Origin of the sequence: Paludifilum halophilum, assembly GCF_002245355.1 — a bacterium.
In the GTDB taxonomy this organism is placed as follows: Bacteria; Bacillota; Bacilli; order Thermoactinomycetales; family DSM-45169; genus Paludifilum; species Paludifilum halophilum.
Genome location: NZ_NOWF01000011.1, coordinates 1 through 101,186, shown reverse-complemented (window position 1 = coordinate 101,186; position 101,186 = coordinate 1). Strand labels below are relative to the sequence as shown.

Here is a 101,186-nt window from a genome sequence, read left to right as displayed (position 1 = left end):
ACGAACCGCCGTCCCAATCGCCGCCTCCTTCGAAGGAAAAGCCCCCGCCGCAGGAAGAAAAAAGCGGATGGGAGACCGCCGGAGATGTGGTGGCGGAATTATCCGGGTACAATGATGCGAAAGCAGCCATCACCGGTGTGGACGAAAACGGAAACAAGATCGGTGTAGGCGAACGGGTGTTACTCGGGGCGCGCCCTTCCCACCCCGGCAGGAAAAGTGGCCAAGGGTGGCAAATATGTGGCCCAATACGGGGATGATGCCTTAGCCCTTGGGAAAAAGGCTAAAGGGAAGCTGGATGATGCCCTTAGCAAAGGGAAGAAAAAGGCGTGTGCTTGCCCGAAGAAGAGGCAAGGACAGGACAGCGGTGAGGTATTTAGTACTTCCATCAAGTGGAAAGGGTTTAGAAAAGGAAGCCTCGCACCACATTACGAAAAACATGGACATGAATTCGGAGATATATCGCAAAGTGAATACCTAAAAATGGCAAAAGGATTCGCTACTGAATCAGGTTCATCATTTAAAGAAACTAAAGTGGGAAACTTTATTATAAAATATGACCCTAACACTCGTCGTACTTTGATTGGCCATCAGAAATCCCGTGAAATACGAACTTTCTACAAGGCAGACTATAGAGATGATGATCCCTTTGAAGAAGCAGTTAGGTTAGCAAAAGAATTAAGCGGAAAATGAGGAGAGTGATGATTTGAATAGAGACGAAGCGATATTAATTGTATCAAGATACGAACTAGCGAAACTATCCCCCAAAAAACGGGAAGAGATGTTATTGGACTGGTGGACAGTTGACAATACCGACCCGGAATTTTCAAAACTCCCTGAGGAGCTACAAAAGGAGATACTCCAATCAGATGAACCTGTTTCTAATGTAATGGATCAAAAGTACGATCTATTACTGATAGAAGGTTTAAGGCATAATTATATTGGTGTTAAAAATGAGTATTTATCCAAGCGAGTTTCTGAAATATTATGCAGCAAAGTTTGTGTTGAGGGTCAAGAAGAGATTTTATTTCCCTGCCCTTGTTGTAAGTATCAAACATTTCTAGAACGTGGACAGTATGAGGTTTGTCCTGTTTGTTTTTGGGAGGATGATGGAAGTAATGAGCCAACACGATATAGTTCAGTTAACCAAATGACGCTGGGTGATGGACAAGTTCATTTTAAGGAGTACGGAGCAGTATCGAAAAAGTCTTTGCAGTTTATAAAACCTGATGTAAAGTTTCGTTATAACAAGAGTGGTAATTGTGACTGAAAAATGTCCTTCTCAAATTAGTCGGGGGAGAGGGGGCAGGTAGGTTTCTATCGAAGTCATTTTCCTCCTAAGAATCGTGTATACGAGTTACGGGCGATTCCAATCTTTCCGAAGGGCGATTCTGGTGATTCTGTCGTTCGGCTTGGTCGGTGCCGTACCCGTAGGAGGTTGACGAAAAGTAGAGTACCGATTAGTATTACTTGAACATAGACAATTATCGGCTGTTTAGATGATTAAAGGAAAAAGGAAAAATCCACCGTACGGGTTTATCCTTCTCCTCCCTAATCCTTGTAGGGGACGGAAGAAAACAACATCCTTCCTTAAAGACGGAAGAGAAAAACCCCTTTCACTTCAATTTAAAATATCATCTCCAGGATGTCCAAAGTCGGATTTTCTCTGTTTTTGACCAAGAAGATTCAATAAAAATGACTTAAGAAGGGTGATCGTCCTTTGTTCAGAGTTAGATTTGCAGGAGTAGATTGGGTTAATGTTGAAGGAGATAATAAACTAGGGGAAGGGTGCAAATCTATCTAGAGGACTTGGATGACCCAAAAGTCATTGTAATCGCAAAAACTAATTTTTCATGTAGTATGAGTGTAATAGAGGGCAGGGAGAAAGGTGATAACCTTCTTCCTGCCCATTATTTATTCCTTTATCAACTAAATTAAAGGTTTCCAAAGAAAAATTCTTCAAAGTCGAGGTAATATGAAATATGCACAAAAATGATATGCTCGATGGACAATATGAAAATAACAGATGTCATGAAAGGAAGCGACTGATTAAGGATGAGAGAGACCTTGACTTTATAAATGGGGATCTAAGCGATTTTAATGAATTTAAGTATCCCTTTTGTTATTGAAGCCTATCAATGAGCCATTCAGTTGGATCCACAAAATAAAAAGCTTATAGAAGACTTTGCATTCTATGCGGATATTCATAGTGGCCCCGATTGAGAAAAAGAGGTTGAAGAAATACGAAGACATTTAAAAGAAGGAAAACTAGACAAAGCAAATACAAGCAACACTAAACGTAGACTATAATAAAACATGGGATGAATAGATGCCAGTATTGTGAAATACCTTATGATAAATAGGATTTACTCGTTTTTTGATGATGAACCAGAAAGATACCATGATATAAATGAATCTAACGGATTCTGAGGTAGTAGCTTTATTAATAAGTTGGCGTCTTTTTGGCGATAGACGTCAACTTGTTTTTGTACAGAGAAAAGGACCCGTTACGGAGTGGTTGGAAGGAAGATGCCGTTGTCCCGGTGGCTGCCCTATTTTCCAACGGTGCAAAAAGCACAGCCATCACCGGTGTGGACGAAAACGGAAACAAGATCGGTGTAGGCGAACGGCTGTTATGCGGGGCGCTGGCCCTTCCTACTCCGGCAGGAAAAGTGGCCAAGGGTGGCAAATATGTGGCCAAATACGGGGATGATGCCTTAGCCCTTGGGAAAAAAGCTAAAGGGAAGCTGGATGATGCCCTTAGCAAAGGGAAGAAAAAGGCGTGTGCTTGTCCCACTAATGTACCTCGTAATGTTATTAAACCTAATTCACCACAATGGAGAAAAACCCAAAAGGAAATCAAAGAAGCTACAGGGAAAGGAAACAATTTTCGGGTTCCATCCAAGAAGGATGCTGAATCTATGATTAATCAAGCAAGACCTGGGCTTAAAAAAAATCCGACTTACGTAAATCCTACTCCTAAATCAGGGTATGAAGTTCATCCACCAGAACCAGATGTCGGTAATGATTTACCACATATTAAGTGGTATGATTGGAGCAAAGGAAAGAAAAAAGGAGCAGATGGGCATATCTTTTTTGAGAGGGACTGAACAGATGGATTTTTTTCCCGGAGTGAGAGTAAATGAACAAAAAGAACGGATTATAATTAATCAATTAAAAAAGAAGTTCGTTGACTATGACCTCCTATCAACTAGAATTTTGTTTTGGAATTCTTTCAAGTTTAAACCCCAAAAATATACTTTAGAACAAGCTAAGCAGCTCAAGCAACCGCACTTAGTAAAAAATCTTTATTTCTATAATGAAAGAGAGAGAAGAGTGTATAAGGTTGAAAGCTATACAGCCATTTGTGATTATATAGAAAAACTTGAACCCTGGGAAAATGTTGACGCATTGGTGTTTAAAGAGGATATGAGTTGGGTTATTGCTTTTACGCATGAAGATATCGTCCTATCAATAGGACTTTAATGTAATCAATACCGCGCAAACCCCGGGCCCTGTAGGTTTTCTTTGCGATGTCTGCCTCAATGATAAGAGTCTCCGCTGTGATTTGTTTGATTCACTGATTTTGTATACCGACTCATGTTGGGTACCTCCTGTTAGTCAAGTTAGGTGGTCAACGTCCGTTTGACACCCTATATGCTACAGGAGGTCCCTTTCTTTTTCAAAGAGATGTCTTTTGTTACAGGAATGCTGCGAGCTGAAGCAGACGTAATGGGATAGGCAGGGGTTGGCGACAGGTACAAAGTTGCAAGTGATGGAAATGAGTAAGATGGCATGAGGCAGTATTGTCTTCCAACCTGGGAAAACCTCGGTATAGGTAAGTATCAAGCTAATTTCGAACAGAAGTTTTCCGGTAAAAATAAAAAACGGCAATCCTTAGATATAACCGATACAGGGGGCCATTAAGTGAGAGCAGAAATAAAAAGTATTCATTCCCCGGAAATAGATAATCTTCAAGTTTTTAGACCAAAGTACCCTGATCATTTCGGATTTCTTTTGCAAGTGATGGTTGGACTTAAAGAACTGGATGGAGAGGAGTCTTTCGATTTCACTGTTTGTACACCAAATTAGCTGGTAGAAAACTATGAAAAAGATGATGTGATTGTAGGAAGACATTATTTGATCGTATTTGAGTATAACTATAATCGAATCACCAGTCACATAAGGAAACTGGTAGAAAACTGTGAAGGTGAAAATTGGGTGGAAGTAACTGAAAAAGTTGCTCGTTTTGGATATTGGGAGTTCGAAGATTTCAGAGCTTAATTTGATAAATACGCTAAGAGGGAGTCCCTTTCGGACCCGTGATGAAAACGGACTCTCTTATTAAATATTACTCGTTTGGAATATATGGTCGTTCAGGTGAACGGCTGTTACGCGGGGCGCTGGCCCTTCCCACCCCGGCAGGAAAAGTGGCCAAGGGTGGCAAATATGTGGCCAAATACGGGGATGATGCCTTAGCCCTTGGGAAGAAGGCCAAAGGCAAGCTGGATGACGCCCTTAGCAAAGGGAAGAAAAAGGCGTGTGCTTGTCCGAAGTATAGTTCTCCGAACCCAAATGCGATTGATGAAGTAAAAGAATTAAAAAACTATAAGATACACCACTTTCTAGCAGAAAAACACCAATGGAATAGAATAGTTAAAAATTCGGATGATTGGGATGAAATTTCCCTTATTATATCCAAGGTAATGAAAAAAGTTTGGAAAAACTTTACAAAAAGAAAGCTCGTTTAAAAGAACTGCAAATAAAGGGAGAAACAGTTCAAGTTACTTTTGTAAGATTGCCTGATGGACGGGTAAAGATCTCGGATGCTTGAGTGAAAAAATAAAAATATGTTGTGGTGGTATCAATGAAAAATCTTTTTTTAATTTGATTCGGACAGGCAATTACAATGAAGCCAAAGAATTGGCTAGTCACTGGGATCTGGATGAAATGGAAAATTTATTGTTGGAGTATAGTTTTGATACGGAAGATATAGGGGTTTATACTCTTTTAAACATTCATCTTTTGGATCAAGAAAACGGCCCCATTCATCATGTGATATCTGTGATCATGTCCATGGCTTTTAGTCATTGGAATGGAGCTTATCAGGTTGCTTTTTATCATGCGAAAAAAGCCGTCGAATTGGACCCGGAGAATTTAGATTTTAAGGAGTACATGCTTTTTTTCTATGAGATTCCCGATCAACTATTAAGTAAAGATGAAGCGATTTCTTTAGCGAAGGAGATTTTAAAACAGAGGCCCATAGCGAAGTAGCGATAAAAATACTGAAATAATTCCCTGCAGAATAGTATTTGAAAAGATGGGGAAAATGGAATTTATGATCTTTACGACAAAATCTGTGATTGGGGACAAATCCCATACAGTGAACCACTCGGCAGGGTATTTACCGTTGAGGAGGTTTTTTTTAACGACACATTGGACCTTTGCGATGAGTAATCTGTGATATTGCAGATATCGCATATCAACCCTTCAAGCAGAGACTTGAGGGGTTTTCTCTTGTGCCCGGCATGGGTGCATTTTTTATTATACCGGTTACAATGCTAAACCATAAAAACTCAACCCCTTCCTCTCATCATTCAATATTTTTCACCGATTTTTCATCATTATTTTCATTGTAAAAGAGGATAAAATTAAAACCATGTTGAATGAATTTATGGGAGAAAGAGATGGAGGGGGTTTTGTGAAAGATTCATTGACGGTGCAGTTTCAGACGGTGACACCGATGTTTTTATCCGGGGCGGATCAACGTAAGGCGGAGATTCGCATTCCCTCGTTGAAAGGAGCGTTGCGGTTTTGGTATCGGGCGGTGGACCCCGATTATATCCGGCATGAACCCATCCTTTTCGGCAATGGAGGAAAAGGCGGCGGGCAGAGTCGTTTTTGGATGAAACTCAATACACCCATGCGTCCACAGTCTGAGGAGTGGGACAAATCAAAGGGTCAAAAGCCAGGATTGGCTTATCTGTCCTTCTCATTGGGTCAGGGTCGTAAGTATCTTTTTCCTCGAAAAGAATCGGTGGAAATCACCATTTGCCGCCGGCGGATCGCTTCCGACAGCCGGGAGGCATATGAGGCGGATTGGAAGCGTTTGATGGCGGCGGTGTGGTTGTTGGGACATGTGGGAGGTTTGGGGGCCCGGTCCCGTCGGGGATTTGGCAGTTTCGCCCTGAAGGGGATGGAGTCGGATTCGGAAGAGTTGAAACAGATTCTCCATCTGCCGGTGGCTCATCGGGAAAAAACGCCGCAGGCATGGATGCATGGGTTTCAAGATGGACTGCAGCAGATCCGGGACGGGTTTCCCGGGCGGCCGACAGCGGACCACACAGTGATCGACAGGAACAGTACCTTTCATCTTCATCCCGAAGGATTTGCTACATGGGACGAAGCGATGAACTACATGGGGATCCTTTTGCAGAATAACCGGAAAAAGGATACTGGACAGGGGAGGTGGTCCCATGCGGCCTCCTTCGGAATGCCTCTCATGATCAAAAACCGTGGAACCTATAAACCGAAAGGCTATGAACGACATGCTTCTCCCGTCTGGATGCGGGTCGTTCGGATCGGCGACACGTATCATCCGTTTATCGCCGTTTTGTCGACGTTCTCGGAATTGACCGCCGTAGGGAATAAGAAAGAGAAATTATCCGTATCCATCCGTGAGGCGATGAAGGATTTTCGTCAATCTCTGAAAGAGAGCGATCTCTTAGAGGGAGGGTTGTGATTGAAAACCTTACATATGTCCATCGGTCCGGTTCAGTCTTTTGTTTCCCAAGCGCGACGAACCCGGGATCTGTGGGCGGGTTCTTTTTTACTGTCCTTTTTGACCGGACATGCCATGGTCCAGATCTTGAAGGAAGGGGGCGGGATTATCTTTCCCCGGGTTCACGACCCCGAGGGAGGTCTGCCATCGGCGATTTCGGATGATTTGCTTCAAAAGATCTGGGAGGTACAGGATGCCGAATCCGATTCCTCGGAAGGCCCTTTTGTGGGCTCCCTTCCCAACCGCTTTCAGGCGAAAATTCCCGAACACCTGCCTCCCGATCGCATTGTGGGTGCGGTCCGGCGAGCCTGGGATCAAGTCGCTCAAGCAGTGAAGGAAAAAGCCTTCCCAAGGGGTCTTCCCCCTGCTGCGGAAGAGATTTGGAAGCGCCAAGTACGGAACTTTTGGGAGGTCACTTGGGCGATGGGGGAAGAGCCTGACCTGTTAAACCGGCGCAAATACTGGCGGTCACACATTCCGCCGGAGGAGCCGGGGGATAAATGTACACTGACCGGAAACCTTCAGGAGCTGTCCGGCATGATTCGGGCCCATGAACGGAAAGAGCAGGATGCTTTTTGGGAAATGGTACGGAGGAAGGGCCAACTTTCCCCCTTTGATCTGCAGGAGAATGAACGCCTCAGCGCCATTGCCCTGATCAAGCGCTTGTACCCCCAAGTGGCGAAACGGGCATTGGGCTGGGAGTTGCCGAATCAGGCCCGAAATTTTCCCTCCACCGCTTATTTGGCGGCGATGCCCTGGATGTTGTCCCGGGGGAAAACACGGCCGAAACAAGCCAGCCGCATGACCCAGGCGGCGCGCCGGGCCGGGATCATGGATTCCGAACACCCGGCTTTTCAACCGAAGGAGGTGGACCCCGGTTTTTACAAGTTGGAAGGTTCCGTTTTCTTCTCTTCCAACCTGGTACGGGATCACTTCTGGAAGGAGCCGGGGAAAAAGGAGGCGGATGAGAAAGATCAGGAGGAGCTGAAAAAAGCCTTGTCCCAACTGACGGATGAAGGCAAGGAGCCTCCTTCCCCTTTTTATGCCCTTTTATTGATGGACGGGGACCGGATGGGAGAGCTGTTGAAGCGAGGTGCGGAAAAGGTGAGTGAAGCCCTGGGCCGGTTTACCCAAACGGTATCCAAAACAGTCGGCGATAAACAAGGCTATACCGTTTATGCCGGAGGCGACGATGTTTTGGCTCTTTTGCCCCTGAAACAGGGACTGCCGGCCGCGGTACAGTTGCAGAAGCAATATCGGGAAGCTTTTTCCGCCGTTGACGTGTCGGGGGAGATCTCCGCCGGTTTGGTTTATGCTCACTACAAAGCGCCGTTGCAGAGTGTCTTAAAAAGTGCCCACCAGTTGCTCGACGATGTGGCGAAAAATGAATGCGGGCGGGACAGCTTGGCCATCCGAGTCTGGAAGGGCGGCGGGCCGGTGTGGACCTGGGCCTGCCCCTGGGAAAAGGTTTTGCGGGGTTCAGGGACTCCTGAAACCCATTTGGAATGGGCAGCCGATCAAATGCGGAATCAACAGGCTTATTCCTCATCCTTTTTTTATCATTTGCGCACCCGGATCGAACCCTTGGAACCGATGGGCCGGAAAGAAGAGGATGAATCGTTCTACCCGGAGATGATCCAACGATTGATGGTCGCCGAGTATATGCGGGGGGATCGGGAAATCCCGCGGGAACAGGCGGAGGAGCAGATGGAGGCTTTGCTCCCGATTAGCCTGGAATATTGGAGAGACGAACAGAAGCGCATCCAGCAAAGGCGTTTTCAAACAGAAGGTGTGTTGATCGCTCGTTTTTTGGCGACAGAGGGGAGGGAGGAACCATGAAGTGGTGGATGCTTCGACCCTTGGATACCTGGTTTTTTCGGGGAAGCATGCCCTTTAACGAGGGGGAGAAAAGTTCCGTGCAACCGGAAAGTGTGTTTCCACCCCCGATGCGTACCCTGCAGGGGGCGATTCGGACCACTTTGGCGCGTGGACAAGGGTGGACTCCGGGGAATAAGCAACCGTTGCCGCCGGAATTGGGGGATGCGGAGAGTCTGGGGGACCTGCACTTCACCGGACCGATTCTGCTGTGGCAGGGAGAAGCGTTATTTCCCGCTCCTCACCTGCTCGTGGGGGAAAAACCCCGGGAACAGCCTTGGCGGCTGACCCGGTTGCACCCTGGACCTTCTGTGGTGACGGACCTGGGAAGAGTGCATCTGCCTGTCCCGCAAGATCCGGGAGTGAAGGGGAAAGCGCTGGAGGTCTGGTTGAACCGGCGGGGATTGGAGAAGGTATTGGCCGGCGGTGTTCCCTCGGATGCGGATCTGTTTCCCCCGGATCGATTGTGGGAAGCGGAGCGCCGGGTCGGCTTGAAGCGAGATTCGCATCGTACAGCTAAGGATCATCACTTGTTTATGCCGATCCACACGCGTCCTCGAAAAGAGCTGGCAGTGGCGGTAGGCGTGGAGGGGATTCCGGCGGACTGGCATCCCCGCGAAACGGTGATTTCCTTGGGGGGAGAGGGACGCTCCGCCGCCGTGGCGGTCCGGGACGGACAGCAGACAGAGGGAATTGGCTGGCCGGCACCGCCGGAGCTGTACGCCAAGGAAGGGCGTTTGTTTTACACTGTAACCTTGACTACGCCGGCATCTTTTCCGGCCATGGAAGAGGCTGTCCGTCGAGGGCTGCCCGGGTTGCCGGGTTGTTGTCGGTCCGCCTGCATCGGAAAGCCGGAACAGATCGGCGGGTGGGATGTGGCGAACAAGCGCCCCCGTCCTTTACAGGCATTGCTTCCTCCAGGCAGTACCTGGTGGATGGAAGCGGAGGAAAAGGACCGGGAAAAGGTGATGGCCTTTCACGGCGGGAAAATCGGCCGAATGACCCGATACGGACTGGGTCAATTGGTGATCGGAACATGGAACGGGGAGGTAGCAAAAGGATGAAAGCCAGTATCATCGGGTTGTTGACGGAAACCATGATGCATCCGGGAAGCGGACAGACCAACGGTGCCATTGACCTGCCGGTGGCCCGGGAATCGACCACGGATTATCCGGTGGTGGTGGGCTCCGGAGTGAAGGGGGCTTTTCGGGATAAGGCGGAGCAGGAAGAGTGGGCGAATATCGGGGAGTTGTTCGGCGAACAGAGTCGTGCCGGGAAGGTAGCGATCTCGGATGCCCGGCTATTATTGTTGCCGGTTCGTTCACTGCAGGGTTATTACCGGTGGGTCACCTGTCCCTACCTATTGGAGCGGTTACAGCGGGATTTCCGGTTGGCGGGACAGCCGATCACCGAGGAACTCCCGGAAGTGAACGAGGGAGAAGTGCTGGTGGAAAAGGGTGAGGGTACGCTCTTTTTAGAAGAGTTGTCCTTTGATGTGGTTGATGAAAAATCCAAACGCCAGTTGGTTCAGACTTGGGCTGAACGGATCGCTCCGCTGATTGGACACTCTCATGTGCGAGAGCGTTTGTCGAAACAATTGGCTGTGGTGAGCGATCATGACTTCGCTTATCTGGCCCGGTACAGTTTGCCGGTTCATGTGCGAAACCGATTGAATGGGGAGAAGACCAGTGAAAGTTTGTGGTCGGAAGAGACTCTTCCCCCGGATACCTTGCTGTATACGCTGCTCATTCCCCGACCGGGAGGGGAACCGGAGCTGGAAGCGATGCAACGATATTTGAAGGAGAAACCCTATATTCAAATCGGCGGCAACGAAACCTTGGGTCAAGGCTGGTGTCTCATCTCCACTGAAGGAAAGGAGGAAGGCTGAATGCAGGAGCGGCGTCCGTCCCACGACCAACCGACGATGGATCAACGCAGAGCGGAAGATGTGCTGAAAAAGATCAGGAGGCTTCAGGACCAGTGTGAAAGATGCGGCGAAAAAAAGCGGAAGCAGTGCCTGGAAGGGCTGGACAGCTACGCCGATTATGTGGAGCGCCTTCCGGCGGCCATTTTGACCAATGGTTTGGGCCAGGCTTTGGCCCAACTCCTGGCGGCGGCGAAACGGGGGGAGGAAGATCGCGATCCTCACTACTGGCTTTACCGGGATGTGCAGGAATGGCTCTGCCGGGAGGACCCGGAAGCGCCCTATCGTGAGGGGGATATTTTACAGGCGATCACCCGCCACGGGCGTCAGGCTTATATGCAGGCACAAGCCGAAGCGCTGGCCTGGCTGGAGTGGCATAAGAAGTTGGCGGTGGCCTATCTGAAGCAACCGGAGGGGAATGACCGATGAGACCCCTACATCAACCTTTGTATGGACAACAAGGAGAGAAGGCGGTGAAGTCCCCGAAGAATCCCGACCGAAAGGAGGAACACCCCGGTCTCTGGTACGATAAATTTTGCCATCAGTGGAGCAGAGTCCACGATCGTCGGCGCCGAGTCGAGGAGTTTTGGTGGTTGGGAGGCACGGGGAAAAAGAAGTGGATGGAAGAAGTGGTCGGAAAACCCGGCCATGAAAAACCGGTCGGCGAAAAAGGCCGGATCACCGAAGCGACCTGCCGATTGCGGCAATTGGTCGAGAATCGTTCCGGCCGGTGGTTGTATATGAAAACCACCAGTCGGTGGGTCACCGGATTGGGGCGTCCCCACCCGGTGGAAAACGGTTTTGCCTGGCACCCCACGCTGGGGACGCCTTATTTGCCCGGCTCCTCTGTCAAAGGGATGGTCCGGGCCTGGGCCAAGGAATGCGGGAAAGAGGCGGATAAGATCCGGCGGTGGCTGGGTCCGGAGCCGGAGGAAAACCGACGGAAGGTGGGGGAGTGGATCTTTTTTGATGCCCTGCCGCTTGAACCGGTGGAGCTGGAAGTGGATATCATGACACCTCATTATGGAGCTTACTATGATCGTCCGGAAAAGAACCCTCCCTTCGATGGTTATCATCCGGTTCCGATTCCCTTTTTGACTGTAGCGAAGGATCAAAAGTTTGTCTTTGCCGTCGCTCCTCGGCAAGCAACAGCGGGGACAGAAGAAAATGGGAAAGAGATCCTAAATTGGATCAAGGAAGCCTTGGAGTGGATGGGAGCCGGAGCCAAAACCGCAGTCGGCTACGGTCGTTTTGAGAAGGATGATGAAAAAAAGGAAGAGGAGGAGAAAAAGCGGCAAGAAGAGCAGAAGCAGGCGGGAATCCAACGGGAACGGGAGAAGCTTCCCAAGATCAAAAGGGAGATGATGGAGGACGGATATGATGGCGATCATGACCGATTTATGGAGGCGATGAAGCACAAGTGGCTGCCCCGGCTGTCGAAAGAGACGCCGATGAAAGAGCGGGTGGAGATTGCAGGATACCTGAAAGAGTGGTACCAGAAACACAAACCGGGATACTGGGAGAAGCCCAAAAACTCGAAAAACAAAGAGAAAGTCTCCCAGATCAAAGCTGTGTTGCAAGAAAGGACGTGACCGGAGTGGCCGCCAAAGATGGATTCCGTTTCGGGGTTTTTCTCATCCTGTTTCTCTTGGTGTCGGGGAGCTTTCCCCTCTCCCCGGCATTTGCCGAAGAAAAACAGGACAAAGATCTCTCTCGCAAAGTAGAGAAGCTGGAAGCTGAACTGGAAAAACTGCGGGCGAAGGAAGAAAGCTACGATTATCTGAAAGAGGAGAACCGGGAATATCGAAAGTTTGTGGAGAAAGAATGGGACCGTTTTTTGTCCATGTTGTCCTGGTTTTTTCCGTTAGCCATTACGATTATCGGGGCTCTGCTTCTCTTTTTAAATTTCAAGTCGATTAGGGATATAAAAGCTACTGTACGTGAACAAGTGCAAGAGAAGGCGGATGAAGAATTGAAAGGGACTCTGAAAAAGCATGTGACCCAAATTGAAGAAGATGTCGCTTCACTAAAATTAATGGCGGCACGGGAATCCTGGTTTAAAAATGCCAACATTCTGGTTTTGGACAAGGGGACCTTGCAATCGTTCCTCTCCTCTACCCATTTAAGCGAGAGAGAGAACCTGATCTATGCTTCCAAGCCCTACGAACAGTTGCCTCATATTCTGGAAGAAGAGCGTGTGGATATCGTGATCTATGAGTATGATAAACCAGATGTAGAAGATGAATGGGATCCACACATTATAGATGTGTTGAATCAACTGAAACAAGCTAAAGAGACGATTCCTGTTGTTATTTATTGTCCGCACCAGCTTCCAAGAAAAGAATTTAATAGAATATCAAAATGCTATCGATGGTATCATTTTGCCAACACCCCGATTACGTTGATCACGAATGTTTCTTCTCTCTCTCATGTGTTTTATTCCAAACAGCATAATGAGAACCATCCGCCAATGGGTGAAAGGATAAAAGATTGACCTCCATTGGAATGCGCCTTTAAAACCAGCATTCATCTAAGAGGAGAGTGAACCTTAATACAGTCAGGGACCGCTGTTTGAATAGGACCATAGTTGCCTAGTTATGGAATAAAATACACCAATATATGTGTATTTTATCGTATTAATTTATCCTGGGTTGATGGGTTTGGCGGCCGCTATGATGCCTACATGGTCAGCTGTTTGGGGATGGATTCTTGTTATTATATTAGGGTTAGCTGTGCTTTGGATTATCATTGGGAAGTTATTAGGAATTTTTGATAGTCGCCTTCAGAGAATTATATTTTCACTCACATACTTACATGCTGGAGCGTTTTTTTCTATCATACCCAGCTGGCGTTTTGCTGGTGAACCAGTATGGTTGATGTTATTGTTGCTCTTCCTTTTTGTTAGTTCGGTCTTTTTTGGATATCGTAATCGTGTACAACTACATAGGATATTGTTTCCTATAAATGGAGGTAGATCCGGATCCTCTTTTAAGAAAATTTTCCCTGGTTTTTGGTTTGTGTTTTCAGTCAGTTTTTTAGTTGTGGTTATATCAAGTGGTAGTTTAGTTGGTATCATTCTACTCATATGCAGTGTTATTTTAACCATCATTTTTTCTTCGTTAATTTATCAATATGAAAACTCCGACTGGAATTCACAACGGAGGTTCAAACATTAACCGAATAGATAGGAGACTCTTCGAAATAAGGAAAGCGTGGAATTTACCAATTTGACGGCGTGTCTGTTATTTAGGTTTTCGTGATCCGGTCTGGCCTGGCCCCCCTGGCAATGGGTTTATTAGATAGGCCCTAAAAAGCCCCTGTCTTGTTGAAACATAGGGGCAGATGGTGAGCTGCAACATAGGCGATGAATGGTGGCATAAATTCTATTGGAAGGTCCGGTTCAAACCGGGCCTTTTGATGATGATAGGAAACAACCCGTTATTTCTTTTTAAAGATGCTCTCATCTTTGTCCCTGGCCCTCATCCACAGGATTCCGACGCTGATGAAGCCGAGCGGTATGAATCCATTAAAAAAGTCCCCTTTTTCCATAGTGAGAAGCTCGACGACGGTGTATAGAAGAGCCAGCAGGATCATCAGCATCCCGGCTCTTTTTTTGGTCATGTGAGATCCCCTCCTTCCATAGGAAAAAATTAGAGGGATGAAATATAAAATCCTGCTTTTTTTATCGGTTTTATGATTGATTTCTGTCGAAAAAACGCGGAAAATGAGGAGAAAACGATTACATTAACGGTTGAAAGCGGATTCAATCGAGTGGTATACTCATAAAAAATCATATAGGAAACGATGTTTCCATATAATAAACAAAGGGCGGCGGCTCAAGGGAGGGAGAAACATCATGGAAGCGACTGATACTTGGCTCATGATCAGTGCATTAGCCAGTATTTTGTTGGTATTGTTCCTGGTGATGAAGTCCAAATGGCAAGCCTTTATCGCATTGATTTTTACTAGTTTTGTTTTGGGCTTGCTTTCGGGGATGCCGGTTTCCGATATTATCCAATCTGTGGAGACGGGAATGGGGGATACCCTGGGCTTTGTGGCGATTGTCATCGGGCTCGGGGCGATGTTTGGCCGCATGTTGGAAATTTCGGGAGGGGCGGAGCGCCTGGCCCAGACGCTGATCGATAAGTTCGGCGAGAAAAGGGCCCAATGGGCTTTAGCCCTCACCGGTTTCATCATTTCGATACCTGTCTTTTTGGATGTGGCTCTGGTTATCCTTATTCCGATCATCTACAGCTTGGGGAAAAAGACAAAAAAGTCTTTACTCTATTACGGGATTCCGCTTTTAGCGGGATTGGCGGTCACCCACAGTTTTATTCCTCCGACTCCCGGTCCGATCTCCGTGGCCAAAATTGTCGGGGCGGATCTGGGCTGGGTCATCTTGTTCGGGTTTTTAGCGGGGATTCCGGCGATGATCGTGGCCGGTCCCGTGTTCGGGAAGTACATTGCCGGGAAGATTCACTCTGTGGAACCGGAGTATATCCGGGCGAATCAGGAGGAGCGAAACGATGACAAGGAGTTGCCCAGCTTCGGCCTGATTACCTTCCTAATTTTACTGCCCTTGGTGATGATTTTGGGCAAAACCTTGTCTGAGGCGATGTTGCCGGAAGGGGATACGGTGCGGGAGGTGTTGGCCTTTATCGGTCACCCCTTCGTAGCCCTGCTGTTGGTAACGATTCTCTCGTTCTTTACGCTGGGACGGCTTAGAGGTTATACCCGCGAAGACGTTCAATCCATCGCCACCAAAGCCTTGGAGCCGGCGGGGATCATTATCCTGATCACCGGTGCCGGTGGAGTGTTCGGCCAAGTGTTGGTGGACAGCGGCATCGGGGAGTTGATGGGGAATCTGATGAAGGATTCCAGCTTGCCTCCCGTTTTGCTGGCATTCGTTATCTCGACCTTCGTCCGGGTGGCCCAAGGCTCCGCCACGGTGGCCATGATTACGACAGCCGGCTTGATGACGCCGATTATTCAAGAGCTGTCCATCACCGGACCGGCCCTGGGTCTGATTGTAATCGCCATCTCCTGCGGCGCGACCATTCTGTCCCATGTGAACGACTCCGGTTTCTGGATGGTCAACCGTTTCTTCGGTCTGAGCGAGCGGGACACTTTGCGTTCCTGGACGGCGATGGAGACGATCATCGCCTTGGTCGGGTTTGCGGTTGTGTTCGCGTTAAGTTTTGTCGTATAGCAGGAAAACAAGAGGATATTCACAGAAAAACCACCACCTTACCGCGAAGGTGGTGGTTTCATCTCTTATTTTTTCTCTTGGATCTCCACCAGGTCGGCTTGAACGATGTATCGTTCAGGGGCTCTGCCGATCATATCGAAAGGGTAGCAGGTGATCAATGATAACACCGGTTTGTCTTTGGGTACGATCACCGTGCGGTCATTTTTGTCCGTCACCCACATTTTTCGGACCTTATAGGTGAAGGTTCCCTCCCCGTTCTTGATGATGAGGAGGTCTCCCTTTTTCATCTCTCCGATCCGCTTAAATGTGGTTTCACGGTGGCCTGCCAAGACAGAGTGACCCGTTTCGCCGGGGAATGCTGTATCCGGGTAGTGGCCGACCCCCTGGGACAGCTGAGGATCGGCGATTCCCTCAATCAGCGGCAGTTTTGCATCCAGGCGGGGGATGATTAGATCCCCTACCCCTTCACCGATTGGGGGCTTTTCCCCGTATTCGATCCCTTGATCCAGGGGTTTCAGCGGTTGACCGGTCCCCATGGAACGGGCATAAGCTTTCCTATCGTAGGTTTGTACGATATGGGATTCCTTCCACCAGTGGTAACCGTTATAACCCGCTGTCAGGAGACCGCCTGAAATGAGCAGGATCCCGAAAATCCTCAGAAACAAATGGATCAGCCCTTTTGATTCAGCCTTTGTGGATCCGCAGGCGGCGGGCGAACAGCAACAACCCGCCGGCCAGAGCGCTCATCAAACCGCCGGCCAGCTGGATGGGATAAGAGGTGGAGGTATCCGGCATCTCTTTGCCTTCTTCCTCTTCGTTGTCTCCATCCTTTTCGTCAGAAGACAGCTTTTGCTGATCTTTGGCATTTTCCAGTTGTCCGACGGATTCAGGCCGTTCTTCTTTGGGGGGGTCGGTCGGTGTCGGTGTTTCGATTACATTGTCGGGATCATCGCCGGGTTCTTCGCCGGGATTATCGCCGGGTTCTTCGCCGGGATTATCGCCGGGTTCCTCACCGGGATTGTCACCGGGTTCTTCGCCGGGATTATCGCCGGGTTCTTCGCCGGGATTATCGCCGGGTTCCTCACCGGGATTGTCACCGGGTTCGCCGGGATTATCGCCGGGCTCTTCGCCGGGATTGTCACCGGGATGATCACCGGGTTCTTCCCCGGGATTATCGCCGGGTTCCTCACCGGGATGATCACCGGGTTCTTCGCCGGGGTTATCACCGGGCTCTTCCCCGGGATTATCGCCGGGCTCTTCGCCGGGGTTATCACCAGGCTCTTCCCCGGGGTCTTCGTCACAGGGCAGACCCGGTATACAATCAGGACTTTGGATTTCTACATCCAAGCCTTCATCCAAGCCCGCTTCCACGGATACCCCCGTATCCGCATCCTCTATGTTTTCGGAAGGGCTGGCATAGACCGGGTTGGCTACCATCAGGCCCAAAGCCGTGACGGATGCAACGGTGGTCACTTTGGCTTTACGCTTGACTACCAAAAATGTTTCCTCCCTTACAATCATATTCCTTTTGATTATGCCTTGATTTTCAGTCATTTTAAATCATACATTAGTTCTATTTTGATATTTTAAACGAAAGGAGGGAAACCAAACCCCTTGAAACAGCAGGTTTTTGACGGAAAGAGGGTGTCCAGCAATACCTGTTCATGGTAGAATAAAAGTCAGTGTAGCGCATGTAGAAACTTGTAGAAAAAAGACGGTTTTCTGTCGATCGATCTCCTTGAACATTATGAACCCGTTGACATTCCCTACATAGATGATCGGATATTTTGCAAGAAGGAGAAAGAGGTTCATGAACATGAAAAAGAAAGGCGAGTGGATCCGGGATACCTATCAGGTTCTCAATGCTTTCCCCTTTGTACAGGGAGTGCTCTACTACACCCAGGTCGTTTCCAAGTCTACCACCCGCCCGGAGGACGCTTCTGATCATCCGACGCGATTTATTCACGGAATCGACATCCGCTATTTAGAGCGCGGTGCGCGGTTGGAAGCGTTGCTTCAGCGGGATCGCTCCTCTTTCTTTCCGCTTCAGGGATTGTTCGTGGAGGACGGCATGCTGTACCAGGTGTTCGGAAAGCTGGAAGGGACACTGATGGCTCATCATCTCTATCAGTCGGTGCCCTTTTCTCTCCAGGAGGCTCTCTTTGTGCTGAAGGAGGTATCCGGTCACTTGGTCCGGATGGACGACAAGGGGCAATTTACATTGGTTCATCCCCAGAACATGCTCCTCACCGGGGATTCCGTCCGTTTTCTGTATGGGGGCCCGTCGGGGGTCCTGCCTAAGCTGGGCGCCCCCTCTTCCCAGTCGGAGGATCCCGCTGAACGGGAGCGCCGGAGAAAATCGATGGATGTCTACTCCGTCGGCGCTCTGGCTTACATCATGTTGACAGGGGCGAGCCCTGCAACTGAAGGGGAAATCGATCCGATCGCGGCTTACCGCGGCGATGTACCGTCGGAACTGGAAGATCTCGTTGTACGGAGCCTGTCGATGAATCCGTTACAGCGTCCGCAGATGGCGGATTGGTGGCGCTGGATTCAAACGGTTTCGGTCAACAACCGGGATTTTCAAAAAAAAAAAGATGACCCCGTTTACTACCTGAAGCCGGACATTGTCAGCCTGCAACAAAGTTTATTTCACCGGCTGGTATCGGAACCGGTCCCTCCGGAACGCCCCGAATCGGCGATGGATCCCGACGAGATGGAAGGGTGGCAGGCCGGTGAACTGGACTCACCCGGGGCCGGTGGTCCGGGTCCATCGGAGGAGAAGCCCAAAGGACAGATGGTCTGGTCCAAGGATGGGCAGGCCGGTGGACCGGAACCATTGACTTCTCCCTCCACTCCCGCCATCCCGGAGGGTAAAACCCGCCCGACACCTCCGAAAGGGCGCAAACCCCCTTTCCGCTTCGACCCGGTCTCGGACTCTTCCGAGAAGGAATCTCGACAACCGTTCTTTTTCAAGCGAAAACCGGTATGGATCACCGCTGTCACCCTCTTCGTCATGACCCTCGGATTCGTCTACCTCTTTGCCAGTGGAACGCTCGGCACTCCGGATTCGGAGGCGGCGGCCCAATATTATGGGGAATCGATGAAGTTGCTGGATCAGGAAAAGCTGGATGCAGCGATTTCCCAGGCCAAAGAGGCGGTTCATGCGGATCCCGAAGAAAAAACTTACCTGCTTCACCTGGCGAAACTGTACTGGGAGAAGGAGGAGTATCGCAAAGCTGTGGACACCTTGGAACAAGGGGTTGAGAAAATTCCGGATGCGGAGGTTTACGAAGCGTTGGCCATATACGCCTTGAAAGCCGACGATCTGGATCGGGCGGAGAAAGCGATCGATCAAGCGATCTCCATGGACGAGGAAAATCCGCAGTTTTACTATCACCGAGGAAGGGTCGACGGAGCGAGAAAGGAATATGCCGCTGCCGTCCGTTCCTTTAAAAAAGCGATTCGCCTGGATCCGAAAGATGCGCGTTATCATAACAGTCTCTCCACCTACCTCTTAAAAGAAGGCGATTACAAAGAAGCGAAAGATCACGCCCGAAAAGCGACGGAGCTGGATCCGGAAGTCGACGATTACTGGGTGAAATTGGGGAAAGCTCAATTGGCGGACCGGGGCCGGATTTCCAATGACAAAGAGCTCTCCTCCAAAGAAAAGGAGTCCCGGGCCAAGGATCGGTCCAAAAAAGCCATCCGTGCATTCAACCAGGCTGTAGAGCTGGAACCGAAAAACGCGACAGCTTATTATTATCTTTCCATCTCCCAGTACTATTACGAAGATTACGAGTCCGCGGAAAAGAGTGCCCGGCGTTCCGTTCGGTTAAGCCCGAAAGTGGCTTCCTTCCGTTATCAGTATGGAGTTGTGCTGCAACGATTGGACAAGCGGAAAAAAGCCGCTGAAAACTATGAGAAGGCCCTTAAGCTGGATCCCGGAAATATGCTGTACAAGAAAGCGGTGGAACAGATTCAGTGAGCCGGGATTGTCTGCCGGACCAACATTCAGGAAAGAGGAGAAACGGGGATGTGGTGGACCACTTCCGACCGCGAAGGGAGGTAGGCGATGATGCGCGTATTGATGATTCTTTATAAGGATATTCACTACGACTCCCGTACTCAGAGGGAGGCCCTCGCTCTTGCCCGGGCGGGATGGGAGGTGGACATCGCCTGTTTGCACACCACGGCTCTGCCTCCGCCGGACTTGCATGAAAAGATCCGCCTTCTCCGCTTTCCCATCCATACCAAGCAATTGAAACGCTATGTGGAACGGAAGGCGGATCGGCGCGTCAAGCAGGGAGTGTATCGCGTTGTCCGCACTCCTTTCGTCAAACTGGCCAAGGATGTCGTTGCCCAGCGTCAGTTTGCACTGAAAGTGTGGGGTTTGTGCGAAGGGGCAGCCTATGACGCGGTTCATTGTCATGACTTGAGTACACTGAGCATCGGCGTCTATCTGAAACGGAAAAAGGGCTATGCCTTGATCTACGACGCCCGTGAAATCTTTAGAGAGCGAAAAGGCAAAGGGCGATGGGAGCGTATGGTCGGCAATCAGGCGGAGTCCTGGTGGATTGAGGACGTCGATCAGCTAATCACGGTCAATTCATTGATGGAAGAGGAATACAAAAAACGCTGTCCCGACCTGCCGACCACCGTCGTGCGCAATATCCCGGAACCCCCGGCGAAACGGCCTGAAAAAAAGGAGTACTTCCATCGCTTATATCGCTTGCCCGCAGGGGATCAAGTCGTCCTATACCAGGGGAGCTTTTTTCGGGACCGGGGATTGGAGGAGCTGATTTCCGCCTTTGCCCACCTTTCCGAAGACCGCAAGCTGGTTTTGCTGGGTTACGGGGATTGGAAAGGTCGTCTGGAGCGAATGGTTTACTCGAAAGGGCTTGAGGAGCGCGTTTTTTTCCATCCGCCGCTTTTGCCGGAGGAAATGCTGGAAGTGACGGCCCACGCCGATCTCGGAACGGTCCTCTATCCCGGTGAATCCCTGAATAGCCGCTTGTACACGCCTAGCAAAATTTTTGAATACATCCAGGCGGGAATCCCGGTGGTATCCGGTAATCAGCCGGGAAAAGCTGCTGTGGTTGAAACCCATCAAACGGGGAAACTAGTCGACGCCCGCGATATCCCGGAAGTGGCCCGAGCGATCGATGAAGTGCTGACGGAACCGGATCCCTATTTGATCGGTACCTTAAAAGCGGGAAAGCGGTTGACATGGGAACAGGAACAGCAGCAGTTGCTGCGGTTGTACGAACAGATCGAAGCGGTAGGGGAAAAAACGAAAGCGTATGTTTCCATCCAACCTCACCTGAGGGAACTGTAAACCTCACTCCATTTGCTCCCAGCCCACGTCCAGGAGGGAAAGTGAAGCGCTTTCCCTCAACCGGGTTCCCCGGCGGCTCCGGGGGATGAGCCGCTTTTTCATGACCTTCGGCGGCTCTCCGAAGAATAGAAGGTTCCCTGCATGTAGAGGCGGGTTGAACGGAGAAAAAAGTGGGTTGACTTTGCGTACGGATTCATAGTATGATAATTATTGTGTCCGGAAGGGAAAAGTTTAATAAGGGGCTGTAGCTCAGCTGGGAGAGCGCCTCGTTCGCAACGAGGAGGTCGGCGGTTCGAGCCCGCTCAGCTCCACCAAAGGGAACCCGCATCTTTTCAGATGCGGGTTTTTTAATGGGTTTCAGCTGGACCCGATGATTTTTCGTCAGGAGGCTTTTATCGGTGGTTTGTGAAATATTTACTTTAAAAGGTCGATTTATCCGGAATGAAAAAAAAGGTATAGTAAAATCAGATGATGAGAAAGGGGTATGAAAGTGGAGGAGAATCAAGCGAATATCACGGAAAAACCATCGCTGTTCGGAGTGTTGCTTTCTCCGAAAGAGCATTTTCAGCGTATGCGGGAGAATCCCCGCTTCGTACTGGCTTTTATCACCGTGGTTGTATTATCTGCCGTTTTTTCGAGTGTTACGATGTGGGCTTTGGTTCAAAACCCTGCGATTCAGGAGGAGATGGGCTTTCAGGGGGAAACGGAGCTCCCTGTGGAAATGATGACGGGATTGATCGTGGGTTCGGCGGCTTTTGGCTCCCTGGTGGGTGTTCCGATCGCGATTTTATTAACCACTCTGTTCCACTGGCTGTTGGTAATGCTGTTTCAGGGGAACGCCACTTATCGTCAGATTCTGTCCCTGAACAGTCATCTGAATATTTTACCGGTGATCAGCAGTCTGATTTATCTGGTGGTTGTTTTGGCAACAGGCGGTGGCGGAGGGGATCCCCAGGTAGTTCCCACCAGTCTGGCCGCCTTCATCCCGGCTGAAGGGTTTGTCGGGGGGTTGCTGGCACAGATAGAGGTTTTTGCTATCTGGCAGTTGGTACTCACCGCCGGAGGTTTGTCGGTCATCGGAGGTCTTTCCAAAGGAAAAGGATGGGCGGTGGCCCTGATTGTGTTTGGAGCCGGGCTTCTCCTTTCATCGGGAATGGCGGCGATGGGTGAAGTGGCCAACTCCATGAATATGAATTCATAACGACGGAGGTAGAGAATGAATAAAAAGGCTTGGATCGGTCTGGGTCTTGCGGTTTTGATCGTCGGGATGGTATCGGTTTATGTCCTGCAAAACCGGACAGAGGCGGCGGAGGTAAACGTGACACAGCTCGAGAAGGCCGAAATCCGGGAGGAAGTGACCACATCCGGAACGTTGGCGCCCAAAGAGCGGGAGAATATCTACGACCGGCGGGAACGCGGACAACTGGATGAAGTACGGGTCGAACGGGACGAAAAAGTGGAGGAGGGGGATACGATCCTCCAATACAAAAACCCCTACGGCAAGGTGAAGAGCACGATGGACGGGACTGTCATCCAGGTCAATGAAATCGATCCCACCGGGGCCTCCAATCGGCCGGTGGTCGTAATCGCCGACCTGGACCAACAAGTGATCCAGGCGGAGGTATCCGAATATGATGCCCTCAAAGTGAAAGAAGGGCAACCGGTGACTCTGCAATGGGACGCCGATCCGGACCGGAAGTGGCGCGGAGAAGTGGAACGGGTCTCCCGCTTGCCCAAAGAGCAGGAAGTCGAAGCAACAGCCGGTTCCGACGATCGGCAGGTCATGTATCCTATCGAAATCCGGTTGGAGAAAAAGATTCCCCTGAAACTGGGTTCCCGGTTGATGGCGGTGATTGAAACCGATAACCAAAAAGTGGATTCCCTCCCGCAAAGCGCTTTGATTCGACGGGGGAAACAGGAAGGGGTTTATCTCATCAAACAGGGGCGGGCCGCCTTTCAAGAGGTGAAAGTGGGAATCACGGACGGGGAGCGGGTGGAAATCCGGTCCGGACTGGACCCGGAGGATCGTGTGATCATCGATCCACCGGAGGATCTGAAAAACGGGTCGGAAGTGACTGTCCGATGATCCGGTTGGAAAATGTAACGAAAACCTACCAGGCGGGAAGTATTGCCGTTCCGGTGTTGAAAGGGATATCCGCGGAAGTGGAGGAAGGGGAATACGTCTCTATTATGGGGCCGTCGGGCTCTGGGAAATCGACTCTGATGAATCTGCTCGGTTGTCTCGACCGGCCGACCACCGGTGAATACGATTTAAACGGCCGGGCCGTCTCCGGGATGGAGGAAAAGGATCTGGCCGCTCTCCGCAACCGATGGATTGGGTTTGTTTTTCAGCAATTTCATCTATTGCCTCGCATGAGCGCCCGGCGCAATGTGGAGCTTCCCCTGATCTACGCCGGGCTGTCGAAGAAGGAACGGGAGCAGCGGGCCGAGGAAGCTTTGGTTAAAGTAGGGTTGCAAGACCGGAAGAATCACCTTCCCGCGGAGTTGTCCGGTGGACAGCAGCAGCGGGTATCCATTGCCAGGGCGCTGGTCAACCGACCCCGATTGTTGTTGGCGGATGAACCGACGGGGGCTTTGGATACGGCTTCCGGAGATCGGGTTTTGGACCTTTTTGACGGATTGCATCGGGAGGGGCGCACAGTGATCGTAATCACCCACGACCCTGAAGTGGCCCAGCGCGCCCAACGTCAAATCGAGATCCGCGACGGTGAGATGATCAAGGACTCCGGCCGAGACATAGAGAAGGAGGGAGTCCGGTGAATCTCTGGGAAAATTTTAAAATGGCCCTGGATTCCATTCGAAGTCACAAAATGCGGGCGTTTCTAACCATGTTGGGCATTGTAATCGGGGTCGCTTCCGTTCTGATCATTGTCGCCATCGGTGAGGGAGGAACAGATCGTTTGACCGAATCCTTCGCCGGAGCAGGAAACACGATCAATGTCATGCCCAGTCAGGATGTCCAGATGAGCCATAACGGCCAGCTTCCTCCCGATTTTATCACCCGGCAGGATATTCGGGACTTGGAAGACTTACCGAGTGTCAAGCGAGTGGCGACCGCCAGTTATGAATCCCTGGACGTCCGATTTCGGGAAAAGAAGAGCGAAGGGACGATGGTTCTCGGAATCAATAACAATGTCTACATGGATATGAGTGATGAAAGCGTGGCCCAGGGTCGCCGGTTTCAGGCCGCCGATTTCCGGCGCGGGAATGCCGGAGCCATTATCAGCCACAAAGTGAAGGAAGACTTGTTTCCCGATAAACAACCGGTCGGCCAAATCATTCGGGTCGGTCAACAGCCCGTTCGCATTATCGGTGTATTGGATTCCCCTGATGGAATTTTCGGCTCCTTGCAACAATCGCAGGTTTATCTGCCCGATCAAACCTGGAGGAACGTCATCGGGAAAAACCAGATCAATCAAGTGGTGATTCAGGCGGAAAGTGCCGATCAAATCCGGCAGGCAGGCGATGCGGCGATTCAAGTTCTGGAACGAAATCATCGTACAGAAGGGGATTATGAAGTCATGAACTTGGATCAATTAGTGAAAGGGATGAATCAGGTGGCCCGGATCATGACGATTGTGATCGGGAGCATCGGTGGAATTTCCCTGTTGGTCGGTGGGATCGGTGTGATGAACATCATGTTGGTTTCCGTCACGGAACGGACTCGGGAGATCGGGATCCGGATGTCGCTGGGGGCGACTCGCGGTCAGATTTTAACGCAGTTTTTGATCGAGTCGGTCACTCTTTCCGTGTTAGGGGGGATCGTCGGGATTTTACTGGCTTACGGCGCGACGAGTTTGATTGCACTCCTGTCTCCTTTGCCGGCCGTCGTTTCTCCGGCTGTAGCGACAGGGGCCGTCCTGTTTTCCATTCTGTTCGGAGTGGTGTTCGGACTGCTCCCTGCCAATAAGGCCTCGCGGTTGAATCCCATTGAATGTTTGCGTTATGAATAAGAGCGGGGCGGTAGAAGCGTTGTGACAAAGCTCCTGTTTGGAAGGGGGGGTTCCACACGGAGTGCCTTTGGTTCGTCAGAACAACGAAACGGAGTGTGGAACCCCACCCCGACTCACCAAAGATGTGCTAAAATCACAGCGCCTGTAGAGGAACGTCGCTGTGTCACTCGATTTTGTCGAAAAAAGCGGGTCTGTATGTCCGAATCCCCTTCGAAAAGTGTAGAGAAAAAGGGAAGGGGGAAGATATGTTAGTACGGATCCACATGACTCCGAAGGAGGGCTCTCCTTGGAAGGCAGCTTCGATAAACAAAAAAAGAGAGGCTCCTGGGGGTGGTTGGGGGGTCTTGGAGCCCTGGTCATCAGCGGTCTTAAATACATTCCCTCTCTGCTGAAGCTGGGTAAAGCGGGGGGAACGCTGTGGAGCATGCTTCTGATGGTGGGAGGGTATGCCCTGATCTTTCCCTGGTCCTTTTCCATCGGCTTGGTGGTGATGATTTTTATCCATGAGATGGGCCATATCTGGGCGGCCAAACGGAAAGGGCTTCCCGTTTCCGCTCCGGCGTTCATTCCTTTTTTAGGGGCCTTGATCACGATGAAACGACAGCCCCGGGATGCGGTTACAGAGGCATATATCGCCTATGGGGGTCCCCTGGTGGGGAGTTTGGGCGCTCTGGCCTGTTATGGATTGGCGGTTGTCAGTGAATACGAGGTTTTGTATGCCGTCGCTCTGATCGGGTTTATTCTCAACCTGTTTAATCTCCTTCCGATCCATCCTCTGGACGGAGGGCGCATCGTCACCGCCATTTCACGCTGGTTCTGGGCGGTCGGGCTTGTGGCCGGACTGGTGTTGATCCTCTATACGTTCAACCCGATTTTGATCCTGGTCTGGCTCCTTTTTGCCTTCCAGCTTTGGGATTCCTTCGTCTCCCGGAAAGAAAGCCGGGAGCGCTCTTTCCGCGTTGACGCCGACGTGGATCCGGAGCGGTTTCGCTGGGCTGGAATCATGCTCCCTTCAGAAGGGCATTTTCGCAAACTTCCTTTTCTCCAATACTGCTCTCTGGAAGGAAAGGAACACTGTTGCGATATTTTTTACCCCGGGATCGGGAGGATTCACCGTGTCACCGGATACACGGGCCTCTTCCGGAACTTTCAGCTTTCGCAAACGGAAGTTTTTACCCGACAAGACGGGACTCCCCGTGTACGGATGCGCTTAGAGGCCCAGTACGAACCCGGTACCGATGAAGCGATGTTGCGGAAAGATGAAGCATACTACCGGGTCTCGGCCAAAACGCGTCTGGCTTTCGGGGCGGCCTATTTGGGCCTGGCCGTCTTCCTGATCTATATGCTGGTGATACTCGGCCGCTTCTCCCTCAATGGGTCGATGGTAGTCAGCTGACTGGAGCCCCGCTGTGAATGGCGAAAGCGAAACAAAGGCGATGGACCCCAACCAAGGTGGAACCATCGCCTTTTTTACCGCCGAGGTATATGGTTTTCGGGGGCGGCTGTATATAAAGCTCTTGACCCGCTTTCACGATATGACCGGAGGGGATTGATAGCCCTTATTCCGTCCCGCCCCGGGCTTTCCGGTGAGTTTTTTCTCTTTTTTTTCGGCGGTGGTCTCCGCGGTAAAGCTGCAGAAACAAAAGGTTGTCCGAGTTGGAAGCAGCAGCCGGTAAGGGGCAAGCTCTGTCACTGTTCATGGTGGTAACCGGTTTTTGCCGATGCCGCAGATTCCTCCATATTCGGTGGAATAACGAGGGGCGAATCCTTTTCGGAGTCGAGCGGTCAGTGATCAGCTCGCGTTGTTTTTCCAACACGTTACGCTCCATGTGGTAAAAGTCGAAATACATGGCGGGGAAAACCTCCTTTACATGAAAACACGCCGCCGGCCTCCTCCCGGCCCGCGGCGTTTTAATCATAAAGGAGCCGCAGGCCGAGTACGACCTGCGGCGGTGTTAGCGAAGGAATCGGATGCCTCAACCCGTCGAGCGGTTTTCCCGAAAAAGGGGACCCGCTCGGTTCACCGAGGTCGCCGGTTTGGATGAATGGTTTTTAACACACAAAGTTGGATAGGGCACATGGTTGTCAACCGTGCGGCCCACGGGAAGAAAAGACGGAATATCCAAAAAAGGCACAGGTGTCCCTGCGAGTGTCACACGATTCATCCGTTGCATCACCGACAACCTCCTTTCACAAAACAGAAACAAAATTGGAATAACCTGATTTTAATGATTCATCATGGTATTGTCAACATATAAAAATATTTTTCACCGATAAGCGGTCGATTTTTTCGGAGGACGGTTGTCCTTTTTTCCGCCGCTCAGGTATGGTTAAGATCCACCGAACAAAAATATAAATGAATAGAAGGGGGAAGCAATCGGTGACTTTTAACGGGGATAAAGATTTGATCTTCGATATGGACGGAACGTTGTTTCAGACAGAAACGGTGGCGGTACCCGCTTTTCGACGCACCTTCCAACGGTTGCGGGTCTCGGGGCGTGTACAGGGGGAAAGGCCGACGGATGAAAGGGTTTGTTCGGTTTTCGGTAAGACGCCGCCGGAGATTTGGGACCGGCTTTTACCCGGCTCTTCAGAAGAAGTGAAGGAGCAGGCCGACCAGTGGTGGCTGCAAGATGAGTTGGACTGTCTTTCGGAAGGGATGGGGGCTTTATATCCGGGGGTGGAAGAGGGTCTCCGTGATCTTCGCGACAGAGGCTGGCGGCTCTTTATCGCCAGTAATGGCCTGGGTCCCTATGTTCGGGGGATCTTGGTCACTTTTGGTTTGACTTCTCTTTTTTCCGGAATCTATGCGGCGGGAGAACATCAGATCGGTGAAAAAAAACGGCTGGTGGGGAAACTGATACAGGAACACCAAGTGACATCCGGATGGATGATCGGCGACAGAAGTTCCGATGTTCAGGCGGGAAAGGCCAACGGCCTCCCAGTCATCGGCTGCCGGTACGCCGATTTCCCCTCCTTCGGGGAAGAAGATGAGTTGGAGGGAGCGGATCAGGTCATCGATTCCTTTCAAGAGATTTTGGAGATCGTCGACTAGATCGTGTCTGATCATGAACGATACTGGGTGCGGACGCTGATTTCCGACTCCATGCCGGGTTGCCCTCCCGCAGGTGCAAAACGGTCCGCGACCTTTTCTACGGACCGAACCAGCGGCAAAAGGAAAAGCATCGTGGCCGCTAAAACGGTTCGGTCCTCCGAAAACTCCGCTAGGTTGTCGGTCAAAGGCCGCTACGCGCTGGAAATCGGCGTCCAGCTATTTTCGACGATTTAACAGACACGCTCTACATCAGGGGGGAGGTAAACATGGACGTAAACAGCGTATGGCTGATTTCCTACGGAGAAGCGACTGTGCGTTTGTTGGCCGCTACCGCTTTGGGTGGGCTGATCGGATGGGAACGGGAACATAATAATCACCCGGCGGGGTTTCGCACGCATATCCTGGTCTGTATCGGATCTGCGCTGATTATGTTGATTTCCATGTATGGTTTCGCCCCCTTTATGGAAGAGGAAAAAGTTCGGTTTTCACCGGACCGGATGGCGGCCCAAGTAGTGAGCGGTATCGGCTTTCTGGGTGCTGGGACGATCCTGCGCCAAGGTTTGACGGTCAGCGGTCTGACGACGGCGGCCTCACTGTGGGTGGTGGCGGCGATCGGTTTGGCGGCGGGAGCCGGCTTTTTCTTTCCGGCAGTGTTGACCACGGTATTGGCTTTGGTCAGCCTGGAGCTGCTAAACCGGTTGGAAAACTTCCTCTTTCAACGGAAGCGATTAAAAGTCATTCGTGTTCAGGTGGTGGATCAGCCGGGAAAATTGGGCGAGTTGGCTACCCGGATCGGAAGAACAGGCGCTGCTGTGCGGAAGGTTCAGATCGACGAGGGAGATCCCCAATCCCGGGTGACGGATATTACGTTTACGGTTCGGATGCCCCTTCACCTTCCCCTGGATCGGATGATTGAGGCTGTACGGGAGACGGAAGGGGTCAAGGAAGTGAACATCGATTGAATGGGATGAATGAATGGTATGAAAACGGTCGACCCGCGGAACAATGGTTGATAGAAAAGGGCCCCTTGGCAAATGTGAAACGACCCGCTATAATGAAACTACAAGGTCAAAGTTAGTCAAAGTCAGCCAGGAGGTTGTCCGATGTCAAGCATCTCGGACATCATCGAACGTTACTTGATCAAGATTATAAACGAGGCCCCTGCGGGAACGGTTCAGGTGAAGCGGAGTGAATTGGCCGACTTGTTCCAATGCGTTCCTTCCCAGATCAATTATGTGATTAGTACCCGGTTTACAGTGGAAAAAGGGTATATAGTGGAAAGCAAACGGGGCGGCGGCGGCTATATTCGCATCCGCAAAGTGCGCATTTCGTCGTTTAAAGCGTATTATGACGCACTCCTTCGCATGATCGGGTCCCAGATCACTCAAGCCGCGGCAGAAGATCTGATCGCCAGGCTCAGGGAAGAAGACCTGATGACCGACCGGGAAGCGAAGATGATCCGGCAGCTGATTTCCAGGGAAGTATTGAATTTGCCGGTCCACCTTCGGGATCCGATCCGTGCCCGGGTGATGCGTGCCGTGGTGATGACTCTATTTGCGAGTAAAGGAGAGTGACCTGGATGCAGTGTCAGGAGTGCGGCAAACGTCCGGCAACCCTTCATTACACTAAGATTATCAACGGCGAAAAGACACAATTTCACCTCTGCGAAGTGTGCGCCCAGGAAAAAGGGGAACAGATACCCGGACTTGAAACTGGTTTTTCCATTCACCACTTGCTCTCCGGTCTCTTAAACCTGGATAGTCAGGCCCCCGATGATCAACCCCCGGAGATGGCCGCCCGGCAAAAGGGGCTGCGGTGCCCGACCTGCGGTCTCACATATAACCAGTTCAGCAAAATCGGCCGTTTTGGCTGCAGCGATTGCTACCGGGCCTTTGGAGATCGGTTGGATCCCTTGTTTCGCCGAGTCCACGGAAATACGGCTCACCGGGGGAAAGTGCCGCAACGCACCGGCGGTCAATTGAAGATCCGACGGGAAGTGGAGCGGCTCCAGAGTGAACTTTCAAGGCGTATTCAAAACGAGGAGTTTGAGGAGGCGGCCCGCCTGCGCGACCGCATCCGCGCCCTGCAAGAGAAACTAGAAGGTTAGGGAGGAAGCCGGAATGTCACTTTCACGTTTTATCCAACGGGCCCTGAGCGAATGGATGCGCGGAAAAGGTCCACAATCGGAGATCGTGATCAGCAGCCGGGTGAGAATCGCCCGCAACTTGGCCGGCATGCCCTTTCCCATGTTGGCTACTTCTTCCCAGTCCGCCGATGTGGTCCGCAGGGTGGAGGAAGTCCTTCGCCAGGGCGATGTCCACCCGGCGCTGAAGGGGGCGGAGATGATCCGTATGGATGATCTTTCCGAACTGGAAAAGAGGGTGCTGGTGGAGAAGCACCTGATCAGCCCCCAATTGGCGGAAGAGTCCCGGTACGGAGCCGTGGTCCTCTCTGAAAACGAAGCGGTCAGTATCATGATCAATGAGGAAGACCATTTGCGGATTCAGTGTCTGTTTCCGGGTTTTCAACCCCAGGAGGCCTGGAAGCTGGCCGATGAACTGGATGATTGGTTTGAAAACCGCCTTTCCTACGCTTTCAACGAAAAAAAGGGTTATCTCACCAGCTGTCCCACGAATGTGGGTACGGGGATCCGGGCTTCGGTGATGGTTCACCTGCCGGCTCTGGCCATGATTCAGCAGCTGAATCGATTGTTTCCGGCGATTACCCAAGTGGGCTTGGCAGTCCGGGGGATTTACGGCGAGGGCTCCGAAGCCCTGGGCAACCTTTATCAGGTGTCCAATCAGGTGACTCTGGGACAGCGGGAAGAAGAGATTATCGACAAACTCCAGGGTGTGGTCCGGCAGATGATCCAACATGAACAAAACGCCCGCACCCGGCTGAAGGAAACATCCCTCACCCAACTGGAGGACCGGGTTCACCGCTCCTTCGGCATCCTGTCCACGGCCCGGGTGATCAGTTCCAAGGAAGCGATGGAACGGTTGTCCGACCTCCGACTCGGCATTGATATGGGTCTGTTGACGGGTATTTCCGCCAATGTGATGAATGAGTTGATGGTGATGACTCAACCCGGCTTCCTTCAGCAGTATGCCCATATGCGCCTGGATGCCGATGAGCGGGATATCCGCAGGGCGGTGCTGATCCGGGAGCGGCTTTCCGCCGAAGAAGGATAGAAGTATTGTGAAGCCTTTTTAGGGGAGGACCCAACCCCGACCCATCTAGAAGCGCTGTTTCACCGATACCTACCCAAAGCGAGGTGTTTCTCCATGATGTTTGGACGTTTTACTGAACGGGCGCAAAAAGTGCTTGCCTTGGCCCAGGAAGAGGCTGTCCGTCTGGGTCACAGCAATATCGGCACCGAACATATCCTCCTCGGCCTGGTCCGGGAAGGGGAGGGAATTGCCGCCAAAGCCCTGATGGGGCTGGGCCTGGGATTGGAAAAGATTCAAAAGGAAGTGGAAACACTGATCGGCCGTGGGCAGGGTCAGCCGACCAATATCGCCTATACCCCCCGTGCCAAGAAAGTGATCGAATTGTCGATGGATGAAGCCCGCAAATTGGGCCATACTTACGTCGGCACTGAACATATCCTCCTCGGTCTGATCCGGGAAGGGGAAGGGGTAGCCGCCCGAGTGTTGAATAACTTGGGGGTCAGCCTGAATAAAGCCCGCCAACAGGTGTTGCAACTTCTGGGCAGCTCGGAGGCCGTCTCTTCCCACCAAGGGGCCGGTGCAGGCGCCAACACGCCGACTCTGGACAGCTTGGCCCGGGATCTGACAGCGGCGGCCAAGGAAGATGACCTGGATCCGGTGATCGGAAGAAGCAAAGAGATCGAACGGGTGATTCAAGTTCTTTCCCGCCGGACCAAGAACAATCCGGTTCTGATCGGAGAGCCGGGGGTCGGGAAAACCGCTATCGCTGAAGGGCTGGCCCAAAAGATCATCGATGGGGAGACTCCGGAGACGCTGCGGGGGAAACGAGTGATGACCCTGGATATGGGGACCGTCGTTGCCGGAACCAAATACCGCGGCGAATTTGAAGACCGGTTGAAGAAAATCATGGATGAGATCCGCCAGGCGGGGAATGTGATTCTGTTTATCGATGAGTTGCACACACTGATCGGTGCCGGTGGAGCGGAAGGGGCCATTGATGCTTCCAACATCCTGAAACCGGCTTTGGCTCGGGGGGACCTGCAATGCATCGGGGCGACGACCCTGGATGAATACCGCAAATACATCGAGAAGGATGCCGCTTTGGAGCGCCGATTCCAACCGATCAATGTGGATGAACCGACAGCGGATGAGGCCTTCCTGATTTTGCAAGGGCTGAGGGATCGCTATGAAGCTCACCACCGCGTCAAGATCACTGATGAAGCGATTCGGGAGTCGGTGAAACTGTCCGACCGTTATATCACTGATCGTTATCTGCCGGATAAGGCGATTGACCTGATTGATGAAGCGGCTTCCAAGGTGCGCCTTTCCTCCTATACGGTTCCTCCGGAACTGAAGGAAATGGAGCAGAAGCTGGAAGAAGTCCGCAAGGAGAAGGACGCCGCCGTTCAAAGCCAGGAATTTGAAAAAGCGGCTTCTCTGCGGGATCGGGAGCAGAAGCTGAGAGAAGAGCTGGAAACCACCCGAAACAATTGGAAAGCGGACCAGGGCAAAACGGATTCCGAAGTGAACAGCGAGGATATCGCTGCAGTGGTGGCCAACTGGACCGGGATTCCCGTCAAAAAGCTGGCAGAAGAAGAATCCGTCCGCTTGTTGAATATGGAAGAGATTTTGCACAAACGGGTGATCGGACAGGACGAAGCGGTGCGTTCCGTCTCCCGGGCGATCCGCCGGGCACGGGCCGGGTTAAAGGATCCAAAACGCCCGATCGGTTCTTTTATCTTCCTCGGACCCACCGGTGTGGGTAAAACCGAGCTCGCCCGAGCCTTGGCCGATGTGATGTTCGGTGACGAAGACGCCATGATCCGTATCGATATGTCGGAATACATGGAGAAGCATGCCACCGCACGCCTCGTCGGGGCGCCTCCGGGGTATGTCGGGTATGACGAGGGGGGACAGCTGACCGAAAAGGTTCGTCGCAAGCCCTACTCTGTCGTCTTGTTTGACGAAGTGGAAAAGGGTCATCCTGAAGTGTTTAACGTGATGCTTCAGGTGTTGGAAGACGGCCGTCTGACCGATGGAAAGGGGCGCACCGTCGATTTTCGCAACACCGTCATTATCATGACTTCCAATGTCGGGGCGGATTTGATCCGTAAAAACACCCGTCTTGGATTTGCCACCGGGGAGACCGAGGTGGACGAATATCAAAGCATGAAGGATAATGTGATGGAAGAGCTGAGAAAGAGCTTCCGTCCCGAATTCCTCAACCGAGTGGATGATGTGATCGTCTTCCACTCGTTGAAAGAAGAACACCTGCAAGAGATCGTCTCTCTCATGTCCGATCAGCTCCGAAAACGTCTTCAAGAGCAGGAGATCGACTTTATCCTCAGTGATGCCGCGGCTCGGAAGCTGGCCAAAGCCGGCTTTGATCCGATCTATGGTGCCCGTCCCCTGCGCCGGGCCATCCAGAAGCACATCGAGGACCGCTTGTCGGAGGAACTGCTCAAAGGAAATATCCAACACGGCGATACGGTGGAAATCGACGAAGAAGACGGGGAACTGACGGTTCGCCGCTCAGAGCTTTCCCCCTCGGGTAGCCAGTAATATCGCCTGTCATCCGCCTCCTCCCGGTTCTTCCGAGGGGGAGGTGCTTATTTGGGCAGGATTTTGATATAATGGGGAGTGAAACCAACTCGATGGAATTGAGGTCGATCCGTGGCAAAGTATAAATCAAAATTCGCATGTCAAGAATGTGGTTACGAATCGGCCAAATGGCTGGGGCGGTGCCCCGGCTGCGGTCAGTGGAATACGATGGTGGAAGAGAAGGAGAGATCCGGAGTCGGGCGTTCGGGAAGACGGGGAGGTCCCGGAGGTCAACGTCAGCACGCCCGGCCGATCACTCAGGTGACGCAATGGGAACAACCCCGGGCTGATACCGGTATTCGCGAATTAAACCGCGTATTGGGAGGCGGTCTGGTACCGGGCTCCCTGATCCTGGTGGGGGGCGATCCGGGGATCGGCAAGTCGACGCTGTTGTTGCAAGCAAGCCATCGGCTGGCACGGCTCGGTATGCCGATTTTATACGTCTCCGGGGAGGAGTCGACGGAGCAGACCCGACTTCGGGCGGATCGCCTGAACGCCCTGGATTCTTCCCTGTTTGTGGCGGCGGAGACGGATTTGGATGTCATCGAAGGCTTGATGGAACAGGTAGAACCGAAACTGCTCGTGATCGACTCGATCCAGACCATATATCATCCGGATGTTACATCCGCTCCCGGCAGTGTGGCCCAGGTGCGGGAGTGCACCGGACGACTGATGCGGTGGGCCAAAGGAAAAGGAGTCGCCGTGATCATCGTCGGCCATGTCACCAAGGAAGGGGCCATCGCCGGTCCGCGTATGCTGGAACACATGGTGGACTGCGTTCTCTACTTTGAAGGGGAGCGCCATCATACCTATCGCGTGCTGAGAGCGGTGAAAAACCGGTTCGGTTCCACCAACGAAATCGGATTGTTCGAAATGCGTCACACAGGACTGGTAGAGGTGGATAACCCCTCGGAGATGTTTTTATCCGAACGGCCCACCGGTGTGGCCGGGTCGGCGGTGGCCGCCAGCATGGAGGGGACGAGACCGGTGTGTATCGAATTGCAGGCTTTGGTTTCTCCGACCAGCTTCGCCACACCGAAGCGAATGGCGGCGGGCCTGGATCACAACCGGGTGACCATGATTATGGCTGTGTTGGAAAAGCGGCTGGGGATGTTTCTCCAGAACCAAGACGCATATGTTAATGTTGTCGGGGGTGTTCGACTCGATGAGCCGGCGGTGGATCTGGCCGTTGCCGTCAGTCTCGCTTCCAGTTTTCGGGATCGGGTGACCCATCCGAAAGATGTTTTTATCGGTGAGGTGGGGCTGACCGGAGAAGTGCGCGGCGTGACCCGGCTGGAACAGCGGGTGGCGGAAGTGAGTAACATGGGGTTTCAGAGAGCCGTTCTCCCGGCGAAAAGCCGCAAAGGGTGGACTCATCCGAAGAAAATGGAACTCATTTGGGTGGATACGTTGGAAGAAGCTTTGGAAGCGGCGCTGGGAGGGTCCGAGCGGTGAAAGAGGAACCGAGGAAAAATCATTTTGGCAGCGATACCCTTCGACTGGTGGCACCCGGTACCATGTTCCGGGAAGGCCTGGACAATGTATTGGGTGCCAAAACAGGGGCGTTGATCGTAGTGGGTTACGACGACAGCGTACGGGAGCTGGTGGATGGGGGATTCCACATCGATTGTCCCTTTTCCCCGGCTTATTTGTACGAGTTGGCCAAGATGGACGGGGCGATCATCCTCTCCAACGACGGCCGACGCATCCTTTATGCCAATACGCAACTGGTCCCCAGCTCCGCCATCCCCTCTACGGAGACGGGAATCCGGCACCGGACCGCCCAGCGTACCGCGAGACAGACGGGCAAACTGGTGATTTCCATTTCCCAGCGGCGTAATGTGATCACTCTCTACCAGGGAAATCATCGTTATGCCCTGAAGGACATCGGTGTGATCCTGACCAAAGCCAACCAGGCCATTCAGACACTGGAGAAATATAAATCCGTGTTGGATCAGTCCATGACGAACTTGAGCGCTTTGGAATTTGAAGAGCTGGTCACGTTGAACGAAGTGGCCATGGTCATGCAGCGGATTGAGATGGTCCTTCGGATTAAAAGCGAAATTGAGCGCTACATTAATGAACTGGGGACGGAAGGACGCCTGATCAGTATGCAGCTGGAGGAACTGGTGGTCAATGTGGAGGAAGAGGCCCGCTTAGTGATCCGGGACTATTGTCGAGACCCGGACTGCCAGTCTCCGACAGCCGTTCTGGAGAAGCTGCACAAGCTGTCGGCGGATGAACTTTTGGAACATGCTCATATCGTCCGCTTTATGGGTTATATCGGCAGTAATAATATTCAGGAGGAGTCCGTGGCTCCCCGGGGATATCGAATCCTTAACAAGATTCCTCGGTTGCCTGCTCCCATCATTCAAAAGTTGATTCACCGTTTTGAGTCTCTCCCCCGGGTGATGATGGCTACCATCGAAGAATTGGATGATGTGGAAGGAATTGGGGATGTGCGGGCTCGTACGATCAAAGAGGGACTGAAGCGGATCCAGGAGCAGGTCTTTATTGACAGACATATCTAAATTCCCTAGAATAGATACACTATAAACCTCATGTTTCATGAGAGGGGAAGTGATTTTTCGCGGGCGATGCGCAGATATTTTTTAACACTTAGGAGGTTCCCTGTCATGTTAGCAAGAGCATTGCCGAGTATTTTTACCGTTGGGAACTTGTTCTTAGGAATTGTAGCGATGATTCTCGCCGTTCAGGGCGAATGGAAATATGGAGCGATTATGGTCATTATCGGCATGCTCCTGGATGGATTGGACGGCCGGGTCGCTCGTATGCTGAATGCACAAAGCGAGTTCGGCAAAGAGTTGGACTCCCTGTCTGACATCGTTTCCTTCGGAGTAGCTCCCGCACTCATTATGTATACTTCCATTCTGCACCCCTTGGGCGTTCTGGGGTGGTTGATTACGGCAATCTTCCCCATCTGTGGAGCGCTCCGTCTCGCCCGTTTCAATGTTCATCCGGGGATCCCCGGCTATTTTGTGGGACTGCCGATTACCGCGGCAGGAGGAGTTCTTGCGACGATGGCTCTCTACAGCAATATGGTGGCGGGTTCCACTTTCATGATCGCCGGCATGCTGATTCTTTCCTTTTTGATGGTCAGTCAGATTAAATATCCCAACTTCAAAAAAATGGGGATTCCCCGCAGCGCTTACTGGATCGCTCCATTGATGCTCATTCTGCTGGGGGGGATCGCGGCCCGCTTTCCGGAGGCTTTCCCCAAGATGGTCTTTATCCCCTTGGCCTTGTACGCCTTTTACGGATTGAAGCGGAGCGTTTCCCGCCGTCGAAGGCAGCAGACAGAAGAATCGATCGAAGAGCTGAAACCTTAATTGAATGAATCTCGTTTTTACAATAAAATTCATTGTTTCATCAAGTCGTAAGGAAAAAGGGCGGCCTCCTTCCGGATTTACAGGAAGGAGGCCGCCCTTTTCTTTTTTGTGTATTGAAGATTTATTCATCTTTTTGAACCCCTGTTACCCGGAGAAAATCAAACATCCACGATCGTAAGAATCTTTTTTTACATTATTAGAAAAAAAGGGGAGGTTTTGATAAGGTGAATACCGAAGGATGAATAGGGATTCCTCCCGTTTCCTGCGCCGACCTTTTAACGGAGATTGAAGATGCCGAGGGTCGAGAGTTTCTTGGATTCCTTCTCGATCACTTCCTCCACTTTGATGTCCAGCAAATTGCACAACGCCGTCATGTAAAACAGATTTTTACCCAATTCCTCCTTAACCGTATCCAGGCAGTGATCGCAAAGATGTCCCGTCAGGTGGGTGTCGAAACGGTTTTTCATCTCAGAGAGGGCTATTGCCTCTTCAAAGGGTTGGCAGCCGGCTTCGATCCGGAGACACCCGCACTCCGTGACCGCTTTTGTGATCGCTCGGTTGACCCGGCCGTTGGATTCCTGGTATTTGGAGGATACGTCCAGGAAACTGCGGTGACGGAGCAATACGTCGCCAACCTGGTGCTGAAAGGCTTGTAAACTTTCTTGACCCATCATTTCACACCTCTTCCGTTCCAGGACCCCGTATCGTAAAGGGGGATTGTTGAAATGTCGAAAGCATCTGAAGGTTCTTTCCAGAATATTATAGCCATGTTTTGAAGAAGATGTCAATTTATATGATGAAAGAGGTGGACTATTTTGATCAGCGTATGCACTTTTTTCGAAAAAACTGTTGACGCTTTCTATCCATATATGCTAAGATATTTGTTTTAAATTTATTGACATCTCTCCGGGGATGTGATATCTTGGAAATGGATATTGCCCTTGGAGGTGGGTTTTTTGTTCAATATCGGCGACAAAGTGGTCTACCCCATGCATGGTGCAGGGATCATTGAGTCCATTGAAGAGAAGGAAATCCTCGGTGAATCCCGGAGATATTATGTCATGCGCATGCCGATCGGTGATATGAAGGTGATGATCCCCATGAGTAACGTGGATAGCATCGGTCTTCGGGAAGTGGTCGACGAGGAGACCATCACCGAAGTAATCGAGGAGATGGCAAACGGTGATCACGATGTATCGAACAACTGGAACCGTCGCTATCGGGCCAACCTGGATAAGATGAAAAGCGGGGATATCCATGATATGGCCGATGTGGTATGCTGTTTGATGCTCAGGGAACGGGAGAAGGGGCTTTCCACCGGTGAACGCAAGATGTTGGACAATGCCCGCCAGATTTTAATCAGCGAATTGGTTTTGGCTAAGGAAATCGATGAATCTCAGGCCTTCCTCCTGCTCGACGAAGTGATTGCCGCAACGGAGAAGGCTTCCAGTTAAAGGATATTGATTCGGAACGGAAAATTTCCTTTCGATTTTTAAAATCTGTGGGGTTTTCATTCATACGGTTTGTCTATAATGGCTAATAAGGGAGGTGAAGCCCCGTGCTGAAGAGATTTGTTCAACTCGCTTTTGCACTGGTCGGAGCGACACTCGGATTCTATACGGGACCTATGCTTTTTCAGATGATCGACAAGTCTTTTATCAATATCGGTGATATACCAGCCCCCCAATATATCGGAGCCGTTTTGGGGGCGCTCCTCCTATATATAGCTACCCTATGGTTTTCCGATATGGTCGTTCGCTGGATTCAGTGGAGTGAAGAACGTCTGATGAAACTTCCCGCCGGGGATATGCTGTTTGGAGCTATGGGTTTGATCTTTGGTCTTATCGTAGCATTTCTGATCGAGCCCCCGCTGGCGGAACTGCCGATACCGGGTGTATCTTCGGTTCTTCCGGTTCTGGTGTCCGCGTTTTTGGGTTATCTCGGCTTCCGAGTAGGCTACAAAAAACGCGATGAAATGATTTCACTTTTTACGATAGGACGCCAGGTAAAAGAAAAAGGGAAAAAGGGTCCGGAGACTCGGGATGTGGAGCATAAAATCCTGGATACCAGTGTGATCATCGACGGTCGGATTGCTGATATCTGTCGGACGGGCTTTCTGGAAGGGACTCTGGTTATTCCCAGCTTTGTTCTGGAAGAATTGCAGCATATCGCTGATTCCTCGGATGTATTAAAGCGCAACCGGGGACGTCGCGGCCTGGATATTTTGAATAAGATCCAGAAGGAACTGAATATGCGTGTACTCATCTATGAAGGGGACTTTGAGGAAGTTTCCGAGGTGGACAGCAAATTGGTCAAACTGGCCAAAGTCCTCTCCGGAAAAGTGGTGACCAACGACTTTAATTTGAATAAGGTCTGTGAACTTCAGGGTGTTAAAGTCCTGAATATCAACGATTTGGCCAACGCTGTCAAACCTGTGGTATTGCCCGGTGAAGAGATCAATGTACAGGTGATCAAAGACGGCAAGGAGCATGGACAGGGCGTGGCTTATCTGGATGACGGAACGATGATCGTGATTGAAGGCGGCCGCGAATACATCGGAGAACGGATTGACGTACTGGTCACCAGTGTGTTACAAACATCAGCAGGGAGAATGATTTTCGCCAAACCAAAACTGTTGGAACGGGCGCTTTGAGCGAAAGCGCTGATCATCTCATCGCCCGGCGACGGATCACCGCCGTCGCCGGGCACTGTTGTGTTTGAAGGAGGATACACATCGTTGAAGGTGGGTGTAGTGATCCCGGCTGCGGGAAAAGGAAGACGGATGGGTACGGCGGTAAGTAAGCAATTTCTTCACTTGGCAGGCGTTCCGGTGATCATTCGCACCCTGCGGGTGTTCGATACCCATCCCGCCGTGAACCGGATCGTGATTTCCGTGAGCGGTGAGGAACGGGAAGGGATGAAACGTTTGTTGGACGAGAACGGGTTTTCATCCTCCCGGATTCAGGTAGTGACTGGGGGTAAGGAACGCCGCCAGAGTGTTTACAACGGGTTGGAGCGGTTGGACGAAGAGTGGGTGATGATCCATGACGCCGTTCGTCCCTTTATCGCCCATGATCGGATTGACGCTCTTCTGGAAGCCGTGCCGATGACCGGTGCCGCGATTCTTGCCGTTCCTGTCAAAGACACAGTCAAACAGGTGACAGAGGCGGGGATCGTCGAAGGGACGCCGGACCGCAGCAGCCTTTGGGCGGTGCAAACGCCCCAGGCCTTCCGGCGATCCCTGTTGATGGAGGCTCACCAGAAAGGGGCGGAGGAGGAGCGGCCGGCGACTGACGATGCCATGTTGGTGGAAAGTTTGGGTATCGATGTACGGGTGGTACAAGGAGACCATGCCAACATGAAACTGACCACACCGGAAGATCGGGTGTTGGCGGAAGCAATCTGGAAAATGAGGAGTACAGATGATGATTAAAGTGGGACAAGGGTTTGATGTTCATTCGTTTACCGATCACCGCCCCCTGATCCTGGGGGGAATCACCATCCCTCACCCTCAGGGGCTCGCCGGCCACTCCGATGCCGATGTGCTCCTGCACGCGATTACGGATGCTGTATTGGGCGCTCTCGGGAAGGGAGATATCGGAACTCATTTTCCGGACACCGATGAGCGCTACGAGGGTGCGGACAGTGCCGAACTGTTGCGGACCGTATGGAAAATGGCCGAAGAGGAAGGTTATCGGGTGGGAAACATGGATGCGACGGTGATTGCCCAACGACCCAAACTGGCTTCCTATATCCCGGATATTCGTAAGCGGGTGGCGGTTCTTGTCAAGGCGGACTTATCCGATATCAATGTAAAGGCGACCACGACCGAACACCTCGGATTTACCGGCCGGGAGGAAGGGATGGCCGCGATGGCGATCGTCTGTCTGGTCCGTGACTAAATGCGAAACCGGAAAATCTCAGGATAGGACAGGTGGCGAAGATGTCGAAAAAACCGATCAGAACGCGTTACGCCCCCAGCCCGACGGGGCATTTGCATATCGGCGGGGCGCGCACGGCTTTATTCAGTTATCTTTGGGCCCGTAAAAACGGCGGGTCGTTTGTCGTACGGATCGAAGATACCGACGTAGAGCGAAATGTGGAGGATGCCGAAGCGAAGCAGATGGACGGTCTGAAATGGCTGGGCCTTGATTGGGACGAGAGCGTGGATATCGGCGGACCTTATGCTCCTTACCGTTCCATGGACCGTATGGATATTTACCGGGAGTATATCGACCGGCTGTCGGAAGAAGGCTTAGCTTATCCCTGTTATTGTACCTCAGAGGAATTGGAGGCGGACCGGGAACGGCAGCTGGCGGAGGGAGTGGCCCCCCGGTACAGCGGCCGGTGCCGTCATTTGACCGCCGAGGAGCGGGAGGCGTTGGAAGCTCAAGGACGTAATCCCTCGATCCGCTTTAAGGCTCCCGGCGGACGGACCGTCACCGTACAGGATGAAGTACGGGGTGAAGTTCACTTTGATACCGATGGAATCGGCGATTTTATCATCGCCCGTCCTGACGGTCGCCCCACCTATAACTTCGCGGTTACAGTGGATGATGCCCTGATGGAGATCACCCATGTGCTGCGGGCGGAAGAGCATTTGTCCAATACGCCCCGTCAGATCTTGATCTACGAAGCGTTGGGCTTCGATGCTCCGAAGTTCGGCCATGTGTCTCTCATTCTGAATCCGGACGGAAAAAAGATGAGTAAGCGGGACGAGTCCATTCTCCAGTTTATCGACCAATACAAGGATCTCGGATATCTGCCAGAGGCCCTGATCAACTTTCTGGTCCTGTTAGGTTGGGCTCCCGAGGGGGAAGAAGCGGAGCGTGAAATTTTTTCCCGGGAGGAGCTGGTGCAATCCTTTTCCCTGCACCGTATGTCCAAAGCCCCGGCGGTGTTCGATACCGTCAAACTGAGATGGATGAACAATCACTACATCAAAGAATCCTCCCTGGAACGGATCGTCGACTTGGCTTTGCCGCACCTGATCCGTGCCGGCCGGGTGTCCCCTGACTTGTCGGACGAAGCGAAATCCTGGGTGACGCGCCTGGTGAGCTTGTACAGAGAGCAACTGGATTATGTGGCCCAGATTGTCGACCTGACGGAAATGTTCTTCCGTGAGGACGTACGGTATGCGGAGGCGGCCAAAGAAGTACTGAGACAGGAACAAGTACCCCAAGTGATGAAAGCCTTTATCGGTCAGATTGAACAGGCGGACGATTTTTCTCCGGATACGGTGAAAACACTCCTAAAGGCGGTGCAAAAGGAGACCGGTTATAAGGGGAAACAACTGTTCATGCCTGTTCGGGCCGCTGTAACCGGGGAGGTCCACGGCCCCGATCTGAAGGAGACAATCTCTCTCTTAGGCAGAGATACTGTCGCCGGGCGGCTCAACCATCTGTTGAAAAATCGGGAACAAATCCTGGGTGGCTGAAGTGCCAATGCCAAGCGAAGGGGAAACCAGGCCCGACCGCTCCCGAATTGGATCAAGGGGTACTAGAAGCGTTGTGACAAAGCTCCTGTTCGGGAGGGTGGGGTTCCACACGGAGTGCCTTTGGCTCGTCAGAACAACGAAACGGAGTGTGGAACCCCACCCCGACCCACCAAGGATGTGCTAAAAATCACAATGCCTCTAGAAATTGTGATTTCATGTCAGGTTCGAGAAGAGGGGAAGCGTTTACCCGAAATATCTGATCCAGATCGATAACCGGGGACGAGAACCTTTTTTCCACCGCCGGGAAGACGGCGGAGGAAACGAAGCACCGGATGTGGTACAATAGACAAAACACAAAGAAGAGATGGGCAATGATCGGGAGAAGTACGGCAGAAGCGGGATTCGCCAGAGAGGGGCTCCCCGGCTGAGAGGGCCCCGTTTCCCCCTGTCGGAAATGCCCCTGTGAGCCGTCGACCGAACTCCCTTGGGGAGAGTAGGATCGACCGGGATCCCGCCGTTATCGGGTAAGGGGATCGGTTCCGGAAAGGAGCCGGTCAAGCAGAGTGGAACCGCGGAAAAGCCGTCTCTGCAGTCGTTATTCGGCTGCAGAGTTTTTTATATGCGAATGATCGGATTCCCCGTGAACGAGGAGGGAGGAAGAATGGCGATTTGGAAACGGTGGAAGGAAAAGCTGGGCGCTGCGCGGTCCACGTTGAAGGCGGATGTCGAAGCGGTTTTTGACCGGGATCCAGCCGCCCGGAGTACGTTTGAAGTCATCTTGACATACTCCGGGTTGCACTCGATCTGGTTATACCGGCTTTCTCATCTTCTCTACCGGAGGAAGTGGTATCTGACGGCTCGGTTGATCTCCCAGTGGAGCCGGTTTATGACCGGAATTGAAATTCACCCCGGTGCCCGGATCGGGAAAGGCTTGTTTATCGATCACGGCATGGGAGTCGTGATCGGGGAGACTTGTGAGATCGGGGACCGTGTCACTATTTACCAGGGTGTGACCCTGGGCGGAACCGGAAAAGAAAAGGGAAAGCGGCATCCGACGGTGGAAGACGGAGTGTTGATCGCCTCCGGGGCGAAAGTATTAGGGTCCATACGCATTGGACGCTGTTCCAAAATTGGAGCCGGGTCGGTGGTCTTGAGGGAAGTGCCGCCCAACTCCACCGTTGTCGGAGTGCCGGGACGGGTCGTCATCCAGGACGGGGTCAAGGTGCGGGCGGCCAGCGACTTGGATCAGGTCAATCTGCCGGATCCGATGATGGAGACTTGCCGGGTCCTGGAAGACGAAATCGACGAGATGCGCAGCGAGCTGGAGCAACTTCGAAGAGAACTGCATCAGGTGCGAGGGGAGCGAAAGAAGGATGACTTTGCAACTGTACAACACCCTGACTAGGGAGAAGGAGCCTTTTAAGCCCCTTTCAAAAGAACGGGTCACCATGTATGTCTGCGGTCCGACCGTTTACAACTATATTCACATCGGAAACGCTCGGGTTTTTGTCTTTTTCGATGTGGTTCGCCGTTATTTGCAGTATCGCGGCTTTGATGTCACTTATGTACAGAACTTCACTGATGTGGATGACCGTTTAATCCGGGCGGCCGCTGAAGAAGGTACGACTGTCCCCGAGCTGGCGGAACGCTATATCCGCGCTTATTTCGAAGATATGGACGCACTGGGTGTGCAACGGGCCGACGTTCACCCCCGGGCGACGGAACACATCCCGGGGATGGTGGAAGGAATCAGCCGGCTCATCGAAAAGGGATACGCCTATGAACGGGACGGAGACGTTTATTATCGCGCACTGCGCAAAGATGACTACGGGAAGCTATCCCATCAATCGGTGGAGGAACTGAAATCCGGGGCACGGGTGGAAGTCGATGAAAAAAAGGAAAATCCGCTGGACTTCGCCCTTTGGAAAAAAACCAAGCCCGGTGAGGAAATCGCCTGGGACAGTCCCTGGGGTAAGGGGCGCCCCGGTTGGCACATCGAGTGCTCGGCGATGGTGAAACAATATTTGGGGGATACCATTGATATCCATGCCGGGGGGACGGATTTGTGCTTTCCCCACCACGAAAACGAGATCGCCCAGAGCGAGGCGTGGACCGGCAAACCCTTCGCCTCGTATTGGCTCCACAATGGTTATATGAATATGGGCAGCGAAAAAATGTCCAAATCCCTGGGGAATATCGTACGGGTGAAGGAATTGCGGGAAGAGTATAATCCCCGGGCCTTGCGCTACTTTCTACTATCGGCTCATTACCGCAACCCGATCTCCTTCAGCGATGAATCGATCCGTCAAATGGAAAGCGGACTGGAACGTTTTGATACGGCGACGGTCAATCTGTCCCACCGGTTGGAGACAGCATTGCAAGGGGAAGCGGCTCCGGAAGTGATGGCCCGACTGGATGAGCTCACCCGGAATTTCGAAACGGCGATGGATGACGACCTGAATACGGCCAATGCGATCAGTGTTCTTTTTGAGGCGGTACACTTCGCCAATGAATTGGTTTCCCAATCCGTCGTACCCAAGGGTTCCTTGGAAAAAACGATGGAGTGGATTCAGCGTTACGGCGGTGAGATCCTCGGCTTGGTGGAAGATCCGGGGGATCAATCATTGGAGGCGGAGATCGAGTCCTTGATCGAAGAGCGGCAACAGGCTCGGAAAAACAAGGATTTTCAACGGGCCGACGCGATTCGGGATGAATTGGCTGAAAGGGGAATCCTATTGGAGGACACACCCCAGGGAGTTCGCTGGCGGAAAAAGTGAGGTGGAAGGATTGCAGATCGGAATGATCCAACAGCCGAAATCAAAAGCTCCCGGCGAAATCAATCCTCTTCTGCTGGCTTATGTCGGCGATGCTGTTTATGAACTCTATGTCAGGACCCACCTGGTGGCCCGGGGGGATGTCCGTCCCAACGAGGTTCACCGGGAAGCGGTCCGTTTCGTTTCCGCCCCGTTCCAGGCGGAGGCGGTTCGCCGGATCACAGGTCTGCTGACGGAGGAGGAACAGGTGGTCCTCAGAAGAGGGCGCAATGCCAAATCTGGCAGTATCCCCAAAAACGCCAAAGCTTCGGATTATCGGTACAGCACCGGTTTGGAAGCGCTGGTGGGACACTGGTTCCTAGCGGGTGAAACCGATCGGTTGCAAGAGGTTATGGGAAAGATCATCAGCAGTTTGGAAGCGGGGGACGAGTGTGGCGAATGATTGGGTTATCGGCAGACAAGCGGTGAAAGAGGCGATCCGCGCCGGTCACCGGACACAAAGCTTATTGGTGGCGGAAGGGGCCGGCCGGGGAAAAGCCGGATTGGGGCCGATTCTCCAGCTGGCGAAGGACCGGGGGATTCCGGTGCGGGAGGTGCCCCGACGCAAGCTGGACCAGCTGGCGGAGGGGGGCAATCATCAGGGAATCGTGGCTCAGGTGGCGGCTTATAAGTATGCGGATCTGGAAGACCTGTTTCGGCGTGCGAAAGAACGGGACGAGCCCCCCTTTTTTCTGTTGTTGGACGGCATCGAAGATCCCGGCAACCTCGGCTCCATCCTGCGTACCGCCGATGCCGCCGGCGTACACGGGGTGATCATCCCAAAGCGGCGGGCGGCGGGGTTGACCGTTACCGTGGCCAAAGCCTCCGCCGGAGCGGTGGAGCACGTCCCGATCGCACGGGTGACCAATTTGAACCGGGCCGCCGAGGAATTGAAGGAGCGGGGAATGTGGTTGGTCGGAAGCGATATCCGGGCATCCGACTCCTTTACACAGCTTGACTACAACTTTCCCGTCGGACTCGTTATCGGGAATGAAGGGAAAGGCATCAGCCGTTTGCTCAAAGAGCGATGCGATTTTCTCGTCCGGCTGCCGATGAAAGGGAGGGTTCCTTCCCTGAACGCTTCGGTGGCCGGTGCGTTGCTCATGTATGAAGTGATGCGCAAGCGGAAATGACAGGGTGAACATGATGGAAGAGTGGCTGATCGTCGACGGATACAACGTGATAGGAGCGCATACGGGTTGGTCCACTCTTCCTCTGGAGGAGTCGCGGCTTCGGCTGATGGCCCTGTTGTCGGAATACCAGGCCATCTCCGGCCGTCGGGTGGTTCTCGTTTTTGATGCCCACCGTTCCCCGGGCGGGGAATCCCGACAACTCGAACAGCAGTTGACGGTTTATTTTACCCGGGAGCGGGAGACGGCTGATCAGCTGATCGAGCGCCTGGTAAAACGCCTGAAACAACCCGACCGGCTGATCTATGTAGCGACGTCGGACTACCTGGAACAGCGGATGGTTTTCGGACAGGGGGCTTACCGCATTTCCTCAAGGGAATTATTGGAGGAAATGGAACGGATGAAGGGGAAGATCGCTAAACAGATCCAGACCGCGCCCAAGGGAAGGGGTCCCTTGGGACAAGGGCTGGGCGAGGAAGTCCTGCGAAAGTTGGAACAATGGAGGCGGAAAAAATAGGCGGAAATTTGACGTTTTTGTTTCAACTCGGCTATAATGAACCTATCATGGTTTTCCAGCCAACGGGTCGGAGGGATGAAGGTGAGCGTCAATCTTCAATGGAGAATGTTGGCAGAATACGGAACAAGGACCGACGAAGAGCTGGTGGAAGCCGTACGGGTAGGTGACGGTACTGCACTGGAAGAATTAATTAATAAATACAAAAATTTCGTCCGAGCGAAGGCTCGCTCCTATTTTCTCATCGGTGCGGACCACGAAGATATCGTACAAGAAGGGATGATCGGCCTCTATAAGGCGATCCGTGATTTTCGGGGAGATAAACTGGCCTCCTTCAAAGCCTTTGCCGAGTTGTGCATCACCCGGCAGATCATCACGGCGATCAAAACCGCCACGCGTCAGAAGCACATCCCCCTCAACTCATATGTATCTTTGGACAAGCCGATTTATGACGAAGACTCGGATCGTACCCTGATGGACATTTTGACAGGCGGACGCGTGTCTAATCCGGAAGAGCTCTACATCAATCAAGAAGAGTTTGACGATATCGAAGATAAAATGTCGCAAATTTTGAGCGAGTTAGAGAGGCAGGTTTTGATGCTTTACCTGGATGGACGCTCCTACCAGGAGATCGCCGTCGATTTGAACCGGCACGTCAAATCGATCGACAATGCCCTTCAGCGGGTGAAACGGAAGCTGGAACGTTACCTGGAGGTGCGGGAGATCGCTCCTTGATCGACTGAGGGTGAATCCGATGGTCGCTTTTGGTAACAGGGTTAGCCCCTGTTTTTTTCTGCTTCTGTCGATAGATTTCGACATCAACCGTCAAATCCCTCCTCTTCCAGCAAAGAATTGCGGAATCTTTTTGGATGAGATCCATCGCGGACGAACAACTCCGATCCCAGCCTTTCATTGACATCCCTAGCACTGTATGATAAAGTTGTTTGGGTATTTTTAAATATGCCCGTGAACCGTCCGATGGATGGAGTCAAGGAGGTGGATCGCGTGCGTGTCTTGGTAACATTCGCCTGTACGGATTGTAAAGAGCGAAACTATACGTCCACTAAAAATAAACGGAAGCATCCGGAACGGATGGAATTCCGCAAATACTGCCCTCGTTGCAACGGGCACACGCTGCACCGTGAGACGAAATAACAGGCTTGAACTCATCGATGGAGGGAACGCGCATGGGTTTTCTCGGCCGAATCGGTACCGGTGTCAAAAAGAGCGTATCCGGGACCACCAACTTTTTTAAGACCGGCGTCGCCGAATTGAAAAAGGTGCGTTGGCCCAACCGCCAGGAGCTTATCAGCTACACCCTGGTCGTGTTGGTGACCGTTACCTTGATCACTCTCTTTTTCTTTGTCATCGACTTTGGCATCTATGAATTGGTTCAACTGATTACGTAATGTGTGTCGGCTAAATTTGTCATAAGGGGGGACAGGGCGGCAAACGCCCTGATTTCATGGATAAGAACTGGTATGTTGTCCACACGTATTCCGGCTACGAGAATAAGGTGAAAACCAATCTGGAAAAACGGGTCCATTCCATGGACATGCAGGATAAGATCTTTCGCGTCCTGGTGCCCACGGAGGAAGAAATCGAGCATAAGGACGGGAAGCGCAAGACGGTGATGCGCAAAGTTTTTCCGGGATATGTCTTGGTCGAGATGGTTATGACCGACGACTCGTGGTACGTCGTGCGCAACACGCCTGGGGTGACGGGATTTGTCGGTTCCCCCGGTGCCGGATCCAAACCCACTCCCCTTATGCCGGACGAAGTGCAAACCATCCTGAACCAGATGGGGATGGAAGAAGCCCGACCCAAAGTGGATTATCAAGCATCCGAGAGCGTAAAGGTGAAAGAAGGTCCCTTCGCCAACTTCGTCGGTACCATTGAAGAAGTGGATGTCAACCGGCAGAAACTGAAGGTACTCGTCAATATGTTCGGTCGGGAAACCCCGGTGGAACTCGATTTCCATCAGGTGGAAAAAGTTTGATCCGATGGCTGTTCTTCCATCTTGAACGAAGTTATGCTAAAGTAGAACTGTTTGGGTTTAGCTGAGTCGGGGTTGCTCCGGCCGGCGACCGCTCTGTTTCACCGTGGGAGGGTGTAACCCGAGGGAACCACATTATTGAAGGGAGTTGGATGGTGTGGCCAAGAAGGTTATCAAAGTCGTTAAGCTGCAAATTCCCGCCGGTAAAGCCAATCCGGCACCGCCTGTCGGGCCTGCCCTGGGTCAAGCCGGTGTGAATATCATGGGTTTTTGTAAAGAATTCAACGCCCGTACCTCTGACCAGGCGGGTATGATCATCCCGGTGGAGATCACCGTATACGAGGACCGTTCTTTCACATTTGTGACAAAGACGCCTCCGGCTGCGGTACTGCTGAAACAGGCCGCCGGGATTGAGACAGCTTCCGGAGAGCCCAACCGGAACAAAGTGGCCACGATCAAGCGGGATAAGGTTCGCGAAATCGCCGAACTGAAAATGCCGGACCTGAACGCCGCCAATCTCGAAGCGGCGATGCGTATGGTAGAAGGCACCGCCCGCAGCATGGGCATCGCTGTCGAAGACTGACGGCGGATGAACCGCACCGCTGGCCGCCACGGGCCATCGGCGCGAGTGGGAGGATGATCCGTTATCACCACGAAGGGAGGAAAACACCGTGGCTAAACATGGTAAAAACTATCAGGAATCGCTGAAGAAGATCGACCGGGAACAAGCATATGAGGTGGAGGAAGCCCTCCAGCTGGTGAAAGAGGTGGCTCCCGCCAAATTCGATGAAACCGTCGAAGCCGCTTTCCGTCTGGGGGTCGATACCAAGCGGGCCGACCAACAGGTTCGGGGTGCGGTGGTTCTTCCCCACGGTACGGGTAAAACCAAGCGGGTTCTCGTTTTCGCCAAAGGGGAAAAGGCCAAGGAAGCCGAACAGGCGGGTGCCGATTATGTCGGCGAAGATGACCTGGTGAACAAGGTGACCCAAGGCTGGCTCGAGTTCGATGTCGTGATCGCGACACCGGATATGATGGGTCAAGTCGGTAAATTGGGTCGGATTCTCGGTCCCCGCGGTCTGATGCCCAACCCGAAAACGGGTACCGTCACTTTTGAAGTTGCCAAAGCCGTTGAAGAAGCGAAAGCGGGTAAGATCGAGTACCGTGCCGACAAGGCGGGGAATGTTCACGCCCCGATCGGCAGAGTCTCCTTTGACACCGACAAGCTGGTCGAAAACTTCCGGGTGTTGGCTGATACACTGATTAAGGTCAAGCCGGCGGCGGCCAAGGGACAGTACATGAAGAACGCCACCGTCTCCTCGACGATGGGGCCCGGAATCAGCGTGAACACGTCCCGTTTCGCCAACAGCTGATTCGCGGGAAACCACTGCTGACAACACAATTGAATCCGCTGATACCGTAGACAGCCGGGACGCTTTTTAGCGTTTAAACGACCCAGCCGAGGTATGTGAACGCACACTCGCCGCCTTTGATGGTGCGAGGCTCGTTGCCGTTCCCGGCCTTCGTCTGTCTGCGCGAAGGCTTTTTTAATTGGGTTTACTACTCCGAAGGAGGTGTGTTCATGTCCACTGCTGCGATTGAAAAGAAAAAACAAGTGGTGGCCGAAATCGCCGAGAAGCTGACCAACAGCAAAAGCACCATCTTGACGGATTACCGCGGTTTGAACGTGGCCGAGATGAACGAGCTGCGCAAACAGCTGCGGGAAGCCGGAGTCGAGTATCAGGTGTTGAAAAACACCATGACCCGCCGTGCGACGGCCCAAACCGACCTGACCGACCTGGATGAACATCTGAACGGTCCGACCGCCATCGCTTTCAGCGATGAAGATGTGGTGGCTCCGGCCAAAGTTCTGCACCAGTTCTCCAAAGAGCACAAATCTCTGGAGATCAAAGGCGGGGTTGTGGAAGGAACCGTCGTCAGTGACGAGAAGATTAAAGAGCTGGCCGAACTGCCGTCCCAGGACGGTCTCGTATCCATGCTTCTGTCCGTTTTGCAGGCTCCGCTGCGCAACTTCGCCTTGGCGGTCCAGGCGGTCGCCGACAAGGACGGAGAGGGCGAAGAAACCCAGGAAGCTTAATCCGACAGTTTGGCATTCGCCGGTTTTCTCTCGCGGGATAAACCATCATTACCGATATTTTTGGGAGGTAGTATCATGAGTAAAGAGCAAATCATCGAAGCCATCAAAGGTATGAGCGTGCTCGAACTGAACGATCTGGTCAAAGCCATCGAGGAAGAATTCGGTGTGACCGCTGCGGCTCCGGTGGCGGTTGCCGGCGGCGGCGCAGCTGAAGAAGCTGCCGAAGAGCAAACCGAATTCGATGTCGTTCTGAGCGATGCCGGTGCCTCCAAGATCAACGTCATCAAAGCCGTTCGCGGTATCACCGGCCTGGGCCTGAAAGAAGCGAAAGCCCTGGTTGACGGTGCTCCGAGCCCGGTCAAGGAAGGCGCCTCCAAGGAGGAAGCTGAAGAGATCAAGTCCAAGTTGGAAGAAGCCGGTGCTACGGTGGAACTGAAGTAGGTTCCGCTTTGAGCCGGACCCGCCGGCGGACGAGTCGGCGGGTCCTTTTTTCATAACGAGGTGAGACAGGGATGACCGATCACTATTTCAGTTCCCGGCCCGATTCGGCTGAGGCGGAACGGGAGATCGAAGCCCGGCTCCGGGGACGTTTTTTCCGTTTTCGGGTGGATACCGGCGTATTTTCCAAAAAAGGGGTCGACTTCGGCACCCGATTACTGATTGAGACGGCGAAACTGCCGAAACAGGGGGAAATCCTCGATTTGGGTTGTGGTTACGGCCCGGTGGGTATCGCCTGTGCAGTCTCGTCTCCGAACTCCCGGGTGACGATGGTGGATGTGAACCTTCGCGCCTTGGAACTGGCTCAAAAAAATGCACGGCTCAACGGAGTGGAAAGCCAGGTGGAGATCCGGGAGAGCGATGGTTTGACGAACCTCAACCATTCAGCCTTTGACGCGATCCTGACTAATCCGCCGATCCGGGCCGGAAAAAACACCGTGTACCGTCTGTTCGAAGAAGCCGCAAAGGGTTTGAAACCGGACGGACAGTTGTGGGTGGTCATCCGGAAGCAACAAGGGGCCCCCTCGGCAAAAGAGAAACTGGAGAAGATTTTTTCGCATGTAGAACTTCTCGTCAAAAAGAAGGGTTTTTGGATCCTTCGGTCTAAAAATAAAATAGACATTGACACCGGGAAGATGGTGTGATATCGTTTTAAAATGCTAAACCCAACTGCTCATGGATTTTCCAAATCAGCAGCATCAGGGTGTTTTTTGTTGTGAATAAGAAAAAGATATCTTGGCTACCCTGTATCAATAGACCGTTATACATGGAAAAAAGCGGAATATCAGGGTGTTTTATATAGGTGTATCCATCCGTCAAAATGCATAGGTCTTAGGTGCCGGCAAATAGGAAGAACCTGTTGATGCATGAGGTTCGGTACATCCGTGCCGGACAAGAAGTTCTCAGCGGTATAACTGTAAAGAACTTCTATGGAAGGATTTTGTTGCGTGGCGGCGCGTAGACTGCGGGTCGCTCGCCAATCGACTGGGTTCGAGGGGGGAACTCGTTTGGCAGGTAAACTAGTCCAACATGGTCGGCGAAAGAGGCGCAGTTATTCGAGAATCAATGAAGTTCTCGATCTGCCTAACCTGATTGAAATTCAACAAAGGTCTTACCAATGGTTTTTGGATCAAGGCCTGAGGGAGATGTTCCAGGACATTTCGCCGATTGAAGACTTCACCGGCAACCTGGTTCTCGAATTTATCGACTACAGCTTGGAAGAACCCAAGTACTCCGTTGATGAATCGAAGGAACGGGATGTCACTTACGCGGCACCGCTCAGAGTGAAGGTGCGCCTGATCAATAAAGAGACAGGCGAAGTGAAAGAGCAAGAGGTTTTCATGGGGGATTTCCCGCTGATGACGGATACGGGAACCTTCATTATTAACGGGGCGGAACGCGTCATCGTCAGCCAGTTGGTCCGCTCGCCCAGCGTCTACTATAATAGCAAAGTAGACAAAAACGGAAAACCCGCATATACAGCCACTGTGATCCCCAACCGCGGGGCTTGGCTGGAATTTGAAACCGACGCCAAAGATATTATCTACGTACGCATCGATCGTACTCGGAAGATCCCGGTGACGGTCCTTTTGCGTGCGCTGGGATTCTCCAGTGATGCGGAGATCCTCGACCTGCTGGGCGAAGACGAGTACGTACGCAACACCTTGGACAAGGACAATACCGGCAATACGGAGAAGGCGCTGATCGAGATTTACGAACGTCTGCGGCCCGGCGAGCCGCCGACGGCGGAGAACGCCCGCAGTCTTCTCTATTCCCGGTTCTTTGATCCCAAGCGGTATGACCTGGCCAATGTCGGCCGGTATAAAATGAATAAAAAACTCCATATCAAGAATCGTCTCTTGAACCAGCGATTGGCAGAGCCTGTGGTCGACCCGGAAACCGGGGAGATTTTGGCGGAAGCGGGGCAAGTGGTGGACCGCCGCATTCTGGACCGGATCCTGCCGATGCTGGAGGAGAGGGAGGATTTCGGATGGGCGGAGTATTCCGTTCGCGGTGGTGTCCCTGAGGACGGCCTGATCAAGTTGCAAAGCTTGAAAATCTTCTCCCCGCTTGAAGACGGGAAAGTGATCCAGGTCATATCTAACGGACAGGTGGACCGGTCCGTTAAAAACATCACGCCGGAGGATATCATCGCTTCGATCAACTACTTTATCAACCTCTTGTACGGAGTGGGCAACACCGATGATATCGACCACCTGGGCAATCGGCGGCTGCGTTCCGTCGGGGAACTGCTGCAAAACCAGTTTCGGATCGGTTTGTCCCGGATGGAGCGGGTGGTTCGTGAACGGATGTCGATCCAGGATGCCAACGCGATTACGCCTCAGGCCCTGATCAACATCCGTCCGGTGATCGCATCGATCAAAGAGTTTTTCGGCAGCAGTCAGTTATCCCAGTTTATGGACCAGACGAACCCGTTGGCTGAGTTGACCCATAAACGGCGTCTATCCGCTCTGGGACCCGGAGGGCTGACCCGGGAGCGGGCCGGCTTTGAGGTGCGGGACGTTCACCATTCTCACTACGGGCGGATGTGTCCGATTGAAACACCGGAAGGTCCCAACATCGGGCTGATCAACTCCCTATCCTCCTATGCGCGGATTAACGAGTTCGGGTTTATCGAAACCCCTTATCGGAAGGTGGATCCGGAGACTCAGAAGGTGACCGACGAAATCGCCTACCTGACGGCGGATGAAGAAGACAACTATTACGTCGCTCAGGCCAACGCCAAATTGGATGAAGAGAAACGCTTCGTCGACGAACAGGTGATTGTTCGCCACCGGGAGGAAATTCTTCCGGTCCCCCGGGATCGGGTGGATTTCATGGATGTTTCCCCGAAGCAGGTGGTATCCGTGGCGACGGCCTGTATCCCCTTCCTGGAGAATGACGACTCCAACCGCGCTCTGATGGGGTCCAACATGCAGCGGCAGGCGGTTCCGCTGTTGCAGCCGGAAGCTCCCTTTGTCGGTACAGGAATGGAATACAAGTCGGCCCGGGATTCCGGGGTGACCATCCTGGCCAAACGGGCGGGCACTGTGGAACGGGTGACCGCCGACGAAATCTGGGTTCGCCATGAGGAAGAAGTGGACGGACAGTTGATCAAAGGTGACCTGGATAAGTATAAGATGCACAAATATATCCGTTCCAATCAGGGAACGAGCATCAATCAGCGCCCTATCGTCCGCGCCGGCGAAAAGGTAGCGCCCGGGGACACCTTGGCTGACGGTCCCTCCACGGAACAGGGCGAGATGGCTTTGGGCCGAAACGTCCTGGTCGCTTTCATGACCTGGGAAGGTTACAACTTCGAGGATGCGATCCTTCTGTCCGAGAAATTGGTCAAAGAGGATGTCTATACCTCGGTTCATATCGAAGAATATGAAAGCGAAGCGCGGGATACCAAGTTGGGGCCCGAGGAGATCACCCGGGACATCCCCAACGTCGGCGAAGACGCGCTGAAAAACCTGGATGAACGCGGGATCATCCGCATCGGAGCGGAGATCAAATCCGGGGATATTCTGGTCGGAAAAGTGACCCCTAAAGGGGTGACGGAGCTGACGGCGGAAGAGCGGCTCCTTCACGCCATCTTCGGGGAGAAGGCCCGGGAAGTGCGGGACACCTCTTTGCGCGTTCCACATGGAACGGACGGGATTGTCGTCGACGTCAAGGTTTTCGAACGGGATAACGGTGACGAGTTACCCCCGGGAGTCAACCAGTTGGTCCGGGTCTACATCGCCCAGAAGCGGAAGATTTCCGAAGGGGATAAAATGGCCGGCCGCCACGGGAACAAAGGTGTTATCGCCCGGGTGTTGCCGGAGGAGGATATGCCTTTCCTTCCCGACGGGACTCCCGTGGAAGTCGTCCTCAATCCCTTGGGCGTGCCGTCCCGGATGAATGTCGGGCAGGTACTGGAGGTTCACCTGGGGATGGCGGCCAGACAAATGGGCTTACACATGGCGACCCCGGTTTTCGACGGAGCGTCGGAGCAGGACGTCTTTGAAGCCTTAAAGGAAGCCGGTCTGGATGAAGACGGCAAAACGACCCTCTTTGACGGACGAACCGGTGAAGAACTGGAAAACCGGGTGACGGTGGGTGTTATGTATATGATTAAACTGGCCCACATGGTGGATGACAAGATCCACGCCCGTTCCACCGGACCGTATTCCCTGGTTACTCAGCAGCCGCTGGGCGGGAAAGCTCAGTTCGGCGGACAGCGGTTCGGGGAGATGGAGGTGTGGGCTCTGGAAGCTTACGGCGCCGCCTATACCCTTCAAGAGATCCTCACCGTCAAATCCGATGATGTGGTGGGTCGGGTCAAAACCTACGAATCCATCGTCAAAGGGGAGAACGTGCCGGAACCCGGCGTGCCTGAATCCTTCAAAGTCCTGATCAAAGAACTGCAAAGCTTGGGCATGGATGTGAAAATCCTGGCCGAAGACGAGCAGGAGATTGAGATTCGGGAAATTGATGAGGATGAAGAGCCGACGAGTGAAAAGATCGGGCTGGAAATGGAAGGCGAGTCGGCCGACCGGTCTTCGTAACCGTTGGCAACGGGCCTCTGATGACGGAGGTGTTTGCCATCAAAGGATCGCCGTGGAACGTAAGTGAACGGAAGGATCCTGAGGGAGGAATGCCCTGTGCTGGACGTCAACAATTTTGAGTTTATGAAGATAGGCCTAGCGTCTCCGAATAAGATTCGCTCCTGGTCCCGCGGCGAAGTGAAAAAGCCGGAGACGATCAACTACCGGACACTGAGACCGGAAAAAGAAGGCCTGTTCTGTGAGAAGATTTTCGGTCCCACCAAGGATTGGGAGTGTCACTGCGGGAAATACAAACGTGTCCGGTACAAAGGCGTCGTCTGCGACCGATGCGGAGTGGAAGTCACCCGGTCCAAGGTGAGACGGGAACGGATGGGCCATATCGAGTTGGCGGCCCCCGTCTCCCATATCTGGTACTTTAAAGGGATCCCCAGCCGGATGGGGCTGGTACTGGACATGTCGCCCCGCTCTTTGGAGGAAGTGATCTACTTCGCTTCCTATGTGGTAGTGGATCCCGGTGCGACCCCCTTGGAGAAGAAACAGCTTCTCTCCGAAAAGGAGTATCGAAGCTACCGGGAGAAATACGGCAATGCCTTTACGGCGATGATGGGGGCGGAAGCGATTAAGCGGTTGCTGGCTGACATCGACCTGGATCGCGAAGTGAAGGCTCTTAGAGAGGAAATGCAGACGGCTCAAGGTCAGCGGCGCAACCGTGCGATCAAACGGTTGGAAGTTCTGGAGTCCTTCCGCCATTCCAAGAATAACCCGGATTGGATGGTCGTAGACGTTTTGCCGGTCATCCCGCCGGAATTGCGGCCGATGGTACAGTTGGACGGTGGTCGTTTTGCCACGTCCGACTTGAACGACTTGTATCGCCGGGTGATCAACCGAAACAACCGGTTGAAGCGCCTACTTGATTTGGGAGCACCGGATATCATCGTCCAGAACGAGAAACGGATGCTCCAGGAGGCGGTAGACGCCCTGATCGACAACGGCCGCCGCGGCCGCCCGGTGACCGGTCCCGGAAACCGCCCGTTGAAATCCCTCTCTCATATGCTTAAAGGGAAACAGGGTCGTTTCCGCCAAAACCTTCTCGGAAAACGGGTGGATTACTCCGGGCGTTCTGTGATTGTCGTCGGGCCCAACCTGAAAATGTATCAATGCGGTTTGCCGAAGGAAATGGCTCTCGAGCTGTTTAAACCCTTCGTCATGAAAGAGCTGGTCTCCAAGGGGCTGGCCCACAACATCAAATCCGCCAAGCGCAAGGTGGAACGGGTTCATCCGGAAGTATGGGATGTCCTGGAAGAAGTGATTAAAGAACATCCCGTTCTCCTGAACCGGGCCCCCACGTTGCACCGCCTCGGGATTCAAGCTTTTGAGCCGATTCTGGTGGAAGGGCGGGCCATCCGTCTGCACCCTCTGGTCTGCACTGCTTATAATGCAGACTTTGACGGGGACCAGATGGCGGTTCACGTGCCCTTGTCCGCCGAGGCCCAGGCGGAAGCGCGTCTGCTGATGCTGGCGGCGCAGAATATCCTCAACCCCAAAGACGGCAAACCCGTCGTCACACCTTCCCAGGATATGGTTTTGGGTAGCTACTATCTCACGCTGGAGAAGGAAGGGGCGATCGGCGAAGGGATGATCTTCTCCTCGCCCGGGGAAGCGATCAATGCTTATCAACAGGGAACGGTGACCTTGCATTCGCGGATTGCCATTCCCGCTAAAACCCTGGAGCGGCCTTCCTTTACCGAAAAGCAGAAGGAAGCGCTCCTGATGACTACCGTCGGGAAGTTGATTTTCAACGAGATCTTCCCCAAGGAATTCCCGTACATCAATGAGCCGACGAATACCAACCTGACGGAAGGGACACCGGATAAATACTTCATCTTTGACAAGGGAACGGATGTCAGGGAGAAGATTCGGAGCCTGCCGGAATTGGGAGCGCTGAAAAAAGGCTTCCTCGGCGCCATCATCTCCGAGTGCTTCCGTCGCTTCGGAACCAAGGAAACGTCGGTGCTGATGGATAACATTAAAGCGATGGGCTATTCCTACTCCACCAAAGCGGGGATCACCATGTCGGTATCCGACGTGGTCGTTCCCGAGGAGAAACAGGAAATCCTGGACGAAGCGGAAAAGAACGTCCAGACGGTGTTGAAGCAGTACCGCCGCGGTTTGATCACCGAAGACGAGCGGTATGAGCGGGTGATCTCCATCTGGAGCCAAGCCAAGGACGATATTACCGAAGTCCTGATGGAGAAACTGGGCAAATTCAACCCGATCTTCATGATGGCCAACTCCGGCGCCCGGGGGAACGTCTCCCAGATCACCCAGCTGGCCGGGATGCGCGGCCTGATGGCCAACCCGGCGGGCCGGATCATCGAGTTGCCGATTAAGTCCAACTTCCGTGAAGGGCTGACGGTGTTGGAGTACTTCATCTCCACCCACGGAGCCCGGAAAGGGTTGGCGGATACGGCGCTCCGGACGGCGGACTCCGGTTATCTCACCCGCCGGCTGGTGGATGTGGCTCAAGATGTGATTGTCCGGGAGGATGATTGCGGTACCGACAAGGGCTTAACCGTATCCCAGCTGCAGGAGAGCAACGAGGTGATCGAAGACCTGTTTGACCGGATCGTCGGCCGTGTTGCCTTTAAGACCGTCCGCCACCCGGAGACCGGCGATGTGATTGTGGAACGGAATCAATTGATGGACGAAGAACTAGCCTTGAAAGTGGTCAAGGCCGGTGTCAAGGAAGTGGAGATTCGTTCCGTTCTCAGCTGTCGCACCCATCACGGCGTTTGCCGCCAGTGTTACGGGCGCAACTTGGCTCTCGGCACCCATGTGGAGATCGGCGAATCCGTTGGGATTATCGCCGCCCAGTCCATCGGGGAGCCGGGGACTCAGCTAACGATGCGCACCTTCCACACCGGTGGGGTGGCCGGAGACGACATTACCCAGGGTCTGCCCCGGATTCAGGAGCTGTTTGAGGCCCGGAACCCGAAGGGTCAGGCTACGATTACCGAGATTGCCGGTAAAGTGGTGGATATCCGCGAGGTGAAAGACCGCCGGGAGATCGAGATCGAAGGGGATGTCGAAACGAAGACCTACCAGGTTCCGTTGGGCTCCCGCTTGAGAGTCGGCCTCGGAGACGAATTGGAAGCTGGGGACGACTTGACCGAAGGCTCCATCGATCCGAAGGAGCTGTTGCGGGTGAAAGGGGTCCGCGGTGTCCAGGAATATATCTTGCAGGAAGTGCAGAAGGTCTATCGGTTGCAGGGTGTGGAGATCGACGACAAGCACGTCGAGGTGATGATCCGTCAGATGATGCGCAAAGTACGGATCACCGACTCCGGCGATACGGAGCTGTTGCCCGGTTCCTTTGTCGATATCCATGAATACGAAAACGCCAACCGGCAGGTACTGCTCTCCGGCGGGGAACCGGCGGTAGCCCGACCGATCCTGCTGGGGATCACCAAGGCGTCTCTGGAGACGGAATCCTTTCTCTCCGCCGCCTCCTTCCAGGAGACGACCCGGGTTCTTACCGATGCCGCCATCAAAGGCAAGGCGGACCAACTTCTCGGCTTGAAAGAGAACGTCATTATCGGGAAGTTGATTCCCGCCGGAACCGGGATGTCCCGCTATCGCAATCTGACGGTGGATCAGGGAGAAAACGCAGACGCTGCAGGAGAAGAAGGTACCGAGTCGGAATCCGTTTTGGTCGACGGATGATTGGGTGAGCCCGTCCCGGGAGATCCCCGGGCGGGAGATTCATCCACTTGTTGACAACGGGGACTTCAGGTGGTAATATATCGACGTGTGCTTGGGTCAAAAACACTTTGGAGGGCTATTCGGTGTCTTATGATCGAGTGAAAAAAGCGAAAACCCTCTTCATCGGAGCCAAGCAGACAAAAAAAGCGATTGAGCAAGGATCGCCACAACAAGTGGTGATTGCCCGGGATGCTGATGATCGTATCAGGGAATCCCTGGCTGACTTGTGCCGCAACTACGGTGTGTCCGTCGTCTACGTCGATTCCATGAAGGAATTGGGCAAAGCTTGTGGCATTGATGTAGGAGCAGCGACGGCAGCCATTATCGATTGAGCGATGATTGGATCACCCGTTACCGAACCGAAGCCGCGTGCCGGGTATTTGACGGACGCGGTTCAAGTTTGGGTAGGGGTTCCAATTTTGTACCTCAAAATGATCCGCCTGGCTCTGTGGACTTAAACTTGAAGGAGGTGACGAGGATGCCGACGATTAACCAATTGATCCGCAAAGGGCGGAAGCGCAAGGTTGAAAAATCCACCGCGCCGGCCCTGCAATACGGATACAACAGCTACCGCAAGGAGATGACCAACCAAAGTTCTCCGCAAAAACGCGGAGTTTGCACCCGTGTGGGGACGATGACTCCGAAGAAGCCGAACTCCGCTCTGCGTAAATACGCTCGTGTTCGTTTGACCAACGGTATCGAGGTGACGGCTTACATTCCGGGTATCGGTCACAACCTCCAAGAGCACTCCGTGGTATTGGTTCGCGGCGGTCGTGTGAAAGACTTGCCGGGTGTTCGCTACCACATCGTTCGGGGCGCACTGGACACCGCCGGTGTGCAAAACCGGGCGCAGGGTCGTTCCAAATATGGAACCAAACGACCGAAGAAATAATCGATGGACGATAAAATCGCAGTAAGGGAGGGAAACCGATGCCTCGAAAAGGACCCGTACCCCGTCGGGAAGTATTGCCGGATCCGATCTATAACAGCAAGTTGGTCACCCGTCTGATCAACCGGCTGATGTACGACGGGAAGAAGGGGAAAGCCCAATCCATCCTCTATGATGCCTTTGACATTGTACGGGATCGTACGGGCAAAGACCCGATGGAAGTCTTCGAACAATCCCTGAAAAACGTGATGCCGGTCTTGGAAGTGAAAGCGCGCCGTGTCGGTGGCGCCAACTACCAGGTACCGGTGGAAGTGAAGCCGGAACGGCGTACCAGTTTAGGTTTGCGTTGGTTGGTCCATTATGCGCGCCTGCGCGGTGAAAAGACGATGCAGGACCGTTTGGCCAATGAGTTGATCGACGCTGCCAACAATGCCGGTTCCGCCGTCAAGAAGAAAGAGGATACCCACCGGATGGCAGAAGCAAACCGTGCGTTTGCTCACTATCGTTGGTGATATAGAGGGTCCTCAACCACTGTGCAGATGAAAGGAGACATTTCCGATGGCACGTGAGTTCTCCTTAAAAGACACGCGCAACATCGGGATTATGGCTCACATCGATGCCGGTAAAACCACGACCACCGAACGGATCCTGTTTTACAGTGGCCGAGTGCACAAGCTCGGTGAGGTGCATGAAGGCGCCGCCACCATGGACTGGATGGAACAGGAACAGGAGCGGGGAATCACGATTACGTCCGCTGCGACCACTTGCCAGTGGAACGATCATCGGATCAATATCATCGATACTCCCGGACACGTGGACTTTACCGTCGAGGTGGAGCGTTCCCTGCGTGTGCTCGACGGAGCGGTCGGGGTCTTCTGTGCCAAAGGCGGCGTAGAACCCCAATCGGAAACCGTATGGCGCCAAGCGGACAAATACGAGGTCCCGCGGATTGCCTATGTCAATAAAATGGATATTGTCGGTGCGGACTTCTATGCCGCAGTCGATCAGATGAAAGAACGGCTGCAGGCCAACGCCGTTCCGATTCAGCTTCCGATCGGATACGAGGATTCCTTTGAGGGAATTATCGACCTGATCAAAAATGAAGCGTACTATTACGTGGATGATCTGGGTACTCGCGCCGAATCCCGGGAAATCCCGGACGAATATAAAGAGAAGGCGGAAGAGTACCGTACTCAGATGATCGAATCCATCGCCGAGCTGGACGAAGAGCTGATGATGAAGTACCTGGAAGGCGAAGAGATCACGGAAGAGGAACTGAAAGCTGCCTTGCGCAAAGGGGTTTGCGACGTTCAGATCATTCCGGTTCTCTGCGGTTCTTCCTACAAAAATAAAGGGGTTCAGCTGATGCTGGACGCCGTCGTCGACTATATGCCCTCTCCGCTGGACGTTCCGGCGATCCAAGGGGAGTTGCCGGACGGAAGTGAAGCCGAACGTCCTTCCGATGACGACGAGCCCTTCTCCGCTCTGGCCTTCAAGATCATGACCGACCCGTATGTAGGTAAGTTGACCTTTTTCCGGGTCTACTCCGGAACCTTGAATTCCGGTTCCTACATTCTCAACACCGCGAAGAATAAACGGGAGCGGGTTGGGCGCATTCTGCAGATGCACGCCAACTCCCGGAAGGAGAAGAAGACGGTTTACGCCGGGGATATCGCCGCCGCCGTGGGCCTGAAGGACACCGGGACCGGGGACACCCTGTGCGATGAGAAAAACCCGATTATCCTGGAATCAATGATCTTCCCCGAGCCTGTGATCGATGTGGCGATCGAGCCGAAGACCAAGAGCGACCAGGATAAGATGGCTGTGGCACTGGCCAAACTGGCGGAGGAAGACCCGACTTTCCGCACGGAAACCGATGAGGATACCGGACAGACGATCATCTCCGGGATGGGCGAACTGCATCTGGACATCATCGTTGACCGTCTGAAGCGGGAGTTCAAGGTGGACGCCAACGTAGGTAAACCCCAGGTGGCCTACCGCGAAACCTTCCGCTCCGGTGCGAAGGTGGAAGGGAAGTTTATCCGTCAGTCCGGCGGACGCGGTCAATACGGCCACGTCTGGATCGAATTCGAACCTCTGGAAGAAGGCGCCGGTTTCGAATTCGTCAACAAGATTGTCGGGGGTGTGGTTCCTAAGGAATACATCCCGGCCGTTCAGTCGGGTGTGGAAGAAGCGATGCAGAACGGGGTCCTTGCAGGCTATCCCCTCGTGGACCTAAAGGCAACCATTTACGACGGTTCCTACCACGATGTGGACTCCTCGGAAATGGCCTTTAAAATCGCTGGATCCATGGCGCTGAAGGCGGCCAAGTCCAAGTGCTCCCCGGTGATCTTGGAGCCTGTCATGAAGGTGGAAGTCGTCGTTCCCGAAGAATACATGGGTGATGTGATGGGTGACGTCAATTCCCGCCGCGGACGCGTGGAAGGAATGGAAGCCCGCGGAGGTGCCCAAGTGATTCGAGCAATCGTTCCCCTGGCTGAGATGTTCGGTTACGCGACCAATCTGCGTTCCCGGACCCAAGGGCGAGGGAACTACACGATGCACTTCGACCATTATGAAGAGGTTCCGAAAACGATCGCGGATGAGATTATCGCCCAGAATGCCGGCGAATAATCCGGAGCGCATCCCATCGGTGAAGAAAGCCTAGAGCGGTTATGCCGCGCACGGCTTTCTCCCTTATACATCTTTACATTTAAAAGGAAGTTTAAAGGAGGATTTTAGTCCATGGCTAAAGCGAAGTATGAGCGTACAAAACCGCACGTCAACATCGGCACCATCGGCCACGTTGACCATGGTAAAACCACTCTGACCGCTGCGATCACCTCCGTGTTGGCCAATCGCGGTGAAGGGGAAGCCCGCGCCTTTGACACCATTGACAACGCCCCGGAAGAAAAAGAACGCGGGATTACGATTGCGACCTCCCACGTGGAATATGAAACGGAAAGCCGTCACTATGCCCACGTGGACTGCCCGGGTCACGCCGACTACGTCAAAAACATGATCACCGGTGCCGCTCAGATGGACGGAGCCATTCTGGTTGTTTCCGCCGCTGACGGTCCGATGCCCCAAACCCGGGAGCACATTTTGCTGTCCCGTCAGGTCGGCGTTCCGAGCATCGTTGTTTTCCTGAACAAAGTGGATATGGTGGACGACGAAGAGCTACTGGAACTGGTGGAAATGGAAGTCCGCGAACTGCTGTCCGAGTATGACTTCCCGGGGGATGACATCCCGGTCGTATCCGGTTCCGCTCTGAAAGCGCTGGAAGATCCGAACAGCGAATGGGCCGACAAGATTCTCGAACTGGTGAAGGCAATCGACGACTACGTGCCGACCCCGGAACGGGATAAAGACAAGCCTTTCCTGATGCCGGTGGAAGACGTCTTCAGCATCACCGGTCGCGGTACTGTGGCCACCGGTCGTGTGGAACGCGGGATTGTGAAGGTTTCCGATGAAGTTGAAATTATCGGGATGAAAGATGAAACCAAGAAGACGGTTATCACCGGGGTGGAAATGTTCCGCAAGCTGATGGATCAGGCGGAAGCCGGTGACAACATCGGTGCTCTGTTGCGGGGGGTCAGCCGCGACGAAATTCAACGCGGTCAAGTGCTGGCGAAGCCCGGTTCCGTGAACCCCCACACCAAATTCAAAGCTCAAGTGTACATTCTCTCCAAGGACGAAGGCGGACGCCACACCCCCTTCTTCAACGGTTATCGTCCGCAGTTCTACTTCCGCACCACCGACGTTACCGGTGTCATCCAACTGCCGGAAGGCACTGAAATGGTCATGCCCGGGGACAACGTGGAAATGGAAGTGGAATTGATCGCCCCGATCGCTATCGAAGACGGTACCCGCTTCGCGATCCGTGAAGGCGGTCGAACTGTCGGCGCTGGTGCTGTTACCGAAATTCATGAGTAATCGAGACGACTCAGGAACCTCCCGTTTTTCGGGAGGTTCTTTTTTATTTGCCATGGCTGGGACGAACCCCATGCGCCGATCGCCCGGAATAAAAAGGAGAAATCCCTTCAGGCGGCGAATCGATGGAATAATGAAATGATCCGAATACTGTGGGAGGGACAGTGATGAGTGCTGTGATTCTCGCCTTTTTGGGTTTTATCGCTTTTTTTCTGGGATATCGGTTTTATTCAAAATGGATTGCCGAAAAAGTGTATTGCCTGGATCCGGATTTTGTAACTCCCGCTCACCGGTACCGAGACGGAGTGGATTATGTCCCCACCCCTAAACAAGTTTTGTGGGGTCATCATTTTTCCTCTGTAGCCGGCGCCGCTCCGATTCTGGGACCTGCGATCGCTGTTTTCTGGGGTTGGCTTCCCGCGTTGTTGTGGGTGATTCTGGGTACCGTTTTTATCGCCGGAGTGCATGATTTCGGCTCCATCGTCATAGCCAATCGGCACCGGGGTCAGTCGATGGGGTCCCTCGCCCGGAATATCATCGGACCGAGGGCCAAAACCCTGTTTCTGTTAATCATTCTTTTTTTGGTCATTATGGTGAATGCCGTTTTCGCCTGGGCGATCGCCAATCTGTTCATCAACTTTCCGGGGAGTGTTCTGCCGATTTTCGTCGAAATTCCCTTGGCGGCAGCGATCGGATATATGGTCTATCGGCGGAAAGGGGGCCTTTTCCTTCCCTCGATTGTCGGTTTGGCTGTGCTATACGGGTTTGTCCTGGTGGGATATTATGTACCCGTCGATGTGAGTGGCTGGACCGTGGCGGGTTTGGAGATCAATCCCTTTGTTTTCTGGATTCTCATTCTGATGGCTTACGGCTTGATCGCTTCCGTCTTGCCGGTCTGGCTGTTGTTGCAGCCGAGGGACTATATTAATTCGCACCAATTGTTTTTGGGATTATTCATTTTATATGCGGGAATGTTCGTGATCAATCCGGATGTCGTAGCACCGGCGGTTAATTCCGGGGTCCCTGCGGATTCTCCTCCATGGTTTCCCATTTTGTTTATCACCGTCGCCTGCGGGGCGATCTCTGGTTTTCACGGGCTGATCGGCTCCGGTACCACCTCCAAACAACTGGATAAAGAAACGGACGCCCGGTATATCGGTTATTTCGGAGCGGTTGGAGAAGGGGCCTTGGCTTTGCTTTCTATTATCGCCTGCGTAGCCGCTTTTTCGACTCTGGGTGAGTGGCAAGCCCATTATGCCGATTTTGCCAAAGCGGGGGAAGGAGCTTTGCCGGCTTTTGTCAAGGGAGCGGCTCTCTTTGCCGGTGGGCTGGGTATTCCCAAGGGAATCGCCGAGGTCTTTGTCGCTGTGATCGTGATCAGCTTTGCCGCCACTTCCCTGGATACCTCCATTCGGCTCATGCGTTATATCATTAGTGAGCTGGGAGAATCCTACAGATTCCAAGTATTGACCCGTAAACCGATCGCCGCCGCCGTCGGAACCGGAGTCAGCCTGTTGTTGATTTTCTCCCAGGAGGACGGTCGCGGAGGATATTTGATCTGGCCTCTTTTTGGGACTACCAATCAGCTGGTGGGGGGATTGACACTGCTGGTTCTCTCCATTTGGTTGTGGCGTTTGTCCCGGAATATGGTTTATACGCTGATTCCGATGATTTTTCTTCTGTCGATGACTTCCTGGGCTATGTTGATGAACTTAAAGTCGTACTACCTCACCGAACAGTATTTACTCCTGTTCTTGGGTTTATTGCTGTTGTGCTTTGTAATTTGGCTGATCCTGGAGGCGATCTTTATTTTCCGCAAAGGAAAAGGAGCCCTGCGAAGATCGGAATCGGAAATCTCGGAATTCAACCGGTCGTAATCACGGATCAGAAAGTGGATCGAGGCCAAGGCTGTTGACTATCCAATAAACAGGGTGTGAATAGGGGTATCGTGTTCTACCATAGCGACCTTTGCCATCCTACTCAGCGGAGAAGATGGAGGGAGGGCGCTTAGGGGCAAGATTCTCCCTTGTAATGCTTCCGAATGGCTTTGCCCGTGCCCGACCGGGGGCTTCGGAGCGGACAGACTTTACTTCCTTGCCGGATGGCAACCGGAGCGTGGGAGAACACGATCTCCCCGCCTAAAACATGGTTAATCAACACGCCTGGATCGAGACAGAGAATTCGATGAAAGGATGAAGATGTGTATGATGCAAGTGAAGTTGCTCTGCTTCCCCTATGCCGGTGGTTCAGCCAGGATCTATGATTCCTGGAAAAACAACATCCATCCTTCTATCGATGTGGTGCCGATTGAACCTTCGGGTCGGGGAACCAGAATGAATGAGCCGCTTTGCGACAGCATGGAAGAAATGGTGGAGGATCTCTATCCCCGGGTCCGGAAGGAATTGGAGGATCACCTGCCCTATGCCTTGTTTGGACACAGTCTGGGGGGCCTGGTGGTGTATGAAATGGCCCATCGATTGATGGAAAAGGGGGACAAAAAGCCACAGCACTTGTTTGTCTCGGGGAAACGAGCTCCCCATATGAAAGATTCCCAAAAACAAATTCACCGGCTCAGGGATCAGGAATTTATTCAAGAGATCTATCAGTTGGGCGGGACACCGAAGGAAGTGTTGCAAGAGAAGGAACTGCTGGAACTCATCCTCCCGGTTCTTCGTAAAGACTATCGCGTGGCCGAAACCTATCGATATCCGACGGGCAGGCGGCTGTTAACATCAGAGATTTCTGTTTTGTACGGGACAAGAGACGAGATCATGAGTGGTTCGGAAGCAAGGGAATGGGAGGAACTCACTGCTAAAGGAACCCGAACCTATCCATTCGAGGGAGGGCATTTTTTCATCCATGATCATTGGAAAGAGGTTCTGAAAACGATTCAACAAACTCTTTTGGGTTCCCCGGTTTCTCCATCCGCCCATTCAAGGATTTGAACCGATTCGAAACGGGTGGATTGTCTCAACCGATTATTCACGATTAAACACAAAAAAGGCCTGTAAAAGGCCTTTTTTAGGAAACGGGTTCAAAAGATGAGATGGGCCATCAGAACGATAACAGGCAATGTAATCAACGTCCGCAACAGGAAGATCATGATCAGGTCTTTAAGGTCGACAGGCACCTTGGAACCGAGGAGCAATCCGCCGACTTCGGACATGTAGATCAACTGTACCACCGAGACACAGCCGATGACAAACCGGGTAAACTCGCTTTCGATACCGCTGCCGATGACGGCTGGGAGAAACATGTCTGCAAAGCCGACCACCATCGTCTGGGCCGCTTCCGAAGCGGCGGGAACCTGTAACAGCGACAACAGAGGAACAAAGGGAGCGCCCAGATATTGAAAGAAAGGGGTAAACTCCGCAATAATCAGGGCAGTGGTGCCCAAGGCCATCACAATCGGTACCACACCCATCCACATGTCCAACACATTTTGCAGGCCGCCTTTCATAACCGAGGCCATTCGGTTGCCCTTCGCCCGGTCGATGGCCAGTTGGATCCCCCGTTGGAAAGTGGAGGTGTTATGGGGAGCGGGATCCTCCTGTTTTTTAGCAACCTCGTGGTAAAAAGTGTCGGACTTTTTGGACAGGGGTGGGATGCGCGGGAGAACGACCGCGGCTACAAACCCGGCCAAAACGATGGTGAAGTAATACGGGATAAACAGGTGACTTAGTTCTAACTGTTGCAGTACCACGATGGTAAACGTGATCGAGACGACCGAAAAGGTGGTTCCGATAACGGCCGCTTCCCGTTTCGTATAGTGCCCTTCTTCATATTGTTTATTGGTCAACAGGACACCGACCGTTCCATCACCCATCCAGGAAGCCAGACAATCGATGGAAGAGCGACCCGGCAGGGTAAAGATGGGCCGCATAATGGGAGTCAACAAAGCTCCGCACAACTCCAGCAATCCGAAGTTCATCAAAAGCGGCAAAAACAGCCCGGCAAATAGAAAAACTGAAAACAAGACCGGGATCAGATCGTAAAGAAGCATGCCGCCGGTATTTTCAGACCAGATCCATTCCGGGCCCCACTGAAACAGGGTGAGGACGGCAAAGAGGAGACCCAGGATTCGGGTTGCCAACCAGAGGGGGGTGACATGAAATAACGATTTGAAAAAAGGACGATTCATGATGAAGGAGGGTTTGGCCAGGCTGGCGAGCAGAGACCCGAGAACGGTCAGGCCGATAATCGCCGTCATGACCGAAGGGAGAATTTCCGCAAAATTTTCTTCAACCCATCCCGCCAACAAAGCGACGGGGATCGTGATCTCACCCTCATAGGAAAAAGGAATCATAAATAATGCCATTCCGACCAAAGAAGGTAGAATGAACCGTAAATAATCGGATAGAGAACGGGATGGTTCGTGGTTTTCCTTCAAGCTGTGATCACCTCGAATGTTCTGTTTTAGCGATGAGGTCTGAAAACGGATTCATCCTTGTTCTCTATTTTATTATTTAACCGTGCGAAGAATCAAATGAACGCGTCAATTTTGGGTCGAACAAAATATTCCATTTGCAGCGACGTTCACTATAAGCCCCTTCATCCGCCCGGGTCAATTGATGGATTCCCAATCAAAGAGGAAGGGCGTTACGCCATCAGTGACCCGGTGGGTTGGTGGTTTTGGGATGATATGAAATCCTCGATTAACGGTGTCGATGAGCGTACCGGCGAAAAGCTGGGATGGTGGGAACGGGGCGATCGCTTCATCAGCGGCATCCCTGTCGGAATCGGAAAAGGGTGGAAGTGGGGAAAAGCCGGTGGAAAGACAGCCTGGAAAGGGATCAAGGAAGTCGATGATTTTTTCATCGGGCTGGTTTGTGCGAAGGAGAAGAAAAAGGGTTGTAAAGATACCAATCAAGGAGAGAGCAAATCTAAACCTAAAAGGTCAAATAAGGAAATTGAGCTACCACCGGCAAAATCTTATGAAGAAGCGAGAAATAAAGCTTTGGACATAATAGGAGATTTGGGACCAGGAGCAACTAAAGTAACTGGTCGTTTACCATCAAGTGCAGGTTACGGGAAAGTAATTGGAAGACAATCGGCTGATGGTAAAGTTAGGTGGCGACTGGATTATGACCCGGAAAAAGGATGTCATATAAACATAGAAGACTTTCGGGAAGGGAAAGGTAATAGGGCTAAAAAAATGTATATTCGCTTTCCAGGCAATGAAGAAACTTACAACAAATTGTTGAAACATCTTAATAAGTAGGTGAATTAAAAATGACCTTATTCGAAGAATGCTTAGATGCTTTAGGGGAACATTGTGAAGTGCTGTCTGAAGAAAAGTCCAATCGGGTGGTTGAAGCAATGTGTCGGTTATTTCCTGTCGCTATAAACGGGAGGATTGATTGGGACAAAGTTAGGGTGAAAAAGGAGATTGAAGACTTGTCGGAAATCTCCGGTTTTACAAATACCGTGCACGATGAAGCGTTATATTTAATTTGGAGTGATGGAAGTTACCCGGTTGTTCAATCGAAAATGAAAAATGTGATGGAGGCGATCGATGATATTACAGCAGTCAGCTTTGACACATGGCTGTTTAATCCGACCTCTTCTTTCGTCATTGAATTTTATCATGAAGGGGAGATCATATATGGAAAGCATCCACAGGACGGGGAACCACTCGAATGTTAAAGGAGGCTTTATACAACCAGCAATTCTCGATGTAACAAAATTTCAAATCAAAAAGAGCTCCATCTGGAACTAAAGAAAGTCCTTGATTTACCGACTTACTACGGAAAGAATCTGGACGTTCTCTGGGACTGTCTTACAGGGTGGGTCAGTCTACCGATTACATTAGAGTGGAGAAACTTTAATCAGTGTAAGAAGAATATAAGAGAATATGCGGATAAAGTGATTGAAACCACTGAGAAAGAATTGGATGGTAATTTTAAGTTGGTGGTTTTCTAAAGCCTGTAATCGTTGAAGCAGTTTCTGATCAGGGGAGATGGGGCTGACTATTCATCATCCCGGTCTTTTATGATTGGGGGTACGGTTGTTTGCTCCTCCCATTGCTGATGACTTTAAAAGTATGGATTGCCTGCGAAAGGCCTTGGACATTGAACCGGATAACCTGGATGCGTTGCTCGTTTTATCCAGAATGCAAGATTTGAGTACAATGGTAGAGGGAGTGAGTGAAGACGTTTTTGAGAAGTTGAGCCAAGCGCAAACTGACAATCCTGAGTACCGATCCATGTTGGCCTTTGCCAAAGCATGGTATTATGAGTCCAAAGATATGACGCAGGAGTATGTTCAAGAATTAAAACGCTCGATTCAGTATTTTCCGGGCCATGTTCTCAATCACATATCCTTAAGTATCTACTATAAGGACCACGGTCAAGAAGAAAAGAGTCGGTATCATAGGGTCCAAGGGATCGATCATATTGATCCGGAAAGTGACACGGAAGATAGAACGGATGTTCAGTTTTTTATCAGAGAACGTATTAAAGGAAGGTCTTTAATAGGGACTATTTCAAAATAGGGTGAATCCAGTTTAACGAATAAGAGATTTCAATGGGTCTTAAATAAAAATGTCATGTACCCGGCCATGGCAATAATCATGGCTGGTTACATGATCACTTATTATTCGACATAATAAAGGAAGTTGAATTTATTGGATCAAGATATCCTGGTCTTAAAGAAGAATGTCAGAGGCGAAAAAGGTAGTTTTATTTACTTTTTACACGAAAGAAACCGATTTGATGAAAAATCCTACCGGGAATATTTCAATAGTGTGATTAACATTGTTAATAAAAGGGAACCGTTGGATCGGGATATTTCTACGATGTTAGTGAAAAGTTACAGCTATATACTACGTTCATTTATTTTTCACTTATCTCCCAATGACTTATCCGAGATTGATAAGTATCCACAAGAATCATCATCTGACTATATTGAGAACCTGAACATCGTAATCGAAAGCTATTTTAGAGGAACAAAAGTGGATCGAAGGATATTCTAGGGGTGTCCGGTCATTTCAAGTGGTTGCTATCAATCGGGAGAATGGTCGGCGATCTTTTTGCACTTAGAGGATCTGCCGCGGTCATCACTCCCGGGGTCTCCCTATGAAAGGACCGGAAACGGGCGTACTGTCTCGGATCCTCAGCAAATGGATTGATTGGATAGACTCTCGTCAGATGCTATTGGGTTTAAAACCTGAACCTTTTTATCCGGGGCGGATGCATCCTTTCCTTGCATCCGCCTTTAGATTTGTATATAATGAGGAATGTTGGTCATGGACGGCGATGATGCGGAAGGTTGCCGACACACCCGGCCCCTTTGCCATGGGTGGAGGGAAATTTCCGCGGAGCAAGTTCATTTACAAAATGAGCGAAAAGGAGGGGCATACATGGCAAAACAAAAGATTCGCATTCGCCTTAAAGCGTATGACCATCGCGCTTTGGATCAGTCGGCGGAAAAAATCGTCGATACGGCTAATCGAACGGGGGCGAATGTATCCGGACCGATCCCGCTTCCCACGGAGCGCGCCGTTTACACGGTGTTGCGCGCGGTTCACAAGTACAAGGATGCGCGGGAGCAGTTCGAGATGCGGACCCACAAGCGATTGATCGACATCGTCAACCCGACGCCGCAGACGGTGGATGCGCTGATGCGACTCGATTTACCGTCCGGTGTGGATATTGAAATCAAATTATAAGCATAAACGAAAACCTGTTGGTAGGAGGTGTACGACGTGAAAGGGTTGCTCGGTAAAAAACTGGGGATGACTCAAGTGTTCACCGAAGACGGAACGTTGATTCCCGTTACGGTGATTAGCGCAGGCCCCTGCACCATCCTTCAAAAGAAGGAAAAGGCGAGCGACGGTTACGAATCCGTTCAGCTCGGTTTCGCGGATAAAAAGGAACATCGCGCCAACCGACCGGAAACGGGTCACGCCAAAAAAGCGGGTGCGGTTCCGAAGCGTTTCGTGAGGGAAATCCGCGGTATGAACCCGGCGGATTACGAGCTGGGGCAGGAAGTGAAAGCGGACTTGTTCAACGAAGGTGATGTCGTTGATATCACCGCCACGTCGAAGGGGAAAGGGTTTACCGGTGCGATCAAACGGCACAATCAAGCCCGCGGCCCCATGACTCACGGTTCTCGCTATCATCGCGGCCCGGGTGCTTTGGGCGCGATTGACCCGATGCGCGTCTTCAAGGGTCAAACCTTGCCGGGACGCATGGGCGGGGAAAAAGTGACCGTGCAAAACCTGGAAGTGGTGAAAGTGGACACGGATAAGAACTTGGTTCTCGTAAGGGGTTCCATCCCGGGGCCGAAAAACAGCTATGTGACGATTCGGTCTGCAGTGAAAGCTCGGTAATCAAACGTGCCGGGAAAGGAGGAGACGATATGCCGAAAATAAACGTACTTGACATGAACGGCAGTCCAGTGGGCGAAATGGAATTATCCGAATCGGTATTCGGCATTGAGCCCAACGAAGCGGTTCTGCATGACGCTGTCGTGATGCAGCAGGCATCTCAGCGCCGCGGGACCCATGCTGTCAAAAACCGTGCAGCCGTGCGCGGCGGCGGACGCAAACCTTGGAAACAAAAAGGTACGGGTCGCGCCCGTCACGGTAGTATCCGTTCCCCGATCTGGGTCGGCGGGGGCGTTGTGTTCGGTCCGACACCGCGCACCTACAATTACAAGCTGCCGAAAAAGGTGCGCCGTTTGGCTATCCGTTCCGCGCTGTCTTCCAAAGTGAAGAACGACACCCTGGTCGTGCTCGACCAACTCAGCTTCGATGCACCGAAGACCAAAGAAATGGTCAAGCTGCTTTCCAACTTGGAAGCGGGCCAAAAAGCGTTGGTTGTCAGCAACGGCTACGACGAAAATGTCGCTCTGTCCGCGCGGAACATCCCCGGAGTGAAGCTTGTCGATGCGAAGGGGTTGAACGTCCTGGATGTGCTGGATCACGATAAAGTGATCATCACCCGGGATGCGGTGTCCCGCGTAGAGGAGGTGCTGGGGCAGTGAAGGATCCTCGCGATATCATCCGTCGCCCGCTGGTGACGGAAAAGACCACTGATTTCATGGAAGAGAACAAGTATACCTTCGAAGTGGATTTGAAGGCCAACAAGACGGAAATCAAAAAAGCGATCGAAAAGATTTTCGATGTGAAAGTGGCCCAAGTCAACACGATGCGGGTCAAGGGCAAGCCGAAGCGGATGGGGCGCTATGAAGGCCGTACCCCGAACCGCAAAAAGGCGATCGTCAAGCTCACCGACGACAGCAAAGGCATCGAGATCTTTGAAGTTTAATATTCCGAAGTAAAGGAGGGAACATTCCATGGGCATCAAGCATTTTAAACCGACCTCTCCGGGTCGCCGGCGGATGACGGTATCCACCTTTGATGAGATCACCACTGACAAGCCGAAAAAATCTCTGATGACCAACTTGATCAAAAAAGCGGGCCGCAATAACCAAGGCCGCATTACGACGCGCCATCAAGGCGGCGGACACAAGCGGAAGTATCGGATCATCGATTTCAAACGGAACAAAGACGGCATACCCGGTAAAGTTGCCACCGTCGAATACGATCCGAACCGTTCCGCCAACATTGCTCTGATCCACTATGCGGATGGGGAGAAGCGCTATATCCTTCATCCGAAAGGGTTGGAAGTGGGCGAAACCGTTTTGTCCGGTCCTGATGCGGATATCAAGGTGGGCAATGCGCTCCCGTTGAAAAACATTCCGGTGGGCTCCACCGTTCACAACATCGAGATGAAGCCCGGCGCCGGCGGAAAGATGGTTCGCGCTGCAGGCGGGCAGGCTCAGTTGTTGGGGAAAGACGGTAAGTATGCGATTCTCCGTCTGACTTCCGGCGAGACGCGGATGGTTCGTCAGGAATGCCGCGCTACACTTGGTCAGGTCGGCAATCTGGACCACGAGCTGATCAACGTCGGCAAAGCCGGTCGTTCCCGCTGGAAAGGGGTACGCCCGACGGTTCGCGGTTCTGTGATGAACCCGGCGGATCACCCCCACGGCGGTGGTGAAGGGCGCGCTCCGATCGGACGCAAGTCCCCGCTGTCTCCCTGGGGCCAACCGACTGTCGGTTACAAAACCAGGAAGAAAAACAAGCCGTCCGACAAATATATCGTCCGTCGTCGCAAGAAGAAGAAAAAGTAATTCGTTTTTCCGTGACGAAACGATCGAAGGGGGGTTGGATGCATGGGTCGCAGCCTGAAAAAAGGGCCTTTTGCAGACAATCATTTGTTGAAAAAAGTCCGGGAATTGAATGAGAAGAACGACAAGAAGGTGATCAAGACCTGGTCCCGTCGTTCCACCATTTTCCCCGAATTCATCGGTCACACCATCGCTGTGCATGACGGACGCAAACATGTCCCGGTATACGTGACCGAAGATATGGTCGGCCACAAGCTGGGCGAGTTCGTCACTACGCGGACGTTCAAAGGCCATGCCGGGGACGACAAAAAAACCCGCAAACGGTAAACGGGCCGATTGACACGAGAGGAGGTCAGATGATGGAAGCGACTCAAGCCAAAGCTGTTGCCCGCTATGTGCGGATCGCTCCCCGCAAGGCACGGTTGGTCATCGACCTGATCCGCGGCAAGAGCGTGGGTGAGGCCCTGGCCATTTTGAAATTCACGCCTCGCGCGGCTTCACCGGTGATTGAGAAGGTACTCAAATCGGCAGTCGCCAACGCGGAGCACAACTACAACCTGAATCCGGAAGAGCTGGTTGTGGAGAAAGCGCTGGTGGACGAAGGGCCGACTATGAAACGGTTCCGCCCCCGTGCGATGGGGCGCGCCACTCGAATCAACAAGCGAACCAGCCACATTACAGTGGTCGTATCGGAGAAATAGAAAGAAGGAGGGATTGATCCGTGGGTCAGAAAGTTAACCCGGTAGGGTTGCGTGTCGGCGTCATCCGCGATTGGGAATCCAAGTGGTACGGCGGCAAGGACTATGCCGACATGTTGCATGAAGACATTGAGATCCGTGAGTTTCTGGCGAAACGCCTGAAGGATGCGGCGGTTTCCACGGTGGAAATCGAGCGGGCCGCGAACCGAGTCAATCTGACCATTCACACCGCCAAGCCGGGGATGGTGATCGGAAAAGGCGGTTCCGAAGTGGAAGCCCTGCGCCAAGCTCTGACCAAATTGACCGGCAAGAAAGTGCACATCAATATTAACGAGGTTAAAAACCCCGAACTGGATGCACGTCTGGTAGCGGAAAATATCGCTCAACAGCTGGAGCGCCGGATTTCTTTCCGCCGCGCGATGAAACAGACCATCCAGCGGACCCTTCGCTCTGGAGCCAAAGGGGTGCGCACCCAGGTGAGCGGTCGTCTCGGCGGTGCGGACATCGCCCGGACCGAAGGATACAATGAAGGAACGGTTCCGCTGCACACCCTGCGTGCGGATATCGATTACGGTATGGCGGAAGCCCACACCACCTACGGAAGAATCGGTGTGAAGGTGTGGATCTACCGCGGTGAGGTTCTCCCGGCCAAGAAAAAGGGAGACGCGGAAGGAGGCAAGTAACATGTTAATGCCGAAACGCACGAAGTTTCGTAAGGAACATCGCGGTCGCATGAGAGGCCGGGCCAAAGGCGGGACGGAAGTCGCGTTTGGCGAATACGGTCTGCAAGCGCTGGAACCTTCCTGGATCACCAACCGGCAGATCGAGGCGGCTCGTATCGCGATGACCCGTTACATCAAGCGGGGTGGGAAAGTTTGGATCAAAATTTTCCCGGATAAACCGATCACTCAAAAACCTTTGGAAGTTCGGATGGGTTCCGGTAAAGGTTCTCCGGAAAAATGGGTGGCAGTCGTCAAGCCGGGCAAGATCATGTTCGAGCTGGCCGGTGTGCCTGAACATGTGGCCCGCGAAGCGATGCGGCTGGCGGCCAACAAACTTCCGATCAAGACGAAATTCGTAATTCGAGATGAGGCGGGTGGTGGACAAGATGAAAGCTAAAGAGCTGATTGAGATGACCACCGCGGAAATTGAACAGAAGTTAGCCTCGCTGAAAGAAGAATTGTTCAACCTCCGGTTCCAGGCGGCAACCGGGCAGTTGGATAATCCCGCCCGGATCCGCCAGGTTCGCAAAGATATCGCCCGCGCCAAGACGGTGATTCGGGAGCGTGAACTGGGAATCGAAAGGAGGAAACAAGCATGACCGAACGAAACAGCCGGAAGGTACGTGTCGGCAAGGTCATCAGCGACAAGATGGACAAAACGATCGTCGTCGCAGTCGAGACCTACAAGCGTAACTCCCTGTACGGGAAGCGGGTCAAGTACAGCAAGAAGTTCAAAGCACACGATGAAGAAAACCAAGCCAAAGTCGGCGACGTTGTCCGGATTATGGAAACCCGGCCGCTGTCCAAGGATAAACGGTGGCGCCTGGTTGAGATCGTGGAAGAAGCCGTGATCGTTTAAGTTTATTTGACTGGCGGAAGGAGGGAGACCGATGATTCAGCCGCAAACCCGCCTCCGTGCCGCGGATAATTCCGGTGCGAGGGAACTGATGTGCATTAAGGTTTTGGGCGGATCCAAACGCAAGTCGGCAGGGATCGGTGACGTCATCGTTGCCACGGTAAAACAAGCAACACCCGGGGGCGTTGTCAAGAAGGGAGACGTCGTAAGGTGCGTCATTGTTCGGGCGGCCCGATCCACCCGTCGGAATGACGGATCCTACATTCGCTTCGATGAAAACGCCGCTGTGGTGATTCGCGACGATAAAAGCCCGCGCGGAACCCGGATCTTCGGACCGGTGGCCCGGGAACTCCGGGAACGGGATTTCATGAAAATCATTTCACTGGCGCCGGAAGTGCTTTAATCGCGGCGTACATCTGATTTCCGGTGAGTAAGGAGGTGCCGAGCATGGAGACCAAACGTCCGAACAAGGTGCATATCAAAAAGGGCGATACTGTGATCGTGTTGCGTGGAAAAGATGCTCCGACCCGTGATAAGAACGGAAAGATGGTTTATACCAAAGGGCGGGTGCTCAAGGTATACCCGAACGAACAGCGGGCCCTGGTGGAAGGTGTGAACATGGTAAAGAAACACACCCGTCCGACCCAGGATAACCCTCAGGGGGGCATCATCGAGCAGGAAGCGCCGGTTCACTTGTCCAATTTGATGGTTGAGGATCCGCAGAGCAAGGAACCGACTCGTATCGGTTACAAGTTTGTAGAAGGCAAGGGTGGCAAGCAAAAAAAAGTTCGTTACGCCAAAAAATCCGGTGAAGCGCTGGATAAATAAAACGGCTAGGAAAGGAGGAAGGGACTCTTGACAGCGCGTATCAAAGAGCGGTATCAATCGGAAATTTCGCCGGCGCTGATGAAAAAGTTCGAATACAAGTCTCCCATGCAAGTACCGAAGATCGAAAAAATCATCATCAACATGGGCGTGGGCGAAGCGGTTCAAAATCCCAAAGCGCTGGATTCCGCCGTGGAAGACCTGGAGATTATCTCCGGCCAAAAACCGGTGGTGACCCGAGCGAAGAAATCCATCGCCGGTTTTAAACTGCGAGCGGGAATGCCGATCGGAACCAAAGTCACCTTGCGCGGTGAGCGCATGTACGATTTTCTGGATAAACTGATCAATGTGGCTCTCCCCCGGGTGCGGGACTTTCGCGGAATTTCCCCCAAGGCTTTTGACGGTCGCGGGAATTACACCTTGGGCTTGAAAGAGCAACTGGTATTCCCGGAAATCGAGTACGATAAGGTGGATAAAGTACGGGGGATGGACATCGTCATCGTGACGACGGCCGATACCGACGAAGAAGCTCGGGAGCTGTTGACCCAGATGGGTATGCCTTTCCGGCAGCGGTAACAAGAAGGGCCACTGACACTGCAATTTTATGAAAAAGGAGGGAATCCAGTTGGCCAAGAAATCGATGATCGCCAAGGCGAAACGGAACCCGAAGTTCAAAGTACGCGCCTACACTCGCTGTAAGCGGTGCGGACGGCCGCATTCCGTCATTCGGAAGTTTCAACTGTGTCGGATCTGCTTCCGTGAATTGGCCTATAAAGGGCAGATTCCCGGCGTGAAAAAAGCGAGCTGGTAAGCGAGAGAGTGAAAGGAGGGTGAATGAACGTTGATGACTGACCCGATTGCTGATATGCTGACCCGCATCCGTAACGCGAACCTGGTTCGCCATGAGAGCCTGGAGGTACCGGCTTCGAAGCTGAAGTGGGAGATGGCGGAAATCCTGAAGCGTGAAGGTTTTATCCGCGATGCGGAATATGTGGAGGACGGCAAACAAGGGATCATTCGAATCTTTCTCAAGTACGGATCCAACAACGAACGAGTGATCACCGGTCTGAAACGGATCAGTAAGCCCGGTCTGCGCGTCTACGCCAAAAATGACGAGGTCCCCCGCGTTCTTCGCGGTTTGGGGATTGCGGTCCTGTCCACCTCCAAAGGGGTTATGACGGATAAGGACGCCCGCAACGCAAAAGTAGGCGGCGAAGTACTGGCTTATATCTGGTAAGATCGGCGGAAAGGATGGAGGTGAACCAACATGTCCCGTGTCGGTAAAAAACCGATTTCCATTCCCAATGGGGTGGAAGTGAATGTAGACGGTTCGACCGTCAGCGTCAAGGGGCCGAAGGGAACCCTGACCCGCGACTTGAGCCCGGAAATCGCGGTGAAAGTGGAAGGGGACGAAGTCCTTGTGGAGCGGCCGAGTGAACAGCGGAAGCACCGTGCCATGCATGGAACGGTCCGCAGTCTGGTGGCCAATATGGTGGAAGGGGTGACCAACGGTTACTCCAAAACCCTGGAACTGTCGGGTGTCGGATACCGGGCCCAGAAGAAGGGCGACAATGTAGTCCTGAACGTCGGATACTCCCATCCGGTGGAGGTCAACCCGATTGAAGGAGTGGAGCTGGAAGTTCCCTCTCAAACCCAGATCGTGGTCAAAGGGATCGACAAGGAACGAGTGGGGGCACAAGCCGCCAACATCCGTTCGATCCGCCAGCCGGAGCCTTACAAAGGTAAAGGGATCAAATACAGCGATGAACGGATTCGTCGCAAAGAAGGGAAAACCGGGAAGTAATCGCGTTCCTGAGAAAGGAGTGAAAGCGGCGTGATCAGCAAACAAGATCGAAATAAAAACCGGAAACGGCGTCATGTCCGGGTCCGTAAAAAGATCATGGGTACTTCGGAGCGCCCGCGCTTGAACGTATTCCGTTCGGCGAAAAACATCTATGCCCAAGTGATCGATGATGTAAGAGGCCATACGATGGTTGCGGCATCCACTTTGGACAGCGACCTGAAAGAAAGCAATATTTACGGCGGCAACACGGAAGCCGCCCGTAAAGTCGGCGAACTCATCGCTAAACGGGCGAAGGAGAAAGGGATTGAAAAGGTCGTGTTCGACCGCGGTGGATACCTTTACCATGGAAGAATCAAGGCATTGGCTGAAGGTGCCCGCGAAGGAGGACTCGAGTTTTGAGCAAAGGAGGTAAACCCGTGAGGAATGAGCAGGCGAAAGACGATCTGAATGAAAAGGTAGTCAGCATCAACCGGGTGGCCAAAGTGGTCAAAGGGGGTCGCCGGTTCAGCTTCAGCGCCCTGGTCGTCGTCGGAGACGGAAAAGGGAAAGTGGGCGCCGGAATCGGTAAGGCCGCCGAGGTGCCGGAAGCGATCCGAAAAGGCGTGGAAAACGCCAAAAAGGACATGGTCAGCATCCCGCTCTCCGGAAGCACCATCCCGCACGATGTGATCGGACACTACGGCGGCGGCAAAGTCCTGATGAAGCCGGCTTCCAAAGGTACCGGTGTGATTGCCGGCGGTGCCGTCCGCGACGTTTTAACGGTGGCCGGAGTCGGGGATATCCTGACCAAGTCCACCGGTTCCAACAACCCGATCAACATGGTCCGGGCCACCCTCCAGGGAATCCAAAGCATGAAACGGCCGGAAGAGGTTGCCAAACTGCGCGGAAAATCCCTGGAAGAGCTGTTAGGATAAGGAGGGACGATCGTGGCGAACAAACTGGCTATCACCCTCAAACGGAGTTTGATCGGCCGTCCTGAAAGCCAGCGGGTCACCGTCCGGACTCTGGGTTTGAAAAAACGGGAACAAACCGTAGTCCAAAACGATACCCCGGCGATTCGCGGCATGATCAACCAGGTGAAACACCTGATCGATGTCAAAGAAGTACAGGAGTAATCTCTTTTTCCAAGGTAGACTCGAAGAGGAGGTGCGAAGGATGAAACTTCACGAACTGAAACCGGCGAAAGGGGCCCGGAAATCCCGGAAGCGCCTGGGCCGCGGAATTTCCGCAGGCCAAGGAAAGACGGCGGGACGCGGTCATAAGGGACAAAAAGCCCGTGCCGGCGGCGGTACTTATCCCGGGTTCGAAGGGGGACAAAATCCGATCTATCGGCGTCTGCCGAAGCGCGGGTTTACCAACCCCACCCGGAAGGAGTATGCCGTGATCAACTTGGATGTACTCAACCGGTTTGACGAGGGGACTGTGGTCACACCCGAGCTGCTCCGGGAATCCGGCGTGGTGAAAAACATGAAAGACGGTTTGAAAGTGCTGGCTGATGGGGAACTGAAGGTCAAATTGACGGTGAAAGCTCATAAGTTCTCTGCTGCGGCGGCGGAAAAAATCGCAAGCGCCGGAGGCACGACGGAGGTGCTCTGATGTTTCAAACCGTGAGCAACATTTGGAAAGTGGGGGATCTCCGAAGTCGGATCCTGTTTACGCTGGCCATGCTGGTTGTCTTTCGGATCGGCAGTTTCATCCCGGTCCCCAACACCAACAGCGAAGCGTTGAAAGCCATGGCTGAACGCACCGGTGCCGGGGTGTTCGGTCTGATCAACACTTTCTCCGGCGGAGCCTTCTTGAACTTTTCCATCTTTGCGATGGGGATTATGCCCTACATTACGGCATCAATTATCGTGCAGCTGTTGACGATGGATGTCATTCCGAAGTTTGCACAGTGGGCCAAAGAGGGGGAAGTGGGACGCCGCAAGTTGGCACGGGTCACCCGGTATGGTACGATTGTGCTGGCATTAATCCAGTCTGTCGGACTGACTTTCGGTTTTAACCGCGCAGGCGGGGGATTGGGGATGAGCTTTATCGAAAACCCCAGTTTTGCTACCTATGCTCTGATCGCCATCACCTTGACCGCCGGTACCGCTTTCCTGATGTGGCTGGGTGAGCAGATCACGGATAAAGGGATCGGAAACGGGATTTCCATTCTGATCTTCGCCGGGATCATTGCCGGTATTCCGCCGGCGGCTCAACAGATTTATGAATCTCAGTTCGCCGATGCCGGGGATCAGGTGTTTCTCAGCATCGTTAAAGTAGCCCTGATCGTGGCGGTTCTCATTTTGATCGTGGCCGGCGTGATTTTCATTCAGCAAGGGATTCGCAAGATCAAGGTACAATACGCGAAGCGAGTGGTCGGACGTAAAATGTTCGGCGGCCAGTCCACCTATATACCGATGAAGGTGAACGCCGCCGGGGTGATTCCGGTTATCTTCGCCATGTCGCTGTTGATTTTTCCGTCGACGGTGGCCAGCTTCTGGCAGGGTAATGCCTTTGCTGATTGGATCATAGCCAATCTCAGCTACAACGCCCCGCTGGGCATGGTTATCTACGTCTTTCTGATCATCGGATTCACCTACTTCTACACCTTCGTACAGATCAATCCGGTGCAGTTGGCGGATCAGCTGAAGAAAAACGGCGGCTATATCCAGGGAATCCGACCGGGAAAAAATACGTCCATCTTCTTGACCAAGGTTATGAACCGGCTGACGCTGGCGGGGGCTTTATTCCTGGCGGCGGTGTCCATTCTGCCGGTATTCTTCACTTCCTTGGCAGGATTGCCTCAGTCGGTGCAGATCGGCGGAACCTCCCTTCTGATCGTGGTCGGCGTTGCTCTGGAAACGATGAAAAATATCGAGAGCCAACTCATCAAACGGCATTACAAAGGGTTTATCAAATAAATCGGGTGCCCTGGAAGGTTTCCGGGGATTCACTCTTGAAATGTAAACTTTTGTGAGTACAAGTGTGTGATTGATCGGTTTCTGAGGCAGGACGCAGCCGGCGCTCGCCGGGTGAAACCCGGCGGCCGAGATGCCTCGGTCAGGGGCATCTGCAGGCGAACCGCCCTGTTTGACACCACCGGGAGGGATAAGCTTGAATATTGTGCTGATGGGGTTGCCCGGTGCCGGGAAGGGTACGCAAGCCGACCGGATTACCGAAGCGCTCCGCATACCGCACATCTCCACGGGTGATATGTTCCGGGCGGCGGTGAAGGAAGGAACGCCCCTCGGTCTGGAAGCCAGATCCTACATGGATCAAGGACAGTTGGTACCGGACCGGGTCACGATCGGTATCGTCCGGGAGCGCTTGGGCAAAGATGATTGTGCCGAGGGTTTTCTGCTGGACGGTTTTCCCCGCACCGTGCCCCAGGCGGAAGCATTGGATCAAAACTTGAAGGAGATGGGGCGGCACCTCGACCATGTCTTGTATATCGAAGTGGACGAGGAAGAATTGCTGAAACGGTTGACCGGGCGTCGCATTTGCCGCGATTGCGGGGCGACCTACCATGTGGTATTCGCACCCCCGGAAAAAGACGGTGTATGCGACCGTTGCGGCGGATCCCTCTATCAACGGGATGACGACCGCGAAGAGACGGTGGCTAAACGGCTCGAGGTCAACCTGGAACAGACCCGGGCTCTTCTGAATTACTATCATGATCAGGATAATGTGCGCAGAATCGATGGCAACCGGTCGATCGAGCAAGTGACCGAGTCGATTTTGAGCATTCTCAGGAGCCGAGCCCGATGATCATTCTGAAGTCGTCCAAGGAATTACAAACGATGCGGGCTGCAGGACGGATCGTCTATGAGACGCACCAGCTTTTGAAGGAAGCGATTCGACCTGGTGTCACCACGAAAGAACTGGATCGGATCGCGGAGGAATTCATTCGAAAACAGGGAGCCGTTCCCTCCTTTAAGGGCTATAACGGTTTTAAGGGAAGTGTCTGCACCTCCGTCAACGAGGAGCTGGTTCACGGAATTCCCGGGAATCGGGTGCTGAACGAGGGAGATATCATCAGCATTGACATCGGCGCACATTATCAGGGCTATCACGGCGACTCCGCATGGACGTACCCTGTGGGGCGGATTTCCGAAGAGACGGCCCGACTGCTTCGTGTCACGGAAGAGTCCCTGTATCAAGGGCTGGACCAGGCGAAGCCGGGTAACAGAACCGGGGATCTCTCCCATGCGATCCAGGTTTGCGCTGAAGAGGCCGGTTTCTCCATCGTCCGCGAATACGTGGGACACGGTGTGGGTCAAAATCTGCACGAGGAACCCAACATTCCCAACTTCGGTCCGGCGGGCTTCGGACCCCGCCTCAAGCCCGGGATGACGTTGGCCGTCGAACCGATGGTGAACGCGGGTAAACGGCATGTGCGAACGTTGGCTGACGATTGGACAGTCGTCACGCAGGACGGCTCCCTGTGTGCCCACTTTGAGCATACCATCGCGATCACGGAAGACGGCCACGAAATATTGACCACAGCGTAATAGGTGAAGGGTGATGGATGTGACGGGTGCCGAAGAGCGGTTGAACCCGGGACAGATCGTCCGGATTCTCCGGGGTCGCGAGGCGGGAAAATATGCGATCGTCATCGGTGTGGAAAAACCCAACTTCGTTTGGTTGGCGGATGGCGCTAAGCGTCCCATCGACCGGTCGAAGAGGAAGAACGTCAAGCATATTCAACCCACCAAAACCATCGCCCGGGAAGTGGCAGACTCTTTAAAGACAGACGGTCGGGTCAACAACGCCGAACTACGCTACGCCTTGAATCAATACCTTCTCCGGAGCGGAGAGAAAAAAGGAGAGTGAGTCAATGGCCAAAGAAGATGTGATCGAGGTGGAAGGGACGGTTATCGAACCGTTGCCTAACGCGATGTTCCGAGTGGAACTGGACAATGGTCACAAAGTCCTCGCCCACGTATCGGGCAAGATTCGCATGCACTTCATCCGGATTCTGCCCGGGGACAAAGTGACGGTCCAGCTGTCCCCGTATGATTTGACGCGCGGCCGGATCACGTACCGTTACAAGTAACGTTTTGCGGTCGACCGCTCGGATGTCGCAACGGAATTCAAAATCAGCACGACAACTCCGCTGGTTCAGGATTGACACCGGGTGGACAGGAGGGAAGCAGAATGAAAGTGAGACCGTCGGTAAAGCCCATTTGCGAAAAATGTAAGGTCATTCGTCGCAAAGGGACCGTGATGATTATTTGCGAAAACCCTAAACACAAGCAAAAACAAGGATAACCAGACAGGAGGTGCAGCACATTGGCTCGTATTTCGGGTATTGACCTGCCTCGCGACAAGCGGGTGGAAATCGCTCTGACCTATATTTTCGGCATCGGTCGTTCCAAGGCGTCGACGATCTTGAGCGAAACCCGGATCAATCCCGACACCCGGGTTCGCGACTTGACCGAGGATGAAATCTCCAAGTTGCGCAGCTATATCGACAAGAACCTGGTAGTTGAGGGAGATTTGCGCCGGGAAAACGCTTTGAACATCAAACGCCTGATTGAGATCGGATCCTATCGCGGGATGCGTCATCGTCGCGGACTGCCGGTTCGCGGACAGCGCAGCAAGACCAACGCACGAACCCGTAAAGGTCCTCGCCGGACGGTTGCAAACAAGAAGAAATAACGTATAAGGAGGGAAAATCATGGCTGCCAAAAAACGGACCACTACGCAGCGCGTCAAGCGCCGCGCACGGAAAAATGTCGAGTCGGGTACGGTTCATATCCGTTCCACCTTTAACAACACCATCGTCACCATCACCGATAAGCGGGGGAACACCGTTTCCTGGGCCAGTTCCGGTACCCTGGGCTTCAAGGGTTCCCGCAAAAGCACTCCCTTTGCCGCACAGATGGCTGCGGAAACTGCGGCGAAGCAGGCGATGGAACATGGCATGAAAAGCGTGGAAGTTACAGTGAAAGGACCCGGTGCCGGCCGGGAAGCGGCGATCCGCTCTCTGCAGGCTGCCGGTCTCGAAGTCAATCTGATTAAAGACGTCACCCCGATTCCTCATAACGGGTGTCGCCCGCCGAAGCGTCGCCGTGTTTAAAACATGCTGAATTCCGGGGCGATCCTGTTTATATGGGTAAAACTATGTGTATACTGGTAGTTGACCATCTTTGACTGGTATATATCCCCTGTAGTGCGTTTGCCGGGGAAGCATAGAATCACCATCTGAGAATAAGCGATCTCACCCGGAATGCGACGTTCTTAAGGAGGGTTTCAAAACCGTATGATTGAAATCGAAAAGCCCAAAATTGAAACCGTAGAGATCAGCGGCGACAGCCGATACGGAAAATTTGTTGTGGAACCCTTGGAACGCGGATACGGTACCACCCTTGGCAATTCGCTGAGACGGATTCTACTGTCGTCTCTTCCGGGTGCGGCTGTAACCTCCATTCAAATTGACGGGGTATTACACGAGTTTTCCACGATCTCCGGGGTGGTTGAGGATACGACGGACATTATCCTCAATTTGAAGCATCTTTCGCTCAAAGTTCACTCCGACGAAGAAAAGGTACTGGAGATTGACGTCGAAGGCGGTGGCGATGTCAAAGCCGGCGATATTCGAGCGGACTCCGACGTGGAAATCCTCAATCCGGATTTGCACATCGCCACCTTGGCTGACGACGGGCGCCTTCACATTCGGATGACGGCCAACCGGGGCCGCGGTTACGTCCCGGCGGACCGGAATAAACGGGAAGAACAGTCGATCGGGGTCATTCCCATCGACTCGATCTATACGCCCATCGAACGAGTGAACTACCAAGTGGAAAACACCCGGGTCGGCCAAGTGACCAACTATGACAAGTTAACGTTGGAGGTTTGGACCGACGGGAGCCTGCGCCCCGACGAGTCCGTCAGCCTCGGCGCCAAGATCATGACGGAACATCTGATGCTTTTCGTCGGTTTGACGGAAGAAGCCCAAGATGCCGAAATCATGGTGGAAAAAGAGGAAGACAAGAAAGAAAAGGTCATGGAAATGACCATCGAAGAATTGGACCTTTCCGTCCGTTCCTATAACTGTCTCAAGCGGGCGGGGATTAATACCGTCCAGGAGCTGACCCAGAAATCGGAAGAAGATATGATGAAAGTTCGTAATCTGGGGCGCAAATCGCTGGAAGAAGTGCAGGAGAAACTGTCTGAACTGGGTCTCTCCCTGCGCAGCGATGACTAGTCTTCCAATCGGATAACGAGGGAGGGGAAATCCACATGGCATATTCCAAACTGGGTCGCAATACGGCGGCGCGAAAAGCGTTATTACGTGATCTTGTCAGCGACTTGATCATTCACGAACGGATCCGGACGACCGCTTCCCGGGCCAAAGAGGTGCGTTCCATCGCGGAAAAAATGATTACCTTGGCCAAGCGGGGAGATCTTCACGCCCGTCGTCAAGCCGCTTCCTTTGTACGGACCCATCGCAACCGTACTGAAAAGGAAGGGGAGACGGCGACCCATGAGCGGGTGGACGCGGTGAAAAAGCTGTTTGATGAAGTGGGACCGCGCTATGAAGAGCGAAACGGCGGTTACACCCGGATCATCAAAATCGGCCCCCGCCGTGGTGACGCGACAGAAATGGTATACTTGGAACTGGTTTGATAACCGGTTTATTGGATCAAAGGGAGAGGGCAGGATCGATCCGGTCCTGAAATCTGCCCTTTTTTCTTTAGGAAAGCATTGGAACGAACAGGCGAGTTTGGAGAAACGCACCGCTTTTGAGGTGGGAGCGATGGAGCCGGTGATCGAGTTAACGGGGGTCGGATTCCATTATTCAACATCGGAGTCCCCGTGGAAACAATGGGCGCTTTCCGGGGTGGACCTTACGGTCCGCCCCGGTGAATATCTGGCGATCATGGGGCCCAACGGTTCGGGCAAGTCGACTTTGGCCAAAATGCTGAACGGCTTGTTGGTTCCGGTCAAAGGATCTGTTCGAGTAGAAGGTCTGGACACCCGAAACCCTGACGCGGTATCGACGGTTCGCCGCAAGGTGGGGATGGTCTTTCAAAATCCGGACAATCAGATTGTCGGTACCACAGTCAGGGATGATATAGCCTTCGGCCTGGAAAACCTGGGAGTTCCCCGGGACGAGATGATCCGGAGGATTGAAAAAGTTCTTCAACGGGTGGGTCTCGCCGGTATGGAAGAGCGTTCTCCCCACCATTTGTCCGGGGGACAGAAGCAGCGGCTTGCGATCGCCGGTGTATTGGCGATGCGGCCGCAGGTCATCGTCTTTGACGAGTCTACATCCATGCTGGACCCTGGAGGACGACGGGAAGTCCTGCAGGCGATCGGAGACCTTCAGAGGCAAGGGACGACCGTAATCCATATCACACACTCCGCTGCCGAAGCGTCACGGGCTGAACGCATTGCAGTCATGACCGAAGGGAGCATTCGACGGATCGGCAGTCCCGGTGAAGTTTTTCGCGATCCCGACCAACTGCGGAACTGGTTGTTGGAACCCCCGCCCTCTGTGGAATTGCTGGATCGTTTGCGAAAGCGGGGAATGCCGGTTCGGTCCGGGCTTTTCAACACGGATGAACTGGTGGAGGAATTATGGGCATTGTTATCCAGGGGCTGAGTCATATCTATATGGACGGTACTCCTTTTGCCAAAACAGCGTTATCCGGGATCAACATGGTCATCGATAAAGGTTCCTTCGCCGGACTGATCGGACCCACTGGTTCCGGAAAATCGACGCTGATCCAGCATATCGCCGGCCTCTTAAAGCCGACGAAAGGAACGGTTCGAATTGAAGAAACCGTCGTCGGTCCGGAAACGAAAAAGATGGGGCCTTTACGCAACCGAGTCGGACTTGTTTTTCAGTATCCGGAACATCAACTGTTTGAGGAGAGTGTGGCCAAGGATATCGCATACGGACCACACAACCAAGGCCTGAACGAGGAGGAAGTCCACCGTAGGGTCTTTCAGGCGATGGAATGGGTGGGTCTGGATCCGGAGCTGTCTTCCCGCTCCCCTTTTCAATTGAGCGGAGGACAGATGCGCCGGGCGGCTATTGCCGGTGTGTTGGCGATGCAGCCGGAGGTCTTGATTCTGGACGAGCCTACCGCCGGTCTGGACCCGGCGGGTCAGCGCGAATTGCTCGATACAGTCTACCAATTGCACCGGGAACAAGGAATGACTGTGATTCTCGTTTCCCACAGTATGGAGGAAATCGCCCGATACGCCGATATTCTGTTTGTGATCAAGGATGGGCGTCTGATGTTGACCGGTTCGCCGGGTGAAGTCTTCGCCGAGGGTGAGCGACTCCGGGAATGGGGCCTGGAAATTCCGGTTGTAGCCCGACTGGTGGATGAACTCAATCAACGACTCACTTCCCCGATTCCCCGGGAAATCTTTACGGTGAATGCTCTGGAGCGACATCTATGGTCCCGATGGAGGAAAGGGGAAAAAGGATGAGCTTTAGTAGCCCGATCCTGGGTCAGTATGTTCCTGGACGCTCCCCGGTGCACCGTATGGATCCCCGGGCCAAACTCCTCTTTGTTTTTGTCTATATGTTTCTCGTTTTTTTGGCCAATAATTCCTGGACTTACGGTTTACTTGCCGGCGTAACTGGTATGGGCCTGATCTTGTCACGGGTACCCCTCCGGATCATTCTTAGAGGATTAAAGCCCATCCTGATACTGATTGCGGTGACGGCTTTTCTGCATTTATGGATGACCCGGGGAGGAGACATATGGTTTCAGTGGGGGCCGATCGCTGTGTATGAACAGGGGGTGGTCCAGGCCGTCTGGATTTCCTGCCGTTTTCTCCTCCTGGTACTGACAGGTACCCTGCTCACGCTGACCACGACTCCCATCGATCTAACCGAAGGCATGGAACGGATGCTCGCCCCTTTTACCCGTTTCGGTGTGCCGGCTCACGAACTGGCTTTAATGATGTCCATCGCCCTCCGCTTTATTCCTACACTCTGGGAAGAGACAGAGAAAATCATCAAGGCACAGAAGGCCCGGGGGGCCGACTTTGAATCCGGAAGCCTGATTCGAAGGGTGAAAAGCTACATCCCGGTCCTGATCCCCCTTTTCATTTCCGCATTTCGTCGGGCCGACGATCTAGCATTGGCCATGGAGGCCCGGGGCTATCGGGGTGGAGAGGGTCGAACCCGATTGCGAAAGCTGAAGTTCAAATCATTGGATGTTGGGGCCTTGGCGTTGCTGGTAGCTTTGTTCGCCGCCCTGTGGTGGCTCCGGTCCTGAGGGGAAGCGAGGGATTAAGGGTGAGAAAACTGAAAATGATCGTCGCCTACGATGGGACTGACTTTTCAGGATTTCAACGGCAGCCGGATCGGCGGACCGTCCAGGGGGCACTGGAGGAAGTTTTATCCCGGATTACCCGGGAGCCGGTTCAGGTAACAGGTGCCGGGCGAACCGATGCCGGTGTCCACGCTTGGGGCCAAGTGATTCACTTTGATACAACCTCCAGGATCCCCCTTTCCCGTTGGCTTCGGGTCATGAACGTCGCTTTGCCCCGGGATATGGCGGTTCGCCGGGTGGAGGAGGTACCTCTTTCCTTTCACGCCCGCAAGGACGCCTGTTGGAAACGGTATCGCTATACCCTGGACAACCGGCCGGTTCCGGATGTATTTACCCGACGGTTTCGCACCCGATGGAAGGGGCCGCCCCTGAAAGTGGACCGAATGCGGCAGGCAGCCCATATGCTGATAGGAACCCACGACTTCACATCCTTTTCTTCGGCCAAATCACCGGTGGTCAATCGTGTCCGAACCTTATACCGGTGCCAGGTATGGCAGCCGGAAAAGGGGGTTGTGGCCGTCGAAGTGGCGGGGAACGGATTTTTGTATAATATGGTCCGGATCATCGCCGGTACGTTGTCGGAAGTGGGCGCCGGCATGTTGGAACCGAATGCGGTTCGGGAGATCCTGGATGCGCGAAATCGAGCACGGGGAGGCAAGACGCTCTCTCCAGAGGGATTGACGATGATGGAGGTCGGCTATAACCCCTGGGAAGAAACAGAAGGGGAACACCGCTGAACATTCCCGTGTCACAGAGAGCTTTGATAGGCGGTTATGCCGCCCTCGCTTGACATGGTCCCCCTGTTGGTGTATTATGATCGTTGGTATTTTTCCACTTGCCCCGGTGGAACAGTTCGGCGCAAAAAAATGTTTGGATTTTGACGGCAGATATCTGCCGAGTGGATACGAACGCTTTTTGGTATTGAGGAGGGACAACGATGCGAACCACGTTTATGGCCAAACCGGACCAAGTGGATCGGAAATGGTATGTCGTCGACGCTGCGGGTCAACCGCTGGGCCGGTTGGCTACCCAAGTGGCAACCCTGTTGCGCGGTAAACATAAGCCGCAATATACTCCCCATGTGGATACAGGTGATTTTGTCGTCGTCATCAACGCTTCCAAGGTGGATCTCACCGGGAAGAAGGAGAGCAAGAAAAATTACTACCGTCATACCGGATGGCCCGGCGGGCTGAAGACGATCACCGCCGGAGAGTTGCGGGAAAAGCGTCCGGAATGGATGATCGAATGGGCTGTGAAAGGCATGCTCCCCAAAAACATTCTCGGTCGCAAACAGTTGAAAAAGTTGAAAGTCTACGCCGGATCGGAACATCCCCATCAGGCTCAACAGCCTGAAACGTGGGAAGTACGCAGATAACAGGAAGTAAGGAGGGAAATCATCTTGGCACAAGTCCAATTTTACGGCACCGGTCGCCGTAAGGAATCTGTCGCTCGTGTCCGCTTGGTCCCGGGAGACGGCCGCATTGTGATCAATAACCGCGAAATGGATCAATACTTCGGACTGGAGACGCTCAAAGCAGTGGTTAAGCAACCGTTGGTACTGACCGACACCCAAAACCGTTACGACGTTCTGGTTAACGTGGACGGAGGCGGTTTTACCGGTCAAGCCGGCGCTATTCGCCACGGCATCGCCCGCGCCCTTTTGAAAGTGGATCCGGAGTTGCGTTCCAGCTTGAAAAAAGCCGGGTTCCTGACACGGGATCCTCGGATGAAAGAGCGGAAGAAATACGGGCTCAAAAAAGCTCGTCGCGCACCTCAGTTCTCCAAGCGCTGATTTCGCTTTTCCAATCATGCCCCGCCTGATCGGCGGGGTTTTTTGTTCCCTTATTTCTTCCTCGTATCTTTCCCACTCCCGCCTGTCACACTAAGGACTACATTGGAGTCGGGAGGGTTGACGGTGGGTAAAATCGTTTGGTTGGAAGCCTATCGAGTGCGCCGGTTGGAAAAAATGCGTCATGAAGCACTCTTGGGTTTTCCTTGGGGGAAATTGTCCAAAATGATCAATGAAGTATTGGAGCCCTCTACCCGTACTTTGGCTTTCCCCAAGCGGTATGCCGTGGACGAAGCGATTTACCGGCTGGCCTTTGAAGCCTACGTTTCCGGAATAGACTATAGTCGACGAGGAGAAATGGAGTGTCCGCCGAGTCGTCCCGAGGGGGAGCGCCGCCGCTGGTGCGATCGGGTATACCGGGAAAGCGGCGATGACCTGATCAATCGTGTCATTCAGGATCTGGATTTGTTCCGTCATTTGGATGAGTGGACCATTCAATCGGTTTTTTATTTCATGGAGGAAGTGGCATCCCGATGGTTCATTCAAGGAGTCGATTATGGAATTCGTCTTCGTCAACAAGGCTCCCTGTAACATATCTTTCGGACTCGTCCCATATATATGAACCATCGAATTACGTGATAAGGATGGGGAGCTCGATGGAACGGTTGTGGCGAGAGTGGCTTCGCGGTCGAAGCCGGATATTTTGGATCGGGTGGGGGTTTTTGGCGGTGGCGGTCATCGCCCTGATCGTAACCGGACTGCCCTGGGGAAGCAGTGAAAATGTATGGAGTCGCCCCTTGTCTGGACGAGTGATTGTAATCGATCCTGGCCATGGGGGCAAAGACGGGGGAGCGATCAGTCGGGGGGGCCTGGTGGAAAAGGATGTGACTCTGAATATCTCTCTTTACCTGCGGGATTATCTGCAGGAGTCAGGCGCTCTGGTAATCATGACCCGGGAAACGGATACTGACCTGGCGGATGAGGGGGCACGCAGGGGAAAAACCCAGGATCTCATGCGTCGTGCTCATATTGTAAAAAACAGTCATGCCGATGCATTTATCAGCATCCATCTCAATGCAATCCCATCCCCGCGGTGGTCAGGCGCTCAAACCTTTTATTATCCCATCTTGGAGGACAATAAAAAACTGGCGACCGAAATCCAACAGGAAATTATTCGGAACTTACAAAACACCAAAAGAAGCGCCCGCCACAGCGGAGATGTCTACATATTGAAAACGTCTCGAATTCCTTCCGCCTTGGTGGAAGTCGGATTTTTGTCCAATCCGGAAGAGGCGGAACGGTTGGCGGATTCGGAATATCAAACCAAGGCGGCCGCCGCGATCTATCATGGCATTCTTCGCTTCTATTCGGATGAAGAATAGCCGAAAGAAGCTCGCGGGTTATGTTATAATCGGGATGGAAAACGCTACAACACATTGGGGTGTTGCACTGTATGTTGACTGTGGACAAAGTATTGGAAGCCCTCCGGGGAGTTAAGGAACCGGAGTTGAAAAATAACCTGGTCAAACTGAATTTGGTCCGGAACATCCGCATCCATGGATCGAAAGTCTCCTTACAGGTTATGTTATTAAATGAAAAAGCGGACCACAAAGAGCATCTCCGTACCGATGTCATCCAAACCCTTCAGGATGCTGGTGCGGAAGAAGTAGAGTTAAGTTTCGACGTGCTGAGTGAAAAGGAGCAAGAGGCTCTCGCCGACCGCATCCGCCGGGAACATCAAGAAAAAGTGCGCAATAAGGCCGCCGGGGGTCGCTCGCCGTTGCAACAGGAAGCAAAGGTTCCCCCATTGCTTTCCGAAGAGTCCGATACCCAATTTATTTCCATCGCCAGTGGAAAAGGGGGGGTCGGGAAATCCACGGTTGCGGTTAACCTGGCTGTTGCGCTGGCCCGGGAGGGGAAAAAGGTCGGTGTGATCGACGCCGATATTTATGGGTTCAGTGTGCCGGATATGATGGGAATTGAGGAACGTCCCACCGTCGTAGATAAAACGATCTATCCTGTGGAACGCTTCGGTGTCAAGGTGATTTCCATGGGCTTCTTTGTTGAGGAAAACGCCCCTGTCATCTGGCGCGGTCCTATGTTGGGCAAAATGTTGCGCAATTTCTTCCACGAAGTAGAATGGGGCGAGATCGACTATATGATCTTGGATTTGCCGCCGGGAACGGGGGACGTCGCTCTCGATGTTCATCAAATGCTTCCTCTGAGCCGGGAGCTTCTCGTTACCACTCCCCATGCTACAGCCGCCTTTGTTGCCGCCCGAGCGGGTGCGATGGCGTTGCACACCGATCACGAAATCCTGGGAGTGGTCGAGAATATGGCGTACTACCAGTGTTCATCCTGCGGTGAGAAGGATTATGTATTCGGCCGCGGCGGCGGAGAAAAGCTGGCCGAAGAGCTGAAGACCGATTTGTTGGCTCAAGTTCCTCTGGGAGCACCGGATAACGGCGATCCTTCCCAAGCCGATTTTTCCCCATCCGTATACAGGAAAGAAACAGTCATTGGAACGATCTATCATGAATTGGCGAAAAAGATCCTGGAACGGACCGCATCGGTTTCGGCCAAGTGAATAATCTTTGGCCGATCGGGGATTTCTTTAGGGACCCATTTTGTCGATGCTGTCGATCCGGCACCGGATTTCCGTCCGGTGCTTTTTTGTAAGAGGGAAAATCGTTTACGGAGAGGGCGATGTTTTCATGCCGTCCACAGAAAACAGCCGAGCGCTGATTGAGCTGAAACACATCACCAAGACCTATCCCGGGGAGAGAGGGCCTTTTTCCCCACTTCGGGATGTCAACGCGCAAGTGATAAAAAAACGACTGGTGGTTTTGATGGGGCCCTCCGGGACGGGAAAAAGTACACTGTTTCGGCTATTGAACCGGTTGGAGGATCCGGATGAGGGTGTGATCAGCTACAGGGGCAAGCCTCTAAAGGAATGGGACCCTGTTCGCTTGCGCCGGGAAGTCCATTATGTGTATCAAAGCCCGATTCTTTTTCTCCCAACCGTTGAGGAGAATCTGGCTTATCCTCTGTATTTGCAGGATAAAGAATTGGAACGGCCGGAAATGATCCGCCTTTTACAACGAGTGGGCCTCTCCCGATCTTACCTCCATCGGTTTGTCGATGATCTGTCGGGAGGAGAGAAACAGCGTGTGCATTTGGCCCGTTCTTTTTCCCTCAGGCCGGAAATTCTGCTGTTGGATGAACCGACCGCCTCCCTGGATGAAGAAAGTACTGAACGGATTGAAAAGGAAGTGAGGGATTTTTGTGACCGGGGCGGCACAGTTGTGTGGATCAGCCATTTGCGAAAGCAGGCGGAACGCATCGCTGACGAGCGATGGTATTTGGAGAATGGGAAGCTGACTCGGGAGGAAAAAGGTGAATGACCAACTTTGCGACGATTGCCACGGTGGGATTTGTCTTTATTGCGATGGGAATTTCCCTGTGGCAAAAGCTGAATTTGGAAAAGGATTTACTCGTGGCCACTGTTCGTGCGGCGATCCAGCTTACCCTGGTCGGTTATCTGCTTCAGTTCATTTTCGACGCGGATCGCTGGCTTTATATCCTGTTGATGATTACCGTTTCCGTTTTAGTGGCTTCCCGCAATTCCGCTTCACGGGGAAAGGGAATCCCTTGGATCTATTTGCGGGTTTTCGTCACCATCGCCACCGTAGCCGGCTTCACCCTTACGATGATGGTGACCATGAATATGATCGATCCCGATCCGCAGACGTTGATTCCCATCAGCGGCATGGTGGTGGGAAATGGGATGGTCGTTTCTTCCCTTCTTCTGAATCGGATGAAAGAGTATGCGGAATCGATGCGGGAGGAGATCCTGGTTGCCCTCTCCCTCGGAGCTAATCGGTCTCAAGCGAGCCGTCGCATGACCACCCAGGCGATCAAAGCGGGAATGATTCCCATGATCGATTCCACCAAGACGGTGGGATTGGTTCAATTGCCGGGGATGATGACCGGGCTGATCATCGCCGGAACTCCACCGGTGGAAGCTGTCCGTTACCAACTGTTGATCATGTTTTCCTTTATTTCTTCCTCCGCCTTGATCAGCATTCTGCTGGGCTTTTTGGTCTACCCAACTCTTTTTAACAAGGATCATCAGTTTTTGGGCTGGGGGAAACGGTCCTAGCCAAGGCTGAAGGTATCCTGTTACTATGAATAAAAGGCAAAAGGAGGCCTTTTTTATGCGTGTTATAAAGGATAATAAAATACTTTTGTCTTTGGGTGTTGGCGCGGTGATCGGCACCGGGATTCTAAAGGATCGGTTTTCTTGGATATCAATTATGGTTGTGATTCTCATATACTTGCTCTTATGGATGGGTCCGAAAAAAGTACGGCCGTCTGTAAAAAAATAAAAAGGCCCCGGTAGACTGAACCGGGCCCGATTGTCTTCGGCGATATCCTCTTTCTTTTATCCTCCGCCACCTTGGCCGCCGCCGCTTTGGCCACCTCCACCTTGACCGCCGCCTTGGCCGCCTCCGCCTTGTTGTCCTCCCTGTTTTTTCATCGCTTCTTGCATTAATTTGGTGAATTTCTCTTTAAACTGGGGGTTTTCCAAAGCATCCTCCATGACCTTCATGGTTTGCTTTCGGTATTCCTGGCCTTTCATCAGTTGCATCATCTGCTGGCTGAACTGAGGATCCTTCAGCATGTCCATCATCAGTTTTTGGTATTCCGGATCCTTCATCAACTGCTTGTTTAGTTTCTTTTGCTCTTTTTGAGTCGCTTTGGCGAAATTGGAGGCTACCTTGGGTTTTTCCATTAGTTTTTCCAGTTGTTTTCCCATTTTGGGATCGGTCATCGTCTTATTAAATGTCTGTTCCATTTCCTTATCAGATATGATGATGTCCTTGCGAAAACTTGAGTCCTTCATCAGTTCCTGCAGTGCTTTTTTTCCATCTTGGGTGTGGAGCACATCCACCACCATTTGCTTTGTTTCCTGGTAGTCCGGTGGTTTTGATTCCTGTCCGGGGGAACTGCAAGCCGTTGTGACGACCAGTAGCAGCACTCCCGCGATCCAACCTTGGTACCGCATCCGTCCCATCGCCCTTTCCGCTAAGCTTCTTGGATTAATATGTGTCGGAAGTCGTAGAATTATGCCGGGGAAAGGGAGGTTTACGGATGGACGGATTTATTTCCAGGGATTTGATCGTTATAATGGGGATGGAAGCACGGTTTTGCTTTTACTGCCGGTAGGATCATGAAAGGGAAGAACCGTTGTTCCCGGTACATATCGGGGATGGTTTATGGATCAGTCGTTGTTTTTAAGGAGCGTTCATCGGATGACGATACGTAAACTGTTTTTTCTGTTTTGGACGACCCTGGCTATTGGGATGGTGACTGCGCCGGTGGCGGGGCTTCTTTTACAGGGATTATTCGGTCTTGCGGGGTTGAGCTTCCTGAGTCTGTTGTGGGCGGGAGTCATGTTTGGAGCGATTGCCCAAATGGGTTTTTTCGCTTATATGGTATTTAATATGGTCTTCACCGGTTTTATCCGTAATCAGCGGGTATACCAGGGGCTTCAGCTGGTGCTGGCTTTGGCTATACTCGTCAACACTTTTTTTATGAGTTTGAACCGGGGAGGAGAAGAGGCATCAGCTGTTTCCCACTTGATTTTGCCTTTGACCGTCTTGGGGGCCGGTTTGTTGGTGGGATACTTAAAGGTGAAGGCGACCCAACCCAAAAGCTTTATTCCCGCTTTATTTTTTATGGTGGCGGCCACGATGCTGGAAGCGGTCCCCTCCATCGAACAGAAATCGCTTGAAATGATGATGTTGATGGTACTCACTCTGTTGATGTGTAATGCCTGGCAGGTGATGCAACTTCACCGGCTGGTGGGGTCGACTCCCCGGGGAAATGTCAATGATTCCCGGTCACAACCGGAAAAGAAGAAAAAACAAAAAAGCTAGACACGATCGTTGGGTCTAGCTTTAATCCACGGGGTTAAGTTCCACTTCCGCTCCGGCGATCAATTCGGAGACAGTGACAAACTGGTACCCTTTTTTCTTCAGATCGTCGATAATCTCTGGAAGGGCTTCATGCAGCTGTTTGCTGGAATCGCTGGCATGCATCAGCACAATGTCCCCGGGGTGTGCTTTGCTGGTTACCCGCTGAACAATCTTTTCTTTGCCGGGGTTCATCCAGTCCAGGGAGTCTGTATCCCATTGAACGGCGGTGTAACCCAGATCATCGGCGATTTTAAGCACCCGCTTATCAAAGTCGCCGTTGGGAAATCGGATCAGATTAGGCTCTGTTTTGGTCAGACCGCTTAAGATGTGGTGTGCTTTACGAATCTGCGTACGGATTTGGTCTTCGCTCAATGTACTGTAGTTTTCGTGGCGGTGACCGTGGCTTCCCACTTCAAACCCCATATCCACGATTCGCTTGACGATGTCGGGATGGGTTTCCGCCCAGGGCGAGGAAAGGAAAAAGGTCGCTTTTTTGATCCCCTTCTGCTCCAGGACATCCAGGATCGGACCGGCTCTTTCTTCTCCCCAACTGATATCAAAAGTGAGGGCGATCTGTTTCTTATCGGTTTCTACGCTGTATACCGCCGCCGGTCCCGGATCCAGGGGCATAAAGACCTCAATGTTTTGCTGCTCCGCGTAAAAGATGCCGAGGGCGAAGAAGAGGGCGACGATCAACATGAGCCCGCGCTTGATCCGTTTACCTGATAAAACCCAGATAAATTTCATTCCGTCACCTCCGACTGCTTCGGTATGGGGGTATGGCACCTGTCCCATACTAAAATGTATGACCGTGGACGAGGGTTATGCTCAAAAATAGACGGGGTGGCAACTGAGAAAAGGGGAGAATCGATGGGCCGTTTCTTTCGAGTGATTGGATCAGAAAAAAAGCTGGTGGGTTTGGCCGCCCTGATATTTGTCATCAGCGGGATTGCCGGGTACGCTGCATCCGCCGCCATTCAACAGATGTTAAAGGACAGTGCCTTTTGGTCTCAGCTGAGGGAAATCGCTCGCCAAATCCAACAGGATCCTTCGTTCTTTCATATATTCGGAACCATTTTTTTAAACAACCTGAGAGCGTCTGTCAGCATGATCGGACTGGGTATTTTCTTCGGTGTGTTTCCCATTGCAGCCTTGGTGACGAACGGGTTGATGCTGGGTGTGGTTTTGGGAGATACATCAGCCGCTACTGGTGCCAACCCGTTGGTTGTTTTCGCCACGAGTATTTTACCCCACGGGATTCTGGAGCTGCCGGCGGTCATTATCGCTGCCGCATACGGAATCCGGTTGGGTATCGTTTTTTCCCGTTGGGTCGTCTCCTGGGTTTCTCCGACGCTGCGCGAACGGAGCCGATCGGAATGGTTGTCCTTGTTCAATCGCATACCTGTTGTCATCGGGGGAATTATCGTTCTGTTGATTCTGGCTGCGGTGATTGAATCCGGCCTTATCGTATGGATGGCAAAATAAAAATGGGAGGGACTTTTAATGAAATCAGATCTGAATTGGCAGGGGAAAATGCAGTTTCAAGCCCGGACATCTTCCGGACACACCGTTACGATCGATGCGGCCCAGGAGGTCGGCGGGGAAGATCAAGGGCCCCGGCCGACAGAGTTACTGCTGGCGGCAGCCGGTTCCTGCTCCGGGATTGATATCGTTGATATTTTGAAAAAGATGCGTCTCCAGGTGGATTCCTTTAGTATGGAAGTTTCCGGGGACCGGGCTGACGATCACCCTCGCCGTTTTACCCGGGTTTATATCCATTACAAACTGACCGGGGATCTTCCTGAAGACAAGGTTCGACGTGCCGTCGCTCTTTCGCGGGATAAGTACTGTTCCGTCTCCCAGTCCCTGAACGCCGAAGTGATCACCAGTTTCGAGATTAACGGGAAAAGGTTCGAATGAGACCCGGTGCGTTGCTTCGAGTCCATATAACGAACGGGTTGAATCAATGGGATGCATAAAAAGACGGAGGAGGGATCGATGGGATTCCCTCCTCCGTTTCCTTTCCCGGCTTTTGCATTTCTTCCCGCTGAAAGGTACAAACTATAAAAGCGGGAAGGAGGACCTACTTGATGGAGTTGGATGTACTTAAGGAAATTCCCCTCATCTTATTTCGTCTGGTGACGATCATCCCTGTCCTGTTGTTTGTGGCTCTTTTCATGGGACGGAGGGCTATCGGGGAAATGCCGGTATTTGATTTTTTGGTCATTGTGGTACTAGGTGCCGTTGTCGGTGCTGATATCGCCGATCCCTCTATTCATCATCTGCCAACGTTGGTTACCATTATGGCCATCGGTATAATGCAACGGATGACTTCCCGATGGATCGTATCCAGCCGAAAATTCGGGCGGTTGATTACCTTTGAACCGACGATTGTCATATGGAAAGGGAACATCTTAGAAAAAAATCTTTGGCAAGTTCGTTATTCCATTGATAATTTATTGGTTATGTTGCGGGAACAGCATATTTTTGACTTGGCGGATGTGGAGTTGGGAGTTGTCGAACCCAATGGAAGATTATCCGTGCAACTCATCCCGGAAGAAAAAGTGGCGACCAAAAAAGATGTCCAAGCCCCCTTCCCGCTTTCTGCCCAGATTTCCTTTCCTGTCATCGTGGAAGGCAAAGTATATGAGGATGTTTTGAGTGATTTGGGCTTAGACCTTCAATGGTTGAGAAAACAACTGCGTGAAGAAGGAATCGAACATGAAAAGGATGTCCTCTTCGCTTCGGTGAATGAAGAACAGAAACTAACCCTTTCGAGTAAGAAGGGTACTTTCGTTCCTGCTCCCCCCACCTTTCACCATTGATTTATGTTGCCAACCATGTGACCGAGAAAATTTCCCGACTCGGTTCGTAAAAAGTGGTTGACTTTTGGCGTGTATCTTTGTATACTATTAAACGTTCTCGATTTGAGAGATTCATAAACGGGCGGCCCGAAGGGCAAGCCCCAAAAAGATTTAAAAAAAGCTGTTGACAGGATCGATTGGATTTGATAGTATAGATCTTGTCGCCGCAAACGAGCGGCTCTCGCGGAGAAAACCGCGAGGACAACGGGAAGCGTTCCTTGAAAACTGAAGAGCGAACAGGACCCTGTCTGTTCGAGCAATCAAGCTCGCCTTTAACGGAGAGTTTGATCCTGGCTCAGGACGAACGCTGGCGGCGTGCCTAATACA

At 52.6% G+C, this 101,186-nt stretch carries 118 protein-coding genes, 1 tRNA gene and 1 pseudogene; 112 read left to right on the top strand and 8 right to left on the bottom strand.

Going from position 1 to position 101,186, the window contains the following annotated elements:
- The 15 genes and pseudogenes from CHM34_RS16035 to CHM34_RS15965 form a co-directional block, all read left to right on the top strand.
- A partial coding sequence (locus CHM34_RS16035; RefSeq protein ID WP_240512055.1) for a pre-toxin TG domain-containing protein occupies window positions 1-257 on the top strand: 257 nt, incomplete at its 5' end.
- Window positions 238-690 (top strand): hypothetical protein, encoded by a 453-nt coding sequence (locus CHM34_RS16030; RefSeq protein WP_094265613.1) that lies wholly within the window; start codon window positions 238-240, stop codon window positions 688-690. The genes CHM34_RS16035 and CHM34_RS16030, both read left to right, overlap by 20 nt.
- A 13-nt stretch (window positions 691-703) precedes the next feature.
- A complete protein-coding gene (locus CHM34_RS16025; RefSeq protein ID WP_094265612.1) occupies window positions 704-1,267 on the top strand; it encodes a CPCC family cysteine-rich protein in 564 nt (187 codons plus the stop codon).
- Between the two features lie 1,273 nt (window positions 1,268-2,540).
- Complete coding sequence (locus CHM34_RS16020) at window positions 2,541-3,107, top strand: hypothetical protein (protein WP_141201743.1); 567 nt, start codon at window positions 2,541-2,543, stop codon at window positions 3,105-3,107.
- Window positions 3,108-3,111: 4 nt separating this feature from the next.
- Window positions 3,112-3,483 carry a hypothetical protein gene (locus tag CHM34_RS16015; protein ID WP_094265610.1) on the top strand — a complete coding sequence of 124 codons (372 nt, stop codon included), beginning with the start codon at window positions 3,112-3,114 and terminating at the stop codon, window positions 3,481-3,483.
- 441 nt (window positions 3,484-3,924) lie between these two features.
- Window positions 3,925-4,281, top strand: a pseudogene (locus CHM34_RS19895) (immunity 8 family protein).
- A 38-nt stretch (window positions 4,282-4,319) separates the two neighbouring features.
- Window positions 4,320-4,748 (top strand): polymorphic toxin type 35 domain-containing protein, encoded by a 429-nt coding sequence (locus tag CHM34_RS16005; protein ID WP_141201742.1) that lies wholly within the window; start codon window positions 4,320-4,322, stop codon window positions 4,746-4,748.
- Window positions 4,749-4,827: 79 nt separating this feature from the next.
- Window positions 4,828-5,271: a hypothetical protein gene (locus tag CHM34_RS16000; RefSeq protein ID WP_094265608.1), complete on the top strand. Its 444-nt coding sequence runs from the start codon at window positions 4,828-4,830 to the stop codon at window positions 5,269-5,271.
- Window positions 5,272-5,698: 427 nt separating this feature from the next.
- A complete protein-coding gene (cmr1, locus tag CHM34_RS15995) occupies window positions 5,699-6,739 on the top strand; it encodes a type III-B CRISPR module RAMP protein Cmr1 (RefSeq protein WP_169713781.1) in 1,041 nt (346 codons plus the stop codon).
- The gene (gene cas10 / locus CHM34_RS15990; RefSeq protein WP_094265606.1) at window positions 6,740-8,617 is read left to right on the top strand and encodes a type III-B CRISPR-associated protein Cas10/Cmr2; all 1,878 of its coding nucleotides are present in this window, start codon (window positions 6,740-6,742) and stop codon (window positions 8,615-8,617) included. It abuts the gene before it with no gap.
- On the top strand, window positions 8,614-9,717 hold the full coding sequence (gene cmr3 / locus CHM34_RS15985; protein WP_094265605.1) for a type III-B CRISPR module-associated protein Cmr3: 1,104 nt from the start codon (window positions 8,614-8,616) through the stop codon (window positions 9,715-9,717). Before cas10 ends, cmr3 begins: the two co-directional genes overlap by 4 nt.
- A complete protein-coding gene (gene cmr4, locus CHM34_RS15980) occupies window positions 9,714-10,541 on the top strand; it encodes a type III-B CRISPR module RAMP protein Cmr4 (protein WP_094265604.1) in 828 nt (275 codons plus the stop codon). The genes cmr3 and cmr4 overlap by 4 nt, the downstream gene beginning before the upstream one ends.
- Entirely contained in the window at window positions 10,542-11,006 is a 465-nt protein-coding gene (gene cmr5, locus CHM34_RS15975) for a type III-B CRISPR module-associated protein Cmr5 (RefSeq protein ID WP_094265603.1), read from the top strand.
- Window positions 11,003-12,169 carry a type III-B CRISPR module RAMP protein Cmr6 gene (cmr6, locus tag CHM34_RS15970; RefSeq protein ID WP_094265602.1) on the top strand — a complete coding sequence of 389 codons (1,167 nt, stop codon included), beginning with the start codon at window positions 11,003-11,005 and terminating at the stop codon, window positions 12,167-12,169. Before cmr5 ends, cmr6 begins: the two co-directional genes overlap by 4 nt.
- Window positions 12,170-12,174: 5 nt before the next feature.
- On the top strand, window positions 12,175-13,071 hold the full coding sequence (locus CHM34_RS15965; RefSeq protein ID WP_141201741.1) for a nucleotide exchange factor GrpE: 897 nt from the start codon (window positions 12,175-12,177) through the stop codon (window positions 13,069-13,071).
- A gap of 944 nt (window positions 13,072-14,015) precedes the next feature.
- On the opposite strand, the gene CHM34_RS15960 is transcribed toward CHM34_RS15965, so the two are convergent.
- Window positions 14,016-14,198, bottom strand: coding sequence for a hypothetical protein (locus CHM34_RS15960; protein ID WP_094265600.1), 183 nt, complete (start codon window positions 14,196-14,198; stop codon window positions 14,016-14,018).
- A gap of 235 nt (window positions 14,199-14,433) precedes the next feature.
- On the opposite strand from CHM34_RS15960, the gene CHM34_RS15955 reads away from it, so the two are divergent.
- The gene (locus tag CHM34_RS15955; protein WP_094265599.1) at window positions 14,434-15,786 is read left to right on the top strand and encodes a GntP family permease; all 1,353 of its coding nucleotides are present in this window, start codon (window positions 14,434-14,436) and stop codon (window positions 15,784-15,786) included.
- A gap of 65 nt (window positions 15,787-15,851) precedes the next feature.
- On the opposite strand, the gene srtD is transcribed toward CHM34_RS15955, so the two are convergent.
- Both srtD and CHM34_RS19405 read right to left on the bottom strand, forming a co-directional pair.
- On the bottom strand, window positions 15,852-16,451 hold the full coding sequence (gene srtD / locus CHM34_RS15950) for a class D sortase, LPxTATN-specific (RefSeq protein WP_094265598.1): 600 nt from the start codon (window positions 16,449-16,451) through the stop codon (window positions 15,852-15,854).
- Window positions 16,452-16,470: 19 nt separating this feature from the next.
- Entirely contained in the window at window positions 16,471-17,283 is an 813-nt protein-coding gene (locus CHM34_RS19405; protein ID WP_094265597.1) for a hypothetical protein, read from the bottom strand.
- A gap of 313 nt (window positions 17,284-17,596) precedes the next feature.
- On the opposite strand from CHM34_RS19405, the gene CHM34_RS15940 reads away from it, so the two are divergent.
- The 9 genes from CHM34_RS15940 to CHM34_RS19400 all read left to right on the top strand — a co-directional run bounded on the left by CHM34_RS15940 (window position 17,597) and on the right by CHM34_RS19400 (window position 26,651).
- Window positions 17,597-19,774, top strand: coding sequence for a protein kinase family protein (locus CHM34_RS15940; RefSeq protein ID WP_169713780.1), 2,178 nt, complete (start codon window positions 17,597-17,599; stop codon window positions 19,772-19,774).
- An 87-nt stretch (window positions 19,775-19,861) separates the two neighbouring features.
- Window positions 19,862-21,124 (top strand): glycosyltransferase family 4 protein, encoded by a 1,263-nt coding sequence (locus CHM34_RS15935; RefSeq protein WP_094265595.1) that lies wholly within the window; start codon window positions 19,862-19,864, stop codon window positions 21,122-21,124.
- 238 nt (window positions 21,125-21,362) lie between these two features.
- Window positions 21,363-21,438 (top strand) — tRNA-Ala (locus CHM34_RS15930).
- Window positions 21,439-21,608: 170 nt separating this feature from the next.
- Window positions 21,609-22,325, top strand: a complete 717-nt coding sequence (gene yknW / locus CHM34_RS15925) for a YknW family membrane protein (RefSeq protein ID WP_094265594.1) — start codon at window positions 21,609-21,611, stop codon at window positions 22,323-22,325.
- 15 nt (window positions 22,326-22,340) lie between these two features.
- Complete coding sequence (locus tag CHM34_RS15920) at window positions 22,341-23,210, top strand: efflux RND transporter periplasmic adaptor subunit (protein WP_094265593.1); 870 nt, start codon at window positions 22,341-22,343, stop codon at window positions 23,208-23,210.
- Window positions 23,207-23,905, top strand: coding sequence for an ABC transporter ATP-binding protein (locus tag CHM34_RS15915; RefSeq protein WP_094265592.1), 699 nt, complete (start codon window positions 23,207-23,209; stop codon window positions 23,903-23,905). The genes CHM34_RS15920 and CHM34_RS15915 overlap by 4 nt, the downstream gene beginning before the upstream one ends.
- Entirely contained in the window at window positions 23,902-25,098 is a 1,197-nt protein-coding gene (locus CHM34_RS15910) for an ABC transporter permease (protein ID WP_094265591.1), read from the top strand. The genes CHM34_RS15915 and CHM34_RS15910 overlap by 4 nt, the downstream gene beginning before the upstream one ends.
- Before the next feature lie 286 nt (window positions 25,099-25,384).
- Entirely contained in the window at window positions 25,385-26,494 is a 1,110-nt protein-coding gene (locus CHM34_RS15905) for a site-2 protease family protein (protein WP_094265590.1), read from the top strand.
- Between the two features lie 13 nt (window positions 26,495-26,507).
- Window positions 26,508-26,651 (top strand): hypothetical protein, encoded by a 144-nt coding sequence (locus CHM34_RS19400; RefSeq protein WP_169713779.1) that lies wholly within the window; start codon window positions 26,508-26,510, stop codon window positions 26,649-26,651.
- Between the two features lie 6 nt (window positions 26,652-26,657).
- On the opposite strand, the gene CHM34_RS15900 is transcribed toward CHM34_RS19400, so the two are convergent.
- Window positions 26,658-26,948, bottom strand: a complete 291-nt coding sequence (locus tag CHM34_RS15900) for a hypothetical protein (protein ID WP_094265589.1) — start codon at window positions 26,946-26,948, stop codon at window positions 26,658-26,660.
- 530 nt (window positions 26,949-27,478) lie between these two features.
- On the opposite strand from CHM34_RS15900, the gene CHM34_RS15890 reads away from it, so the two are divergent.
- The 9 genes from CHM34_RS15890 (at window position 27,479) to pssA (ending at window position 37,274) form a co-directional block, all read left to right on the top strand.
- Window positions 27,479-28,153, top strand: coding sequence for an HAD family hydrolase (locus tag CHM34_RS15890; RefSeq protein ID WP_240512054.1), 675 nt, complete (start codon window positions 27,479-27,481; stop codon window positions 28,151-28,153).
- A gap of 266 nt (window positions 28,154-28,419) precedes the next feature.
- Entirely contained in the window at window positions 28,420-29,115 is a 696-nt protein-coding gene (locus CHM34_RS15885) for an MgtC/SapB family protein (protein WP_094265586.1), read from the top strand.
- A 141-nt stretch (window positions 29,116-29,256) separates the two neighbouring features.
- Complete coding sequence (locus tag CHM34_RS15880) at window positions 29,257-29,727, top strand: CtsR family transcriptional regulator (RefSeq protein ID WP_094265585.1); 471 nt, start codon at window positions 29,257-29,259, stop codon at window positions 29,725-29,727.
- Window positions 29,728-29,732: 5 nt separating this feature from the next.
- Window positions 29,733-30,260, top strand: a complete 528-nt coding sequence (gene mcsA / locus CHM34_RS15875; RefSeq protein WP_094265584.1) for a protein-arginine kinase activator protein McsA — start codon at window positions 29,733-29,735, stop codon at window positions 30,258-30,260.
- Between the two features lie 13 nt (window positions 30,261-30,273).
- Window positions 30,274-31,344, top strand: coding sequence for a protein-arginine kinase McsB (gene mcsB / locus CHM34_RS15870; RefSeq protein ID WP_094265583.1), 1,071 nt, complete (start codon window positions 30,274-30,276; stop codon window positions 31,342-31,344).
- A gap of 93 nt (window positions 31,345-31,437) precedes the next feature.
- The gene (locus CHM34_RS15865; protein ID WP_094265582.1) at window positions 31,438-33,885 is read left to right on the top strand and encodes an ATP-dependent Clp protease ATP-binding subunit; all 2,448 of its coding nucleotides are present in this window, start codon (window positions 31,438-31,440) and stop codon (window positions 33,883-33,885) included.
- A 111-nt stretch (window positions 33,886-33,996) separates the two neighbouring features.
- The gene (gene radA, locus CHM34_RS15860; protein ID WP_094265581.1) at window positions 33,997-35,379 is read left to right on the top strand and encodes a DNA repair protein RadA; all 1,383 of its coding nucleotides are present in this window, start codon (window positions 33,997-33,999) and stop codon (window positions 35,377-35,379) included.
- A gap of 62 nt (window positions 35,380-35,441) precedes the next feature.
- Complete coding sequence (disA, locus tag CHM34_RS15855; RefSeq protein ID WP_240512059.1) at window positions 35,442-36,455, top strand: DNA integrity scanning diadenylate cyclase DisA; 1,014 nt, start codon at window positions 35,442-35,444, stop codon at window positions 36,453-36,455.
- 105 nt (window positions 36,456-36,560) lie between these two features.
- Window positions 36,561-37,274, top strand: a complete 714-nt coding sequence (gene pssA, locus CHM34_RS15850) for a CDP-diacylglycerol--serine O-phosphatidyltransferase (protein ID WP_094265579.1) — start codon at window positions 36,561-36,563, stop codon at window positions 37,272-37,274.
- Between the two features lie 275 nt (window positions 37,275-37,549).
- Here the strand turns inward: pssA and CHM34_RS15845 are convergent, their stop codons facing one another.
- Window positions 37,550-37,945, bottom strand: coding sequence for a nucleoside triphosphate pyrophosphohydrolase family protein (locus CHM34_RS15845; protein WP_094265626.1), 396 nt, complete (start codon window positions 37,943-37,945; stop codon window positions 37,550-37,552).
- 276 nt (window positions 37,946-38,221) lie between these two features.
- Between CHM34_RS15845 and CHM34_RS15840 the strand changes: the two genes are divergently transcribed.
- From CHM34_RS15840 to CHM34_RS15700, 28 genes are all read left to right on the top strand, one after another.
- Window positions 38,222-38,728 (top strand): CarD family transcriptional regulator, encoded by a 507-nt coding sequence (locus tag CHM34_RS15840; protein WP_439116338.1) that lies wholly within the window; start codon window positions 38,222-38,224, stop codon window positions 38,726-38,728.
- Between the two features lie 104 nt (window positions 38,729-38,832).
- Window positions 38,833-39,927, top strand: coding sequence for a PIN/TRAM domain-containing protein (locus CHM34_RS15835; RefSeq protein WP_094265577.1), 1,095 nt, complete (start codon window positions 38,833-38,835; stop codon window positions 39,925-39,927).
- An 84-nt stretch (window positions 39,928-40,011) separates the two neighbouring features.
- Window positions 40,012-40,707 carry a 2-C-methyl-D-erythritol 4-phosphate cytidylyltransferase gene (ispD, locus tag CHM34_RS15830; RefSeq protein ID WP_094265576.1) on the top strand — a complete coding sequence of 232 codons (696 nt, stop codon included), beginning with the start codon at window positions 40,012-40,014 and terminating at the stop codon, window positions 40,705-40,707.
- Window positions 40,700-41,176 (top strand): 2-C-methyl-D-erythritol 2,4-cyclodiphosphate synthase, encoded by a 477-nt coding sequence (gene ispF / locus CHM34_RS15825; protein ID WP_094265575.1) that lies wholly within the window; start codon window positions 40,700-40,702, stop codon window positions 41,174-41,176. Before ispD ends, ispF begins: the two co-directional genes overlap by 8 nt.
- A 41-nt stretch (window positions 41,177-41,217) precedes the next feature.
- Entirely contained in the window at window positions 41,218-42,711 is a 1,494-nt protein-coding gene (gene gltX, locus CHM34_RS15820) for a glutamate--tRNA ligase (RefSeq protein WP_094265574.1), read from the top strand.
- 661 nt (window positions 42,712-43,372) lie between these two features.
- On the top strand, window positions 43,373-44,116 hold the full coding sequence (gene cysE / locus CHM34_RS15810) for a serine O-acetyltransferase (protein WP_094265572.1): 744 nt from the start codon (window positions 43,373-43,375) through the stop codon (window positions 44,114-44,116).
- Entirely contained in the window at window positions 44,085-45,488 is a 1,404-nt protein-coding gene (cysS, locus tag CHM34_RS15805; protein ID WP_094265571.1) for a cysteine--tRNA ligase, read from the top strand. The genes cysE and cysS overlap by 32 nt, the downstream gene beginning before the upstream one ends.
- Window positions 45,489-45,498: 10 nt before the next feature.
- Window positions 45,499-45,927, top strand: a complete 429-nt coding sequence (locus tag CHM34_RS15800; RefSeq protein ID WP_439116336.1) for a Mini-ribonuclease 3 — start codon at window positions 45,499-45,501, stop codon at window positions 45,925-45,927.
- Window positions 45,917-46,657: a 23S rRNA (guanosine(2251)-2'-O)-methyltransferase RlmB gene (gene rlmB / locus CHM34_RS15795; protein WP_094265570.1), complete on the top strand. Its 741-nt coding sequence runs from the start codon at window positions 45,917-45,919 to the stop codon at window positions 46,655-46,657. Before CHM34_RS15800 ends, rlmB begins: the two co-directional genes overlap by 11 nt.
- A 13-nt stretch (window positions 46,658-46,670) precedes the next feature.
- Complete coding sequence (locus tag CHM34_RS15790; RefSeq protein WP_094265624.1) at window positions 46,671-47,171, top strand: NYN domain-containing protein; 501 nt, start codon at window positions 46,671-46,673, stop codon at window positions 47,169-47,171.
- 75 nt (window positions 47,172-47,246) lie between these two features.
- The gene (sigH, locus tag CHM34_RS15785; RefSeq protein ID WP_206093823.1) at window positions 47,247-47,903 is read left to right on the top strand and encodes an RNA polymerase sporulation sigma factor SigH; all 657 of its coding nucleotides are present in this window, start codon (window positions 47,247-47,249) and stop codon (window positions 47,901-47,903) included.
- 270 nt (window positions 47,904-48,173) lie between these two features.
- The gene (rpmG, locus tag CHM34_RS15780; RefSeq protein ID WP_094265569.1) at window positions 48,174-48,323 is read left to right on the top strand and encodes a 50S ribosomal protein L33; all 150 of its coding nucleotides are present in this window, start codon (window positions 48,174-48,176) and stop codon (window positions 48,321-48,323) included.
- Between the two features lie 32 nt (window positions 48,324-48,355).
- Window positions 48,356-48,577, top strand: a complete 222-nt coding sequence (gene secE, locus CHM34_RS15775; RefSeq protein ID WP_094265568.1) for a preprotein translocase subunit SecE — start codon at window positions 48,356-48,358, stop codon at window positions 48,575-48,577.
- A gap of 56 nt (window positions 48,578-48,633) precedes the next feature.
- Window positions 48,634-49,167, top strand: a complete 534-nt coding sequence (gene nusG / locus CHM34_RS15770; RefSeq protein ID WP_094265567.1) for a transcription termination/antitermination protein NusG — start codon at window positions 48,634-48,636, stop codon at window positions 49,165-49,167.
- Window positions 49,168-49,321: 154 nt separating this feature from the next.
- On the top strand, window positions 49,322-49,747 hold the full coding sequence (gene rplK / locus CHM34_RS15765) for a 50S ribosomal protein L11 (RefSeq protein ID WP_094265622.1): 426 nt from the start codon (window positions 49,322-49,324) through the stop codon (window positions 49,745-49,747).
- Window positions 49,748-49,835: 88 nt separating this feature from the next.
- On the top strand, window positions 49,836-50,534 hold the full coding sequence (rplA, locus tag CHM34_RS15760) for a 50S ribosomal protein L1 (protein ID WP_094265566.1): 699 nt from the start codon (window positions 49,836-49,838) through the stop codon (window positions 50,532-50,534).
- Window positions 50,535-50,743: 209 nt separating this feature from the next.
- On the top strand, window positions 50,744-51,259 hold the full coding sequence (gene rplJ, locus CHM34_RS15755; RefSeq protein ID WP_094265565.1) for a 50S ribosomal protein L10: 516 nt from the start codon (window positions 50,744-50,746) through the stop codon (window positions 51,257-51,259).
- A gap of 75 nt (window positions 51,260-51,334) precedes the next feature.
- Window positions 51,335-51,700: a 50S ribosomal protein L7/L12 gene (rplL, locus tag CHM34_RS15750; protein WP_094265564.1), complete on the top strand. Its 366-nt coding sequence runs from the start codon at window positions 51,335-51,337 to the stop codon at window positions 51,698-51,700.
- Window positions 51,701-51,771: 71 nt separating this feature from the next.
- A complete protein-coding gene (locus CHM34_RS15745) occupies window positions 51,772-52,401 on the top strand; it encodes a class I SAM-dependent methyltransferase (protein ID WP_094265563.1) in 630 nt (209 codons plus the stop codon).
- A 363-nt stretch (window positions 52,402-52,764) separates the two neighbouring features.
- Complete coding sequence (gene rpoB / locus CHM34_RS15740) at window positions 52,765-56,310, top strand: DNA-directed RNA polymerase subunit beta (protein WP_094265562.1); 3,546 nt, start codon at window positions 52,765-52,767, stop codon at window positions 56,308-56,310.
- Between the two features lie 96 nt (window positions 56,311-56,406).
- Window positions 56,407-60,033: a DNA-directed RNA polymerase subunit beta' gene (rpoC, locus tag CHM34_RS15735; RefSeq protein WP_094265561.1), complete on the top strand. Its 3,627-nt coding sequence runs from the start codon at window positions 56,407-56,409 to the stop codon at window positions 60,031-60,033.
- Between the two features lie 122 nt (window positions 60,034-60,155).
- Window positions 60,156-60,404, top strand: a complete 249-nt coding sequence (locus CHM34_RS15730) for a ribosomal L7Ae/L30e/S12e/Gadd45 family protein (protein WP_094265560.1) — start codon at window positions 60,156-60,158, stop codon at window positions 60,402-60,404.
- A 146-nt stretch (window positions 60,405-60,550) separates the two neighbouring features.
- Entirely contained in the window at window positions 60,551-60,964 is a 414-nt protein-coding gene (gene rpsL, locus CHM34_RS15725; RefSeq protein WP_094265559.1) for a 30S ribosomal protein S12, read from the top strand.
- Between the two features lie 38 nt (window positions 60,965-61,002).
- The gene (gene rpsG, locus CHM34_RS15720; RefSeq protein ID WP_094265558.1) at window positions 61,003-61,473 is read left to right on the top strand and encodes a 30S ribosomal protein S7; all 471 of its coding nucleotides are present in this window, start codon (window positions 61,003-61,005) and stop codon (window positions 61,471-61,473) included.
- A gap of 46 nt (window positions 61,474-61,519) precedes the next feature.
- On the top strand, window positions 61,520-63,595 hold the full coding sequence (gene fusA / locus CHM34_RS15715; RefSeq protein ID WP_094265557.1) for an elongation factor G: 2,076 nt from the start codon (window positions 61,520-61,522) through the stop codon (window positions 63,593-63,595).
- 111 nt (window positions 63,596-63,706) lie between these two features.
- Window positions 63,707-64,897: an elongation factor Tu gene (gene tuf / locus CHM34_RS15710; RefSeq protein WP_094265556.1), complete on the top strand. Its 1,191-nt coding sequence runs from the start codon at window positions 63,707-63,709 to the stop codon at window positions 64,895-64,897.
- 164 nt (window positions 64,898-65,061) lie between these two features.
- Window positions 65,062-66,771: a carbon starvation CstA family protein gene (locus CHM34_RS15705; RefSeq protein WP_094265555.1), complete on the top strand. Its 1,710-nt coding sequence runs from the start codon at window positions 65,062-65,064 to the stop codon at window positions 66,769-66,771.
- Between the two features lie 327 nt (window positions 66,772-67,098).
- A complete protein-coding gene (locus CHM34_RS15700) occupies window positions 67,099-67,839 on the top strand; it encodes a thioesterase II family protein (RefSeq protein ID WP_169713778.1) in 741 nt (246 codons plus the stop codon).
- A gap of 89 nt (window positions 67,840-67,928) precedes the next feature.
- On the opposite strand, the gene CHM34_RS15695 is transcribed toward CHM34_RS15700, so the two are convergent.
- Entirely contained in the window at window positions 67,929-69,212 is a 1,284-nt protein-coding gene (locus tag CHM34_RS15695) for a YjiH family protein (RefSeq protein ID WP_094265621.1), read from the bottom strand.
- A gap of 168 nt (window positions 69,213-69,380) precedes the next feature.
- Between CHM34_RS15695 and CHM34_RS19595 the strand changes: the two genes are divergently transcribed.
- The 46 genes from CHM34_RS19595 (at window position 69,381) to CHM34_RS15460 (ending at window position 96,176) form a co-directional block, all read left to right on the top strand.
- Window positions 69,381-70,115, top strand: coding sequence for a hypothetical protein (locus CHM34_RS19595; RefSeq protein WP_206093822.1), 735 nt, complete (start codon window positions 69,381-69,383; stop codon window positions 70,113-70,115).
- A gap of 11 nt (window positions 70,116-70,126) precedes the next feature.
- Window positions 70,127-70,540, top strand: a complete 414-nt coding sequence (locus CHM34_RS15685) for a CDI toxin immunity protein (RefSeq protein WP_094265553.1) — start codon at window positions 70,127-70,129, stop codon at window positions 70,538-70,540.
- A gap of 39 nt (window positions 70,541-70,579) precedes the next feature.
- Window positions 70,580-70,816: a barstar family protein gene (locus tag CHM34_RS15680; RefSeq protein ID WP_094265620.1), complete on the top strand. Its 237-nt coding sequence runs from the start codon at window positions 70,580-70,582 to the stop codon at window positions 70,814-70,816.
- 85 nt (window positions 70,817-70,901) lie between these two features.
- On the top strand, window positions 70,902-71,387 hold the full coding sequence (locus CHM34_RS15675; protein WP_094265552.1) for a hypothetical protein: 486 nt from the start codon (window positions 70,902-70,904) through the stop codon (window positions 71,385-71,387).
- A gap of 867 nt (window positions 71,388-72,254) precedes the next feature.
- On the top strand, window positions 72,255-72,563 hold the full coding sequence (gene rpsJ / locus CHM34_RS15665; protein WP_094265619.1) for a 30S ribosomal protein S10: 309 nt from the start codon (window positions 72,255-72,257) through the stop codon (window positions 72,561-72,563).
- A gap of 36 nt (window positions 72,564-72,599) precedes the next feature.
- Complete coding sequence (rplC, locus tag CHM34_RS15660; RefSeq protein ID WP_094265550.1) at window positions 72,600-73,226, top strand: 50S ribosomal protein L3; 627 nt, start codon at window positions 72,600-72,602, stop codon at window positions 73,224-73,226.
- A 29-nt stretch (window positions 73,227-73,255) separates the two neighbouring features.
- Window positions 73,256-73,882, top strand: coding sequence for a 50S ribosomal protein L4 (gene rplD / locus CHM34_RS15655; protein ID WP_094265549.1), 627 nt, complete (start codon window positions 73,256-73,258; stop codon window positions 73,880-73,882).
- Window positions 73,879-74,166 carry a 50S ribosomal protein L23 gene (gene rplW, locus CHM34_RS15650; RefSeq protein WP_094265548.1) on the top strand — a complete coding sequence of 96 codons (288 nt, stop codon included), beginning with the start codon at window positions 73,879-73,881 and terminating at the stop codon, window positions 74,164-74,166. The genes rplD and rplW overlap by 4 nt, the downstream gene beginning before the upstream one ends.
- Window positions 74,167-74,194: 28 nt before the next feature.
- On the top strand, window positions 74,195-75,034 hold the full coding sequence (gene rplB, locus CHM34_RS15645) for a 50S ribosomal protein L2 (protein ID WP_094265547.1): 840 nt from the start codon (window positions 74,195-74,197) through the stop codon (window positions 75,032-75,034).
- A 42-nt stretch (window positions 75,035-75,076) separates the two neighbouring features.
- On the top strand, window positions 75,077-75,358 hold the full coding sequence (gene rpsS / locus CHM34_RS15640; protein WP_094265546.1) for a 30S ribosomal protein S19: 282 nt from the start codon (window positions 75,077-75,079) through the stop codon (window positions 75,356-75,358).
- A gap of 32 nt (window positions 75,359-75,390) precedes the next feature.
- Complete coding sequence (gene rplV, locus CHM34_RS15635; RefSeq protein ID WP_169713776.1) at window positions 75,391-75,732, top strand: 50S ribosomal protein L22; 342 nt, start codon at window positions 75,391-75,393, stop codon at window positions 75,730-75,732.
- A gap of 20 nt (window positions 75,733-75,752) precedes the next feature.
- A complete protein-coding gene (rpsC, locus tag CHM34_RS15630) occupies window positions 75,753-76,412 on the top strand; it encodes a 30S ribosomal protein S3 (protein ID WP_094265544.1) in 660 nt (219 codons plus the stop codon).
- Between the two features lies 1 nt (window position 76,413).
- Window positions 76,414-76,848, top strand: a complete 435-nt coding sequence (gene rplP, locus CHM34_RS15625) for a 50S ribosomal protein L16 (RefSeq protein WP_094265543.1) — start codon at window positions 76,414-76,416, stop codon at window positions 76,846-76,848.
- Window positions 76,838-77,050 (top strand): 50S ribosomal protein L29, encoded by a 213-nt coding sequence (rpmC, locus tag CHM34_RS15620; RefSeq protein ID WP_094265542.1) that lies wholly within the window; start codon window positions 76,838-76,840, stop codon window positions 77,048-77,050. The genes rplP and rpmC overlap by 11 nt, the downstream gene beginning before the upstream one ends.
- Complete coding sequence (rpsQ, locus tag CHM34_RS15615; RefSeq protein ID WP_094265541.1) at window positions 77,047-77,310, top strand: 30S ribosomal protein S17; 264 nt, start codon at window positions 77,047-77,049, stop codon at window positions 77,308-77,310. Before rpmC ends, rpsQ begins: the two co-directional genes overlap by 4 nt.
- A 31-nt stretch (window positions 77,311-77,341) precedes the next feature.
- Entirely contained in the window at window positions 77,342-77,710 is a 369-nt protein-coding gene (rplN, locus tag CHM34_RS15610) for a 50S ribosomal protein L14 (protein ID WP_094265540.1), read from the top strand.
- Window positions 77,711-77,754: 44 nt separating this feature from the next.
- Window positions 77,755-78,135, top strand: a complete 381-nt coding sequence (gene rplX / locus CHM34_RS15605) for a 50S ribosomal protein L24 (RefSeq protein WP_240512053.1) — start codon at window positions 77,755-77,757, stop codon at window positions 78,133-78,135.
- Between the two features lie 27 nt (window positions 78,136-78,162).
- Entirely contained in the window at window positions 78,163-78,708 is a 546-nt protein-coding gene (rplE, locus tag CHM34_RS15600; RefSeq protein WP_094265539.1) for a 50S ribosomal protein L5, read from the top strand.
- A gap of 49 nt (window positions 78,709-78,757) precedes the next feature.
- Window positions 78,758-78,943, top strand: a complete 186-nt coding sequence (locus tag CHM34_RS15595; protein WP_094265617.1) for a type Z 30S ribosomal protein S14 — start codon at window positions 78,758-78,760, stop codon at window positions 78,941-78,943.
- Between the two features lie 33 nt (window positions 78,944-78,976).
- Window positions 78,977-79,369: a 30S ribosomal protein S8 gene (gene rpsH, locus CHM34_RS15590; protein ID WP_094265616.1), complete on the top strand. Its 393-nt coding sequence runs from the start codon at window positions 78,977-78,979 to the stop codon at window positions 79,367-79,369.
- Between the two features lie 30 nt (window positions 79,370-79,399).
- On the top strand, window positions 79,400-79,936 hold the full coding sequence (rplF, locus tag CHM34_RS15585) for a 50S ribosomal protein L6 (RefSeq protein ID WP_094265538.1): 537 nt from the start codon (window positions 79,400-79,402) through the stop codon (window positions 79,934-79,936).
- Between the two features lie 30 nt (window positions 79,937-79,966).
- Entirely contained in the window at window positions 79,967-80,335 is a 369-nt protein-coding gene (rplR, locus tag CHM34_RS15580; protein ID WP_094265537.1) for a 50S ribosomal protein L18, read from the top strand.
- Between the two features lie 17 nt (window positions 80,336-80,352).
- Entirely contained in the window at window positions 80,353-80,850 is a 498-nt protein-coding gene (gene rpsE / locus CHM34_RS15575) for a 30S ribosomal protein S5 (protein ID WP_094265615.1), read from the top strand.
- 12 nt (window positions 80,851-80,862) lie between these two features.
- Entirely contained in the window at window positions 80,863-81,051 is a 189-nt protein-coding gene (gene rpmD, locus CHM34_RS15570; protein ID WP_094265536.1) for a 50S ribosomal protein L30, read from the top strand.
- Window positions 81,052-81,091: 40 nt separating this feature from the next.
- Window positions 81,092-81,532, top strand: coding sequence for a 50S ribosomal protein L15 (rplO, locus tag CHM34_RS15565; protein ID WP_094265535.1), 441 nt, complete (start codon window positions 81,092-81,094; stop codon window positions 81,530-81,532).
- The gene (secY, locus tag CHM34_RS15560) at window positions 81,532-82,842 is read left to right on the top strand and encodes a preprotein translocase subunit SecY (RefSeq protein ID WP_094265534.1); all 1,311 of its coding nucleotides are present in this window, start codon (window positions 81,532-81,534) and stop codon (window positions 82,840-82,842) included. Before rplO ends, secY begins: the two co-directional genes overlap by 1 nt.
- Window positions 82,843-83,035: 193 nt before the next feature.
- Window positions 83,036-83,689, top strand: a complete 654-nt coding sequence (locus tag CHM34_RS15555) for an adenylate kinase (RefSeq protein WP_094265533.1) — start codon at window positions 83,036-83,038, stop codon at window positions 83,687-83,689.
- Window positions 83,686-84,432 carry a type I methionyl aminopeptidase gene (gene map, locus CHM34_RS15550; RefSeq protein ID WP_094265532.1) on the top strand — a complete coding sequence of 249 codons (747 nt, stop codon included), beginning with the start codon at window positions 83,686-83,688 and terminating at the stop codon, window positions 84,430-84,432. Before CHM34_RS15555 ends, map begins: the two co-directional genes overlap by 4 nt.
- 13 nt (window positions 84,433-84,445) lie before the next feature.
- On the top strand, window positions 84,446-84,754 hold the full coding sequence (locus CHM34_RS15545; RefSeq protein ID WP_094265531.1) for a KOW domain-containing RNA-binding protein: 309 nt from the start codon (window positions 84,446-84,448) through the stop codon (window positions 84,752-84,754).
- 4 nt (window positions 84,755-84,758) lie between these two features.
- Window positions 84,759-84,977, top strand: a complete 219-nt coding sequence (gene infA / locus CHM34_RS15540) for a translation initiation factor IF-1 (RefSeq protein WP_094265530.1) — start codon at window positions 84,759-84,761, stop codon at window positions 84,975-84,977.
- Window positions 84,978-85,078: 101 nt separating this feature from the next.
- Complete coding sequence (gene rpmJ / locus CHM34_RS15535; protein WP_094265529.1) at window positions 85,079-85,192, top strand: 50S ribosomal protein L36; 114 nt, start codon at window positions 85,079-85,081, stop codon at window positions 85,190-85,192.
- Between the two features lie 21 nt (window positions 85,193-85,213).
- Complete coding sequence (gene rpsM / locus CHM34_RS15530; protein WP_094265528.1) at window positions 85,214-85,582, top strand: 30S ribosomal protein S13; 369 nt, start codon at window positions 85,214-85,216, stop codon at window positions 85,580-85,582.
- Between the two features lie 19 nt (window positions 85,583-85,601).
- The gene (gene rpsK, locus CHM34_RS15525) at window positions 85,602-86,003 is read left to right on the top strand and encodes a 30S ribosomal protein S11 (protein ID WP_094265527.1); all 402 of its coding nucleotides are present in this window, start codon (window positions 85,602-85,604) and stop codon (window positions 86,001-86,003) included.
- A 183-nt stretch (window positions 86,004-86,186) separates the two neighbouring features.
- Window positions 86,187-87,131 (top strand): DNA-directed RNA polymerase subunit alpha, encoded by a 945-nt coding sequence (locus CHM34_RS15520; RefSeq protein WP_094265526.1) that lies wholly within the window; start codon window positions 86,187-86,189, stop codon window positions 87,129-87,131.
- Window positions 87,132-87,166: 35 nt separating this feature from the next.
- A complete protein-coding gene (gene rplQ / locus CHM34_RS15515) occupies window positions 87,167-87,553 on the top strand; it encodes a 50S ribosomal protein L17 (RefSeq protein ID WP_094265525.1) in 387 nt (128 codons plus the stop codon).
- Between the two features lie 130 nt (window positions 87,554-87,683).
- Entirely contained in the window at window positions 87,684-88,532 is an 849-nt protein-coding gene (locus CHM34_RS15510; RefSeq protein ID WP_094265614.1) for an energy-coupling factor transporter ATPase, read from the top strand.
- A complete protein-coding gene (locus CHM34_RS15505; RefSeq protein ID WP_094265524.1) occupies window positions 88,508-89,371 on the top strand; it encodes an energy-coupling factor transporter ATPase in 864 nt (287 codons plus the stop codon). Before CHM34_RS15510 ends, CHM34_RS15505 begins: the two co-directional genes overlap by 25 nt.
- The gene (locus CHM34_RS15500; RefSeq protein ID WP_094265523.1) at window positions 89,368-90,168 is read left to right on the top strand and encodes an energy-coupling factor transporter transmembrane component T family protein; all 801 of its coding nucleotides are present in this window, start codon (window positions 89,368-89,370) and stop codon (window positions 90,166-90,168) included. Before CHM34_RS15505 ends, CHM34_RS15500 begins: the two co-directional genes overlap by 4 nt.
- Before the next feature lie 20 nt (window positions 90,169-90,188).
- The gene (gene truA, locus CHM34_RS15495) at window positions 90,189-90,962 is read left to right on the top strand and encodes a tRNA pseudouridine(38-40) synthase TruA (RefSeq protein ID WP_094265522.1); all 774 of its coding nucleotides are present in this window, start codon (window positions 90,189-90,191) and stop codon (window positions 90,960-90,962) included.
- Window positions 90,963-91,162: 200 nt separating this feature from the next.
- Window positions 91,163-91,600 (top strand): 50S ribosomal protein L13, encoded by a 438-nt coding sequence (gene rplM, locus CHM34_RS15490; RefSeq protein ID WP_094265521.1) that lies wholly within the window; start codon window positions 91,163-91,165, stop codon window positions 91,598-91,600.
- Window positions 91,601-91,624: 24 nt separating this feature from the next.
- A complete protein-coding gene (gene rpsI, locus CHM34_RS15485; RefSeq protein ID WP_094265520.1) occupies window positions 91,625-92,017 on the top strand; it encodes a 30S ribosomal protein S9 in 393 nt (130 codons plus the stop codon).
- Window positions 92,018-92,140: 123 nt separating this feature from the next.
- Complete coding sequence (locus CHM34_RS15480; protein WP_094265519.1) at window positions 92,141-92,605, top strand: hypothetical protein; 465 nt, start codon at window positions 92,141-92,143, stop codon at window positions 92,603-92,605.
- A 65-nt stretch (window positions 92,606-92,670) separates the two neighbouring features.
- Window positions 92,671-93,396 carry an N-acetylmuramoyl-L-alanine amidase CwlD gene (gene cwlD, locus CHM34_RS15475; protein ID WP_094265518.1) on the top strand — a complete coding sequence of 242 codons (726 nt, stop codon included), beginning with the start codon at window positions 92,671-92,673 and terminating at the stop codon, window positions 93,394-93,396.
- 71 nt (window positions 93,397-93,467) lie between these two features.
- The gene (gene salA, locus CHM34_RS15470) at window positions 93,468-94,601 is read left to right on the top strand and encodes an iron-sulfur carrier protein/transcriptional regulator SalA (RefSeq protein ID WP_094265517.1); all 1,134 of its coding nucleotides are present in this window, start codon (window positions 93,468-93,470) and stop codon (window positions 94,599-94,601) included.
- A gap of 127 nt (window positions 94,602-94,728) precedes the next feature.
- Window positions 94,729-95,418: an ABC transporter ATP-binding protein gene (locus CHM34_RS15465; RefSeq protein WP_169713775.1), complete on the top strand. Its 690-nt coding sequence runs from the start codon at window positions 94,729-94,731 to the stop codon at window positions 95,416-95,418.
- Window positions 95,415-96,176, top strand: a complete 762-nt coding sequence (locus CHM34_RS15460) for an ABC transporter permease (RefSeq protein WP_094265515.1) — start codon at window positions 95,415-95,417, stop codon at window positions 96,174-96,176. The genes CHM34_RS15465 and CHM34_RS15460 overlap by 4 nt, the downstream gene beginning before the upstream one ends.
- Window positions 96,177-96,458: 282 nt before the next feature.
- On the opposite strand, the gene gerD is transcribed toward CHM34_RS15460, so the two are convergent.
- Entirely contained in the window at window positions 96,459-97,082 is a 624-nt protein-coding gene (gene gerD, locus CHM34_RS15455) for a spore germination lipoprotein GerD (RefSeq protein ID WP_094265514.1), read from the bottom strand.
- Window positions 97,083-97,329: 247 nt separating this feature from the next.
- Between gerD and CHM34_RS15450 the strand changes: the two genes are divergently transcribed.
- Window positions 97,330-97,956, top strand: a complete 627-nt coding sequence (locus CHM34_RS15450) for a KinB-signaling pathway activation protein (protein ID WP_169713774.1) — start codon at window positions 97,330-97,332, stop codon at window positions 97,954-97,956.
- A gap of 21 nt (window positions 97,957-97,977) precedes the next feature.
- Here CHM34_RS15450 and pdaB read toward each other — a convergent pair whose 3' ends face one another.
- Window positions 97,978-98,742, bottom strand: coding sequence for a polysaccharide deacetylase family sporulation protein PdaB (gene pdaB / locus CHM34_RS15445; RefSeq protein ID WP_094265512.1), 765 nt, complete (start codon window positions 98,740-98,742; stop codon window positions 97,978-97,980).
- Between the two features lie 123 nt (window positions 98,743-98,865).
- Between pdaB and CHM34_RS15440 the strand changes: the two genes are divergently transcribed.
- From CHM34_RS15440 to CHM34_RS15430, 3 genes are all read left to right on the top strand, one after another.
- Window positions 98,866-99,480 (top strand): stage II sporulation protein M, encoded by a 615-nt coding sequence (locus tag CHM34_RS15440; protein WP_169713773.1) that lies wholly within the window; start codon window positions 98,866-98,868, stop codon window positions 99,478-99,480.
- An 18-nt stretch (window positions 99,481-99,498) separates the two neighbouring features.
- Entirely contained in the window at window positions 99,499-99,915 is a 417-nt protein-coding gene (locus CHM34_RS15435; RefSeq protein WP_094265510.1) for an OsmC family protein, read from the top strand.
- A gap of 170 nt (window positions 99,916-100,085) precedes the next feature.
- Window positions 100,086-100,820 carry a YetF domain-containing protein gene (locus tag CHM34_RS15430; protein ID WP_094265509.1) on the top strand — a complete coding sequence of 245 codons (735 nt, stop codon included), beginning with the start codon at window positions 100,086-100,088 and terminating at the stop codon, window positions 100,818-100,820.
- The last annotated feature ends 366 nt before the right edge of the window (window positions 100,821-101,186 follow it).

What these genes read in the sequence shown, in the direction of transcription:
- CHM34_RS16015 (WP_094265610.1), top strand. Translation starts at nt 3,112, where the DNA reads ATGGATTTTTTTCCCGGAGTGAGAGTAAATGAACAAAAAGAACGGATT.
- cmr3 (WP_094265605.1), top strand. Translation starts at nt 8,614, where the DNA reads ATGAAGTGGTGGATGCTTCGACCCTTGGATACCTGGTTTTTTCGGGGA.
- cmr4 (WP_094265604.1), top strand. Translation starts at nt 9,714, where the DNA reads ATGAAAGCCAGTATCATCGGGTTGTTGACGGAAACCATGATGCATCCG.
- cmr5 (WP_094265603.1), top strand. Translation starts at nt 10,542, where the DNA reads ATGCAGGAGCGGCGTCCGTCCCACGACCAACCGACGATGGATCAACGC.
- cmr6 (WP_094265602.1), top strand. Translation starts at nt 11,003, where the DNA reads ATGAGACCCCTACATCAACCTTTGTATGGACAACAAGGAGAGAAGGCG.
- CHM34_RS15960 (WP_094265600.1), bottom strand. Translation starts at nt 14,198, where the DNA reads ATGACCAAAAAAAGAGCCGGGATGCTGATGATCCTGCTGGCTCTTCTA.
- CHM34_RS15955 (WP_094265599.1), top strand. Translation starts at nt 14,434, where the DNA reads ATGGAAGCGACTGATACTTGGCTCATGATCAGTGCATTAGCCAGTATT.
- CHM34_RS15940 (WP_169713780.1), top strand. Translation starts at nt 17,597, where the DNA reads ATGAACATGAAAAAGAAAGGCGAGTGGATCCGGGATACCTATCAGGTT.
- CHM34_RS15935 (WP_094265595.1), top strand. Translation starts at nt 19,862, where the DNA reads ATGATGCGCGTATTGATGATTCTTTATAAGGATATTCACTACGACTCC.
- yknW (WP_094265594.1), top strand. Translation starts at nt 21,609, where the DNA reads ATGAAAGTGGAGGAGAATCAAGCGAATATCACGGAAAAACCATCGCTG.
- CHM34_RS15920 (WP_094265593.1), top strand. Translation starts at nt 22,341, where the DNA reads ATGAATAAAAAGGCTTGGATCGGTCTGGGTCTTGCGGTTTTGATCGTC.
- CHM34_RS15915 (WP_094265592.1), top strand. Translation starts at nt 23,207, where the DNA reads ATGATCCGGTTGGAAAATGTAACGAAAACCTACCAGGCGGGAAGTATT.
- CHM34_RS15900 (WP_094265589.1), bottom strand. Translation starts at nt 26,948, where the DNA reads ATGTATTTCGACTTTTACCACATGGAGCGTAACGTGTTGGAAAAACAA.
- CHM34_RS15885 (WP_094265586.1), top strand. Translation starts at nt 28,420, where the DNA reads ATGGACGTAAACAGCGTATGGCTGATTTCCTACGGAGAAGCGACTGTG.
- CHM34_RS15880 (WP_094265585.1), top strand. Translation starts at nt 29,257, where the DNA reads ATGTCAAGCATCTCGGACATCATCGAACGTTACTTGATCAAGATTATA.
- mcsA (WP_094265584.1), top strand. Translation starts at nt 29,733, where the DNA reads ATGCAGTGTCAGGAGTGCGGCAAACGTCCGGCAACCCTTCATTACACT.
- mcsB (WP_094265583.1), top strand. Translation starts at nt 30,274, where the DNA reads ATGTCACTTTCACGTTTTATCCAACGGGCCCTGAGCGAATGGATGCGC.
- CHM34_RS15865 (WP_094265582.1), top strand. Translation starts at nt 31,438, where the DNA reads ATGATGTTTGGACGTTTTACTGAACGGGCGCAAAAAGTGCTTGCCTTG.
- disA (WP_240512059.1), top strand. Translation starts at nt 35,442, where the DNA reads ATGTTCCGGGAAGGCCTGGACAATGTATTGGGTGCCAAAACAGGGGCG.
- pssA (WP_094265579.1), top strand. Translation starts at nt 36,561, where the DNA reads ATGTTAGCAAGAGCATTGCCGAGTATTTTTACCGTTGGGAACTTGTTC.
- CHM34_RS15845 (WP_094265626.1), bottom strand. Translation starts at nt 37,945, where the DNA reads ATGGGTCAAGAAAGTTTACAAGCCTTTCAGCACCAGGTTGGCGACGTA.
- ispF (WP_094265575.1), top strand. Translation starts at nt 40,700, where the DNA reads ATGATTAAAGTGGGACAAGGGTTTGATGTTCATTCGTTTACCGATCAC.
- gltX (WP_094265574.1), top strand. Translation starts at nt 41,218, where the DNA reads ATGTCGAAAAAACCGATCAGAACGCGTTACGCCCCCAGCCCGACGGGG.
- cysE (WP_094265572.1), top strand. Translation starts at nt 43,373, where the DNA reads ATGGCGATTTGGAAACGGTGGAAGGAAAAGCTGGGCGCTGCGCGGTCC.
- cysS (WP_094265571.1), top strand. Translation starts at nt 44,085, where the DNA reads ATGACTTTGCAACTGTACAACACCCTGACTAGGGAGAAGGAGCCTTTT.
- CHM34_RS15790 (WP_094265624.1), top strand. Translation starts at nt 46,671, where the DNA reads ATGGAAGAGTGGCTGATCGTCGACGGATACAACGTGATAGGAGCGCAT.
- sigH (WP_206093823.1), top strand. Translation starts at nt 47,247, where the DNA reads ATGAAGGTGAGCGTCAATCTTCAATGGAGAATGTTGGCAGAATACGGA.
- secE (WP_094265568.1), top strand. Translation starts at nt 48,356, where the DNA reads ATGGGTTTTCTCGGCCGAATCGGTACCGGTGTCAAAAAGAGCGTATCC.
- nusG (WP_094265567.1), top strand. Translation starts at nt 48,634, where the DNA reads ATGGATAAGAACTGGTATGTTGTCCACACGTATTCCGGCTACGAGAAT.
- rplJ (WP_094265565.1), top strand. Translation starts at nt 50,744, where the DNA reads ATGTCCACTGCTGCGATTGAAAAGAAAAAACAAGTGGTGGCCGAAATC.
- rplL (WP_094265564.1), top strand. Translation starts at nt 51,335, where the DNA reads ATGAGTAAAGAGCAAATCATCGAAGCCATCAAAGGTATGAGCGTGCTC.
- CHM34_RS15745 (WP_094265563.1), top strand. Translation starts at nt 51,772, where the DNA reads ATGACCGATCACTATTTCAGTTCCCGGCCCGATTCGGCTGAGGCGGAA.
- rpsL (WP_094265559.1), top strand. Translation starts at nt 60,551, where the DNA reads ATGCCGACGATTAACCAATTGATCCGCAAAGGGCGGAAGCGCAAGGTT.
- rpsG (WP_094265558.1), top strand. Translation starts at nt 61,003, where the DNA reads ATGCCTCGAAAAGGACCCGTACCCCGTCGGGAAGTATTGCCGGATCCG.
- fusA (WP_094265557.1), top strand. Translation starts at nt 61,520, where the DNA reads ATGGCACGTGAGTTCTCCTTAAAAGACACGCGCAACATCGGGATTATG.
- tuf (WP_094265556.1), top strand. Translation starts at nt 63,707, where the DNA reads ATGGCTAAAGCGAAGTATGAGCGTACAAAACCGCACGTCAACATCGGC.
- CHM34_RS15705 (WP_094265555.1), top strand. Translation starts at nt 65,062, where the DNA reads ATGAGTGCTGTGATTCTCGCCTTTTTGGGTTTTATCGCTTTTTTTCTG.
- CHM34_RS15700 (WP_169713778.1), top strand. Translation starts at nt 67,099, where the DNA reads ATGATGCAAGTGAAGTTGCTCTGCTTCCCCTATGCCGGTGGTTCAGCC.
- CHM34_RS15695 (WP_094265621.1), bottom strand. Translation starts at nt 69,212, where the DNA reads ATGGCATTATTTATGATTCCTTTTTCCTATGAGGGTGAGATCACGATC.
- CHM34_RS19595 (WP_206093822.1), top strand. Translation starts at nt 69,381, where the DNA reads ATGAACGCGTCAATTTTGGGTCGAACAAAATATTCCATTTGCAGCGAC.
- CHM34_RS15685 (WP_094265553.1), top strand. Translation starts at nt 70,127, where the DNA reads ATGACCTTATTCGAAGAATGCTTAGATGCTTTAGGGGAACATTGTGAA.
- rpsJ (WP_094265619.1), top strand. Translation starts at nt 72,255, where the DNA reads ATGGCAAAACAAAAGATTCGCATTCGCCTTAAAGCGTATGACCATCGC.
- rplD (WP_094265549.1), top strand. Translation starts at nt 73,256, where the DNA reads ATGCCGAAAATAAACGTACTTGACATGAACGGCAGTCCAGTGGGCGAA.
- rplB (WP_094265547.1), top strand. Translation starts at nt 74,195, where the DNA reads ATGGGCATCAAGCATTTTAAACCGACCTCTCCGGGTCGCCGGCGGATG.
- rpsS (WP_094265546.1), top strand. Translation starts at nt 75,077, where the DNA reads ATGGGTCGCAGCCTGAAAAAAGGGCCTTTTGCAGACAATCATTTGTTG.
- rplV (WP_169713776.1), top strand. Translation starts at nt 75,391, where the DNA reads ATGGAAGCGACTCAAGCCAAAGCTGTTGCCCGCTATGTGCGGATCGCT.
- rplP (WP_094265543.1), top strand. Translation starts at nt 76,414, where the DNA reads ATGTTAATGCCGAAACGCACGAAGTTTCGTAAGGAACATCGCGGTCGC.
- rpmC (WP_094265542.1), top strand. Translation starts at nt 76,838, where the DNA reads ATGAAAGCTAAAGAGCTGATTGAGATGACCACCGCGGAAATTGAACAG.
- rpsQ (WP_094265541.1), top strand. Translation starts at nt 77,047, where the DNA reads ATGACCGAACGAAACAGCCGGAAGGTACGTGTCGGCAAGGTCATCAGC.
- rplN (WP_094265540.1), top strand. Translation starts at nt 77,342, where the DNA reads ATGATTCAGCCGCAAACCCGCCTCCGTGCCGCGGATAATTCCGGTGCG.
- rplX (WP_240512053.1), top strand. Translation starts at nt 77,755, where the DNA reads ATGGAGACCAAACGTCCGAACAAGGTGCATATCAAAAAGGGCGATACT.
- rpsH (WP_094265616.1), top strand. Translation starts at nt 78,977, where the DNA reads ATGACTGACCCGATTGCTGATATGCTGACCCGCATCCGTAACGCGAAC.
- rplF (WP_094265538.1), top strand. Translation starts at nt 79,400, where the DNA reads ATGTCCCGTGTCGGTAAAAAACCGATTTCCATTCCCAATGGGGTGGAA.
- rplO (WP_094265535.1), top strand. Translation starts at nt 81,092, where the DNA reads ATGAAACTTCACGAACTGAAACCGGCGAAAGGGGCCCGGAAATCCCGG.
- secY (WP_094265534.1), top strand. Translation starts at nt 81,532, where the DNA reads ATGTTTCAAACCGTGAGCAACATTTGGAAAGTGGGGGATCTCCGAAGT.
- map (WP_094265532.1), top strand. Translation starts at nt 83,686, where the DNA reads ATGATCATTCTGAAGTCGTCCAAGGAATTACAAACGATGCGGGCTGCA.
- CHM34_RS15545 (WP_094265531.1), top strand. Translation starts at nt 84,446, where the DNA reads ATGGATGTGACGGGTGCCGAAGAGCGGTTGAACCCGGGACAGATCGTC.
- infA (WP_094265530.1), top strand. Translation starts at nt 84,759, where the DNA reads ATGGCCAAAGAAGATGTGATCGAGGTGGAAGGGACGGTTATCGAACCG.
- rpmJ (WP_094265529.1), top strand. Translation starts at nt 85,079, where the DNA reads ATGAAAGTGAGACCGTCGGTAAAGCCCATTTGCGAAAAATGTAAGGTC.
- rpsK (WP_094265527.1), top strand. Translation starts at nt 85,602, where the DNA reads ATGGCTGCCAAAAAACGGACCACTACGCAGCGCGTCAAGCGCCGCGCA.
- CHM34_RS15520 (WP_094265526.1), top strand. Translation starts at nt 86,187, where the DNA reads ATGATTGAAATCGAAAAGCCCAAAATTGAAACCGTAGAGATCAGCGGC.
- rplQ (WP_094265525.1), top strand. Translation starts at nt 87,167, where the DNA reads ATGGCATATTCCAAACTGGGTCGCAATACGGCGGCGCGAAAAGCGTTA.
- CHM34_RS15510 (WP_094265614.1), top strand. Translation starts at nt 87,684, where the DNA reads ATGGAGCCGGTGATCGAGTTAACGGGGGTCGGATTCCATTATTCAACA.
- CHM34_RS15505 (WP_094265524.1), top strand. Translation starts at nt 88,508, where the DNA reads ATGGGCATTGTTATCCAGGGGCTGAGTCATATCTATATGGACGGTACT.
- CHM34_RS15500 (WP_094265523.1), top strand. Translation starts at nt 89,368, where the DNA reads ATGAGCTTTAGTAGCCCGATCCTGGGTCAGTATGTTCCTGGACGCTCC.
- rplM (WP_094265521.1), top strand. Translation starts at nt 91,163, where the DNA reads ATGCGAACCACGTTTATGGCCAAACCGGACCAAGTGGATCGGAAATGG.
- cwlD (WP_094265518.1), top strand. Translation starts at nt 92,671, where the DNA reads ATGGAACGGTTGTGGCGAGAGTGGCTTCGCGGTCGAAGCCGGATATTT.
- salA (WP_094265517.1), top strand. Translation starts at nt 93,468, where the DNA reads ATGTTGACTGTGGACAAAGTATTGGAAGCCCTCCGGGGAGTTAAGGAA.
- CHM34_RS15465 (WP_169713775.1), top strand. Translation starts at nt 94,729, where the DNA reads ATGCCGTCCACAGAAAACAGCCGAGCGCTGATTGAGCTGAAACACATC.
- CHM34_RS15460 (WP_094265515.1), top strand. Translation starts at nt 95,415, where the DNA reads ATGACCAACTTTGCGACGATTGCCACGGTGGGATTTGTCTTTATTGCG.
- gerD (WP_094265514.1), bottom strand. Translation starts at nt 97,082, where the DNA reads ATGCGGTACCAAGGTTGGATCGCGGGAGTGCTGCTACTGGTCGTCACA.
- CHM34_RS15450 (WP_169713774.1), top strand. Translation starts at nt 97,330, where the DNA reads ATGACGATACGTAAACTGTTTTTTCTGTTTTGGACGACCCTGGCTATT.
- pdaB (WP_094265512.1), bottom strand. Translation starts at nt 98,742, where the DNA reads ATGAAATTTATCTGGGTTTTATCAGGTAAACGGATCAAGCGCGGGCTC.
- CHM34_RS15440 (WP_169713773.1), top strand. Translation starts at nt 98,866, where the DNA reads ATGGGCCGTTTCTTTCGAGTGATTGGATCAGAAAAAAAGCTGGTGGGT.
- CHM34_RS15435 (WP_094265510.1), top strand. Translation starts at nt 99,499, where the DNA reads ATGAAATCAGATCTGAATTGGCAGGGGAAAATGCAGTTTCAAGCCCGG.
- CHM34_RS15430 (WP_094265509.1), top strand. Translation starts at nt 100,086, where the DNA reads ATGGAGTTGGATGTACTTAAGGAAATTCCCCTCATCTTATTTCGTCTG.